Raw genomic sequence first — 115343 nt, 5'->3', positions numbered from 1 at the left:
CATCCGATACAACCGGACGCTTTTGTTGGTTTTTAAGTACGGTACGTTGGGCTGAATCCTTGATCCCACCAATTTGATCGGCCGGGCCGATAAATACATCGCTGTGCTGATATTGATGGACACCATCTTTGGTGGAACGGAAGGCTTTTTGTGTCTCGTCGGCATTGCGGAAATATTTAAGCTGTGCCCCCAATAACTGCTCATCGCCCTTCATCACTACAATGTCATGAACCTGATGATTTTTCCCCAGCGGGGTATCCTTAAACTGATCCGTAAAAGCACGTACATTTTTATCTTTTAGAATGGCATCAAGGTTGAAGGATTCTGCATGCCAGGTTTCCGCAGCAAAACCGCCTTTTATAGCGTTGTTTTGCGCCGTGGAGGAGATGGTTGACATAATATTGTTGGCTTGGTTTATTTCACCAACCATTCGTCCAATTTTTTCAGCAGCCTGCATTGGCCAGATTGGACAGAGGCTAATCGACTGCGTTACAGCTTTTTTGCGATCTTGCATCATGGTGCATCCTTAGGCGTTATTCTGGAAAACATTATCGGTTACAAGGTCATTTTCTTGAGTGAGTTGGGCAATATACTGAGAAAGCTGCTTCACAAACGCATTAGCTTCAGTCACGGGTGATAGAATTCGTACGTTAGGCAGCCAGAATCGTAGCGTAGAAAAGAGTTGTTCCCGATGTGCAATTCGCGTTGTGACAATTAACTTGCCGTCCAGTGATTTACTGATGATATTTTGCTGTGGCAATATATTTCGCCGCTCAAAGTAGCAGGCAATAGCGGGCAAGACTTCAACCGTGACTTCCATTTTATTCATACTAAACCAGGCGTCGTCCTCGCTATCAAGATAGTCATGGATATCGCAGTCTGGTGTGAACGTTGTTTTTTTGATATCCAGCCACTCAATCGCACTCACCCGAAAGGCTTTAATCATTAATTCAGCATCCGTTGCCGCCAGATACCATACTCCTTTTAAATTCATTAAACGGTATGGATGGAGAGTTCTGGATTTTCCTTTATAGTGAATCACGCAAACCAAATTTTCTTTTATTGCTTTGTCCAGGCTAGAAAAAGTGTTCTTTTGAAGCTCAGAGCTCAATGCTTCTGGAGGAAGTGGCAATATTTTAATGCGCTTATATTCAATTGCCGTGAGTATATTTCGTAACGACCCCTCCCCTAACAACGGCAGTAATTCTCTCAGGCCCGTTTTTTCACTCAGACTATCTAACGTAGGAAGTTTATCTTCGGCTTCATTTTGCATGCTGATACGATAGCTCCCATCTTTAGAGCACGTGACAAACTCACCCAGTCGATTTAGATCACGATAAATGGTTCTCTCCGTAACTTTAAAGCGATCAGCCAGCTCACGACGCGAAACTACACCTTCCTTAAACAGCTGCAATAAAATCAGCGCGATACGATTTGCCAAACGCTCATGCCGTGAAGAATTATCCATAATCAAATCTCGGTCAAAATTTGGACTTCATACTATTACAATAAACTGACAGGAAGTGTCAGTCACCTCATAGCTAACGATGATAAATCACAATTATTTGTCAATCACGGAGTAGAAAAGTTTAAACTGAACCGATCAGTCAGGTTGTTGAATGAGGAACGGCAGATCTGGCACAAGGCTGCTGTTTGTAGTGATGTGATGGACGCCCTTCTCTCAGAGCAAGTCCTGCCATACTTATGCTGAGTGTTCTTTTTTCGGAGGAACTACATCATGAATTCGATAAAAATCATTGGTATCGACGCCACATATTCTATGGATAGACTAGGTTAAAAGTATTATTAGGTAGTGGGTGTTTTATGTGCAACCAGCTCCACTAGCAACGCGTGAGGGCTAAGCCATTGGTCAACCATGCCCCATTTTATAGTATATGCATCAAGGTGAGAGATGTCCGCTTCTAGCACAAAGCGGTCTGCGGTAACGGTCAGTGACTGCTCTGAGCAAAGAACGGACGCTACATCATATGTTGAAGTTAAGGGTTTCAGATGAGTGCTGTTGTATGAGTATTTATTTCAGCAAGCAACCAACGCTCAAAATCCTCTAATGCCGTTTCATTTATTCCAGTCTCGGGCGGTTTAACTAAACAGAATTTTTTGCTCAGGCTTTCTGATGCAGGCCAAGGCGAAACAAGCACGCCGTTACTCAATTCATTTTCGATATACATATGCGGCACTAATGCTACGCCTTGTCCTGACATTACGGCAGCTATTGCCATTTCATGAAGATCATACCGAACACCCTGCGCCGGATTATCGAGGGTTATCTCACTTTCTCGGGCATAGTGGTGCCATGCATCCGGATTCTGTCGACGGTGAATCCGCGGTAGTTTGTTTAACTGTTCATTGACGTCCATATCCGTTAATAGTGCTGGATGGCACACCGGCACCAGCTTTTCCTGAAACAGGAATTGCACACGCATGCCTGCCCATGCAGGATGATCAAAATGAACTACGGCGTCAAAGCCACTTTCAGACAAAATGAAAGGATCAGTTCTGGCCGCAATATTTAATGTTATATATGGGAACAAAGATTTAAAGCCGCTCAAGCGTGGAATAAGCCATCGACTGGAAAACGTCGGCAGGACGGCAATATCCAGACTCTTACCGCCCTCAGGCATTCCGATTATGCACTGAGTATCCCTCTCTAGTCGTTCGAGAGTTTCACGGACGTGATGAGCATAGCGTACGCCTATGGGATTAAGTTTTACGCGGCTTCCCGTACGATCAAACAATTTACAGTTCAACAATGTTTCAAGACGCGCAATCTGACGGCTAATTGCTCCTTCTGTTAGCGAGAGCTCCTCTGCAGCCCGGGCAAAATTACCGTGCCTTGCAGCGGCATCAAAAGCCTGCAGGGAAGTACTGCTGGGTATTTTTCTGCGCATAAAAATGGTTCCTTGCGTTGTGCATATAATGTGCGCTCATTGAGTTAATATCACTAATCCATGACATATTATCGATTTACTGCCTAAAAAGCTGTTTGTAGGATGATGAAAAGTCATTAAGCAGGTTTATTTATTTCCTGCCATTACTCGTGCGGAGATCTATGCGTGAACGAGATTTTGCTACTCAACATGCTTCGGGGCTAATGACCCTTAGTCGCTGCTTTGGATCTCCTGCCCCCCCCAAATATACGCACGAAACTAACGCTGAGGCATTGATGAACCGTCTAACCTTCCCATTCTGCCAGATTGGTGATTTTCAAGTCACCGCACTGAGCGACGGCAATATGTCGGCCAGTCTCGATTTGCTGTCAGGCATTGAAAAAGCTGATGGCGAAGTTATTCAACACAATGCCGGAATCGCTGAGCCCGGCAATATCCATATAAACTGCTACCTCATCCGTGGTCGCGGGAGAACCATCTTGGTTGATACTGGCGCTGGTAATTTGAACAATATCGGAGGACGGCTCAAAACAAACCTTGCCGCTGTCGGAGTCAGCCCTGACGACGTGGACACAGTCTTATTAACACACTGTCATCCAGATCATATTGGCGGCCTGCTGGATGATGAAAAACGACCAGTCTATAAACACGCTGAAGTCATCCTACATCCTCTCGAAGCGGAGCACTGGTGGGATGATAAAAAGCTAAAAATGGCAAATGAGCGCGGGCAGCGTAATTTTAACCTGGTTCGCCAAATGCTAAACGCTTATGCGCCGAACGTGAGTTTTTTTAACGAGGATAAAATAGCAGAAGACATTCTCCCAATATGGTTACCGGGCCACACACCTGGGCATACCGGGTTTCGCATTGATTCGGGCGATAAATGCTTATTAATATGGGGGGACATTATCCATTACCCTCATATTCAGTCGGCACAACCGGACGTTTCCATTTTATTTGATGTCGATCCTGCTCTGGCCGAAGAAACACGAAAAAAAATTCTGGAACAAGCGGTGAGGGAAAAAATGTTAATCGCAGGCATGCACTTAGGTCGAGCTGGGTTTGCTAACATTCTCAGTGTTGGCAGTGGATACCGCATTTCCTACCCTGAGAAGTAAGGAGTATGTCTGATTTACTCCTGATGACTTAGCTCAACCCAAAGTCATTTGATTGACTGTGCTATCCTCCAGTTGACATAGCAAGGAGGGAAACAATGCATATAGATACCAAACTCAGACTAGCGTCTCTTTTCTACCTCGTGGCTGCATATGCCATCGCCCTGCCATTGATGGCTCTTTTTACAGATCTGGTGATAACTGGCAGCATTATTGATATATGGAAAGGTTCATACTCATTTGCAGACCTGCTGAGTTTCCGTAAAATTCTTTTCCTAAAATTCGCCGGATTAGGTGCTGTTCTCGGCTTTTTCTGCTGGTTATTTTTCTACAGAAAATACAGACATCACGACCCGCTGGACAAATATTTTAAGTAGTCACTGGCACAGTGTGTTGGCCTAATGCCGCATTAACTCTATGGCTTTTTGCTCAGCAGTAGAAGCATTTTGTGAAACGGTTGCTTTAATGAAAAAAATGGTCTTTCTTCAAAATCTGTTGTAAATGGGGTAAGGTTTCCATTGAATAACCATTATGAGCGTTCTATCGTCCTGTTAAGGTACCAAGCAACCGGTATATTGTTAAGCTCCATCACAGTTTCTGGTATGGCTACAATGTGTATTATGGAGTGACTCAGTGATTACACCACAGCGTGCTATCGACATCGCGAAAGATTACAGTACCCGAAAAAAAAAGCTCGGCTGGAGTGAAAGTAATATTTTTATTGAAAGCCAAATGATAAGGGGTGATCCTTGCTATGTCATTTATACCAGTGACATAGACTTAACCAAACTGGACTGGTTAGATACCGTCACAACCAATTCTTTTCACGTATATGTCAGTATGGTTACGGGGAAATGTATCGGCTACGAAATTGGGAACAGAGGTATATGCTTTGAACGTTAAGATAGATTAAAAATGAAATTATTATATTTTTACTGTTCGCATTTTTCCTATTTAGAATATCACTCCCCTTCTCTCTGTATAGAATGAGAAGAGGAATAAATTAATTGCTTAAATACTAGTAACCCGCTGCTTTATTAGCAGCCTTTATACGTTTATTTCTTGCATCCTGTTCTTGTTTATCTGTAGCTTGCATTATCCCGCTGGCAGCATCTACCCAATCATTTGCAGTACAACCTGATAATCCCATGCCCAGCATAAGTGCAAACACATACCTCATTTTAGCTCCATCATCTTATTCTTGTATCAATAACGTCCGCGCAATACTCAATATATTCGACGCTTAGTAATAACTTTAACTAAGAATGACTTCATGGGCAAGGTGAGGTTTTCCACGCAGGCTATATAATAAAGCACAAGTGATAATTTAGCGCTCAATTAATCTTCTTTATTTGGTACCCGATCCAAATTGAGTAAAAAAACGGGAGCACTAGGCTCCCGTTGGCATATTGAGAAGTTACCCAATTACATGTGCTTAATAATCGCGTCACCAAACTCTGAACATTTCAGCAGTTTAGCGCCTTCTAACTGACGTTCGAAGTCATAGGTCACGGTCTTGGCTGCGATCGCGCCTTCCATGCCTTTAACAATCAGGTCAGCCGCTTCGAACCATTCCATGTGGCGTAACATCATCTCTGCAGACAGGATGATTGAGCCTGGATTCACTTTATCCTGGCCCGCATACTTAGGCGCCGTACCGTGGGTCGCTTCGAACAACGCACATTCGTCACCGATGTTTGCCCCTGGTGCGATACCGATACCACCCACCTGTGCCGCTAACGCATCAGAGATATAGTCGCCGTTCAGGTTCATACACGCGATAACGTCGTACTCCGCTGGGCGTAGCAGGATCTGTTGCAGGAACGCATCAGCAATGACGTCTTTAACAATGATGTCTTTGCCTGTTTTCGGGTTCTTGATTTTTACCCATGGGCCGCCATCGATCAGCTCACCGCCGAATTCTTCACGCGCCAACTGGTATCCCCAGTCTTTAAATGCGCCTTCGGTGAACTTCATGATGTTGCCTTTGTGAACCAGCGTCAGAGAATCACGGTCGTTGGTAATCGCATACTCGATTGCCGCTCGAACCAGACGCTTAGTGCCCTCTTCAGAGCAAGGTTTAATGCCGATGCCGCAGTGTTCTGGGAAGCGAATTTTTTTCACGCCCATTTCATCACGCAGGAACTTGATCACTTTATCGGCTTCGGCGCTGTCAGCCTTCCATTCGATGCCAGCATAGATGTCTTCCGAGTTTTCACGGAAGATGACCATGTCGGTCAGCTCTGGCTGCTTAACTGGGCTTGGAGTGCCCTGATAGTAGCGCACTGGGCGCAGACAGATGTACAGATCGAGCTGCTGGCGCAATGCCACGTTAAGAGAGCGAATACCGCCGCCAACAGGAGTCGTTAGAGGGCCTTTGATCGCTACACGGTAATCACGAATCAGATCCAGCGTTTCTTCTGGTAACCATACGTCTTTGCCGTAAACCTGAGTCGATTTCTCGCCGGTGTAGATTTCCATCCAAGAGATTTTGCGTTCGCCTTTGTAGGCTTTGTTAACGGCTGCGTCGACCACTTTGATCATCGCCGGAGTAACGTCAACACCGATACCGTCACCTTCAATGAACGGAATCACCGGGTTATGCGGAACAACCAGTTTCCCCTGAGCATCAACCGTAATTTTCTTACCTTCAGCCGGAACAACAACTTTGCTTTCCATTAACCTCTCCTTCAGCGCAAGTACTTAGTAAAGTTCGCTACCCATAAACCTGAGTCTATTGTTTTTTGTACGGTAACTGCTTGATTTAGCTAAGGCGTAAATTTTAAAAAATGCCGCCTTTTGTTAATGCAATGTAAGATACCTGTCAATATTACTTGAAATATTGTCCGTAGCCAATCGGAATACGATTTCAGTTATAATGTTTCTACCATTCGTCATGATGAATACTATGTCAAAATTCCCTGTTAGAAATCACAAAGTTAACCGATTCAGCACTCGTCCTGCTGCGGCGGTTAAGCGCCCTCGAGGGCCGCGAAAGGTGGTTATATTCAATAAGCCTTTTGATGTTTTACCACAGTTCACCGATGAGGCTGGACGCTCCACATTGAAGGACTTTATCCCTTTAACTGATGTATATGCCGCAGGTCGACTCGATCGCGACAGCGAAGGCCTATTGGTGTTAACCAACGATGGTAAGTTGCAAGCCCAACTCACCCAGCCAGGTCAGAAAACAGGGAAAGTCTATTATGTTCAGGTCGAAGGCGTACCAGACGACGCTGCTTTGGCACAGTTCCGTCAAGGACTTGAACTGAAAGACGGCATGACGCTGCCCGCCGGTATAGAAATCGTTGCTGAGCCGGAATGGCTATGGCCACGTAATCCCCCCATCCGTGAACGGAAATCAATTCCTACTGCATGGCTAAAAGTTATACTGTTCGAAGGAAGGAACCGACAAGTGCGCCGAATGACCGCACACATCGGTTTCCCTACATTACGCCTAATCCGGTATTCGATGGGTGACTACACGCTGGACAATCTGGCTAACGGAGAATGGCGGGAGATGCCAGCGTAGTAGTGTACTATGCGTGACAAAATAATTGTCGCGCCATGCGGCGGCGGCTGATTAACGTTCTCCATTATACCGCGGGTTATTTTGGCCTTCGGGTTTATCAAGGAAGATGAAAATATGTATCAACGCACTCTCGTTGCAATAGTGTTATGTGGCATATCGTCACTCTGTTTTGCCCAAACGGATTGTGACGCTATCGCCGGAATGGCCGCCGGAGAAGCGAGCTACCGCTATGACTCTGCTCAGGTGAAAACAAACGATACTCGGCTACACTTTTACTCTGCCCCCGCTTCTGGCTGCCAACTTCCTGCATTTTTAGTGCACGGCAATACGGTAGAAATACTCAGGGACTCAGTACGGTATACCGAATCGGGAGGCATCGATGACGCATCAAAGCGACCGTTTTACTATGTCCGCTATCGTGATACCAAAGGCGTATTTGCCACTGGCTGGATCACCGCCGCAGGCTTAGCACCGCTAGCAAATCCATTGCCTGTGCCCCCTGCATGCCAGAAGTGGGCGAATGGCGCGATGCCGACGCGGAAAAGTACGGCTCCCGCGTCGGACAATCATTACCAAATACAGGGAAGCGAGCGGGCGTGGTTCTACTCAAGGCCAAATGAACAGTGCCGCAGCAATGCCGTTTTCTTAGTTGAGGGCGACACGATTGCCACACAGGAGCAATCCGACGATGATTTTGTCGAATCCGTTTATTACACCGCCGATCATCGCATCGTACGAGGTTGGCTGAAAAAATCGCGCCTGCAGCCACTCAACAGCGGCGATAGTTATCGCGACGATATCAACCCTTTATCGACGGATAAAGCCTCTCGGATAATCACGCTGGCATTGCGTAACGACTATCAATGTACTTTCTATGGAAGCTGGAACGACGAAAAAAACATTCAGATCATTGTGCACGAAGATCATCAGTCTGCACAATGCCGCGGCGCAGGCGATCCAGAAACATCGCCTGCCATGGCTTATATTGATATTAATAAGCAGAGCGGAAAAATCACCTGGCCAGACTTACTTGATGACACTGAGGATTAAAGGAGCAATATGCTAAAACCACACGTTACCGTCGCCTGCGTGGTGCAATCGCAAGATCGTTTTTTGATTGTGGAAGAAACCGTCCACGGCAAGCCAACGTGGAATCAGCCAGCCGGTCATCTGGAAGCTGATGAAACACTGCTAGAGGCAGCCGTACGTGAATTGTGGGAGGAAACGGGAGTTCGTGCTCAACCTCAGCACCTACTGCAAATGTATCAGTGGGTGGCTCCCGATAACACGCCGTTTTTGCGTTTTACCTTTGCCATCGATTTACCAGAGCAGCCCGAGACTCAGCCGCAAGACGACGATATCGATCGTTGCCTATGGCTCACCGCTGATGAAATTATTCATAGCGATCGGCTACGCTCGCCGCTGGTGCGCGAAAGCATTTTGCGTTATCAGCGTCCAGAGCGCTATCCGCTGGAAATTCTAGCGACTTTTGGCTGGCAATCTAAACCGCCCGTCACGGCGATCTAGTCTCTCCCTGCTAAACTCGGTGTGTTGTTGTCCACAACCGCCAATAATGCCACCGAGTTCTCCTTCCCGTCGTCAGCGTTGGCAAAACTATTTTAAAAATAGTTTCGTTTTCTTGCATCCAATCCAATATCTCATCCGTATATGAGTATGTGAGGCACAGAGCCTGACTTTTATCCTACTCATAAGGAACACATCATGAAAATGTTTACCCGTACTCTACTCTGCACTTCCCTGCTGGTATGTGGCGCATCGGCATTGGCACAAAGCATGACTGAAGCCTCCATGATGTCGGGAGGAACCACGATGGTTGGCGGCGCAGCCATGTACCCGCAAAAAAATATCATTGAAAATGCGCTGAATTCCAAAGATCACACAACGTTAGTCGCCGCAGTCAAAGCCGCTGGTTTAGTTGATACGCTGCAAGGAAAAGGTCCATTCACCGTATTTGCGCCAACCAACGCCGCCTTTGCCGCGCTGCCTGCGGGTACCGTCGATACGCTGCTGAAACCTGAGAATAAAGCCAAACTGGTTGCGATACTTACTTATCACGTCGTCCCCGGCGCACTGGATATGAAAGCACTTGAGAAAAAGATCCACGCAGGCCACGGCCAAACGATGTTAAAAACGGTGAACGGTCAGGAAATTTGGTTAATGCAAAACGGCCCTCACAATATCCATATCAAAGATGCCAATGGTGGAGTTGCGAATATCAGCACTTACGATGTTCAGCAGAAGAACGGGGTGATTGACGTGATTGATAAGGTGCTTCTGCCTAAATAAAACCGTCACGCAGAAACTTGAGTCTATACTTTGCAGCAGGCTCTTATGCGCAAGGTTTGACCATGAATAGTGACGATATTGAGAATCTTACACGACTCATTCAGGAGGCTGCTCGAGGGAATCGAGCGGCCTTTGAAGACCTCTATCGTCAGACGTCGCCACGGCTTTATTCTGTTGCCCTGCACATCCTAAAAAACTCGGCTTGGGCGCAGGATATTCTGCAAGAAAGCTTTATCACCATTTGGCACAAAGCCGCTAGCTATCAGCCTGGGCTAAGTAGCCCGCAGACATGGCTCACACATATCGTGCGCAACCGTGCCATTGACGGCCTGAGAACCGTCAGTGCCCGCTATGAAATTACCAGTGACGACGAGTTAGATACACTGGTAAGCAGCACATTTGTTAACGACGATCCGCTGCAACATATCCATGACGGCGTACAGAATCTGCGATTGAAACAGTGCCTATCGGGATTACCTTCCGACCAGCAGCAGACGGTGGTTTTAGCCTACTATCAGGGCATGTCGCATGCTGAAGTCTCCGAATTTCTCCGCCAACCGTTAGGCACGATTAAAAGCTGGATACGGCGAGGGCTAGAACAGCTAAAAGGATGCTTAGGACTATGATTCCACGTAGCGAACATCTGGAACACCTCTCTGGGGAATATGTGATTGGCACCCTGCGCGGTTCAGCACGCACACGCTTTGAACAATGGCTAGCGCAAGATCCTGAGCTGCAAATACGCGTACTGCGTTGGCAAAATGGTCTAGCGCCATTGGATGAACTGTACCGCCCGATCCAGCCACCTGAACATGTTTGGCAAAATATCAGTAAACGATTAGATATTGAAAGTGACAACGTCACTAGAATTAAATCGCACTGGCTGAAACGCCACGGTTGGATTGGCGTTACTGCGTTAGCCGCTGCGTGCCTCTTGCTGGTGTTGCTGCCGAGAACCCTAGTGAAACCATCTACCCCACCCGCCGAAGTCGCGGTGCTTGCCGCTCAAGACAACGGTATGCGTTGGTTGGTGAGTTTCAATCCAAATAGCCACGCATTGACCTTGCTGCCGCCACGCGGCCTGAATATTCCAAGCAATCGCAGTTTAGAACTTTGGGCAATTCCCCAAGGCGGCAAACCTATTTCACTGGGTATTATCAGCAACTCAGCGCTGAGTGCGGTGTCCGCTTTAGGCAAACCGATCGTTAACGGCAGCTTGCTGGCGATTAGCCTAGAGCCACGCGGCGGTTCACCTACCGGCCAACCGACCGGCAAAGTACTGTTTAGCGGCAGTATTCAGCTGTAATAATGCTGACAGGCAAGGATGCCCAATCTCACAAGGCCACGCCGTTAGACCAGTCGTCTAGAAAATATGGCGCGGCGCTTTTTCCATGCCCTGCTTTCGTGCTAAAATCCGCCCCTTAAATTTGTGTTCCACTCAGACTGTGAGAGTCTCATGTCAGATAACAGCCAGAAAAAAGTGATCGTCGGGATGTCCGGCGGCGTTGATTCCTCCGTATCCGCCTATCTATTACAACAACAGGGATATCAGGTTGCTGGCCTGTTCATGAAGAACTGGGAAGAAGACGACAACGAAGAATACTGCTCTGCGGCAACCGATTTAGCGGATGCTCAAGCGGTATGTGACAAGCTGGGTATCGAGCTGCATACCGTCAACTTTGCAGCCGAATACTGGGATAATGTCTTTGAACTGTTTTTGGCTGAGTACAAAGCGGGTCGCACGCCAAATCCAGACATCCTGTGCAACAAAGAGATCAAATTCAAAGCATTTCTTGAGTTTGCCGCCGAGGATTTAGGTGCAGACTATATCGCTACTGGCCACTATGTTCGCCGTCGCGATATCGATGGCACGACACAATTACTGCGTGGCGTTGATACCAACAAAGACCAAAGTTATTTCCTTTATACCCTGAGCCATGAGCAGGTGGCGCAAAGCCTGTTCCCTGTGGGTGAATTGGAAAAGCCAGAAGTCCGCAAAATTGCTGAACAACTGGACCTAGCTACGGCGAAGAAAAAAGACTCCACCGGAATTTGCTTCATCGGTGAACGCAAGTTCCGTGATTTCCTTGGCCGCTATTTACCTGCGCAGCCGGGCAAAATCATGACCGTCGACGGTGACGAGATCGGCCAACATCAGGGGCTGATGTATCACACGCTGGGTCAACGCAAAGGATTAGGTATCGGTGGTACCAAAGATGGCGGCGAAGATCCATGGTACGTAGTGGAAAAAGATCTGGAAAATAATGTTCTGCTGGTCGCACAAGGCCACGATCATCCAAGTCTCTATTCTAAAGGTTTGATTGCTCAGCAATTGCACTGGGTCGATCGTAAAACCGTGACCGAGCCATTCCGCTGTGTGGTGAAAACGCGTTATCGCCAGCCAGACATTGCCTGTACCGTCACCCCTATTGATGACGAACGCATTGAAGTTCGCTTCGACGAACCGGTTGCGGCCGTCACGCCGGGACAATCTGCCGTATTCTATATTGACGAAGTGTGCCTTGGCGGCGGCGTGATCGAACAGCGCATCATCGACTAAAATTCAGCCTACCCCCACGAACAGGAGAGCAAAATACGCTCTCCTGTTTGCTTATTGACAGAATTCAGACATTTATCCACGTATCCTTTCTAAAATTGCGGTTGAAACTCACGTGCTAGACTGAGAATATTCTGACTAATACTAATCAGAGATAAACGATGAATCCGCTACAGTCGCTTGATGTTCTCTATATAAACGCCTGTGTCACTTATGCTTCGCTGTCTGTGACCTATTTTGTGCTAAGCAAACAGAATGCATTAAGCGCGACGTCGTCATTAAGCCGCAGGATTTTATTCGGTCTGGTGGCGGGATTGATTTCACTCTATCTGACACGCAGCAAGATGTATTTTACGTCCGAAGTGTATTACAGCTTTGAGATCGTACCTATGCTGCTGGTCACCTTCTTTGGTGGCGGCATTGCGGGCATCACTGCATGGTTTGTGAACTTCGCCACGACCGGCGGTTTCGTCTTAGATAATCTTCTGCTGGCGGTCATGCTGATTCCGCTGCTGCTCGCCCGCGTGTGGAAACGCAATACTTTCCGCACCTATCTCAAGACAATTATCCTTATAACCCTTTATCGCATCGTGGTTGTCTTGCCGTTTTTACATACGCAAGGCAACGTCATCGATATTCTGGTTTATCAAGCCGTCTCGTTCCTTTGTCTGCTGGTATGCTACCAAACCCTATCAATCAAGCGTCGCAGCGTGGATGCGTTTTTTAAAGTACGCGCCGAATCTTTACGTGACGCCATGACAAAAGTGCACAATCGACAGTCCTTGGAGTTACAGTTACAGGCACTGTCCAAATCCCGTACCCCTTGCTGCTTAGTGATGATCGACATCGATAATTTCAAATTGGTGAACGATACCTATGGCCACTTGGCTGGCGATCAGGTGTTGGTTGAGGTGGCTGAACTGATGAACCTCATCACTCGTTCAAGCGACTTTATTGCCCGCTTTGGTGGTGAAGAGTTTGCGATTATTATCCACCACGACGATTTGAATCGTGCTTTCCAGATTTGTGAACGTATTCGATTATCCATCAGCAACCGAAAATTTTTCTTATCGCATGGCCCCAAAATACATGTCACGGCATCCTTTGGGATCAGTCTCTATGATGGCAAAACGTCAACAGTAGAAGAAACACTCAATCGAGCCGATAACGCGCTGTATCAGGCAAAGCATAGCGGTAAAAATAAGGTTGTTTTGGGGTAAAAACTTGCCAACACATCTCTACGTTGAGCAGAACCAAGCCAAATGACCACACTGGTGTGGATTGCCTCTGTGTTTAAGCCCTGCTTTGTGGCATGATCTGCCCTTAAATTTATACACGGGTTTTCAGACTCGTGTTAATTTTGTCCTTGCCCGCGCATACAGGAGTCTCCGTGGCGAAGAATTACTACGACATCACCTTGGCATTAGCTGGTATCTGTCAATCAGCTCGTCTGGTTCAACAGCTGGCACATGAAGGTCAATGCGATAACACCGCAATGAGAACGTCGCTAAACAGTATTCTTCAAACTAACCCGCCTTCCACGCTCGCCGTATTTGGCGATCACGAGCGCGACCTCAAGCTGGGTCTTGAAACGCTGCTGAACGTGTTGAATGCGAATCGTCAGGGACCTGGCGCAGAACTGACCCGCTATTGCCTAAGTCTGATGGTGTTGGAACGCAAGCTGTTTGCCAACAATAGCGCTATGCAAACACTATCTGAACGCATCAGCGTTTTAGACCGTCAGCTCGCCCACTTTGATCTCGAGTCAGAAACCATTGTCAGCGCGCTGGCTTCGATCTATGTGGATGTCGTTAGCCCTTTAGGACCACGCATTCAGGTCACAGGGTCACCAACCATCCTGCAAAATCCGCTGATTCAAGCCAAAGTTCGCGCTGCGCTGCTGGCGGGGATCCGTTCAGGTATTCTGTGGCAACAGGTCGGCGGTGGCCGTTTACAGCTGATGTTTTCACGTAATCGCCTGTTCCAGATGGCACAAAATTTACTTACGCATTGCTAGTTCCGGTGGTATTCCGCCGGACGTTTTATCGATTTGATTATCCACCTCAATCCCTCAGGAGTTGCTACCGATGGAATTATCCTCTCTGACCGCAGTGTCACCGATTGACGGCCGCTATGGCGATAAAGTCACCGCGCTACGTCCGATTTTCAGTGAATATGGTCTGCTGAAGTTCCGTGTGCAGGTAGAAGTACGCTGGCTGCAAAAATTGGCAGCCTGTGCAGAAATTCGCGAAGTTCCGTCTTTTGACGCCGACGCAAACGCTTACCTTGATAAAATCGTTGCCGAATTCAGCGAGCAAGATGCTCAGCGCATTAAAACCATCGAACGCACCACCAACCATGACGTCAAAGCCGTCGAATACTTTTTGAAAGAGAAAGTTGCCGAAGTGCCTGCGCTGCATGCGGTATCTGAATTCATCCACTTTGCTTGCACTTCTGAAGACATTAACAACCTGTCTCATGCGCTGATGCTGAACACCGCCCGCGAAGAAGTCATCAAGCCGCAGTGGCGCAAAATTATCGACGCCATCGCCGGTCTAGCGCAGGAGTATCGCGATATTCCTCTACTGTCTCGCACCCATGGTCAGCCAGCAACGCCGTCCACCGTCGGTAAAGAGTTTGCCAACGTGGCATACCGTATGGAGCGCCAGTTCCGCCAGTTAGAAAAAGTAGACATTCTCGGCAAAATTAACGGTGCCGTCGGCAACTATAATGCGCACCTCGTTGCCTATCCTGAAGTCAACTGGCATCAGTTCAGTGAAGAGTTTGTCACTTCACTGGGCATTCAATGGAATCCGTACACCACTCAGATTGAACCGCATGATTACATTGCTGAACTGTTCGACTGCGTAGCACGATTCAACACCATTCTGCTCGACTTCGATCGTGACATTTGGGGCTATATCGCGCTCAGCCACTTCAAGCAGAAAACTATCGCTGGCGAAATTGGTTCGTCGACCATGCCACACAAGGTTAACCCAATCGACTTCGAAAACTCCGAAGGTAATCTGGGTCTGTCAAATGCGGTATTAGGTCACCTTGCCTCTAAGCTGCCGGTTTCTCGTTGGCAGCGTGACCTTACAGACTCCACCGTTTTGCGTAATCTGGGCGTTGGCTTGGGCTATGCACTGATTGCCTATCAGTCGACGTTAAAAGGGATCAGCAAACTGGAAGTGAACCGCGATCATCTATTGGATGAACTAGATCATAACTGGGAAGTTTTAGCTGAGCCGATTCAAACCGTGATGCGCCGTTATGGTATTGAAAAACCTTATGAGAAGCTGAAAGAGCTAACCCGTGGTAAACGCGTTGATGCTGCAGGAATGCAGGCCTTTATCGATGGTTTAGCACTGCCTGATGAAGAAAAAACTCGTCTGAAAGCGATGACGCCAGCCAACTATATCGGCGAGGCTATCACTTTGGTGGATAAGCTGAAGTAGTCCCGTATCTACCTCTTACATTAACTCAAACTGCTCACTTCGGTGGGCAGTTTTTATTCAATCACACACCGTTTGTCGATCAATAACTCCCTCCTCCACGAAATCACGCTTTTTTCCTTCTGCTATCTGAAATCACGGTCTACACTGAGAATCTCATCCGTCTTAATCCATACCAATAATCCGGACGTTCAAAGCTATGAGCGCTGAAAATAGCCAGCAATTATTGAATAAATTACAGCAAGATATTGCCCAAACTGGCTCAATGCCAATTTATCTGAGATTTAATGAGTCTCTACGTGAAGCCATCGATCAAGGGATCGTGAAACCGGGAGACTTTCTACCCAGCGAACGTGCTTTTACTGACGCATTGAAAATTTCACGAATTACCGTCCGTAAAGCGCTGGCATGTTTAGAACAGGACGACATCATCGGGCGAGGCCGAGGCTTTGGCACCATGGTGAAGAATGTGCCAACCCCACCGCTGGCATACTCACTCGCCACCATTAAAGGATTTTCAGGCGAAGTTAATTTGCAAGGACGTATCCCCGGTTCCGTATGGCTAAAACGCGAGCGCGTTGTCGCTTCGGTTAGCGTAGCTGAGAAACTCAGTATTCCACAAAATAGCTCGGTGTTTCGCCTTGAGCGCATTCGCACCGTTGACCATAGCCCGGTTTCTGTCGCGATCTCCTACGTCGTTGAAGATGCCATTGATGACGTGGAAGAAATTGGTAACTCGCTGTATGACTATCTGCGCAGTCGCCGAATTCAATTTGGCAAACTCTATAGCCAAATAAGCGCCTGTTTAGCTGATAATGAACTGCGTGAGAAATTATTGATTAAAGAGCCTTCCGCGATGCTGGTGATTCGTCAAACCCTGCTCGATCACGAACTACGACCGCTGGAGTACAGCATTAACTATTGCCGTGGTGATATGTACGAATACTCCACAGAAGACTAATCGTTACGTTGTCACAAAAAAATAGCGTCATCTAAAGATAACATGGGTGGCGCTTTATTTTTCTCATCCTGCAAAGCCGCTCGCAAAACGTACTTCGCATTAGCTCATTTTGTCGCACAACCCCGCGTATAGCCTCGCAAACATTTATCACCCGCCTCATTACACCAAGACGTTCAGCCTTATCCGTCATACCCTGCTTTACCGTTAGGTCAGCGCAAACTATTTTCCTCTATTTTAAACGTTGTGCTTGCCAAACGCATAGGTTTGTATAAAATTTTATACACAAGGATGAGCACGATGCATACACCAAAAAGGACTTTCATTGCTGTCACGCTGTCAGGGCTGAATATTTCTCCCGTCGTTAAACCTATTGACTGGCGGGGTACCTCTCACAAAACGTTAATTTCGTTTTCTGATAGCGTAAAGAAAAGCGCAGGGTTTGAGCTACATCGCGTGCAACACGGGCTGGAACCTAGGCATTGGAAGCCAAGAAACGATTTAGGCGCCGGCGTGACTGAGATTCGTATCAACGAAGACAACAACCAGCACCGCATCATGTATGTTGCTACGTTCTACGAATGCATTTATGTGCTGCACTGTTTTGTTAAAAAAACACAAAAAACATCGCAGAAAGACAATGAAATTGTGGCATTACGCTACCAAGAAATCATCAAAGAAAGGAGTCTCAAACATGGCTGATCACATCGATGTTAAATCTCGTCACCTCACGCCAGCCGATGGGAATATTTTTGCCGAGTTAGGTTTTTCTGACGTTGAAGCCGCGCAATTACAGGCCGAATCTCTGGCACAAATTAGTGCGGAACTCGAGATGAAAGTCATGCTGATGGTTGAAATCACCCAGTGGATTACCACGAACAATCTCAAGCAGAGTGCCGCCGCAGAGATCTTGAAGATCTCACGTCCTAGAGTGTCGGATGTTGTTAATCAAAAGACCGATAAATTCACTATCGACTCGCTTGTCGGCATGTTAACAATGACCGGCAAGCGAGCACGATTGATTATTGAGTAGTGCTTGCTTGAATCGTGCTTGAAGGAGACTGAGCGTAACGGGTTAGAAAAATGTCGTTAGTTCTCCCACCGTCGGCGCGCAATCACCGCCTCGGAATGAAACCACATAAGCGGCAACGTGATTGGCTAATATCAACGAATCTTTAGCCGTGAGTCCACTCGCCAGCCCTGCGAGCAATCCCGCACAATGGCTATCGCCCGCACCGATCGTATCAACCACCTGTACACGACAGGGTTCAACCCATCCGGCATCGTCATGAGACCATCGGTAATAACACCCTGCATCCCCCATTCTGACCACCACGAGTTCATGAGTCTGTTCATAAAGCTGATGGCAGAATGTGACAACATCATCGCCTTGCATGCCCAAGAGTTTAGCTTCACGCTCGTTCAGCGTCAGGATCACTCCAGGGCGGAGCAGTTGTTGTACCGTTTGCGGGGCAATACGATCCAGTCGAGGGCCAAAATCAATCACAACTTTAACCTCAACGGGCAAGCGCTGTAGCCAAGTAATCAATACATCGCTGCTCGAAGCGCTTAGCTGATAGCCAGAGACTGACACAAAACCGGACTTTGGCTTCATAGATTCCAGCCAATGAGGCTGCCATTGGTTCTCAATGCCGTCGAAAGAGATAAAAGTGCGCTCACCATCCGGCTCCACCAGCGCCAGACACCAGCCATTATCGCCACCGCTTACATTAAGCTGACTTTCAATACCTTTTCGCGCCATCTCCGCTCGCAAGCGATCGGCCCACATACCTTCACCAACAGGCAGCATCGGTGCGCAATTCACCTCAAGGCGGTGCAACGCTAAGACAATGTTAAGCGCGCAGCCCCCCAGATGTACGCCGCGCTCGAAAGCGGGCTGATCGCCACCTCGCTCGGGCAAGCGATCGGTTTCTGCCACAACGTCCATCACTGAGGCACCAAGCACCATCACGGGCTGCGCCTGCTTGCGTTGTTCAACAAATTGGTTCAGCCACGGTTTCATTATTTGCTTTCCTGCCATTGCGCGCGAAATTGTTCAAATCCCATGCTATAGCGCGTCATATCAATGGGGTTGGTTTTCTTCAGCGTATCCAGCCACTCCTTTTTGATCGCATCAACGCCTTGCAATGCACCACAGATCGCCGTCGCCATCGCACCAATGGTATCGGTATCGCCACCTAGGTTGGCACACAACTCCGCGCACCGATTCGGACAGCCTTTAGCCAAATCCACCATCGCTATCGCTGCAGGAACTGATTCGATAGTACTCACACCAGCCCCCACCAACTGATAGACGCGCTCGCTGGCATCTTCGATACCATCCGCATGGGCAACCACGGAAAGCGCGAGTTCGATACGCGCCGCCAGTGAGGCGCTGAAAGTGGATGGACGGAATTCTTGTGCATAGGCGGCAACGGCAGGCAACGCCATTTTAATTTCTGCCCAGCTTGCGCCCTCAATCGCTTTAGATACTGACCACGCAATGACGACGGCCCCCGCGACAGCAATATCTGACTTATGCGTTGGGCTCGACGCTTCCCAAACCTGATCAACAAAGGTACGTAACGGTGCCGATGGCAAGACACACCCTAGAGGGGAAACACGCATTGCTGCCCCGTTCGTCACGCCATTATTTTCCAAACTGCTAATCGGCTTGCCTTCTTTCTGTTCACGTAGCGCCACTTTGGAGCTTGGGCCCAAAATGTTTTTATTGAATGCATCGAAGCTATCGACCCAACGAATAACGTTACGCGCAATAAGCTCTGGAACCACCTTCCCATTCGCTTCTAACAAGGCATCAGCTAATGCTAGCGCCATCGACGTATCATCGGTGAATTGCCCGGCGGTAAAATAACAAGCAGCAGAATTTTCCTGCGGGCCATCCAGAAAACGATCAATCCAGCCAAAATGACTGCGCACCCGAGAACGTGGCCACAGCTCAGATGGCATCCCCAGAGAATCCCCTAACATCTGGCCATAAAGCGCTCCCAGAATGCGTTGCTGGATAGTCAGATCTTTTCCTGCCGATACTTGTAACGTCATAACAACCTCAATATTTCATCGGAGACGCGGGTCAAAGACCTGCCGTCTCCGCTAGGATTCAAAAAACAGTATTAATTTCAGAGGGCAATTTGGCCGATTTCTTTGCTCTTTTCGCGGAAAAACAGTACGAATAGCAGCATGACCGCAAACACCATTGCAGCTCCCACGCCCCAGACGGTAAACCAGTCGAAAGTCATCCCGTTGTGTGCTTCAGGTAGCTGGAACGCTGTCATTGCACGCCCGCCTAACCAGTTACCAATAAAGCTGCCGAAGCCCTGACAAATCAGCGTGATCAGGCCTTGAGCCGCGGTGCGCATATGTGCAGGTGCTTTCTTATCAACGTAGATATAACCGGTGACAAAATAGAAGTCGTAACTCACGCCATGCAACAGAATGCCGATGAATAACATGCTGTACATCAGCATGTCTGCGGTGCCGCCGTAGATAAAGAGGACATAGCGGATACCTGCGGTGACAAAGCCTAACAACAGCACTTTCTTAATACCGTAACGCTTAAGCAGGAACGGTAACGCAAGCATGGCGAAGATTTCGGAAACCTGACCCAGCGTCATCCACCCTGTCGCATTTTGTAAACCAACCTGAGTTAGGTAGCCATTAGCAAACTGGTAGTAAAACGCGAGCGGCATGCAGAACAGGAATGAGCACAAGGCAAAAATAGCGAATGAACGATCGCGCAGCAGCCCTAGCGCGTTCAGGCCCAGAAGATCTTTGATGTCCGTACGCTGCCCGACTTTCGGCGGTGTATTCGGCAGCATGAAGCTGTACAGACCGAGTAACACAGAGGCAATAGCGGTAACAATCAACGGAAGATTAGTGTCAGAGACGTTTTCCATCCCCAATAGTGGCGGTAGCATAAAACCAACCACCAACCCAGAAGCAATCCATCCTAAAGTGCCTAATACACGAATACGTGGGAAATCTTTTTCCGTATCTCGAATATTGGCAAAAGCAATACTATTGGTCAGCGCTACCGTTGGCATATAGGTCAATGCATAGACGACCAGCAGTGGGAAAAAAGTAGAGAATTGAATTTGCCAAGCCAGTAGCAGCATCAGCCCCCCACCCACTATGTGTAACCACCCTAATACTTTCTGCGCAGCAAAATAGCGGTCTGCAATAACCCCGACTAACACTGGAGAGAGGATAGCGGCAATGGCAGTACTGCTGTACGACCACGCAATTTCAGAGGGAGAAAAACCCAGTTTGTTCAGATATTGCCAAAGCGGAACAAACCACGCCCCCCAGATAAACCATTCCACGAACATCATCACGGATAGTTTTGTATTGTTATTATTCACAGTTTGCATTTGATTTCCTTGCACACGAATGGCCTAAGAACCCTTTCATTGCGTAGTACCTTAATAATACCATTGAAATAATACTGAGAGCTGAATCGAACAATCATATTTCCTTCCCTCTTAGAGGCAATCGTTTTCTTTGCCATTCTCCTCCTATGCTCCCTGAACAATCCCTTATCTAGTTATCGATAGTTATCTGAGTGGTAAATAAATTGTATGAAAATATTTTCTTAATTGTTTTTTATATCCATGCAATTACAATGGAATTTATGATTAGCAACCTAATCATAAACAAGGCAACTAGATGCCGATTATAAGACTCTCATCATCCTTCGATCCTCTCTTCTCAATCTGGCGCTACATCAAAGCCAGGTGCATTTAATGAGTAGAGCGTATCCTTTAATGCAAGGTGCTGTAGTTATGTCAAAGCCTCATGAAGCAATGCCATCCAGAAGGCAATTTTTAAAAAAGACGCTCACACTTATTCCACTCGCCGCAGCCACAGGTTCGGGGGTTGTCTCGTTCACATCATCGGCGCAGACAGCCTCTGAAAAATCTCCCGGCGTCAGCCAGCACTATGTCCCTATTTACTTTAATAATGAGGAATGGGCATTTTTATTGGCTGCCTGTGAGCGATTAATCCCGAGTGATGCCAATGGCCCTGGGGCCGTTGAGCAAGGTGTGCCGGCGTTTATCGATAAACAAATGGAGGCTCCTTTTGGGCGCGGCGGTCTCTGGTATATGCATCCACCATTTGTCTCAGCGGTTCCCGAGCTTGGATACCAATCCAAACTCGTGCCGCGAGAGGTTTATCGTTTAGGTATCAGTGAGGTAAACCACTATTGTCGCAAGCAGTTTAAACAGCGTTTTGCCGAACTTTCCCCAGATCAACAAGATCAGGTTCTCTCTAATCTTGAAAAGGATGAGCCCAGCTTCGATAACGTATCCGCAAAAATGTTTTTTGACCTACTACTGCAAAATACCAAAGAAGGCTATCTGGCGGATCCTATTCACGGCGGAAACCAAACGTTGGCATCGTGGAAGCTCATTGGTTTCCCCGGAGCACGCGCCGACTACACCGACTGGGTCGATCATCCGAATGAACCCTACCCACAAGGCCCTATCAGTATTTCCAGCAAGAGGACTGCATAATGACAACAATAAAAAAAGAACCCGTTGATGTGGTTATCGTCGGCTTCGGCTGGACTGGCGCCATTATGGGGATGGAAATGACCGATGCGGGCTTGAGCGTCGTCGCTTTAGAGCGAGGGGAAAAACGCGATACTTATCCTGATTTTGCCTATCCTCGCATCGCTGATGAACTAACTTATGGGATCCGTCTAAAACTCTTCCAAGAGGCATCAAAAGAAACGGTTACCGTGCGCCACAACCCCGGTGATTATGCCGTTCCATATCGTCAATTTGGATCGTTTCTGCCCGGTAACGGCGTCGGCGGTGCCGGAGTACATTGGAACGGTATGCACTGGCGCGCCCTTCCCAGTGATTTAAAAATGCATACCACCGTGATGGAACGTTATGGTAAGTCATTCATCCCTGAAGGAATGCTGTTGCAGGACTACCCTGTCAGCTATAACGATTTAGAACCCTTTTTTGATAAGTTCGAAAAAGTATGCGGAACGGCAGGAAAGTCAGGCAATTTGCAGGGGGAAATTATTGATGGCGGCAACCCTTTCGAAGGGCCGCGGATGTCAGAATACCCAACGCCGCCGCTTAAACAGCTGTATTCTGGCGCATTGTTTAGCCAAGCGGCTAAAGAACTCGGATATCATCCTTTTGCTATTCCAGCCGCAAACTGTTCCCAGCCTTACACCAATCCTTATGGTGTCCAACTCGGCCCTTGTAACTACTGCGGATTCTGCGAACGCTTCGGATGCTTTATGTATTCTAAAGGCTCCCCTCAATCGACGATTCTCCCGGTATTAACTCAGCGAAAAAACTTCGAGCTACGCGCTAACTCCATGGTCATAAAGGTCAATCTTGATAGTAGCGGTAAAAAGGCAACCGGAGTGACTTATATCGATGCTCAGGGGCGTGAAATCGAACAGCCTGCCAGCATCGTGATTTTAAGTGCATATCAACTGCACAATGTTCGTCTGCTGTTACTCTCTGGGATCGGGACACCCTATAACCCACAAACGGGCGAAGGCATGGTCGGCAGAAATTACGCCTATCAAATGAACAGCGGTATCTCCGTATTTTTTGATAAGGACACTAATTTCAATCCCTTCATTGGTGCGGGCGCCGCAGGCGCTGTTATCGACGACTTCAATAGCGACAACTTTGATCATAGCGATCTCGGCTTTATCGGTGGTGCTTACATATCCGCAGTGCGCACCGGCGGTCGCCCGATTCAACAAATGTCGTTACCCGCTGAGACACCAACATGGGGGGCCGGATGGAAGCAAGGAATTGAAGATAACTACCTGCACTCCATGAGTATCGGCTCTGAAGGTTCCGTGATGCCGTATAAAGAATGTTATCTCGACCTCGATCCCAACTATAAAGATGACTTTGGCCAACCGTTATTGCGTATGACATTTGATTGGAAGCCAAACGAAATCAAAATGACGCAGCACATCACCAGCAAAATGCAGGGAATTGCTACGGCCATGAACCCTAAACAGATGAAAATCTCTGTAATGGATATGAACAGCCATTACGACGTGCGCCCCTATCAGTCAACGCATACCACCGGTGGCGCTATCATGGGCGACAATCCATCCAATAGTGTGATTAACAAATATCTGCAAAGCTGGGACGTACCTAACGTCTTCGTACAGGGTGCCAGCGCCTTCCCCCAAAATATGGCCTATAACCCCACAGGATTAGTTGGCGCACTTGCCTATTGGTCAGCACATGCCATTCGCACTCAATACTTAGCCAATCCTGGCCCATTGGTTCAGGCCTAACAGGGAGAGCAATCATGAAAACGATCACGCTAACACAGCTAGCCATGCTCTTACTGAGTACGAGCAGTTTTTGCATCCAAGCCGCACCTACGCCACTCGAACAACGCATCGCCCATGGAGAATATCTCTCACGCGCAGGTGATTGCGCCGCCTGCCATACGGCTCCCGGAGGACAACCTTTCGCGGGGGGATTAAAAATGACCACGCCGGTAGGCGCGATCTATTCAACCAATATCACCCCGGATCGAAAAAACGGGATAGGTGAATATAGCTATGCAGAATTTGCGGATGCTGTTCGGCAAGGCATCCGTAAAGATGGTAGCCATCTTTATCCCGCCATGCCCTATCCTTCATTTGTCAAAATCAATGACGACGATCTTCAAGACCTCTATCTCTATTTTCAGCATGGTGTAAAACCGGTCGCTCAGACGAACAAAGACAGCGATATTCCATGGCCGCTAAACATGCGTTGGCCACTAGCCGCTTGGAATGCGTTATTCCGCCACGATGGTACATACCAAGTCGATGCCCAACAGAGTACAGCGTGGAATCGAGGGGCCTATCTTGTACAAGGATTAGGCCACTGTGGATCTTGCCATACGCCTCGCGGAATAGGTTTCCAAGAGAAAGCCCTTGACCAGACGGAGTCAGAATATCTGAGCGGAGGAACGTTAGAAGGCTGGCACGCAGCTAATCTGCGCGGAGATAAAGTCACAGGATTAGGAAGTTGGAGTGTGCAAGACATCGCCCAGTTCCTAAAATCGGGTCACACGGAAAAATCGGCGGCGTTCGGCTCTATGACAGATGTGGTGCAGGATAGCACCCAATATCTCAGTCATGATGATTTGCAGGCAATTGCCGTTTATGTGAAATCACTGAAACCTGTTGGCGATAGTGCCACAGAGCCCACTCACGATGACAAAACCTATCAGGCACTGGCAAGCGGAAAAGTCACTCAGGCAGGGGCTCAGATTTACCTCGATAATTGTGCGGCCTGCCATCGCTCAGATGGTCTCGGCTACAAGAATACGTTTCCGGCTCTCGCACATAACCCTGTCGTACTAAGCGAAGATCCTTCATCGCTAATTAGTATCGTGCTGAAAGGCTCCCATGTTCCTAAAACGCAGTCAGCCCCAACAGGCCTCACGATGCCCGACTTTGGCTGGCGACTTAATGATGAGGATATCGCTCAGTTGCTATCATTTGTACGAACGGGCTGGGGAAATCAGGCCGAACCAGTCAGCGCGTCGCAGGTCAGCGATATCCGAGCAGATCTGCCTAAATCGGATATCAAGCACTAGCTCGATTATTCACCGGACTTAGCGAGAAACCTACGCCGTAAATATTTAACACTATAAGGCACAACCGCGCCGTCAAAAGGCCTAAAAAAACCGCAGTGGCGTATTCCTTATGCGCTGCGGTTTCTTCGTTTTATCTTCTTGCACACAGATAAGGTTTCCTTTTAAGCCAAAAACCCTGTAAAAGCCCATTTCACCTCGTTTAATTTTCGTTTAAGTTTGAAGGTGCATGGTTGAGGAAAGGTTTAGTCGGTTCTTTCGATACTAGTTGTCGCAGTAACAAAGACGACAACAATGAAATATCGAGGAAACAACTCATGTTTAAACAATCTTTATGCGCAGTAGCTATCATTAGTGCTATGAGCGGCGTTGCACTTGCAGATGACTACACGTATGTTGCCGGCGGTTTGCAGGTGGGTGGCATCACAAACAAAAGCGATTTTGATAAATTAGTGCACCAGAACCGTCCAGATCAAAGCAAAACCACTATGGGTGGCTTTTACCTGCGCGGTGGATATGGTTTCGAAAACAACGTGTTCATCGATGCGCGTTTAAACGCAATGGGTAATAGCCAGCGTGGCAGCGGTGATAGCCTGCTGGGTTTGGGTTACCACTTTGCCATTAACCCAACCACCGACATGTATGCTTTGATCGGCGCGAGCGGTCACGCTGTTTCCAGCAACTTTGATTATGATAAGAAGCGTGATGAAAACTGGAGCAGCGCCACCGGTGAGATTGGGGTTAAAAGCCACATCACCGACAAAATCAGTATGAATGCTGCTTATCGTTACGCCGAATATGATAGCCGCGGCTTCAATGAAGCTCGTATCGGGGCGGGTTATGCGTTAACGCCTAATCTGGCCGCTGAAATTGGTTATACCTACCATAACTGGAAAGTTGACGATCAGATCGGTGAGATCGGGATCCGCTATACTTTCCAGTAGAATAACATCATATGTGCTTGCCAAGAGGCATCGCCTCTTGGCCTTATCTTATGGAGAAGTCACTCATGCGAATTCTGGTCGTTGAAGATAACGGTTTACTTCGTCACCACCTTTCAGTTCAGATGCGCGATATGGGGCATCAGGTTGACGCCGCCGAAGATGCCAAAGAAGCCGATTTTTTTGTTAAAGAACAAACGCCTGACATTGCAATCGTCGATCTGGGTTTGCCGGGTGAGGATGGGCTAAGCCTGATCCGCCGTTGGCGTGCTGAGCAAATCAAGCTCCCTATTTTGGTATTAACCGCGCGAGAAAGCTGGCAGGATAAAGTGGCTGTGCTCGAAGCTGGCGCAGATGATTACGTGACAAAACCTTTCCATCTCGAAGAGGTTATTGCACGTATGCAAGCTCTGATGCGTCGCAATAGCGGCTTGGCTTCGCAGGTCATTACCCTTCCACCATTCCAAATCGATTTATCTCGCCGTGAGCTTACGGTGAATGAAAATCTCATCAAGCTGACCGCATTTGAATACACCATTATTGAAACGCTCATTCGTAACCACGCCAAGGTCGTCAGCAAAGACGCATTAATGCTACAGCTCTACCCTGATGCGGAGCTGAGAGAAAGCCACACCATCGACGTATTAATGGGACGTTTGCGTAAAAAGCTCCAAAGCGAATACCCGCACGAAGTCATTACCACGGTTCGTGGACAAGGCTACAGGTTTGATATTAACTGATGAACCTTCCGCGTTGGGCACACTATAAAGCACAGCCGTTTTCGCTGAGGACACGGTTTTTACTCGCAACGGCGGCCGTTGTATTTATGCTATCACTGGCCTACGGCGTCGTTGCGGTGGTCGGCTACGTTGTAAGTTTCGATAAAACGACGTTCCGTCTGCTGCGTGGCGAAAGCAATCTGTTCTTCAGCTTGGCACATTTTGAAAATGGTAAATTGACCATCACCTCTCCGCCTAACTTCGATCTCAACGCACCGACGTTGGTCATGATTTACGACGATAAAGGCAAACTACTCTGGTCACAACGCAAAGTCCCCGAACTAGAAAAACGCATTGAGAAATCTTGGTTGGAAAAACCCGGCTTCTACGAGCTTGATTCCAGCACCATATTCAGTAGTGCGGTTTTAGGGGATAATCCAAAAGTTCAGGATCAGCTGAAGGATTACGACGACGACGATGACGATGCCATGACGCATTCCGTTGCCGTCAACCAATATGCGGCAACGGATCGCCTACCGGCACTGACTATTGTTGTCGTGGATACCATCCCTCAAGAGTTACAAAACTCAGATATGGTCTGGGGATGGTTCACCTACGTACTTATCGCCAATATTTTGCTGGTCGTCCCCCTACTTTGGTTAGCCGCATATTGGAGCCTACAGCCGATAAAGCTGTTGCTGACACAGGTGCGAGAGTTAGAAAGCGGCAAGCGTGAGCTTTTAAGTGAAAACCCTCCTCGCGAACTGCGTGGCTTAGTGCGCAATTTAAACATTCTGCTTAGCAACGAGCGCCAGCGCTATACTCGCTATCGGACAACATTATCGGACCTCACTCACAGCCTAAAGACACCGCTCGCGGTATTGCAGAGCACCCTCCGCTCGCTGCGCAATGGAAAAGACTTAAAAATTGAGCAGGCTGAGCCGATTATGCTGGAGCAAATTAGTCGTATTTCACAGCAAATTGGCTACTACCTGCATCGAGCCAGCATGCAATCTGAGCACAGCATGCTCAATCGAGAACTGCACTCCGTTCCGCCGTTGTTGGATAGCCTTTGCTCCGCACTCAATAAGGTCTATCAACGCAAAGGCGTTGATATCACACTGGATATATCTCCCGAACTCACGTTTGTCGGCGAGAAAAATGATTTCATGGAAGTCATGGGTAACGTGCTGGATAACGCCTGTAAATATTGTCTCGAGTTCGTTGAGATCACGGCACAACAAACGGAAAAAGAGCTCATCATTATCATCGATGATGATGGTCCTGGCATTCCCGCCAGCAAACGCGATTTGATTTTCCGCCGTGGTCAGAGGATTGATACTCTGCTGCCTGGACAAGGCCTTGGTTTAGCCTTAGTCGATGAATTACTGCAACAGTATGATGGCGAAGCCGTTATCACCGATAGTCCCCTCGGTGGCGCACGCATGAGTATCCACTTCGGCCGTCAGCAAATTTCACATACGCTCGACTGAGCATCGCAAGTGTCCCTCCTAATACTCACAAACGGCGCTTAACAGGCGCCGTTGTCTAAAATATTTGTCCTTAAGCCTAAATTATTTTCTTTAAAACCAGAGTTGTGACAAACAGGCGGAGGAATCCCACGGTACTTCCGTTATAATCCCAACAGATACATACACAGGGAATTAACAATGGATTATCAACTCGATCTCGACTGGCACGATTTTTTGCAACGCTACTGGCAAAAACGCCCCGTCATTCTAAAGCGCGGGTTCAAGAATTTCGTTGATCCCATTTCTCCTGATGAGTTAGCAGGCTTGGCAATGGAAAACGAGGTCGATAGCCGCCTTGTTAGCCATCAAGACGGTCGTTGGCAGGTTGCGCATGGCCCTTTCGAAAGTTACGATCATCTCGGTGAGAATAACTGGTCGATTCTGGTTCAAGCTGTCGACCATTGGCATGTTCCATCCAGTGCTTTAATGCGCCCTTTCCGTAAACTGCCAGACTGGCGTACTGACGACCTGATGATCTCCTTCTCGGTGCCTGGAGGTGGCGTTGGGCCACACTTAGATCAATACGACGTATTCATCATTCAAGGAACCGGCCGCCGGCGTTGGCGCGTTGGCGAAAAGACACAGCTAAGACAGCACAGTCCACATCCCGACCTCCTTCAAGTCGAGCCTTTCGACGCCATCATTGATGAAGAGATGGAACCGGGTGACATTCTTTATATTCCACCCGGTTTCCCTCATGAAGGTTATGCGCTGGAAAACTCACTTAACTACTCTGTAGGTTTCCGAGCACCCAGTGGACGTGAATTGATCAGCGGCTTCGCCGATTTTGTGCTCGCTAATGAGCTCGGCAGTGAGCGCTATAGCGATCCCGATCTTGTGCTACGCGATAACCCATCGGAGGTTCAAGCCGCCGAGCTAGAAAAGCTGCGTGGAATGATGATGAGCCAGTTACAAAACCAAGATAACTTCAATCTATGGTTTGGTGAATTCGTCAGTCAGTCTCGCCACGAGCTCGATATCGCGCCACCTGAGCCACCGTATCAGGTAGGAGAGATTTATGAGCTGCTGCAAGCGGGCGAATCTCTAGAACGTCTGGGTGGGCTGCGCGTCATTAACGTCGCAGGAAGTTGTTTTGTAAACGGTGAAGTTATCGTTACTGACCATGCTGCCGCTGCCCACGTTCTTGCTCGAGAATATGTGATCAATTCAGCCATGCTCGGTGATGCACTTGAGGATCCTAGTTTCCTTGCGACCCTAGCTGCATTAATTAATAGCGGGTATTGGTTCTTCAGAGACTAAAACCGGCCTCTATTATCATAGCAATTCACTATTTGGTGGCTGAATACATACAGCCACCAAATATAAATTAAAAAAATAATATTGATATTTTATTTATCAATCGGGTCTAACTTTAGATTTAGGCAACATATTTAAAATATGTAGCTATCAACCGATTACGTTAGGTATTATTCTATTAATCCCCACATCACCTGAACGACAATACCTTAAAAATAAATCGCTATGAATGCGTTAACTAATAAAAAAATAGCTTTAAGTATTGATGTGCTAAAGGCTGCGAAATCACGTATTGAATGGACTTTCGACACATTCTCTCGCGTTTGTGTTTCTTTTTCCGGCGGCAAAGACTCCACGGTATTACTCCATTTAGTTGCCGAATATGCTAAAGCGCATAACCGGAAATTCGACGTTTTATTTATTGACTGGGAGGCTCAGTTTACCCATACCATCACCCATATTGAGAAGATGCGGCGGTTATATCATGCCGAGATCGGAACGTTTTATTGGGTAGCATTACCCATTACTACAGGGAATTCTGTTTCACAATTTCAACCAGAATGGCAGTGTTGGACGCCAAATATTGAATGGATACGTAAGTTTCCCGCTGATGCCATCTCTGATACGGCTTTTTTTCCGTTTTATTATGACGGCATCACTTTTGAAGAGTTTATGCCGGCCTTCGCAGGCTGGTACTCCATGCAACAACCCAGCGCAATGATGATCGGTATTCGTACCGACGAATCATATAACCGCTTCTGGGCCGTTGCATCAAAACGAAAACATCGTTTTGCTGATGATAAACCGTGGACTACCGCTAACATTTCGGGGCACTGCTATAGCATCTACCCCATATACGACTGGAAAACCGAAGACATTTGGACCTACTTTGCCTCCACAAGGAAAGCCTATAACACCCTATATGATTTGATGTATCAGGCTGGCGTCGCACTTCGTTCTATGCGCATCTGTGAACCTTTTGGCCCCGAACAGCGTCAAGGGCTATGGCTTTACCATGTCCTAGAACCTGAATGTTGGGAACGTGTTTGCACTAGGGTCTCGGGGGCTAATACAGGGGGGATTTATGCAAATAACCGAGGTGATTTTTATGCTCGCCGTCAGGTACATAAACCCGATAATCATAACTGGCGCAGCTATGCCCTATTCTTACTCGACAGCATGCCGCAAAAAACTGCGGAGCATTATCGTAACAAAATCGCTATTTATTTACGTTGGTATCAGACTCACGGTTTTCCCATCGATATACCCGATGAACAAGAGAAAGATATCGGCTCTAAAGATATTCCGTCTTGGCGACGCATCTGCAAAGTTCTTCTCAGAAATGATTATTGGTGTCGTTCTTTATCATTTAGCCCAAATAAACCGAGTAGCTATGAGCGGTATCACAAAAGAATTCAGGCGCGCAGGAAATGTTGGAGTGTTATATGAAGATTGATACGTTAGTTAACGATCTAAAAGTAGAATTGGAATCTATGCCAGAAGCCATAAAAATTGAGGCGTTAAATAAGATCCGAGTCATGCTTCATCACGTAAGTCCATTTAACAACGAGCCTATCGACTGTGTGCTCTGGAAGCCTATCGAGGATGTTGTCGCGAACGATTATAATCCCAATAACGTTGCCCCACCTGAAAAGCGACTTTTATATACTTCGTTATTACGTGATGGTTACACCCAACCGATAGTTACCGCTCAAATAAAAGATGATGATAAAGATTATGTCATCGTAGATGGTTTTCATCGCCGTGAACTGGCCGCCGATCGCCCTAAGCTACGTAAACGTATCCGCGGCTATCTTCCCGTTGTCATCTTAAACGATTTAGAAAACGAAAAGTCCCACCGCATTGCAGCAACAATTCGTCATAATCGCGCGCGCGGCAAACACCAAATCAGTATTATGTCGGATATCGTGCGTGAACTGTACCGGCTCGGCTGGAGCGATGAAAAAATTAGTGAAGAGCTGGGGATGGATGCGGATGAGGTATTGCGCTTGAAGCAAATCAGCGGATTGATGGAGTTATTTCAGGATCGCGAATTCTCTGAGGCATGGACGGTAAAGTAGCCTAAACAATTTCGCCATCTTTACAGGATAAAGATGGCGAAATAAACGAACGCTATGTCATAACCGCACATGTACGACTATTTATAAATCTCTTCTAACAGTTCGCGGACATACTCTGGCACCACCTGACTAGCAGAGCCATAATGCTTCTCATCAAACTGGCTCTCGACCTGACTTGGTTCGAGATTTAATTCTACCGTATGAGCACCATTCAGATGGGCTTCATGCACAAATCCAGCTGCGGGATACACATGGCCAGAGGTACCAATCGCGATGAAGTAATCTGCTTTAGCCAACGCTTCGTAGATATCATCCATACCGATCGGCATTTCACCAAACCAGACAATATGTGGGCGCAACGGCGCAGGGAACTGGCAACAATGACAGCGGTCGTCAACGGAGAGGTCACCTTCCCAGCGGATAACCTGTCCTGACTGAGTACAGCGGGCTTTTAGCAGCTCACCGTGCATATGAATAATTCGCGTGTTTCCCGCGCGTTCGTGCAAATTATCAATATTCTGTGTAACCAGCACAAAATGATCGCCCAGTTGGCGCTCAAGTTCTGCGAGTGCTAAATGCGCCCCATTAGGCTGAATCTCTGGCTGCTGCAGCTGATGGCGACGCGCATTATAGAAGCTCTGCACCAACTCAGGATCGCGGTGATAGCCTTCTGGTGTCGCAACATCTTCAACGCGATGCTCTTCCCATAAACCATCGGCTGCACGGAACGTACGTATCCCTGACTCGGCAGAAATACCGGCACCGGTCAGAACCACAACATAGGGTTTAGTCATACACCCTCCCGCCTCATTGTTCGCGTGACACAGTGTGTCACGGTGGAAAATTCGAGAGCGAAAACGCTGATGCCGCAATCGTTTGTTTTTCCTAAACCGGCATATACGATGACGGGTACGCATAACGACTGCTCCTCAATGGTTTCTTTGCCACAACAAAGATAATAATCGTAATTAGTCGGTCAGATTTAAAAATGCCGCGCCTCGCACTCCGCCAGCATCACCGTATCGAGCGGGCTCAATACGTGGGGCTTTGGCTGCGCTCAGCATAGAACGTGGAACCCGTTCGTTCAGCAAGGGATAAAGTTCGGAAAAATTCGATAGCCCGCCGCCCAGTACCACAAGATGCGGATCGAGCACGGTGAATAAATTTCCTAAGCAAATCGCTAGCACATCAGCAAAACAGTCAACGTGTGCCAACGCTTGAGCATCCGCAGCACGATAGCGAGCGATAATGTCTTTGGCTGCGAGTTTTTCACCGGTGCGATGTTGATATAACCATTCAAAACCACGGCCTGAGATATAATTTTCGATGCAGCCATGATGCCCGCAGCCGCAGGCAAGGCGCGGCGTATCGGCCCCAATACGATCGAGCGCATCAACCGGCAAACGCAAATGGCCAAACTCTCCGGCAAGGTAGTTACGGCCTGTAAAACTTCTGCCGTTGATAATTAAACCACCGCCCACGCCGGTGCCTAAAATAATCCCCAGCACACTCGGATAGGCGCGGAACTCTGCATCCCACGCTTCCGATAAAGCAAAACAGTTGGCATCGTTATCAACGCGCACGGGGCGTTTAATCAGGGCCGATAAATCACGCGGCAATGGTTTTCCCAGGGCTGACGGTATATTGACGGCATAAAGCGTGCCCTTATCCGCATCAATAGAACCGGGGCACCCAATCCCTACTTGCCCCTGCGTTCCCGTCAGGTTGTCAGCCTCAAACACCAGTGATGCAAAGGCATTAAGCAACTCGCGGTAGTCATCATGCGGTGTCGCTATGCGTTTTTGCCAGATTTGCTTAAGCTCGGCGTCAAACACGCCGAGCTCAATTTTGGTGCCGCCCATATCAAAACCGTAATACATCTCTACAGCTCCTATTGAGTCAGCATGCATCACTGACCACCGCTCAACACCCGCGCAGGATCTATACGACTGGCTCGTCGAGCTGGATACCAGCTAGCAACCAGACTTAGAATAATCGCCGTGGCAAGCACTTGCACCACATCAACCCAATGCAGTTCGGTTGGCAGGAAGTCGATGGGATAGATATCTCCGGACAATAAAGGATGTCCGATCACGCTCTCAATTCCCTTCGAGATGTTGGTCAGCTGCAAAGATGCCACGACACCAATCACAACGCCACACACGCTGCCCACCATTCCAGCCAGTAAACCGTACCAGATGAAAATAGCGCGGATCAGCCGATCTTTCGCCCCGAGCGTTCGCAGTACCGCAATATCGCTGCTCTTGTCTTTCACCGCCATAACCAGCGTAGAAACGATGTTGAAGCAGGCCACGCCAATCACCAACACCATCGCCAAATACATAATGGCGCGGATCATTTGGATATCACGGAACATGTACCCATAGGTACCTTTCCAGCTACGAAGATATACGTAAGCATTGGTCACTTCACCCGCGTCACGTACCAGTTTATCCGCGTTAAACACGTCATTAACTTTAATACTGATACCGGTGACACTGTCACCGAGCTCTTGATACTGCTGGGCATCCGCCAACGGCACCATCGCTAAGCTGTGATCCAGCATCCCGCTCAGCTGTAAAATGCCGCTGACGTGTAGACGAATGCGTTTAGGTTGTAACAGTTTCATCTGAGGATCGTTATTGGGCACCATGACAGTCACCCAATCCCCAACTTTTACATGGAGCGCATCCGCCACACCTTTGCCTAAAATGACCTGTTGTTCACCTGCTTTGAACTTCGACCACGCATTATCCTGCACATACTGTGACAGTTTACTCACGCGGCTTTCTTGTTCAGGATTTACGCCACGCAGTTGTACCGCAACTAGCTGGGTGCCACTTTCAATTAGCCCCGTAAATTCAACGTAAGGCGCGGCGGCAACGATGCCTTTCACTTTCTCCACGCGATCCAGCACCTGTGGCCAGCCAGTGAACGGCTGCTCTACCGGAAAGATTTCACCGTGAGGCACCACGGAAAGAATGCGATGGTCTAGCTCACGTTCAAAACCATTCATCGCGCTTAGCCCGACAATCAACACGGCTACGCCCAGTGCAATACCGATGGTAGAAATAACGGAGATCAGAGACACCATGCCACCACGGCGGCGCCCACGGCTAAAGCGTAGGCCGATCAGCAGGGATAATGGTGAAACCGACATTATTGCGCCCCCATCAGGGTCACATTTTGCTGAAGCTGCCCGTCACGCATTTCAAGCTGACGGTTCAAGCGCTTAGCCAACGTTAAATCGTGAGTAACGACCAAGAAAGCGGTTCCTTGGCGGACATTCAGCTCACCCAACAGATCAAAAATACTGTCAGCGGTACGCATATCAAGGTTACCGGTCGGTTCATCGGCCAACACCAGAGAAGGATTATTCACCAAAGCACGGGCAATCGCGACGCGCTGGCGTTCACCACCAGAAAGCTCAGATGGCCGGTGGTGGCTACGCTTCGCCAAACCAACGGCGGTGAGCATATCCATGGCTTTTCCCTGCGCACCCTCACCCTTTTTACCGCCGATCAACAACGGCATCATTACGTTTTCTAACGCGCTAAAATCGGGCAACAGATGATGGAACTGATAGATAAAACCCAGTTCGCGGTTACGTAATTCCGCCTTCGCAGTTGAGCTCATCTCATTCAGCGACTGGCCTTTGAATATCACTTCACCAGAGGTTGGCGAATCTAATCCCCCGAGCAGATGCAGCAGCGTACTTTTACCCGAACCAGAGCTTCCGACAATGGCCATCATTTCGCCCGGCTGCATGTCAAAGGTCACATTACGCAATACGTCCGTGTGCAATTTGCCTTCATGGTAGGTTTTGCACAGGTCTTTGCACTGCAACAGTTCTTTATACAAAGACGGAGAATTACTCATAACGTAAAGCCTCAGCAGGATTCACCGCGGCAGCTCGCCACGACGGATATAACGTAGAAAGCAGCGCCAGCAACATTGCCACAACGGCAATCAGCACAACCTGCGGAATATTGATATCAACCGGTAGATTGCCACCGGCTAACATTTCCCCCAAACCAGGGATGACATTGATCTGGCTGGCGAACACCACGCCAAGCACCGCACCTAACAGCGCGCCGATAATACCGGCGCTGGCGCCCTGCACCATAAACACGGACATAATCTGCCCACGCGTCAGGCCTTGAGTCTGTAGGATCGCAACTTCGCCCTGCTTTTCCATCACCAGTAAGCTCAGCGAAGTAATAATGTTAAACGCAGCCACAGCGATGATTAAGCTCAGCAGCAAACCCATCATGTTTTTTTCCATCTTAACGGCTTGGAATAGCTCACCTTTGCGCTCGCGCCAGTCCTTCCATTCCAAGCCTTTTTTCAGCGGTTGACTGACCAGAGCGTCAATCGCCAAAGGTTTATCCATATAAACGCGCCAACCGGTGATATTCCCCAGCGGATATCTCATCAAACGTGAAGCATCCTGTTGGTTCATCAGCATCTGATATTGATCTACTTCGCTGTCAGCAGAGAAAGTGCCTACCACGTTGAACACGCGTTGGCTAGGAATGCGCCCCATCGGCGTGAACTGGCTGGCACTCGGCACCATGATCCGCAGTTTCTCGCCGCGCTTAACACCGAGCTGCCCTGCGAGCTGGTCACCTAAAATGACATTGTATTGACCCGGCTGCAGCGCCTGTAGGCTGGAGCCATTAAGATAAGGAGAAAGTGGTTCTTTCTCATTAGGATTGACACCCAGAATAACGCCCACGGCCACGCTATGTGCGCTCTGCAACACGGCATTACCGGTTGTCAGAGGTGCAATACGATTCACCCCTGCCAGATGTTCAAACTGTGTGGCGGGAACCTGCTCTGGATTTATCGACCCTTGTGTCGATGTGATCAATGCCTGCGGCATCAATCCAAGAATATTGTTTTCTAGATCGCGCTCAAAACCGTTCATCACCGAAAGAACGATGACAAGCGCCATAACACCAAGCGTGATGCCTATAGTAGAAAGCCAAGAGACAAACCGGCCAAAGCGGTCTGAGGCTCGTCCGCGCATATAACGCAGACCGATGAATAACGCGACAGGTTGATACATGAAATCCGTTCGGTTGCTGTAGTTAAAGCAAAGAGATGGTTGATGATAATGTTTACAACCCCTTTAGGGAACCCAAAACACTCTCTATATACGGTTTTTTACCAGAAGACAGCCATTTCATCGCCTAACCGTGACGCATTTTTGAGCACACTCGCCTCGCGGTTCGTGTTACGGGGGTAACTTAGTTAGCGAAACATTCCATCCATGAATATTAGATATCCATCTTATACTTTTTACCTAAGGATATTCTGAAAAATAGCCTGTCGCACCTTAGAAAACGCAATTATACCAACTTCAACTACTCATAAATCGTCATTTTTTAATAGATTAAAATAGCTGTTTCGTCTCCTAATTCAGTATTTCATCCACTTATTTTTTGCTGTAAAAATTCTTTCTAAAAAAATAACGCTAATAAAATTCACCATAAATCCTATCTTACTCATTCATTTTTATATGAAAATAGCAGATGTACATATAACACCTTTTGGGGCTCCCTCCACACATCACTCAATTCATATAAACGATCGATAACAAAATACCAATAGATAACACCTATCAATTAATAGCCTTTCGATCTGTAAAACCATCTTTAACCACACGGAATTTATGAGTAAACTAAAACCATTAACAAGCTATATTATTAATTTTTTAATTAGACCAATTATAACAAAACAGGTGTTTTTAACTTTAAAAAACTTAGCGATCGGTCTACACCAGAAGAATAATTCTATTCCATCTAATGTACTAAAAATATTTACACACGCACTAGCTCAAAGTGAAAAGAGGTCATTGCATAATAAAAGTACATATTGGAAATCGTGAACAGGGATCTGTATGCCACAAATTGCTATTGTCGAACAGTGCCATTTTATAAGGAATGGACTAAAAAACCTCTTATTAGATATTACTCAAGAACACGGTAACCACACTGAAATCCATACCTTCAACAGCATAAGTGATATCGATAAATGTCGTTATAAATCAGTAGAAAGTGGTCTTGACAGTCTAATTTTGGTCGTTAATGCATCTAGTGGGTTCTATAGCCTCACAAAAGGATTTCATCCGTTCATTGAAAACTTAGTTGCCAGAATTCCTAGCATCAAAATCATTATTATTTGCGAAGATACACTGCAACGGCTTGCGTATCATGAACTACGCTCTCATCACAGCGTAAGCGGAATTATTTCAACGAAGAGCAAAATTGATGACCTCAAAGCTCAGTTGGAGAACGTTATTTATTCTCATAACCAACCAACTCGGCCAAATAACCCGTCCAGAATTATGCTAACTCAAAGAGAACAGCAGGTTATTAACGCCCTTCTTTCAGGGAAAAGTGCAGCGGCTATCGCTGGAAAACTCAATGTCAGCCAGAAAACAATCAGCGCGCATAAAATTAATGCATTAAAGAAACTCAATATTAGAACAATCGCAATGCTATTTGACATATTACCTTTATCTAGTCAGGAGATAAATATGAATCCATACCCAAAATCATAACTGAATGGAATCATCTCAAGTAAAAATAATTACCCTCCGCACCACTCTCTATCAGAGCATGATTTCAGCGTGCTAGGTAGAAAATACGCTCGTCTTAATATTAAGTTTTTATGAATCAGGGAATATTTTCATGGATAAAAAAATAACTCTCATTGCGCTCTCTTTAATTCAAGCCTTCTCTTTAGCGGGGTATGCGAGCCAAGCCAGCGCAGCTACGTTTTGTGGCGATCGCCCTAACGTGACTTGGGGGGGAGATAGCACCATCAGCGGCGACTTAGGCGCGGATCAATGCTACGAAATCGGCGCAGGCCCTGGCTACGCAGGGAGCGGTATCAATCTTAACGCTCTGGCAGGCAGTAAGCTAAGCGTCGTGGGCTACTTGAAAGACTCTACGGTTAACGATGGCGCAGAAGTCTGGATTGGCAAAGATCCAATGATAGCTTGGGATGATTATTTTGCAGATGCGCCAGCAAATGCCACCAATATCATTATCAAATCAGGCGCATTAATCCGTGTTATTGAAAGCGGAACCTTGCAAGACTCTCAGATCGATGGTGGTACTGTTTACGTCTATAAAAACAAGGTAGACGGCGGGCAATCCATTGACAACAGTGTGAATGCAGGTGGACGTTTATTTGTTTATCTAGAGGGGAAATCTCAGGGAACGATTATCAATGATGGGGGAACCGAGTTCGTACAGCAAAAAGGAACCTCACAAAATACGCTGATCAACTCGGGAGGCACACAGCAGGTTCGCTTAGAGGGTCAGGCTGATAACACAACTATCAACGATGGTGGGACTCAATATGTGAGCACCGGCGGCGTAGCCACAAATACCCAAGTGCATGGTGGCTCGCAAATCCTTACCGCCACCGAAACTAACCCTCTAGGTGGTACGGCTCAACATACGCAGGTTTACCTCAATGGGACACAGCATATATTGATGGGATCTTCTGCTGTTGACACCCAGCTTTTTGATCATGCTGAACAATATATTTATGCCAATTCTTCGGCTGAAAACGTCACCATCAATGATAACGCCAGCACCACCCTGCGCGATACGGCTCAGTTACTCGGTGAGACTCAGATAAACGATCAAGGTCGATTAAATATCGTTGCCGAAGACCAAGGTGCTGAAGCTTATGCGGAATCAGTTAATTTGAATGGTGAAAGCACCGCTGTCCAGATTTTTGCCAACGGAAGTGATACTCAAGGCGCTCACATCGGCATTCTGCAAGGTAACGGGAACGTTATATTCTCTCAAGCCAACGCTGACACCCATTCACACTTAAACGTAGATAAGCTCTCAGGCAATCTTAACTTTTTGTTCAACAGCAGTATTCAGGAAGGGCGTGGCGATTTCTTAACAATAGCTGACGGTAGTGGCAATCATAAGGTCGTAGTACAGGACTCAGGCAAAGAGATCACCGATCCCGGCAATACAACGTTAAATCTAATTAATGATCAAAGCAGTGGCGCCCATTTCAGTCTGGCATCCCTCTCAGGGCATACTATTGCTGCCGTGGATGGCGGCACCTATATGTACACGCTTAAAAAGCAAGCGGATAAGGATGGCATGCACGGCGACGTATGGTATTTGGGCTCTGATTTCTCCAGTACGCCAGATCCTGAACCTACACCCGACCCAGACCCGACTCCTGACCCTGATCCAACCCCCGATCCCGATCCAACTCCGGAACCGGAACCCACCCCAGAACCGGAACCTACTCCGGAGCCACAGCCAAAGCCCCAGACGACACCGTCAACCGACGCGGTGCTTAGCATGGCCTCTGCAAATCAATTTATTTTTGATGGCGAGCTGCAGAGCCTAAGATTCCGTAAAGGTGACCTTAACGCGAGTAAAGGACAAAACGCGGGGATTTGGGGTCGATACTTGACCAACAACACTCACGTCGAAAGTACAAATAATGCGGCCTATCGCATGCAGCAGAATGGCTTCGAGATCGGTGGGGACAAGGTCTTTACCTTAGAGTCCGGCTATTTGCTGGCTGGCGCGTTCACCTCATACAGTGACAATAGTTTGAAACACGCACGCGGTGGTAATAGCAGTATCGACAGCTATAGCATCGGGGCCTACCTGACCTATTTCGACAACAGCGGCTATTACATTGATGGTGTGTTAAAAGCTAACCGTTTCAGCAACTCACTCAACGCAAGAATGACGTCTGGCAGCTCGGCCCGCAGCGATTATCATCAGAATGCTATCGGTGGTGCGTTAGAAGCTGGTTATCACTACAGTTTTGCCGACACTTGGTTTGCCGAGCCCTATTTACGCACTTCCTACTTCATTGCTGAAAGCAAAGACATTACGCTGAATAACGGCATGAAGGCGAACATCGATAATAATCGTTCGGCGAAGGCGGAGATCGGTAGCACTTTCGGAACCCAATTCTCCTTAGCGAATGGCACAGACATCAAACCTTACATTCGTGTCGCCGTTGAGCGCGAGTTCATCAAGTCCAATAACGTAACGATTAATCGAAATAACGATTTCAACAATGATTTCTCCGGTAACGCAGGTAAATATGGCGCAGGCGTAAACGTTCAAGTGACGTCCACAACCACGCTCTACGCCGAGGCAAACTACCGCAACGGACAGCATGTTGAATCACCGTTGATGGGCAATGTTGGTTTCCGCATTAACTTTTAATCTGTCGCATTATTCTCAATGTCCCCCACCTCTTTGGAGAGTTGGGGGACATTTATTTCATGGTTATTCTTTATCGTTATTTGGTTATTAATTCACCTCTTTAGCATTAACCCCCCTCAAATCTGCCGATAATTTCAGCAATTGCAAATAAAAATGAATATAACCATTTGTTTTTAATAATTTTAAATCAAATACCCTACTCTGCTGTTGCCAAAGAAAAGTGATAAAGGATAATAAAGCTCAGAACTGCGGTGCCTGATGAGGCTACGCGCCAAAAGAGCTACAGAGACTGACTAACGATTTATGTCTGAACAATACCAATTCACGTTACCTGAGCGTTATACGCTACCGGCCAAAGCGGGCGATGTACGGCTTTTAGGTCAGCTGACGGGCTCTGCTTGTGCGCTGGAATGTGCGCAAATCGCCGAAAAGCATACTGGCCCAGTGGTGCTGATCACTTCCGATATCCAATCAGCATTGCGCTTGCGCGATGAAATCCAACAGTTTACCTCGCGGATGGTGACCACCCTGTCCGATTGGGAGACTCTGCCCTACGACAGTTTCTCACCGCATCAGGATATTATCTCAGCGCGCCTCTCTAGCCTGTATCAGCTACCGACCATGAAGCGTGGCGTATTTATCCTGCCGGTAAATACTCTAATGCAGCGCGTATGCCCACATGAATTCCTGCACGGCCATGCGCTGGTGATGCAAAAAGGTCAGCTATTATCACGAGATAAGCTGCGTAGCCAGCTCGAACAAGCCGGTTACCGCAGCGTCGATCAGGTCATGGAGCACGGCGAGTTTGCAACTCGTGGCGCATTGCTCGACCTCTATCCCATGGGGAGCGACGAGCCTTATCGCATCGATTTCTTCGACGATGAAATCGATAGCCTGCGCGTATTCGATGTTGATTCTCAGCGAACATTGAATGAAGTTGAATTTATCAACCTGCTGCCCGCGCATGAGTTCCCGACCGATCAAACCGCCATTGAGCTCTTCCGCAGTCAATGGCGCGAGCATTTTGAAGTCCGTCGTGACCCCGAACATATCTATCAACAGGTGAGTAAAGGAATATGGCCAGCAGGGATTGAATATTGGCAGCCGCTGTTCTTTAGTCAGGAACTTCCACCGCTGTTTAGCTATTTTCCTGCTAGCACATTGCTGATTAATACCGGTGAGCTTGAGGCCTCGGCAGAGCGTTTCTGGCTAGATGTGAATCAGCGCTATGAAAACCGACGCGTTGATCCCATGCGTCCGCTGTTAACACCGGATAAACTCTGGCTACGCGTAGATGAGCTCTTCTCTTCGCTGAAAAAGTGGCCGCGTGTTCAGCTAAAAACCGACAAACTGGATAAAAAAGCGGCGAATACCAACCTAAACTATCAACCTCTACCTGAGTTGACCGTTCAGGCGCAAAACAAAAATCCGCTAGACAACCTGCGACGCTTCATTGAAAGCACCAAGGACGCCATTGTTTTCTCGGTAGAAAGTGAAGGCCGACGCGAAACCATGCTCGAATTGCTGGCTCGCATCAAAATTAGCCCTTCACTCATCAGCCGTATAGAAGATGCTGAGGCGGGAAAAATCTACATCATGCAAGGCTCGTGCGAGCATGGCTTTATCAATCCCGAACTTAAACTCGCACTGATCTGCGAAAGCGATTTGCTCGGCGAGCGCGTTAGCCGTCGCCGCCAAGACAATCGACGCACCATCAATACTGACACCCTGATCCGTAATCTGGCTGAGCTCAGCATCGGCCAGCCTGTGGTGCACTTAGAACACGGTGTAGGCCGCTACGGCGGAATGACTACGCTAGAAGCCGGTGGGATCAAAGGTGAGTATCTCATTCTGACCTACGCCGGTGACGCAAAGCTGTATGTGCCCGTATCTTCACTTTATCTGCTTAGTCGCTATTCTGGCGGAGCCGATGAGAGTGCGCCGCTGCATAAACTCGGCAGCGATGCGTGGACCAGAGCGCGTCAGAAGGCCGCAGAAAAAGTTCGAGACGTGGCCGCCGAGCTGCTTGATATCTATGCCATGCGTGCGGCTAAACCCGGCTTCGCCTTTAAGCAAGATCGCGAAGCTTATCAAATGTTCTGCCAGAGCTTCCCATTTGAAACGACGCCTGACCAGAGCATGGCGATTAACGCCGTACTCAGCGATATGTGTCAGCCGCTAGCGATGGATCGTTTGGTGTGCGGTGACGTTGGCTTCGGCAAAACTGAAGTGGCCATGCGCGCCGCGTTTCTCGCGGTACACAATAATAAACAGGTTGCGGTTCTCGTGCCTACAACGCTGCTTGCACAGCAGCATTACGACAACTTCCGCGACCGTTTCGCCAACTGGCCGGTTCGCATTGAGATGATCTCCCGCTTCCGCAGTGCGAAAGAACAAACTCAGGTACTGCAAGACGCCGCAGAAGGTAAAGTCGATATTCTGATCGGTACTCATAAGCTATTACAGGCCGATGTGCAGTGGCGCGATCTGGGGCTGCTGATCGTCGATGAAGAACACCGCTTTGGCGTGCGTCAAAAAGAGCGCATCAAAGCCATGCGTGCCGACGTGGATATTCTAACCCTCACCGCAACGCCAATACCACGAACGCTCAATATGGCAATGAGTGGTATGCGTGATCTGTCGATTATTGCGACTCCGCCAGCGCGTCGCCTCGCGGTAAAAACCTTCGTCCGTGAATACGATAGCTTGGTCGTTCGCGAAGCCATTCTGCGTGAGGTCACTCGTGGTGGGCAGGTTTACTACCTTTATAACGACGTCGAGAATATTGAAAAAGCCGCTCAGCGTTTAGCGGAATTGGTGCCGGAAGCGCGTATTGCGATTGGCCACGGGCAAATGCGCGAGCGCGAGCTTGAACGCGTAATGAATGATTTCCATCATCAGCGTTTCAACGTTTTAGTATGTACGACCATTATTGAAACAGGGATCGATATCCCAAGCGCCAATACCATCATTATTGAACGTGCCGATCATTTTGGTTTAGCACAGCTGCATCAGCTACGTGGTCGCGTCGGCCGCTCATTCCATCAGGCCTATGCTTATTTACTAACGCCGCCGCCAAAAGCCATGTCCACCGACGCGCAAAAGCGCTTGGAAGCCATCGCTTCTCTGGAAGATTTGGGCGCAGGTTTTGCTTTAGCCACCCATGACTTAGAGATCCGCGGTGCAGGCGAGCTATTGGGGGATGATCAGAGCGGGCAGATGACGACCATCGGTTTCTCTCTGTATATGGAATTACTGGAAAGCGCCGTTGATGCACTGAAAGAGGGACGCGAGCCTTCACTCGAGGATCTCACCAGCAATCAAACTGATGTTGAGCTGCGCATGCCAGCCCTGCTACCGGATGACTATATTCCTGACGTCAGCACGCGCCTGTCATTCTACAAACGCATTGCTAGTGCGAAAAATGACGATCAGTTGGAGGAGCTAAAAGTTGAGCTGATCGATCGTTTTGGCTTGCTGCCAGATGCAGCACGCAATCTGCTGCAAAGCGCGAAGCTGCGTTTGGATGCCATGGCGCTGGGTATTCGCCGGATCGAAGGCAATGATAAAGGCGGGTTTATTGAGTTCAGCGAGAAAAACCACGTTGACCCTATGTTCCTGATTGGTCTGTTGCAGAAGAAACCGCAAATCTTCCGCTTAGATGGACCCACTAAGCTGAAGTTTATTGTCGATCTCAGCGAACGTAAGGCTCGTTTGGAATTTATTGGCTCTCTGCTGAATGAATTTACCGAGCATCGCGTTTAAACCACTCTACGGGGTATAAATATATACCCCGTTTGATTCTCCGCTACCGAATTATCACACGCTCTGATTTAACACCAGTTGACCATTGCGGTCGACGGGGATCTGGGTGCCAGGATCTTTATCCATCCGAACTCGCCCCTGCTGATCGCCAATCTTATAGGTAACGTCATAACCGAGCAGTTTTTGCGATTTGTCATAAACCGTTGAGCAACGCTGCTGGGTTGTCGTGTAGGTATCGTTGTTTTGCATTGAACCTTGAACCTGATTACCCGCATAACCCCCACCCAACGCACCAACAACGGTAGCCACATCTTTGCCGCGTCCGTTACCAATTTGATGGCCTAGTACCCCACCCGCAACCGCACCCAGTACCGATCCTGCAATGCGGTTTTCATCCTGTACCGGGCGGCGATGCGTGACCGTGACATTGCGGCACTGCTGTCGCGGCGTCTTCACTGACTCGTGAATCGGGGTTGCTGATAACACCTGCGCATAACGTGGACCAGTACTAAAAACGTCTAGACTTGCCACCGCAGCCACGCTAAGCGCCGCCGCAACCCCAATACCAACACCTGCCAACATTGATTTATTCACAGGGCACTCCTCCTGAATATACTCACGCAATATTTATGAACGACGTGTTCATTAACGTCATACGCTCATAACGATGCAAAAGTTTGTCTTTTCTTTTGCTCGGTGTGCGTGCTTCACCAAATTTATATACAGGTAGTGTGCATAGGAATATTCGTAGCAACAATCAGACAACATAACCAAACAAGCGCAAATCCGTTGTTTGGGAAAGTTCCTATCGGCGGAGTCTAGCTATCATCAGACAGCGTTTTTTCAGGAAGGAGAGGCAGATACACAAACGGCTCCACTTGGGAGCCGTTGATCGCTACTCAGAGGGTTAAGGCGCGATTAATGTAACTTCAAGCGTGGACGAATCACCCGGTTGATCCCCCCCACCAGCATCATCAAACCTGTTTTGATGTAGCCATGGAGTGCAATCTGATGCATACGATACAGTGAAATATACACCATACGAGCAATACGCCCTTCCACCATCATTGAGCCCCGCATGAGGTTACCCATCAGACTGCCTACGGTACTGAATTTGGACAGCGAAACTAAAGAGCCATGATCCTTATAAATGTAAGGTTTCATGTTACCGCCCTTCAACTGCGCCAAAATGTTGGCATAGCAGCGTGATGCCATCTGATGCGCTGCCTGTGCGCGTGGCGGTACAAAACCACCGGATGGCTGTGGGCAAGACGCGCAGTCGCCGATTGCAAAGATATTCGGATCGCGAGTCGTTTGCAGCGTCGGTTCAACCACCAACTGGTTGATACGGTTGGTTTCTAAACCACCAATATCTTTCATGAAATCAGGCGCTTTGATCCCAGCAGCCCAAACCATCAGGTCAGCCGGAATAAATTCACCATCTTTGGTATTCAAGCCATTTTGGTCGGCACTGGTCACCATGGTTTTTGTCAGTACGCGAACGCCCAGTTTGGTCAGCTCATTGTGGGCGGCGCCCGAGATGCGCGGAGGTAGTGCAGGCAGAATACGTTCACCGGCCTCAACCAGCGTCACATTCAATGCCTCACTGCTTAACCCTTCAAAACCGTAGCTATGCAGTTGCTTCACCGCATTGTGTAATTCCGCAGACAGCTCAACGCCGGTCGCTCCACCGCCAACAATCGCGATGTTAACCTTCTCCGCTTTGTCCTTCTGCGCCGAAAACTTCAGGAACAGGTTCAGCATTTCGTTATGGAAACGACGAGCCTGATGCGGATTATCCAAGAAGATGCAGTTGTCTTTCACACCCGGCGTACCAAAGTCGTTCGACGTACTGCCAAGGGCCATGACCAGAATGTCGTAAGACAACTCGCGCTGTGGAACCAAAACTTCACCCTGCTCGTCACGAATATCAGCCAGCGTGAGCTGCTGTGCGGCACGGTCGATGTTGGTTAACGAACCGAGCTGGAAGGTAAAGTGGTGATTGCGCGCGTGAGCCAGATAGCTCAGCGCATCAACACCATCGTCTAACGATCCGGTGGCAACTTCATGCAGTAAAGGTTTCCACAAGTGGCTATGGTTGCGATCAATCAAGATGATTTCCGCTTTGTCTTTACGGCCCAGTTTATGGCCTAGACTGGTTGCCAGCTCGAGACCGCCCGCACCACCGCCGACAATCACGATTTTTTTCTTAGATGCGCTCAAAGCCTTCTCCCTTGGTAAAAAATGTAAACCAATAGTTAATTAACAGTAAATAACTAATACCCTTAATTTACGTACGGTTCACGCAGGTTGATTTAATTCTCTGAGGAAAGAATACCACGACAGGTTATTTGGTCATACCAAAATTGATGCACATCAATTTTTATGTTTATTCCTTGGACGATATGTATCGCAAGCTCACAAATTTGCGTCATTTTTCAACGTAATCATTACAAATCAGACCAGCCTCACACTTCTATCGCCTGCTTGATTAATCAACATGACAAAGACCGAATTTTAACCTTTATTTAACCATGCGAGCTTGGTCTCCAAACCTCTCATACAACAATAAATCAATACCTCTCCCCTATACGAAGGAGCCGTACAATGAAAAACGTCCGATCCGGCCTGATTTGGCTATTGGTGGCGTTAATCGGTGCTTATGCTTTTGGCATGCTAGCACTGAGCCGTGGTGAACATATCAATGCGGTATGGCTGGTGGTAGCCGCCATCGCTTGTTACAGCATTGCCTACCGTTTTTACAGCTTGTTCATTGCCGAAAAGGTCTTTGAACTCGACGATCGTCGTTTAACTCCCGCAGAGCGCCATAACGATGGTTTGGACTACGTCCCGACCAATAAATGGGTGCTCTTTGGTCATCACTTTGCGGCTATCGCCGGTGCGGGGCCTTTAGTGGGGCCCATTTTAGCCGCTCAGATGGGGTTCTTACCCGGAACGATCTGGATCTTAGTTGGCGTCATGCTGGCGGGTGCGGTGCAGGACTTCTTAGTGCTGTTTATCTCCACGCGCCGCGATGGGCGTTCGCTGGGAGAAATGGCAAAACAGGAGCTTGGCTCATTCGCCGGAGTTATCACCATGCTTGGCGCATTGGGTGTCATGATCATTATCCTGTCGGCTCTCGCGCTGGTGGTCGTCAAAGCATTGGCGGATAGCCCTTGGGGGCTATTCACCATCGCAGCCACTATTCCGATTGCGCTGTTCATGGGCGTATATATGCGCTATCTGCGCCCAGGTAAAATCGCTGAAGTCTCTATTATTGGTTTTGTACTGATGATGGCGGCGATTATCTATGGCGGCGATATTGCGATGCATCCCTACTGGGGTCCCTTCTTTACCCTGCATGGCACGACGCTCACGTGGGTACTGGTAATCTATGGGTTTATCGCGTCGGTACTCCCTGTGTGGCTGCTGCTGGCTCCACGCGATTATCTGTCTACGTTCCTGAAAATCGGTGTTATTGCTGGTTTGGCCGTTGGCATTGTATTTGCTGCGCCAGAAATGAAAATGCCGGCGGTTACTCGCTTTATCGACGGTTCTGGGCCGGTCTTCTCCGGCAGCCTGTTCCCGTTCCTGTTTATTACCATTGCCTGCGGTGCCATTTCGGGCTTCCATGCGTTGGTGTCCAGCGGTACCACACCAAAATTAATCGAACGTGAAAGCCACATTCGTTTCATCGGCTATGGTGCGATGCTGATGGAATCCTTCGTTGCCATCATGGCGCTGATTTGTGCCTCGGTTATCGATCCTGGCGTGTATTTTGCCATGAACTCACCGGCGGCATTGATCGGTACCACGGTCGAGAATGCCTCGCAGGTCATCAACAGTTGGGGTTTCGTCGTTACACCTGAAACGCTAGCGATGATCGCTAAAGATGTCGGTGAAAACTCCATTCTTTCCCGAGCCGGTGGCGCACCAACCTTTGCAGTAGGCATGGCGCACATTATTACCGAGGTCTTTAACAGCCGTGCCATGATGGCATTCTGGTATCACTTCGCCATTCTGTTTGAAGCCCTATTTATTCTGACCGCCGTTGATGCGGGTACGCGTGCCTGTCGTTTTATGGTGCAAGATCTGGTCGGTGTCGCTATTCCAAGCTTGGCCAACAACCGCTCATGGTTTGGTAACCTCGCAGGAACGACGGTTGCCGTTGCGGGCTGGGGTTTCTTCGTATATCAGGGCGTGGTAGACCCGCTAGGCGGGATTAATACCCTGTGGCCACTATTCGGTATTGGTAACCAGATGCTGGCATCTATGGCATTGATTTTGGGTACGGTGGTGCTGTTTAAAATGAAGAAACAGCGCTACGCGTGGGTCACTATCTTGCCCACGGTGTGGCTGTTCGTGACCTCAATGACCGCAGGCTGGCAGAAGATTTTCCATGAGAAACCGAGCATTGGCTTCTTGGCGCAGGCTAAACGTTTTTCAGCGGGTATCGACTCAGGCACATTGATTGCACCGGCCAAAACGATCAAAGACATGGAAACCATCGTGATGAACAACTACATCAACGCTGCGCTATGCGGCTTCTTTATGTTAGTTGCCGTCACCATGCTGATTTCCGCTTTCTTCGTGATTCGTCGGGCGTTGAACTCTAATAAACCAACGGTACATGAAACAACACCTGCATTGCGTGAGGAAAGATCGCATGGTTGAAAAACTGCATGACACCCCTAGCATGATGATTAAAACCGGTCTGCCATGGAAGAGACAAGCACAACCGGGGATGACTATCACTCGCTGTTTGCCGCTTTCGCTAGGTGAATCTCAGCCATCGTCGGCATGGCAATGGGCAAAACTGGCGCTGCGGCGGGTTGCACAAAGTTTTCGCTTGATGGTTGGCGTTCAGGACTACCAGAACTATCTGCGGCATCAACAACTACATCATCCAGAGCTAACACCAATGAGCGAACGCGAGTTTCATCGCTACTGCTTAGAAGCCCGTTTCCCGAGTAAGGGTGGCAAGCTAGGCAAATGCCCTTGCTGATGCGGATAATCAGGTAATAAAAAAGCACCGGAAATCTTATCTCTCGGTGCTTTTTTTATCTCAATTCGAATTCAGATTTTGCAGCCTTCGCAGTCCGCTTCGTCATTCAGTTCGACCGGCACTTCGTTCGCTTTTTCCTGTGCACGCTTTTCAGCCTGCTCAAGTTGTGCATCGATGTCAAAATCAAAAATATCTTCGTTCATAGCAAATACCCCTTTGGATCAATAACGCCAGTATAACGGGGTTATGTACGCAGGTAAATTATCTCAACGTGCGCATATTCTGTATGGCCTTAAATTTACCAGATAAAAAACCACAATAATAAAATGATTTTAAAGGACTTATTTTCAGCACGGTCTACTTTTACGTCATTGTGCAAAAAGAGTATAGTCAGATGTTCGTATTAAAATATTCCATTTTTTGTTTATTTCTTAGGTGCTAAGTTGTTATGAACACCACATTTACTCAGGCCTTCAGCAAAAACTTTCTTGGTAACGCACCAGACTGGTACAAAGTTGCTATTGTCATTTTTCTGCTGTTGAACCCTCTGGTCTTCTTTTATGTTAGCCCCTTCGCCGCGGGATGGCTGCTGGTGGCAGAATTCATCTTCACGCTGGCGATGGCGCTAAAGTGCTACCCTCTACTGCCGGGTGGCCTGTTGGCATTTGAAGCCATCATCATTGGGATGACCACAGCCGATAAAGTCAAACATGAAGTCGCCGCGAATATCGAAGTGTTGCTGTTGCTGATCTTTATGGTGGCAGGTATCTACTTTATGAAGCAGCTGCTGCTCTATGTATTTACCAAGCTCTTGCTAAACATCCGTTCAAAAATCGCCTTATCATTGGCCTTCTGTATCGCCGCGGCATTTTTGTCAGCATTTCTGGATGCGCTGACGGTTATTGCTGTGGTGATCAGCGTTGCGGTCGGGTTCTACGGGATTTATCACAGCGTCGCGTCAGGCACTACCGGCACGCTTTCTCTCAATGATGATAGCCATCTGCAAAATGCGGGGCGTCGCGCTATCCTAAATCAGTTCCGCGCCTTTTTACGCAGCCTGATGATGCATGCTGGCGTAGGTACCGCACTCGGCGGCGTAATGACCATGGTTGGTGAACCACAGAACCTGATTATTGCTAAAAGCGCCGATTGGGACTTTGTATCATTCTTGCTACGTATGTCTCCCGTCACCGTTCCCGTCTTTATTTGTGGTGTATTGACCTGCTATTTAGTCGAACGTTTTAAAGTCTTTGGCTACGGTGCTCGTTTGCCGAAACGCGTTCGACAGGTACTGCGCGAATATGATCAAAACGCCACTCGCAAGCGCACACGCCAGGAACGCCAAAAGCTGATTATTCAGGCGCTCATTGGTATTTGGCTGATCTTCGCGCTCGCTTTCCATCTGGCTGAAGTGGGTTTGATCGGTCTGAGTGTTATCGTGCTAGCGACCGCTTTTTGCGGCGTTACCGATGAACATGCGATAGGTAAAGCCTTTCAGGAGTCACTGCCGTTTACTGCGTTATTGACCGTATTCTTCGCCGTGGTAGCCGTCATTATCGATCAACAGCTGTTTTCACCTGTCATTCACTTTGTGCTTCAGGCCTCACCTGAACATCAGTTAACGCTGTTTTATCTCTTTAACGGCCTACTTTCATCGATTTCAGACAACGTCTTCGTTGGCACAGTGTATATTCATGAGGCAAAGGCGGCATTAGAGTCTGGCGTGATATCACTCAAGCAATTCGAGATGCTGGCTGTCGCAATCAATACCGGTACCAACTTACCTTCGGTGGCAACACCCAATGGTCAAGCTGCGTTCCTGTTTTTATTAACATCGGCGCTTTCACCACTGATTCGTTTGTCATACGGTCGAATGGTATGGATGGCACTGCCTTACACCATTGTTATGACGCTGGTCGGCTTAGCCTGTGTTCAGTTCACACTAGAACCGATGACTCAACTGTTTTACCAGTGGCATTGGCTGTCTTTACCGCCGGTCAATGACGTGTTGTCGAGTGCTCATTAAGTCACTTAATAGCACCGTAACAATCACTAGTTTTTTAATCAAATGGCTGGCAGGCAAGACAATATAGTTTACACTGCGCTCATCTTGCTGTGGCATGGAATGGAACAGATATGTTGCAATATTTAAATGGTTGTTCTCGTGGACGTGGGGCTTGGATTCTCTTAGCCGTGACGGCGCTCATCCTTGAGTTAGTCGCCCTGTATTTTCAGCATGTTATGTTATTGAAGCCCTGCGTACTCTGCATTTACGAACGCTGTGCGTTGTTTGGCATTATGGGCGCAGGCATTGTTGGCGCCATTGCACCTAAAACGCCGCTACGTTTTATCGCTATTTTCCTGTGGATTTACAGCACCTATGAAGGCCTCATGCTGGCATGGAAACATACCATGATTCAGCTGCACCCTTCGCCATTTGTCACCTGCGATTTCTTCGTTTCATTCCCATCATGGTTACCATTAGATAAGTGGGCTCCGGCTATCTTTTCTGCAAGCGGCGATTGCTCAGTACGTCAGTGGGAATTTTTAACGCTAGAAATGCCACAGTGGCTAGTAGGCATTTTTGCGGCTTACCTCGTAGTTGCAGTCTTGGTGTTTATTGCTCAATTCGTTAAGCCAAAGCGTCGCGACCTTTTCGGGCGCTAAGCCGATACGATACCTTGCTATCTCATAAAAGCACCCGCTGGGTGCTTTTTTTATGCCGCGTGGTACATGTTGGTTAGCAATGCGCGGATCATGTGAAAAAATACGGGTCATATGAGTTGCCAGATCGACGTCAGCTTATTTAATCGCCCACCTTGAATCTCACCACTATGCCCTCTAGTCTGTAGGTAACGAGAGATAATATGCATGGGTCAAATACCGCGGGGGAGCTTAACAATGATGCATCAATTCAAGGTTATTTATAAATCCAATAATCAAACACATGATTTCATCATGAATGGGCAGGCAACGCTGAATAAAGCCGATGGGGAAGTTCTAGAAGCTGCGCTAATTGATGTGGCTCAATACCTTAACGCAAGTGCTAAAGACCTACACATCATCTCTGTGGAACGTTTGCAACATCTGTAACGGCTTGCCTATCCAATAAGAATCAATAGCTTCGCGGCGAGTATTCATCGCGAAGCTTTTAACGGCATAGCAATTTAATGACATAGCGGTTTGATCACATAGTTGTTGGCAATTACATCATAAAACCTCTTCATTCAACAGCTATAGTAACCGTGTGTGTGCGGCTATATCTCGTCGTTATAACAAACCACTTATTTCAAGCACCCTGATATTTATAGGGAAATGAGAGTGCAGAAATAAAAAGACCCACCTAGATAGCCCGTCGAATAATTAACGACCTATGTATTTTACTCAGTGAGAAACGAACACTATTTATTCATAGAATAAGATATCAATCACTCTATATTTCAGACAAGGTTGATAAATTAAATAAAGAAGATTTTTTCCTCAAAAGTAAAACGGGAGGCCATATGTATAATACTATTCTGGTTCCGGTTGATATCACTGAAGTTGAGCTGACACGTCAAGCAATTCCTCACGTTGAGCAGCTTGCAAAACTTGTCGATTCTCACATTCACTTTGTGGTTGTTATTCCCTCTTCACCCTACTATTCCGCCTTTGGATTTGGCTATGCGGCCGCCGTCGATAAGCAGGACATACTGAAAGCTGCAAACGATGCTCTTATCAAGACGGCTAAAGAATTTAATATTCCCGAAGACAGATCAACCACTCATGCGGTTATGGGATCACCGAAAGAACAAATATTGAAATTGGCCGATATCATTAATGCCGATCTGATTGTCATCGGCTCTCATCGTCCAAGCACCCGAACCTACTTACTAGGCTCCAATGCAGCGGCCGTGGTTCGCCATGCTAAGTGCTCGGTTTTGGTCGTCCGCTAACCATCGCAAACCTTCAATAAAAGTAAAAAGCCTCGTCTATCGGTAATACTGTTCATTTAAGAGATCGAGATACACGGGACTAGCACACCGCGGGGCGGTTATGGAACACATCCATGTGTTCCACCCTAGGGGGCAACGCTAAAGCGTTGTTCAACTTTGCTCCCTGCAAAGTTGTCGGCGGCTTCGCCGCTACGACCCCATCGGTGTACTTCCCCTAAAATCAGGCTTAACTAACAAGTATTAGGTCTATCAGGGGTTTTTACTTTTTTCAGTTGGGGAATAGAGGCACTGAGTGATAGCTAAAAGGCGGAGGAACATACACTAATGAATGCAGCCAGAACGACTGTAAACAGCGAACCTAAAGCTAATAATAAATACATATGTTTAATTTTATAGTTCACGTAATCGCCTTTGCTAATTTTAAAATTTCTTTGCTAAGACTTATCGTAGTGACAGAGATTCTTTCAATCAATATTTGAAGGCTATTTTCAGACAAGTCTCTATTTTGAAAAAGTGAGCAACAGTTGAGACGACTTAAATTTATAAAAACAAAAAACCCACACTCGGTGGGTTTCTTAGGCACAGGGAATTCGATGCAATTAACTAAATTGATTAGGATTATTCGCCATTCGTCGCCCAGAATGGTTTGTTCATAATATGCTCTTCCCAGTCATTGACTTCACTTTCACGCACCGCGATATAACGAACCGATATCCGTTCTGCATGCATGGCTTTTTTAGACCCTACTTTTAATGGGTGCCATTCAGGTAAATCTTTACCCTCATGAACCATGCGATAGGCGCAGGTAGGCGGAAGCCACTCGAAGGTTTCAAGATTCTCGCGAGTTAACTTGATGCAATCTTCTTCATACTCGAAGCGGCGCTCATAGTGGCGACACTGGCAGGTTTTAATATTGAGCAAATTACAAGCGACGTTAGTGAAGTAAATCTCATCAGTATCCTCATCGTGTAACTTATGCAGACAGCACTGCCCACAACCATCACACAGTGATTCCCATTCATCATTGCTCATATCAGCTAATGTTTTTTCCTGCCAGAAAGGGAGAGTTGTCATGCTTGTATGTCCGATAATTACAGTTGGGCTGGACTATATAGACGCTTTGGCGATGAGATGCAAGTTTTGTCCTTACTAAAACGAGGCCTAGTAAGGACTTGCTGGGCTAAATAACGCGGGTACTCAATGAATTACCGTTAACGGATAGCGTGAGCATATCACCAGACACTAAAGGGCCGACGCCTTGCGGTGTGCCCGTTAAGATGATGTCGCCAGCACGCAACGTGAAGTAGCGGCTCATATAGCTGATCAGTGGCAAAATAGGCGTAATCATATCGCGCGTGCTGCCTTGCTGGCGAACACTGCCGTTAATGCTCAAGATCAGCTCGGCGTTTTGCGGATCGCCAAACTCGGCTTCTGGGATAAAACCAGAGATCGGACAAGAGCCATCAAAGGCTTTCGCTTTTTCCCAAGGCCGCCCTGCTTTCTTGCATTCAGCCTGAACATCGCGCAGGGTCAGATCAAGCGCAACGCCATAGCCCGCTATCGCGCGGGCGACACGATCTTCGCTAGCCTGCTTCAGCGGCGTGCCAATCAGAATGGCCAACTCGATCTCATGGTGTACGGAGCCAAAATCTTTGGGAATCGCAACAGGCTGACGAATATCACACAAGGCGGTTTCAGGTTTGATGAATAAAACAGGTTCTGCTGCCTGAGTTCCCCCCATTTCTTTGATGTGGCCGCCATAGTTACTGCCAACACAAACAACTTTACTGACAGGCAGCTCAAGTAATGCCCCCTGCCAATCACGGTGTTGATACATAGCCTTCTCCTGTGGTCATACACAACGCGATAAAATCGCTACATTACCCCAAAAGGATGTGGATGACTGAAACTTAGGCCGTATATCCAACAGCATTCCAGCATCTATCGTCCTTCACACTCTCCGGTGTACGAAACTACCGCTGCTCTCACCATCACTTCAATGGATTTACGCCAAGCCCCCTCGGCGCATGATATTTATGTGAATAGCATCACACTTATTCATTCATCCACTGACTTTTTTGTCTGTGCAATGTGCATTTTCAGCAAACTTTCCGGCGGTGGAGGAAGTTGTAAATAATAACCTTGCTCTTTCAAGTCATTTTTTACCTTTTCAATATCCGCCGTGGCGAGTTTCTTTTTGCTCTCTAAATCGATCATCATCGCTAATTGTGGCTGCCCAAAGCTTTTCATCAGCTCTTCAGGCACCCGAGAAAAATCGTCTCTTTTTTCGACATAAAGATAGGTTTGATCGCGTTTTGAACTTCTGTAAATGGTACAAATCATTTTTTCACTCTAATTAATTCAGACGGCGACTTGCCTAGATATAACACTGACTATAACATGTTTAATGTACATCGGAATATTACCCCCTGTGTGGTTATTCCGGGGATTTAAAGTTGCTGAAACTGAGTCAGGATAGATGTCACAATCGCCAATAGAACTAAAAGGCAGCAGTTTTACTCTTTCGGTTGTTCATTTGCATAATTCGCAACCGGAGGTAATACGTGAGGCATTAATCGAAAAAGTCGAGCAAGCGCCCGCTTTTTTGAAAAATGCCCCTGTTGTTATTAATATTGCTAACGTCCCTGAAGGCGCAAGCTGGCAGAAATTACAACAGGCCATTACCGAAGCTGGGCTGCATGTCATTGGCGTAAGTGGTTGCACCGATGAAGGGCTTAAACGTGCTATAACTCGCGCAGGCCTGCCTTTGTTAAGTGAAGGGAAAGGTATTAAGAAAAGCGCGCCTGTCGTGTTACCCGAGCCACCTGCACCGGTAAAAACCCGCATCATTAGCACGCCGGTTCGGTCTGGCCAGCAGATATATGCACGAGACTGTGATCTTATCGTTACTAGCAGCGTCAGTGCTGGCGCTGAAATCATCGCCGATGGCAATATTCATATTTATGGCATGATGCGTGGACGCGCACTTGCTGGTGCCAGCGGAGATACATCCAGTCAGATCTTTTGTGCTCATCTTGCCGCTGAACTGGTGTCTATCGCCGGTCAGTACTGGCTGAGCGATCAGATCCCTGAAGCTTTTTATGGGCAGGCTGCCAGACTCAATTTGAGCGACAGTGCCTTAACTATACAACCTCTATTCTAGGCCCTTCGACAAGGAACCCATATACATGGCACGCATTATTGTTGTTACATCCGGTAAAGGGGGCGTTGGCAAAACCACATCTAGCGCAGCCATCGCCACCGGTTTGGCCCAAAAAGGTAAGAAAACCGTTGTTATCGACTTTGACATCGGTTTACGTAATCTAGACTTAATTATGGGCTGTGAACGTCGTGTAGTGTATGACTTTGTTAACGTGATTCAGGGTGATGCGACTCTTAATCAAGCGTTAATTAAAGATAAACGTACAGAAAATCTCTACATTCTTCCGGCGTCACAAACCCGCGACAAAGACGCATTGACCCATGAAGGCGTTGAAAAAGTCTTGAACGATTTGGGTGAGATGGACTTTGACTTCATCGTCTGCGACTCCCCTGCGGGTATTGAAACAGGCGCACTAATGGCGCTGTATTTTGCTGATGAAGCCATTATTACCACCAACCCAGAAGTCTCCTCTGTACGTGACTCTGACCGAATTCTCGGTATTCTGGCGTCTAAATCACGCCGCGCAGAAAAAGGGGAAGACCCAATCAAAGAGCATCTGCTGCTGACCCGCTATAACCCAGGCCGTGTTAGCCGTGGGGATATGCTGAGCATGGAGGACGTATTGGATATTCTACGCATTCCATTAGTTGGCGTGATTCCTGAAAGCCCATCCGTGCTGCGCGCATCAAACCAAGGCGAACCTGTTATACTAGATAAAGAGTCAGACGCCGGTCAGGCATACCAAGACATGGTTGATCGTTTGCTAGGTGAAGAGCGTGCATTCCGATTTGTTGAAGAAGAGAAAAAAGGCTTCCTGAAACGCCTGTTCGGGGGATAAAACATGGCATTACTTGATTTCTTCCTGTCGCGCAAAAAACCGACAGCCAATATAGCCAAGGAACGGCTGCAAATTATCGTTGCGGAGCGACGTCGCGGTGATAGTGAACCACAATATTTACCCCAGTTGAAACGCGATATTTTGGCTGTTATTTGTAAATATGTGCAGATAGATCCAGAGATGCTGACAGTGCAGTTTGAACAAAAAGGCGATGATATTTCGGTATTAGAGCTAAACGTGACCTTGCCTGAAGCAGAAGAAGCCGCTAAATGATTTTGTTATCCTGACGTTCTCTTATAGAAATATAAGGGAACGCCTGTATATTTAAACAGACTTTTTAATAAACAATGAACTTTGAGAATACGACTATCAAGATTATTCCTAATATTTATTATTTTTCATTAAATTTAAGACTAATCATGTAGGTTTCTTTCTTTAGGCGTTGTTTTTATATTGCTGCTTTATCTTTGATATATACCCATAATAATGTGAGTTGTATTGAAAGCATAAGTGAAGGAAAGTCTCATCACTTACTCAACTGCACGCTGCCAACAGAAATTCAGTTTGAAGAAAGCTGAGTTAAGTCATACTGGGTTATCTAATAAATAAAGGCAGCCATTTCGTGGCTGCCTTTATTCTTATATGCTAACAATGATTAGCGACACATCCATTACAGCGCCGCAAGAATGGCTCTTACTTGCTCACCCACCAATTTATCTCTCCAGCCTTGCAATAGTTCTGGCTGCTCATCTTTAAGCTTCCAGTGCCAGCTTAGCAGCGCATTTATCTGGCGACGTGAGGCAATCAACTCTGCGGTTAAACCACTGCGTTCTGCCGCATTCTGCACCGCGGTTTTTAACTCTTTAAACGCATGCTTATAGCCACTGTGATCGACCAAACGCTCAACGGGCTGCGGCCACTGTGACTCAGGGATATTCGCTGATTCAGCCACCAGCGCCACCAGTGTTTTACCATGGAAGCGAATTTCTGGGCCGCTCAAGCCAAGTTCCCCTAACTCCCCTTGAGATGTGGGTAGATAGCGAGCGACCTGCCAGAGATTCTCCTCACGTACCACAAAGTTCACGGCCATATCGCGCTGACGCGCCTGATTAAGGCGCCATTCTGCGAGCTTTTGCAAACATGCCAACTGTCGAGTTCGCAATTGCCACGCGTTGGTAATATCGCGATAGGCTAAAGCAGGATCGACAACTTCTTGACGGCGACGACACAGAGATAAGCAGTCATCCTGTGCGGCATCCAACCACCCTGCCTCTGCGACTTCAGCAATCAACTTATCCGCTAACGGAAGCAGATAGAAAACATCTGCCGCAGCGTACTCACACTGGCGTTCAGTCAGCGGACGTGCCAGCCAATCAGTGCGAGATTCGCTCTTGTCTAATTCTACCTGCAGGTAATCGTTCACCATGGCAGCGAAACCACAAGACAATGCACGCCCCGTGAATGCGGCAAGGATTTGCGTGTCGATCATCGGCGTTGGCAACGTCTGGAACTCATGCAAGAAAACTTCAAGGTCTTCGCTACACGCATGGAGGAGTTTGGTGACTTCAGGATTTTTCAACAGAGCGACAAACGGCTGCCAATCAGTAATCGGTAACGGATCGATCAGCGTCAGCGTTTCACCGTCAAAAAGCTGAATCAACCCCAACTGAGGATAGTAGGTGCGAGTTCGTACAAATTCGGTATCTAACGCAATGTAGGCGTGGCGGCTGGCTTGCTCACAAACTTGCTTGAGATCGCTACTGGTGGTAATTAACTGATAATTCAAAACATCATTCTCATTTTCGGTTCTCTGACCTACTTGGTACGCCAGATAATTTAATCAGTACAAAAAATGACGCCGGTCACAACCGGCGTCAACGTTTATCTGCTTAGAATCGTAAGAAGCTATGCGGCGCCTTTCTGCGAGGCCGCCTGCTCCTCACGTAATTTTCTGCGTAGGATCTTACCTACGTTGGACTTTGGTAATTCATCGTAAAACTCTACGCTTTTCGGCACTTTGTAGCCCGTGAGATGCTTACGGCAGTGTGCAATCAACTCATCACGAGTCAGTGAAGGATCCTTCTTCACAACACAGATTTTCACCATTTCACCGGAAGCTTCGCTTGGCACTCCGATGGCTGCGCACTCAAGCACTTTATCATGCATCGAGACAACTTCTTCGATTTCATTCGGATAAACATTGAAACCAGATACTAATATCATATCTTTTTTACGATCGACAATGCGCAAGAAGCCCTCGTCATCCACGGTCACCACATCGCCGGTAGACAACCAGCCATCTTTGAGGATCTCATCGGTAGCCTCTGGACGCTGCCAGTATCCCAGCATCACCTGTGGGCCTTTCACCTGTAGCTCTCCGGCTTCTCCGTGAGCCACTTCATTACCTTCGTCATCCACTAAACGCACATCGGTGGACGGCACTGGCAAACCAATACTCCCACTATAGTGCTGTAGATCGTAAGGATTCCCCGAAACCAAAGGCGCACATTCTGTTAATCCGTAGCCTTCGAGCAGATGACGACCGGTGAGTTTTTCCCATTTCTCCGCGACCGAGCGCTGTACTGACATGCCACCGCCCACCGATAAACGCAGCGTCGAGAAATCCAACTCGCGGAAATCTTCGTTATTCAACAACGCATTAAACAACGTATTGACACCGGTCAGCGCGGTAAATGGATAGCGGCTTAGCTCTTTTACCATACCCGGAATATCACGTGGGTTGGTAATCATCAAGTTGCAGCCCCCCATTTCGATGAACAGCAGGCAATTAACGGTTAACGCAAAAATATGGTAAAGCGGCAGAGCCGTGACCACCAGCTCATGGCCTTCATGTAACAACGGGCCATAAGCGGCGCGTGATTGCACCAAATTCGCCTGCATATTGCGGTGGGTTAGCATCGCCCCTTTTGCTACACCAGTGGTGCCTCCGGTGTACTGCAAAAATGCGAGGTCATTATTCGTAATATCAGGCTTGATGTACTGCAAACGGCGACCACGCTGTAACGCGGAGCGGAAAGAGATGGCATCAGGCAGATTATACTTAGGCACTAAGCGCTTGATGTATTTCACGACAAAGTTAACCAACGTGCCTTTCGCCGCTGAAAGCTGATCGCCCATTCGGGTTAAAATCACGTGCTTAACTTGCGTGTTGAACACCACTTTCTCAAGCGTATGCGCAAAGTTTGACACGATAACAATAGCGCTGGCACCGCTATCGTTTAGCTGGTGCTCAAGCTCTCGCGGCGTATATAGCGGGTTCACGTTCACCACCACCATACCGGCACGCAGTACGCCGAACAACGCTATCGGATACTGCAACAGATTAGGCATCATCAGTGCCACACGGTCGCCTTTTTTTAGTCCCAGCTCATTTTGTAAATAGGCCGCGAATGCACGGCTACGCTCTTCAAGCTTACGGAAGGTCATCACCTGCCCCATATTGATGAACGCAGGCTGATCGGCAAATCGCGCGACCGACTGCTCGAACATCTCTACCAGAGAGGAGTATTGATCAGGGTCGATTTCCGCAGGCACATCTGCCGGATATCGTTTAAGCCAAACCTTTTCCAAGGTCGTTCTCCCGTAAAAATTGTTTTCTTGTTTAAGCATTGTTTGCATCGCACACCCGCACTGTTAGCCATGAAAAACAACAGAACAATATCCAATGTTTAACAAAATTTTAACTCAGCGTACCAGTTCATGGAGAAACAATGTTCAGGTTGCGATATGCATCACTAAAATTAGCGTAGCCACGGTAGTAGACGCGGTAAAAAATGGCGCCTGCCATAAAAGCAAAAAGCGGCCTCAAGGCCGCTGTGGGTATAATACCAAAAAGAGTAACTTTCTGTAAAATTAGCACTATTTTCGGCTAATGAACCGCCATAACGCCTATTTTTTCCGCTGCAAACGTCTATCTTTGAAACAGCTGACATTCGCTGAGCTCAGTACATCCGTCAATATGATAAATCGATGTTCGTATCAGCGCTCAACTCATGTATATTCCGCTGTTTATCGGAGGGAACCATGCTAACCAATTCATCCACGCGCCTTAACAAATACATCAGTGAAAGTGGCATTTGCTCACGACGCGACGCCGATCGCTATATTGAGCAAGGGCATGTTTTTATCAACGGCAAACGTGCCGGAATTGGCGATCAGGTTTTCGCTGGTGACGTAGTCAAGGTGAATGGTCAGCTCATCGAGCCGCGTGATGCTGATGATTTAGTCCTAATTGCGTTGAATAAACCCGTTGGTATCGTGAGCACAACGGAAAATGGCGAGAAGGACAATATCGTTGATTACGTCAACCATAGCACGCGCGTTTTCCCCATTGGCCGTTTAGACAAAGACTCTCAGGGCATTATTTTCCTGACTAACCACGGCGATCTGGTGAACAAAATCCTGCGCGCCGGTAATGACCATGAAAAAGAGTATTTAGTTACCGTGAATAAGCCGGTGACCGATGAATTTATTCGAGGAATGGGGGCTGGCGTTCCGATTCTCGGCACCGTCACAAAAAAATGCAAAGTTAAAAAAGAAGCCCCGTTTGTATTTCGCATCACTTTAGTACAAGGGCTAAATCGCCAAATTCGCCGCATGTGCGAACACTTCGGCTATGAAGTCACTAAGCTCGAACGCACGCGGATCATGAATGTGAGCTTATCTGGACTGCCATTAGGCGAATGGCGTGATTTGACCGACGATGAGCTGATCGAATTATTTAAAGCGATAGAAGACTCCTCTTCTGAAGCTAAACCCGCTAAAAAGGCCAAGCCGAAGGCAAAACCCGCCGCAGCCAAGAGCCCTCCAAACAAAGGGGCAAAACCGGCGGGGAAAAGCAGCAGCGCCGATGCATCTTCACGTAAGCGATTTACTCAGCCTGGACGTAAGAAGAAAGGCCGTTAATCCCAAATACGACAAAGCCCCGATTTCGGGGCTTTGTTTTAAACGCGAGCGTTCATTAGTTTTCTGTTACTACGCTTTGGACACGCGCCGGACCAGGATTATACCATCCCCAACCAGGGCCGAAGCCGGGTCCCCAAAATCCACCGCGACCATAAGCGCCATAACCATAATCCCAAGGGCCAAATGGCTGAGGCGGCATCACGATTTCCTGCGTGATGTGCCAACGCTGATAGCCCTGTACATCCATCGTCACGAAGGTATAAGGCGTTTTCCCTATTTTACCTTCAACGCTGCCCGTTAATGGCCCTACGACCGTAACAAGCTGCCCTTTAAAGTCAACCGGATCTAAGAATGTCGGGCTCTTGGCGATCAAGCGCCCCACTGACGGCTGGTTGAGAATGGGTCTGGCGGTATCGTCCAACGGCATCACCGCTATCTCTAGCGTGGTGGCGTCTTTTTGATTAACCACATTCACTACGGTTCCGCCGAAGCGAGACTCTTGGCCGACGTACAAATCAGGAGCATTATGCACCGCGACAAAATTCTGCTGTGGCGTTGCAGATGTGCCTTTGATCGAGTCTGGAATGGTGACACATCCAGACAACAACAGCGGGCTACAAACGATCGCCACGCTGACTAACCGACGAACCCAGTGCTTAGAAGGCATATTTCATTCTCCAAAACTAACTATCTCATTCATATGACTGCTAGTTTAGACAGAAGTTGCCTGAATTATTCACGCCCCGGAAGTTTTTTCCAAGTGACTTCATTGCGCAGATAAGTGGGCTGCGCGTTTTCCACGGCCGTCATCTTACCTAAGGCAAAATCCACCAGCGCTAACGGCAGCATATCTTCAGCCTGAGGCAGCGTTATTTGCCCATCGACCAGCATAATGGGCGTCGCTGCTGCCATGTCTGGGTAGGTTCCCCATCCGGTACCAACGCTCGCCCATTCCCCTGCCAGCGCCATAACATTTTGCTGTGCGCGTTCTGGCGTGAATACGGCCTCGGTGTTTTCACCTACCCACACGCCATCATTTTGGCGCTGGTACTGACCCCAATAAACTTCGCCCATACGCGCATCAATGGCGGCCAGCACCTGCGTGGCACCCATCTGACGAAATGCGCCCTGAGCCATAGTTGCCAGCGTTGAAACACCAATCATCGGCAGATCTGCGCCCATGGCTAACCCTTGAGCAATGCCGATACCGATGCGTACTCCGGTGAAACTGCCCGGGCCACGACCAAAGGCCAGTGCATCCAACTGGTTTAACGATACGCCAGACTCAGCCAATATCTGTTGCACCATTGGCAAAATACGCTGTGTGTGTTCGCGTGGACAGATTTCAAACAGCGCATGTTTTTCGCCATTATTCCAGAGCGCAACAGAACAGGCTTCTGTTGCCGTATCAATCGCTAAAATTCGCGTGGACATGCAAACCTCGGGAGGGACAATTAAATGAGTAGAGATAAATCAGGCGCAGATGATAGCACAGCCAACCCACTGATGCCTCTGAAGGGTGTATGGCGATAGCACGTTGCATCACGACATTTGAGCTGCAAGAACTGCCTCCGCGCTATCACCCCGCCTCCTTCTGCTATCCATCAGCAATGAGCTGCGTTACTCACTCGTTGATGGATTCCCTGCCTTAAGAAACTCGATGACCTTATTCAAGTCTCGGGTGCGTGGCGCGGGAGGCAGGCTATTGAGGAAGACCTCGCCATATGGACGCATGACTAAACGGTTATCGCAGATAATCACTACGCCGCGATCGCTGGTATCACGAATCAACCGCCCCACGCCCTGCTTGAGCGTAATCACGGCGTCAGGAAGTTGAACCTCAGCGAAAGGATCGCCGCCACGCACGCGGCAGTCTTCAATTCGCGCTTTCAGTAACGGGTCATCCGGTGATGTAAACGGCAGTTTATCGATAATCACACAGGAAAGTGTGTCGCCCCGCACATCAACGCCTTCCCAAAAACTACTGGTTGCCACTAATAAGGCATTCCCCGCTGCAACAAATTCTGCCAGTAGACGTGGCTTACTGGTTTCGCCCTGTAACAACACGGGCAGCGTCATGGTCGCGCGGAACTCTTCGGCTAAATCGCGCATCATAGCATGAGAGGTACATAGGAAAAAACAGCGACCTTCATTCGCTTCAATCACTGGCCTGAGCATTCTTGCCAGCTGACGTGCCGCTCCACGCTGGTTTGGCGTTGGCAAAAAACGGGGGACACAGAGCATTGCCTGATTTGCATAGTCAAATGGACTCGGCAATAGCAAACTTTTGGCCTTATTCAGGCCAAGACGCGCGGTGAAATGTGACACATCGTCATTAACCGCTAACGTCGCTGAAGTGAAAATCCACGATCCGGGTTTATCCTTCATCACTTCGTTAAATTTTTCCGCTACGGTCAGCGGCGTAAGCGCCATCACAAAGTGACGTGAGTTACACTCATACCAATAGCTGTAACCGGGTATGGAAACATCGCGTAGACGTTTAAGGCGATTTCGATAGGTCGTGGCTCGCTCAAACGCCGCATCTAACAGCGCAGAACGTCCCAGCGACATTTTCACGACGTCGTAGCACAGCTCCAAAGCATCATCGAGCAACACCAGCGCGCGTTGAACTTCCGGTAATGCCAGCGCCTCACGTAAATTTCCACGATAGCCCGGATCGCCGAGCGCTAGGCGGAAGTCCTGCGCACTCTGGCTCAGCCTATCCGCACACTTCTGTAATTGCGCGGTATCTCGCACCTCAGTGCGGTAGGCAATGGTGATATCTTTCGCTAAATCCATCAGTTGGCGGCTGGTCAACTGCTGACCAAAGTATTGGCTAGCGATATCCGGCAACTGATGTGCTTCATCGAAAATCATGACGTCGGCATCAGGGATAAGCTCACCAAAGCCGGTCTCTTTCACGACCAAATCGGCTAAAAACAAGTGATGGTTGACCACGATAATATCGGCATCCATGGCGCGCCGACGCGCTTTCACCACGAAACAGTCTTTATACTGTGGACAATCGCTGCCAAGACAGTTGTCGTTAGTGCTGGTGACCAGCGGCCAGATAATGCTGTCTTCCGATACGCCATGGCAGTTACTCACATCGCCATCTTCGGTTTGAATTGCCCAGCCGCGCAGGTGCATTAAATCTGAGAGTGCCTCAGACGCCAATTCACCGCCGACCATCGACTGTTGTTCTAAGCGCTCAAGGCATAAATAGTTAGAACGACCTTTGAGTAAGGCTAACTTGCCGGCAAATTTCAGCGCATCACGCACCGTGGGCAAATCTCGTGCGTACAGCTGATCCTGTAGCGCCTTTGATCCCGTGGAGATAATAACCTTTGCGCCAGAACGAAGCGCAGGAACCAGATAGGCATAGGTTTTCCCCGTCCCTGTTCCCGCCTCTACCACCAGTTCTTCTTTAAACTGGATCGCTTTGGTGACAGCTTCGGCCATGTGTTGTTGTGCTTCACGCGGTTTAAAACCCCGTATTGCTTTTGTCAGTATGCCATCGGGCGCGAAATCGTCTGTCACACAGCCTCTCATTCAATCAGTGAAGGCGTGATTATGCCAAGTGATCGACGTAACAACCACTCACTTTCATTTTTAGTCAGTTTTACTCACCGCTTAAAAAAGTAAGGCCGCACAGCGGCGGCCCTTATCGATATCAGCGTAGAGACGCTTACCCCGCAGGCTTAAGATTGCCACGCGTAATATGAGTGAGTGGAATATTAATATCAAAAATGCGGCTGCGAATATCTGTTGCCCCCATTTGCGCAACACGTTTTATATGCATCGCAGCGTACTGCTCGGCACTCGCTTTATCGTTAAACAGATAGATCCCACCGGCTTCGCCAGTATCAACATTTTCAGTCCAGATTTTTGAGATAAAACCCTGCTCCTGAGTGATGCTTTGTGCCAGCGGCGTTGCCAGTTCGGCCAAACGCTCACCCAACATTTCTGCCGGCATTTTAAAGTCGATTTGCAATAATACGGTCATCTGTGACTCCTTATGTTTTCTATTTCTTGTCTGTCACTATTGAGAATGCCACATACTTGCCGCAGAAAGCAGTGTTTTTCATCGGTTTTCGATATACTCAATATATTGTTATACCCCAAATAATAGGCGCTAGATCAGAATTGGCCTTGGTCTTTTGGAGCGCACTACTCGGCCTTCAGCGCAGAGGCGGCTTCATGCATGAAGGGTATAAATCATCAACACTACAAGGAGTTATCTATGTCTATCGAACGTATCAATCCAGAAAAGCGCTGGTCTGACGCCACCGTATTCAATGACACCATCTATTACACCAGCGTTCCCGAGAATCTGGATGATGACGCAACGTCGCAGACCGCTAACGCATTAGCCGCCATTGATATGATCCTGAATCAGCTAGGGACTGATAAAACTCGAATTCTCGACGCGACTATTTTTCTAGCCGACGGTGATGATTTCCAAGCCATGAACGCCGCTTGGGATGCTTGGGTTCCGGCAGGTAAAGCCCCTGTGCGCTGTACGGTTCAAGCTAAACTGATGAACCCTAAGTACAAAGTTGAAATCAAAATTATTGCGGCGCGTTAATTCATGGCCACGATGAAAGATGTTGCCCTGCGTGCCGGTGTTTCAACCGCCACCGTATCGCGAGTGATCAATCAGACATCGTACGTTGAGCCGGTAACCAGAGAGCGAGTGGAAAAAGCCATGCGCGACCTGAATTATCGGCGTAACGCCGCTGCACTGGCATTGGCCAAACGCAGCGGCGACATGCTAGGGCTATTAACGGGTAATTTAGCCGATCCTTTTTTCGCCCGCTTAGCTCGCGGAGTGGAGGAAGTTGCCCGACAGCAAGGTTTCCGTCTCATGGTATGCAGCGGTGGTCACCAAGCCGAACTTGAGAAATCCGGATTGGATTTCCTGATTAACCAAGGCTGCGAAGCGATTGTGGTTCATGCAACCCGCATGTCTGATCAAGAACTGGTTCGCTACAGCGCCCATTCTCCCGCCATGGTGATCGTTAATCGCTATATCGCGTCATCAGCTAATCGATGTGTATGGTTGGATAATCTATCAGCGGCGCGCGAAGCTACCCGCCATCTGCTACAAAAAGGTCATCGCTGCATTGCTTGCATCACTTCGGATTTACCGATTGACGATCGGCAGCAACGGCTCGAAGGATACCGCATGGCGCTGTCAGAGTACGGCATCATGCCGGAAAAAAGTTGGATTATCAGCGTTCCCTTTGATGAAGAAGGCGGCGAAATCGCCGCACAAAAACTGTTAGATAGCGGAGTCCCGTTCACCGCAGCCTTCACATTTAACGATGTGATGGCCGCCGGCATGATGCGCGCATTACATCAGCGTGATATTCGGTTACCCGAACAGCTTTCGCTAATAGGCTTTGACGATGTGGTCTTAGCACGTTATCTCTATCCTGCGCTAACGACCATGCACTATCCTGTTGAACGAATGGCTCGTCGTGCCGCCATGCTTGCCATACAACTTTCCCAGCAACAGACTCCCCCTCCTCGCTCCCTACGATTCGAAGCGGGGCTTATCGAGCGCGACTCAGTGATTTGTTTAAGCGAGTAAATTGGGTCGTCAATGCTAACAACCGTGATGTATCTCTCATTTTAATTTGTCATGTAAGCGATTACATAGCAGCTTTCTGTCGATCACATTTGAAGAGCCCCATTCCCTTTACGCTAAGCCAATCCTACAAATCTGGAGCACGATCATGAATGCGAAAGAAAACAACGACAAAAAAACGCTCTCTCTAGGGCTGGCTTTAATCCCCATAATTTCCATGCTGACGCTGCTCATCGTGGGCTATGGCGTAATGGGATTACGTATCGAACCGCTGCTTTTATGTTCCGCCGCCATCGCCGCAGGTTTAGCCTACTGGCAGGGATACTGCTGGGATGATGTGATTAACTCCATCGTTAGCAAACTGGCGAAAGCGATGCCGGTGGTGATGATCCTCATCTGCGTCGGCGGCCTCATCGGTACATGGATGTTCAGCGGCACGATCCCTTATATGGTGTACTGGGGGCTAAAACTCATCAGCCCGCAGTATATTCTTATTGCCGCCTTCTTCCTGACTAGCGTGGTTTCTGTCTGTACAGGGACATCATGGGGCTCTGCCGGTACCGTGGGTGTTGCCTTGATGGGTGTGGCTTCTGGGCTGGATGTTCCCTTAGCGGCGGCGGCGGGTGCAGTAGTTTCAGGCGCGTACTTTGGCGACAAAATATCTCCGCTGTCTGACTCCACTAACTTCGCGGCTATCGTTGCCGATACCACGCTGTTTGAGCATATCCAGCATTTGATGTACACCACCATCCCTAGCTTTATTCTGGCCGCCATCGTCTATTTGATCGCCGGACACAGTAACATGATGGGGGAAGTGGCAACGCCGCAGCGCGTCACCGATATTATCAATGCGCTAGACGGTCTTTACCATTTCAATATTGTGCTGATTCTGCCACCCGTTATTGTGCTGTGGGGCGCGATCAGTAAAAAACCTGTTATTCCATTAATGCTATCGGCCTGCGTTCTCGCCATTATTCTTGGTGTGTGGCTACAAGGTTTGAGCGTTAAGCAGGGACTTGATGCCTTCATGGACGGTTTCAACCTGTCGATGTTCCCACAAGGTTCCGAAGGTATTATTGCTGACGTCCCTCGCCTGCTAAACCGCGGTGGATTGTTCTCTATGATGAGCACAATTCTGCTGGTGTTCTGCGCATTCTCGTTTGCCGGAGCGCTAACGCTCACCGGCGCACTCACCATTATCATCAACCGTCTGTTAACCGTTATTCACTCCGTCGGCCAACTGATTGCAGCCACTATCGGCACCACTATCCTTGTTACCGGCGCCACCAGCGACGGCAAACTGGCTCTGCTGGTTCCCGCCGAACTTTATCAGGATGCCTATCGCCGCATGGGGCTGGATACTAAAAACCTGTCCCGCACCATCGAAGACGCCGGTACTGTCATTGAACCGTTGATCCCATGGACCGCTGCAGGTGTCTATATGGCAACCACGCTCGGCGTAAGCACTCTCGATTTATTGCCTTGGGCGGTGCAATGCTACTCAGCTATTTTCTTTGCCCTGATTTATGGATTTACCGGCTTTGGTATTGCTAAAGCACAGCCTGCACCAATGGCAGAACAAAGCCGCGAGGAGAATTTATAATGGAAGCTAACTTTGACCTGATCATCAATCGCCATGCGACTGGTTCTGTAAAATGGGACTTCATGGATCGTTATCAGAATATGCAAACGCATAATTTGTTGCCGATGTGGGTTTCAGACTTTGACTTTGCCTGCCCACCGAAGGTGCTTGAAGCGCTACACAATCGCGTCGATCATGGTGTCTTCGGCTACAGCGAGCGTGATGAGGGCTACTACGCCGCGCTTATCAACTGGTTTGCCGGTCGCCACCAGTTGGAAATTAGCCCCGATTGGATTTGTAGCATTGAAGGCGTGGTTCCTGGCCTGTCTTTATTAATCCAAATGCTGAGCCAATCGGGCGACGGCGTGGTCGTTCAAGGCCCCTACTACGGCTCCTTTGCGAAGATTATCCAGCTGAATCAACGAAAACTACTCGAAAACCCGTTAGTTGAAGATGAAACACTGGGCTACGTCATGGACTATGCACAGTTAGAAACGGTGTTCCGTGAGCAAAAACCGACGTTGTTTCTCCTGTGTAACCCGCATAATCCTACTGGCCGCTGCTGGTCTAAAGAGGAGCTGACCCAGCTTCTGACCTTATGTGAAAAATATAATGTTACCGTGCTGTCCGACGAAATTTGGGCCGACTTGTTATTACCCGGTTCAACATTTACTTCAGTGCTACATCTGGGCGAACGCTGGCACTCACGCGTGATTGCAGCGACCTCTGCCAGCAAAACCTTTGGTCTATCTTCGTTACGGATATCCAACTTCCTGATCCCTAATAACGAGATAAAAACTCGCTTCATTGAGCGTTTAAACGCCCACGGCTTGGACGTTTTCAATGCTCTTTCTATGGAGGCCGCCAGCGCAGCTTACCGCAGTTCGGCCCAATGGCTGGACGAAATGCTAGCTTATCTGGCCGCTAATCGAGATTGGTTTGTTGAACAGGTTAAGACGCATTTGCCATGGGCGAAGATATCTCCAGCTCAGGGAACCTATCTTATCTGGATGGACTGCCGCTCGCTAAACGTTAGCGATGACGAGTTAAAGAGGATCATGACAGAGTGCGCGGGTATCGCGCCGTCAATGGGCGCGGGTTTTGGCCCTCACGGCTCTGGCTTTATCCGACTAAATTTGGGTTGCCCTCGTCGCTATCTAGAACAGGCAATAGAAGGTTTAATCCGCATCAAACCCCAGCGTTAAGAGACAAAAAAGGCTGCCATTTGGCAGCCTTTCATTTTACGTCAAAACCATTAAGCCAGTTTAATCATAATCATACCGGCCAATAACAGCGTTAGCCCCGCCCAACCTTTCTTATTCAGACGTTGACCGAACAAAATCCATCCGGCAGCAACGGTAGCGGCGATACCAAAACCGCCCCACAGCGCATAGGCGACCGACAGTTCGATGCCTTTAACCGCCTGTGCCAGAGAGCTAAATGCCCCCAGCACCGCCGCTAAGGATAGCAGTCCCATCCAGATACGGCGGAAACCGTCCGACCACTTAAGAAATATGTTGGCTAAAATTTCGAGTACTACGGCTAATGCTAACCACGCGATATGGAACCACTCAAGCTGTTGCATGATTGCCTCCTGTTACGTTTGTTTTTGACTGCGCAGGTTTGGTTTTCGCTGCTACGGTGCTTTTCTGCTCACCTGCTTTCGCAGGGGATTTTTTTGTTTTTACCGTACCCGATTTAACCAGCGCGATACCCGCAATCAGCGTTGCCAAGCCCATCAGTTTCATCAGGGACATGCTTTCATCAAACCACAGCACGCTGAACAGGGTAATAAACAGAATACCGATGCCTTCCCATAATGCGTAAGCCACGCCCAAAGCAACGCGCTTCACCGCAAACGAAAGCATGATGTAAGAAATGGTGATCATCACTAGCATAACGATGTTGCCCGTCATACCACCGCTTAGACTCGCCCATTTCATTGACAGTGTACCGATAATTTCGGCCACGATGGCACATGCCAAAAAGATCCAATAAATCATTTTTCTCTCCACAGAGTTTTATTTTTTATTCGACCCGCTATTTTTTAACTTTTAGCGCTAGCATGCCCGTAAATTGGCGCACGGCGTCTAAATTACACTTTGGAAAACCGTTATTGATATTCCAGCGTAAAATGCGAATCGGTAAGAATTATTCGGTTAGGATAAATGCAGACAGCATCAGGTTAAGCCGCTGGTTTTATCAGCTACCGAGAGTGGAGAGAGAAGCTAAAGCTCGCTACACCAGTGATGTTCACTAGACAGCGTTGTAGAAATGAATAAGAGATATGTAGAAGTTTTAATCATCAAGCGATTGTGAGTTTTCATAATAGTTTACATCTTCCCCCCGTACCTACTCCCTACCATACGGTTTGTTCAGTGTCCTCATCAGGTTTAATTAACTGCATTATTTGTATCATAGGCAATTTTATTAAGCAAACCCCGTTTTGACAAGTTTTCTTAGAAAAATGAATATAAATAAGCAAGTTAGATAATTAAAAAAGAAAGCCGCCAAGATTTGGCGGCTTGATTTCTGTGGAGCCTCAACAAGTTAGCATTGCTTAACTATCACGCGCTATGCATAAAGCAACGCTTTAGGTGCTCACGCAATATGGACAAAATATTTTACGCTTTTGCACCGGCAACGGCTTCTTTAGCCAGTTCAGTAATGCGTGCATAGTCGCCATTGTCCAACGCATCGTTCGGGATCAACCAAGAACCACCGATGCACAACACGCTTTTCAGTGCCAGATAATCGCGATAGTTTTGTGGGTTGATACCGCCAGTTGGACAGAAGCGAACGTGAGAGAATGGGCCTGCGATAGCCTGCAATGCTTTAACACCGCCGTTTGCTTCAGCTGGGAAGAATTTAAACTCTTTCAGACCATGATCCATACCCAGCATCAGTTCAGAAACCGTGCTGATACCTGGGATCAGTGGGATTGAACCCGCAGTGGCTGCTTTCAGCAGGTCAGCGGTCAGTCCTGGACTGATAGCAAACTGAGCACCCGCTTCGGTCACTTCTGCAAGCTGTTTAGCATTGGTAACGGTACCCGCGCCCACGATAGCTTCTGGTACTTCTTTCGCAATAAGACGAATAGCTTCAACCGCACACTCGGTACGCAGCGTCACTTCCAATACACGCACACCACCGGCAATCAGGGCTTTTGCCAACGGCACCGCCTGCTCCAATTTTTTGATTACGATTACAGGTACAACCGGGCCTGCGGTCATGATTGACTCGGCGCTTACTTTCCAGTTTTTCATCTGTTTATTATCTCCACTGTGCCTTGCGGCTGATAGTTATGGCTGGCGCTGTCGTTTTCAAACCGAAAAACCTTGCCGTCCCCGTCATCCTTACAGCTGCATCAGTATTCGCAGCATGCCTTCCGAACCACTGACCTGAATCAATTCATCGGAATCATTTGCATACAGCTATGATGTAGCTCTAATTATTTAGGTATACAACGCCAAAAAGAATCGTTAACGCGGGCCGCGATGCGACCCACGTGGTTTCATCAATAGAATTTGATACAGCTAGCGCCCTCTTCAGCGCCAGAGAGTTGTTCCCGCAGCGCGGCAAACATTTCACGACCTGAACCGTCATGCAGCGCAGACAGATCTGGGTGAACCAGCTCGCGGTTTGCCAGTTCAGCCTCATCCACCAGCAAGGTCAGCTCGCCGGTTTTACCATTCAGGCGGATCATATCGCCGTCACGCACTTTCGCCAGCAGGCCGCCGGAGTAGGCTTCTGGCGTCACGTGGATCGCGGAAGGCACCTTGCCCGATGCGCCGGACAGACGACCATCGGTGACCAATGCCACTTTCAGACCGCGATCCATCAATACGCCCAACGGCGGCATCAGTTTATGTAGCTCTGGCATACCGATGGCGCGAGGCCCCTGATAGCGAACGACAACGATGCAATCTTTGTCCAGTTTGCCCGCTTCAAAAGCTGGCACGACATCATGCTGACTATGGAAGACCACCGCCGGTGCTTCGATGATCTGGTTGTCGGCTGGAACCGCCGAGGTTTTCATCACCGCGCGACCAAGGTTGCCCGTTAACACTTTGGTACCGCCATGAGATTCAAACGGTTTATCAAAGCTGGCAATCACATTGTTATCGTGCGATTGGGTTGGACCTGGACGATAAACCAGTTTGCCATCTTCAAGGAACGGCTCTTGGGTGTAACGGCTCAGACCGTGCCCTGCAACTGTTTCCACATCCTCATGCAATAACCCCCCTTTCAGCAGTTCCTGCACCAACACAGGTACGCCGCCCGCCGCTTGGAAGTGGTTGATATCCGCTGGACCATTTGGGTAAATGCGGCACATCAGCGGCACTACGTCAGACAGGTCAGAGAAGTCATCCCAGTTGATATGGATGCCCGCCGCCCGCGCCATTGCGACCAAGTGCATAGTATGGTTAGTCGATCCACCGGTTGCCAACAGCGCAATAATGCCGTTAACAATCACTTTTTCATCAACCATACGACCCACTGGCATGTAGTTGCCGCTGGTTTCAGTCATGCGAGTAACCTGACGTGCAGCCGCATCCGTAAGCGCAGCGCGCAGTGGCATATCTGGCTGGACGAAGGAAGCTCCCGGCAGATGGAGACCCATAACCTCAATCACCATCTGATTAGAATTTGCGGTACCGTAGAATGTACAGGTACCCGGCGCATGATAGGACGCGGCTTCGGCTTCGAGCAGCGCATCACGGCCTAATTTACCTTCCGCATACAGCTGGCGCACACGGACTTTTTCTTTGTTCGGCAAACCGCTCGGCATTGGTCCGGCGGGAACGAACAGGGTCGGTAAATGGCCAAAAGACATGGCGGCCATAAACAGACCCGGCACAATTTTGTCGCACACGCCGAGATACAGCGCACCGTCAAACATATTGTGTGAAAGACCCACAGCGGCCGACATGGCGATAACTTCGCGGCTCATCAACGAGAGCTCCATGCCGTCCTGTCCCTGAGTTACGCCATCGCACATTGCAGGTACGCCTGAGGCTACTTGTCCCACAGCCCCTACCGTGTGCAGTGCTGCTTTGATCTGCTGCGGATAGGTTTCGTAGGGCTGGTGCGCCGAGAGCATATCGTTGAAGGATGTCACGATACCGATGTTGCTCTTAATCATGCTGGTCAAAGAGGCTTTATCTTCTTGACCACAGGCGGCAAAACCATGTGCCAAGTTGCCGCAGGCTAACTGAGAACGATGTACCTTTTTGCTACGCGCGTGTTCGATTTTGGCCAAATAGGCCGCACGGCTGTCACGGGAGCGTTCAATAATGCGTTGTGTCACTCGGGATACTGTTGGGTTCATTGCTGCCTCATGCCGTCCAGTAAATGTCGACCGGCGTTTGTGTTTGCTGTAACACGGCGCGGATCGGCATCTCATTCACATCCGTACCCTGAATTGCGCGCTGATAAACATCACGCTTGCTGTCACCTACCACATGCAGGTAGATATGACGGCTACTAAGCAGAGCCGGAAGTGTTAGGGTGATACGATCGAGCGGCGCGGTCAGCGGGGTCATCCCCATGCAGACTCGGCCGGAATCCATCGCGAGAGCTGGGAACAGATTCTCTGCCCCAGGGAAGAGCGAAGCGGTATGGCCATCATCACCCATGCCGAGGATCACAACATCGAATGGACGCGCAATAACTTTTAGCGCCTGTTCGGTGTCTGCAGCTCCGGCAAACGGGGTGGCATGACTATTCTTCAAACCAACAAACTTTGCGTCTGATGCGTAGCCTTTTAGCAAATGTTCACGTACCAGCTTTTCGTTACTGGAATCATCATTTGCATCGACCCAACGCTCATCCGCCAAGGTAATGGTGACCTTGCTCCACTCAATGGCTTGCTGAGTTAACGCCTCGAACAGTCCTAGCGGCGTACGACCACCGGACACCACTAGGCTCGCTTGTCCCTGAGCGCCAATACTGTGGCTCAGAGCTGCGGCAATTTCCTCAGCAAACTGTTCGTTGAGCGCTTGTGCGCTCGGAAATTCTTTAAACTGTGCCATCTCAACCTCTCCTAAACTGTCTGAATCATGCAACACGAAGGTTTATGCCTTCGTGTTGCTCTCATTCGAAAACGCCCGTCTAGAGCACTATTCGAACTCATTCCATGCACGGCCATCGCGACTGATCATCGCAACGGAGGCCACAGGGCCCCACGTACCGGCTTGATAAGGTTTAGGAGATTCGTTATCAGCGGCCCACGCTTCCATAATGGAATCGACCCACTTCCATGCTTCCTCAACTTCGTCACGACGGACAAACAGCGCTTGAATTCCACGCATGGCCTCTAGCAACAGGCGCTCATATGCGTCAGCCAGATGTTCCTGATGGAAAGTATCGGAGAAGCTCAGATCCAGTTTAGTCGTTTGCAAGCGGTGTTTGTGTTCCAGACCCGGCACCTTATTTAGGATGTCAATCTGGACGCCTTCGTCTGGCTGCAGGCGGATCGTGAGTTTGTTCTGTGGCAGCTCTTGATAAGAGTCACGGAACAGATTGAGCGGCGGGTTCTTGAAGTAAATGACGACTTCAGAACATTTTGACGGCAGGCGTTTACCCGTACGTAGGTAGAATGGAACGCCAGCCCAGCGCCAGTTATCAATGTCTACGCGAATAGAGACGAAGGTTTCGGTATTACTGCTTTTATTCGCCCCTTCCTCTTCGAGGTAACCCGGAACTTTTTTGCCTTGCACAAAGCCCGCGGTGTACTGACCACGCACCGTGGTATCACGCACGTTGGAGTGATCGATACGACGCAATGAACGCAACACTTTGACTTTCTCATCACGAATACGGTCAGTCGAGAGATCCGCAGGTGGTGACATCGCGATCATGGTCAGGATCTGCAACAGATGGTTTTGAATCATGTCGCGCATCTGACCTGCTTTATCAAAGTAGCCCCAACGCCCTTCGATCCCCACTTCCTCGGCCACGGTAATCTGCACGTGATCGATCATGCTGTTGTCCCAGTTATTGGCAAACAGCGAGTTAGCGAAGCGTAGCGCCAGCAGGTTGAGAACCGTTTCTTTACCTAAATAATGGTCAATACGGTAAACCTGTGACTCATCGAAGAATTCTGCCACCTGATTATTGATGGCTCGTGAGGATTCCAAATCGGTACCGAGCGGTTTTTCCATCACGATACGGCTTGGTTCTTTGTTCAGACCTGAAGCGCCCAAGCCTTGGCAGATCGCGCCAAAAGTGCTTGGTGGCATAGCAAAGTAGTTGATGGTGACGCGTTTTTTCTGATCCAGCATCTTGGCGAGATTTTTAAAGTGCTGAGTATCGTTAACGTCAAGGTTACAGAAATCCAGACGCGCGCTTAGCGTCGCCCACAGTTCTTCATCAACTTTTTCTTTCAGGAAGGTATCCAGCGCTTCGCGCACGACCTTGGTGTAGGCGTCTTTATCCCATTCAGCGCGACCCACGCCGATGATACGAGTGTCCGGATGGATATGACCGGCTTTTTCTAATTGGTACAGGGAAGGCAGCAGTTTACGGCGGGCTAAATCGCCCTTTGCGCCGAAAATGACCAGATCGCAGGCCTGTGCTGTTGACGTAACCGCCATGTTCATCTCCTCGTTGCAGGATGCTTGTAATTTTATTACATGATTAATGTACTATTTTTGACTATAGCCAGTAAACATGCTTTTTTGCTGAAATTTTATACATAAAAGGTATGAAATTTTCTTTAATCCTGCCGCAAGCCATGTAATGACAGACACATTATGTAATTTTCTGTCAAAACTGAACTAATATTACCATATCGAAAGTTAGACACACGTCATACTCTGGTAAAAAAAGCCCATCAAGCGGCATCATCTCGCTGCAAAGCAGTTACAGCTCGTAGTATATTTTCACCAAACAATCATAGATTTCTCCTTTCTTTGAAATCGCTTTACCCGATAGATTTCAAAAATGCAGGAAAGCGGCAAGCGAGAAAGACCGGAATCACTGGCTAGAGTAAGTGATTCGGGAACCCGAAAGTAGCCAACACACCTGCAATTTGAAAAATGACGGGTATACCATTCATGAGTGAATTTCGTATATGAATACGCTGGACAAAATTCAGGCGAATCTGGACCAACTAAGCAAATCTGAGCGTAAAGTCGCCGAAGTCATCTTGGCTGCACCGCAGACCGCCATTCACTCTAGCATTGCAACGCTGGCGAAAATGGCTGATGTCAGCGAACCCACGGTTAACCGTTTTTGCCGACGCATGGAAACCAAAGGCTTCCCTGATTTTAAACTTCATCTAGCACAGAGCCTTGCTAATGGGACGCCATATGTCAATCGAAACGTCGAAGAGACTGACAGCGTTGATGCTTATACCAGCAAAATATTCGAATCGGCGATGGCCAGCCTTGAAATGGCTAAGAATAACCTTGATATGGCCGCGGTTAATCGCGCAGTAGACTTGCTAACGCAGGCGAAAAAAATCTCGTTCTTTGGCTTAGGCGCATCTGCCGCAGTGGCTCACGATGCCATGAACAAGTTTTTCCGTTTTAATATTCCCGTGGTTTACTTCGACGACATCGTCATGCAGCGCATGAGTTGCATGAATTCAAACGAAGGCGATGTGGTTGTACTCATCTCTCATACTGGCAGAACGAAAAGCTTGGTAGAAATGGCGCATTTAGCCCGCGAGAACGACGCAACGGTTATTGCCATCACCTCTCGTGATACCCCACTGGCGTTAGAAGCCACACTCCCTTTGCTGCTCGATGTGCCTGAAGACACCGATGTTTACATGCCAATGGTTTCGCGCATTGCTCAATTAACACTCATTGATGCCTTGGCGACTGGCTTTACGCTGCGTAGAGGTGCAAAATTCAGAGATAACTTGAAGCGAGTCAAAGAAGCGTTGAAAGAATCGCGCTTTGATAAGGGACTTGCGCTCCCCCACCATTTTGACTAGAACATGACAGGGATTCAGCGCAGGAAACGGTTTTAACGACAATCAGGCACCAAAGCATAAAAATAATCGGTCATTTTCTGCTAAATAAAGAAGAGACTGGTATCAATCAACCGCATGCACTCTCTTTTGCGGTTTCATGCGAGCAGGCTTGATGAGTTGATGTGCCCAGTTCGAAAAACACTGGGTGTAACGTGGATGCGTAATCAACTGCCTGTTCGTTGTATTGGCAACAACACCAATGCTTCACATGTCAACGGAGTTACACATGTCCAGACGGCTCAGAAGAACCAAGATCGTAACCACCTTAGGCCCAGCAACCGACCGCGATAATAATCTTGAAAAAATTATTTCAGCTGGCGCTAACGTTGTTCGTCTCAATTTCTCTCATGGCAGCGCTGAAGATCATTTAGCCCGCGCCAATAAAGTCCGTGAAATCGCAGCAAAACTGGGGCGGCACGTCGCTATCCTAGGCGACCTGCAGGGCCCAAAAATTCGCGTTTCGACGTTCAAAGAAGGCAAAGTATTCCTCAACATCGGCGATAAATTCCTGTTAGATGCCGATCTCACCACCGGTGAAGGCGATAAAGAAAAAGTCGGTATCGACTACAAACGCCTGCCAGAAGACGTTGTCCCAGGTGACATCCTGCTGCTTGACGATGGTCGTGTGCAGCTAAAAGTGCTCGAAGTTAAAGGCAGTAAAGTCTTTACCGAAGTCACCGTGGGTGGCCCGCTGTCCAATAACAAAGGCATTAACAAGTTAGGTGGCGGCCTGTCTGCCGAAGCGTTAACTGAAAAAGACATCGCCGATATCGCCACTGCCGCGAAAATTTCCGTCGATTATCTGGCCGTCTCCTTCCCTCGCACCGGTGAAGATATCAACTATGCGCGCCGTTTAGCGCGTGACGCTGGCTGTGATGCCAAAATTGTGGCGAAAGTAGAGCGTGCTGAAGCCGTATGCAGCGAAGAAGCGATGGATGACATCATTCTTGCTTCCGATGTTGTGATGGTTGCTCGTGGTGACTTAGGCGTTGAGATTGGCGATCCTGAACTGGTCGGCATCCAGAAGCAGTTGATCCGCCGCGCACGTAAATTGAATCGTACCGTCATCACGGCCACTCAGATGATGGAATCCATGATCACCAACCCAATGCCAACGCGCGCTGAAGTCATGGACGTTGCAAACGCCGTGCTGGATGGCACCGATGCGGTGATGTTGTCGGCGGAAACAGCAGCTGGTCAATATCCGGCTGAAACCGTGGCGGCGATGGCGCGCGTCTGTCTGGGTGCGGAAAAAATCCCAAGCATCAACGTGTCTAAACACCGCTTAGACGTACAGTTCGACAACATTGAAGAAGCCATTGCCATGTCGAGCATGTACGCGGCTAACCACCTAAAAGGTGTGACTGCGATTATCGCCATGACAGAGTCGGGGCGTACCGCGTTGATGATGTCGCGTATCAGCTCTGGCCTACCTATTTTTGCCATGTCTCACCGGGAACGTACGCTAAACCTGACTGCACTCTATCGCGGCGTGACACCGGTTTATTTCGATAGCACCAGCGATGGCGTAGCCGCAGCTCAGGATGCAGCAAACCTGCTTCGTGATAAGGGCTTCTTGGTTTCTGGCGATCTGGTTATCGTCACTCAGGGCGACGTCATGGGGACAGTGGGCAGCACGAACACTAGCCGTATTCTGCGCGTTGAATAAGACGTTCTAATCTTCAAATACACAAGGGGCGCATAGCGCCCCTTTTTCATCGGTAGAGAAACAGCTTTAGCCTACAGGTCTTTGCGCTTATAGGGCTCTATCTCGCCCGGTTTGCGGGTCTTCAATAGCTTGAGTATCCAGGTGTACTGTTCTGGATGCGGCCCCATCAAGAGTTCCACCTCTTCGTTCATCCTGCGCGCCATATCATGCTCGTTCATCTCAGCAATATCATCCATGGGGGGACGAATATAGATATCCAACGTGCTGGTTTTGCCGTCATAAACTGGAAACAGTGGAATAACCTGCGCGCGACACAGCTTCATTAAACGACCTATTGCCGGTAACGTAGCTTTATAGGTTGCGAAGAAATCCACAAACTCACTGTGTTCTGCGCCGTGATCTTGATCGGGGAGGTAATACCCCCAGTAACCGTGACGCACTGAACTGATGAAAGGCTTGATGCCATCATCACGCGCATGCATACGCCCACCAAAACGCCGACGACAAGTATTCCACAGCCAGTCAATCATCTTATTTTTCTGATTATGAAACATGGCTGCCATCGGCTGGCCTTGGGCAGCCAGTAGCATTGCGGGAATATCAACCGCCCAACCGTGCGGAACCAAGAAGATGGCATTCCCACCGCGCTCGCGCAAAGCGTCAATATGTTCCATACCGTGCCAGCGGGTGCGCTTCAGCACTCGCTGTGGGTCACGTAGCGTAAGCTCGGCCATCAAAAACATCGACTGCCCCGCTCGCTCGAACATACGGTCGATAATCTCTTCGCGCTGCGCTTCGCTTAATTCAGGAAAACAATACAACAGATTAATTCGCGCACGGCGACGAGCCCCGCCCGCTAATTTACCCGCCAAGCGGCCCACGGTCGCGAGGATGGGATCCCTAACTCGCACGGGCAAATAGGCCATCGCCACCATCGTGCCGACACCTAACCATGCACCCCAATATTTGGGTAACAAAAAACTTTTCTCAAACTGCGGAATAAACTCCACGTTTGACCGTTGTTCTTTTTCCATGCGAAAACTCTTTCATCAAATATCAGCTAATTATATACCTAAGCCGTCTGACATTAATTTTTATCTAACTTTTTAGATATAACGGCTGACAAATCATTATCCTGCGCATTACTTGCGTAAAGAAAAACAGCCGGAGAATAAAGCCGGCTGTTTTGCGAAAGAAGTGAATTTTAATCTAGCTGAAGCTGTGGAACAACCTGACGCACCTGAGCTAAGTATTCTCTGCGGTCTTTACCCGACAACCCATCGGAGCGTGGCAACTGCGCCGTTAACGGGTTCACCGCCTGATTATTCAACCAGAATTCATAGTGGAGATGAGGCCCAGTAGAACGCCCTGTGTTGCCTGACAGTGCGATACGATCGCCACGTTTAACTTTCTGCCCTGGCTTCACAAGGATTTTTTTCAGGTGCATAAAGCGCGTTGTATATTGGCGGCCGTGGCGAATAACCACATAGTTACCGGCTGCCCCGCTGCGCTTCGCTATGACCACTTCGCCATCCCCAACCGCCAACACGGGAGTTCCTACCGGCATCGCAAAATCAACACCGCGATGCGGTGCAACACGTCCGGTGACCGGATTAACACGGCGCGGATTGAAGTTGGATGAAACACGGAATTGTTTGGTCGTCGGGAAACGCATAAAGCCTTTCGCCAAACCGCTACCCTGACGATCGTAGAATTTACCATCGTCTGCACGCACCGCGTAATAATCTTTCCCACCGGTACGCATTCTCACGCCCAGAAGTTGGCTCTGTTCGCTACGACCATTCAACTCTTCTCGAGACATCAGCACAGCAAACTGATCGCCCTTCTGCAGTTTGCGGAAATCCATTTGCCACTGCAGCGCCTTGATAACAGCGTTCACTTCGGAACGGCTCAGCCCTGCTGCGCGAGCGCTATTCACAAAGCTGCCGTTGAGCGTTCCGGTGATAACGTTGTTTTTCCATTCGCCCTGCTGAGATTCAACTGTCTCTTTGAAGTTGCCGTTAACCAGATTGTAGGTGCGGGTTTCGCGACGATTGACTTCCCAAGTCAGTTGCTGCAATTCGCCAGCGTCATTCAATACCCATGAAAGCGTTTGACCAATCTTCAGGTTACGCAGCGCGGGGTTCTGTTTAGCTAACGCAGACACTTCTGACATATCGATACCAAACTGCGTCAGGATGCTACCCAGCGTATCGCCTGTAGAAACAACGTAATCATGAGTACCGGAATCGTTATCCGCTTTGTCGTCTAATTCATCGGTAGGAACTTCATCTTCTGGTGCGGGCTGATCCAGTGGCTCACTGGCTTCAGGGACAAGGGTTCGCAACTGTTGATTATCCAAAGGAATAATCTTGGCAGTGGCGCTATCGCTATCAATGTTCGGTTGGTAAACGAATGGCCGCCAAATAGAGACGGCCAACGTGATGACGGTCAGTGACCCTAGCATAACCCGATGTGGTCGGGGCAAGTTGTTATACGCTAGGGCGATAGATCGCGCTATCTGCTGCACTCGGATGTTCCTCTTAATCTCCGTTCAGGCAGCTTAAATACTGTTGTGATAGCTGAGTTAAAAACCTCATGTAACTATCAGCACCCAGTGCGATTGCGCTTCCCAAGGGATCTAAGGTTCCTTGGCGGACTTTTGTCCCCTGCGCTACCGCTGAGATTACTGCCGGCCTGAACTGTGGCTCAGCGAAAACGCAAACGGCTTTCTGCTCAACCAGCTGTGTTCGAATTTGATGTAAACGCTGTGCGCCAGGCTGAATCTCGGGATTGACCGTGAAGTGACCTAAAGGAGTCAGACCAAAGGTGTTCTCGAAGTAACCATAGGCATCATGAAAGACAAAATAGCCTTTACCTTGCACAGGCCGCAGCATCATACCAACATTTTTTTGCGTCTGCTCTAGTTGTTCCTCGAATTTACGTAGGTTGACATCCAGTTTGTCTTTGTTTTGTGGACTTTGTAACAATAATTTATCGTGTATCGCTATCGCGATCTGTTTCGCAATGGCCGGAGACAGCCAAATATGCAGGTTATACTGGCCATGATCGTGATCGTGATGCTCTTCGGAGGCAGTCTCTGCGCCATTTGTAACATTATGTGCAACAGAATTTTCAGATTTTTCCGTGTTGCTTTCTGGTTCTACGGATTTGTGGTCGTGGTCATGATCGTCATCGCCAGCGATAAGCAGGCTGTGAACGGCTGGCAGACCTGACAGCATCAGATTTTTGTTATTTTCGAGCTGTTGGGTCGGTTTAGTCAGAAAAGCCTCCATTTCCGGCCCTACCCATACCACAAGGTCCGCCTCACGCAATCGTTTGATATCCGATGGCTTGAGTGCATAATCATGCGGAGAAGCTCCATCTGGAAGCAAAACTTCAGTCTCAGTCACACCGTCAGCAATTGCCGACGCAATAAATCCTAATGGACGTATTGAGGTCAATACCGCTGCCTGAGCGCAGCTGATACCAGCACTGGTCACCAATGCTGCGGCAATAATAGTGCGCTTAAACCACGCTTTTTTGTGTATCATGTCAAAATTCTCTTCGTCAATTTGGGCGATCGTTATATTATAACATTTCACTCATTCTGCAATACGCAAAAACATGTCGAGTCAAAATAATAGTAGTTTGCAAAATAACAGTAGTTTGGTATCTCTCAAGGACATTACGGTGAGTTTTGGCTCCCGCAACGTGCTATCACACATATCACTCGACCTGAAGCCGGGGCGCATTCTCACGCTTCTTGGGCCGAATGGTGCTGGAAAATCAACGCTGGTACGCGTGGTGCTGGGCTTAGTCAAACCCACATCAGGTTCAATTACCGCCGCCAATAATTTGACCATTGGCTATGTGCCACAAAAACTTCACCTTGACGCTACGCTGCCGTTAACCGTCAGCCGTTTTATGCGTCTGCGCCCCGGTGTGCGCAAAGACGATGTATTACCCGCCCTAAAGCGTGTTCACGCGGCACACCTGCTCAATCAGCCTATGCAGAAGTTATCTGGAGGCGAAAATCAGCGCGTTTTACTCGCTAGAGCCTTGCTTAACAAACCTGATTTGCTGGTATTAGACGAACCTACTGCTGGAGTTGATGTTAACGGCCAACTTGCGCTTTATGATTTGATTAATCAGCTGAGGCAAGAGCTTAACTGCTCGGTATTGATGGTTTCCCACGATCTACATTTAGTTATGGCAAAAACAGATGAAGTGCTGTGTTTGAACCAACATATTTGCTGCTCGGGGACTCCCGAGGTGGTTTCCCTGCATCCAGAATTTATTGCCATGTTTGGCAACCGTGGTGCAGAACAGCTGGCTATTTATCGCCACCACCATAACCACCGCCACGATTTACAAGGAAAAATCATCTTGAAGAGTAATGGGAGTCAGCAGTCATGATTGAGTTACTTCTTCCGGGCTGGATCGCGGGAGCGCTACTGGCGTTGACCGCAGGTCCTTTGGGGTCATTTGTCGTATGGCGGCGCATGTCTTACTTCGGTGATACGCTAGCGCATGCCTCATTGCTTGGCGTGGCGTTTGGCTTATTGCTGAATGTGAATCCTTTCTTCGCCGTTATTGTCGTTACTCTGTTGCTGGCGATTGGCTTAGTGTGGCTAGAGCGTCGCCCCACTCTCGGCGTGGATACCCTACTTGGCATCATGGCACACAGTGCGCTTTCGCTAGGCCTTGTCGTAGTCGCTTTGATGTCGAATGTACGCGTCGATCTCATGGCTTATTTATTTGGCGATCTGCTTTCGGTTACCTATAACGACATCGTGATGATAGCGATTGGCGTTGCCATTGTTCTCGGTATTCTGTGGTGGCAGTGGCGCCCACTGCTTTCCGTCACTATTAGCCCAGAACTCGCCCACGTAGACGGCGTTAATCTTGAGCGTGTTCGCATGATACTGATGCTGGTAACCGCGTTAACCATCGGTTTGGCAATGAAATTTGTTGGGGCTTTAATCATCACCTCACTATTGATTATTCCTGCTGCCACCGCGCGTCGTTTTTCCCGCACGCCGGAACAAATGGCAAGCATTGCCGTTATCATTGGTATTCTAGCGGTGACCGGTGGGCTAACCTTCTCTGCCTTTTACGATACGCCTGCAGGGCCGTCGGTGGTGCTATGCGCAACCGCCATGTTTATTCTCAGCCTGAGCAAAAAACAAAGCGTTTAACGTGAGATATCTGTAAAAGCAAAAAGCCCGAGACATTGAATATGCTCGGGCTTTTTTATTTAGCACTGGTTATGGCTCTTCGCGCGTCATACCAAAATGTTTGTAGGCATGATTGGTTGCCATACGCCCTCGCGGCGTACGCTGCAAAAATCCCTGCTGAATGAGATAGGGTTCCAATACGTCCTCGATAGTTTCTCGCTCTTCGCCGATAGCGGCTGCAAGGTTATCCAGTCCAACGGGCCCCCCCATAAATTTATCAATCACCGCCAGCAGCAATTTTCGGTCCATGTAGTCGAAACCTTCGGCATCAACGTCCAACATATTCAGCGCCTGCGTTGCCACATCAGCATCAATATTGCCGTCGGCGCAGACCTCCGCATAATCTCGCACGCGGCGCAGCAAACGGTTAGCAATACGCGGTGTACCGCGTGAACGACGAGCCACCTCGTGTGCGCCTTCTTCTGTCAGTGACAATCCTAAGCATTGAGCACTGCGGCCCACGATATGCTGCAAATCAGCCACCTGATAAAACTCAAGACGCTGCACAATACCAAATCGATCGCGTAACGGCGAAGTCAGAGAACCCGCTCGGGTCGTTGCGCCCACCAGCGTAAAGGGCGGCAAATCAATCTTGATAGACCTTGCCGCTGGCCCCTCGCCAATCATGATATCAAGCTGATAGTCTTCCATTGCTGGGTACAAAATTTCTTCAACTACCGGCGACAAACGATGAATTTCGTCAATAAACAGCACATCGTGGGGCTCAAGATTCGTCAGCATAGCCGCTAAATCACCCGCCTTATCTAGCACCGGCCCAGATGTGGTACGTAAATTCACGCCCATTTCATTCGCGACAATATTTGCCAACGTCGTTTTGCCCAATCCCGGCGGGCCGAAAATCAGCAAGTGATCGAGCGCATCGCCGCGCAGCTTGGCCGCTTTGATGAAAATCTCCATCTGACCACGCACCTGTGGCTGCCCGACATATTCAGATAGGCTTTTAGGACGGATAGCACGATCGATAATCTCTTCTTCGCTCTGCACTTCCGCAGTAATCAGACGGTCAGCTTCAATCATCCTTCATTTACCTCATTGGCGATTACAGCGCCGCGCGCAGTGCATCACGAATTAACGTTTCACTATCTGCATCTGGTTTGGCAATTTTGCTTATCATACGGCTTGCTTCCTGCGGTTTATAGCCAAGAGCAATCAGCGCGGACACCGCCTCCCCTTCAGCATCAATTTCGCTGGCAGGTTTTTTCGCTGCTGGTACCGGCAAATCACTATGATTATTGAACAAATCACCGGTGAGTCCTTTAAAGCGATCCTTCATTTCCACCACGAGACGTTCGGCCGTTTTCTTACCCACGCCAGGAAGTTTTACTAGCGTGCTCACTTCTTCGCGTTCAATTGCCGTAACAAATTGCTGGGCAGACATGCCTGATAAAATTGCCAGCGCGAGTTTTGGCCCCACGCCATTGACCTTAATCAGCTCGCGGAACAGCGCGCGCTCTTGTTTATTATTAAAACCGTACAGCAACTGCGCATCTTCACGCACCACAAAATGAGTGAAAATAATAGCTTCCTTTCCTAGCTCGGGAAGCTCATAAAAACAGGTCATCGGCATGTGGACTTCATAGCCTACACCGTTGGCTTCCAGCAGCACTTCTGGCGGCTGTTTTTCCAGAATAATTCCTCTGAGACGACCTATCACGCGCAATTCCTCTTAAATAGTAAATTCTTTCATTATGACTTACAGCTTATACCATAAAAAAGGCTGGATGAATATCCAGCCTATTATAGTTCGATCTGATTTACTTTAAACGCCCACGAGCAAGATTCAACCGAGCTGGGCTCGCGCGTAATGCGTTCTGGCTGACATGGCAATGCGTGATCGCCACAGCCAACGCATCAGCGGCATCCGCCTGTGGATTCGCAGAGAGCTTCAGCAGTGAACGCACCATATGCTGAACCTGCGCCTTTTCCGCAGCACCGGTTCCAACGACCGTCTGCTTGATCTGCCGCGCTGCATATTCGAATACGGGCAAATCAACGTTGACGGCAGCCACAATGGCCGCACCACGAGCCTGACCTAGCTTTAAGGCCGAGTCCGCATTCTTCGCCATAAAAACTTGCTCAATAGCAAAAATATCAGGCTGGAACTGGGTGATGATCTCGCTAACGCCGGCATATACCAGCTTCAGACGAGTGGGTAAATCATCGACAGAGGTGCGGATGCACCCGCTGCCGAGATATTCGAGCTTTCGCCCCACCTGACGGATCACACCATATCCCGTGATCCGTGAGCCGGGGTCAATCCCGAGGATGATACTCATTCCAGAGTAGCCGCAACCTCGTCGGAAACTTCACCGTTGTGATAAACTTCCTGCACATCATCACAATCTTCTAGCATATCGATCAGACGCATCAGCTTAGGTGCTGTTTCTGCATCCATTTCCGCCTTGGTGGAAGGTATCATAGAAACTTCAGCGGATTCGGAAACCAGACCGGCAGCATCTAACGCATCTTTCACTTCGCCAAACGTTTCCCATGGGGTGAAGACGTCGATAGCGCCGTCATCATAGGTCACTACGTCATCAGCACCCGCTTCCAACGCCGCATCCATCACGGTATCTTCGTCCAGGCCCGGTGCGTATGAAATAACGCCTTTCTTGGTGAACAGGTAAGAAACAGAACCATCCGTTCCCAGATTGCCACCCGTCTTCGTGAAGGCATGACGCACTTCAGCTACGGTACGGTTGCGGTTATCACTCAGGCACTCAACCATGATCGCAGAACCACCAGGACCATATCCTTCATAGATGATGGTTTCCATGTTGGTATCATCATCACCGCCTACACCACGCGCGATTGCACGGTTCAACGTATCGCGGGTCATGTTGTTGGACAGCGCTTTATCGATAGCCGCGCGCAGACGTGGGTTCGCACCCGGATCGCCACCACCTAATTTCGCAGCAGTCACCAGCTCGCGAATAATTTTGGTGAAGATTTTACCGCGCTTAGAATCCTGCGCAGCTTTACGGTGTTTCGTGTTGGCCCACTTACTATGACCTGCCATATGTTTCTCCGGTAAAAGCCGTAGGGCTTTAAAAATGACAAACTTTACGCCTGTTAGGATAAATTGTGGCAAACGCCAAAAGTGAACCTTTTAAACGATTTGCCACACAGGCACTTAATCAATGAACGAGTTCTTCAATCGCCTGCCGGTTGCTCCACGACTTGGTGAGCTGGGCAGCCTGCTCAACGTCTAGCCACTGATAGGCCAGATGTTCCGTCAGCGGGATCTCTCGCTCCGACGGCAGCGCCAGACAGAACCAGTGCTCCAAATTGCGAGTCACACCGGGTGCATAGCGATGGCGCAAATGCGCAAATAACTCAAACTCCACACAGTGCTGACAGTCCGTCAATGACAGGTTTTCACCTGTAATATCAATACCCACTTCTTCCTTTACTTCACGCTGTGCGGCGTGCGGCGCAGATTCGCCCTCTTCCAGACTGCCGGTAACCGACTGCCAGAAATCAGGATCGTCGCGCCGCTGTAACATCAGCACCCGACCACTCTGGCGAGCATAAATGACCACCAGAATCGACTCAGGACGCTTATATGCCATTAGGCTTTCTCTGCTTCGTCTGCGCTGCCCTTTTTGGCAACCACAGAGATAGAGAGTTCCTGCAATGACGCAGGATTTGCAAAACTTGGGGCATCGGTCAAAGGATCCGCTGCTGCCGTTGTTTTAGGGAACGCAATAACATCGCGGATGTTATCGGTACCGGTCAACAACATCACCAGGCGATCCAGACCAAAAGCCAGACCCGCATGTGGTGGAGTCCCGTATTTCAGCGCGTCCAACAGGAAGCCAAACTTATCGCGCTGTTCCTGTTCAGTGATCCCCAGAATACCAAATACGGTTTCCTGCATTTCGCCGTTATGGATACGCACAGAGCCACCGCCCACTTCATAGCCGTTCATAACCATGTCGTATGCGTTTGCAATTGCGCCGACGGGATGAGCTTTCAACTCGGCTGGGGAGATATCGCGTGGCGCAGTAAATGGATGGTGCATCGCAGCCAATCCACCTTCACCATCGTCTTCAAACATTGGGAAATCGATAACCCACAGCGGAGCCCAGCTATCTTCGTTGGTCAGCTTCAGTTCGCGACCTACCTTCAGACGCAACGCACCCATCGCATCGGTAGCAATTTTGCTCGTGTCGGCACCAAAGAACAGGATGTCTTCACTTTGTGCACCGGTACGTTCCAAAATAGATTCTAAAACGTCAGCGTTCAGGAATTTAGCGATTGGGCTTTGAACCCCTTCCATTCCCGCAGCACGGTCATTGACCTTCATCCACGCCAAACCTTTGGCGCCATAGATGCCAACGAATTGACCGTATTCATCAATGATTTTACGCGTCAGATGTGCACCACCGGGAACGCGCAGCGCAATGACTCGGCCTTTAGGATCGTTCGCTGGACCGGAGAAGACTTTGAAATCAACGTCTTTAACCAGATCGGCAACGTCCACCAGTTCCAGCGGGTTACGCAGATCGGGTTTGTCGGAACCGTAACGACGCATGGCTTCAGCAAACGTCATCACTGGGAATTTGCCCAGATCAACCCCTTTGATTTCCTGCCATAAAGAGCGAGCCAGCTCTTCCATCACTTCACGCACTTGTTCTGCGCTCATGAAGGAAGTTTCCACATCGATCTGAGTAAATTCAGGCTGGCGGTCAGCACGCAGGTCTTCATCGCGGAAGCACTTAACGATCTGATAGTAGCGATCGAAACCAGACATCATCAGCAGCTGTTTGAACAACTGTGGAGACTGCGGCAATGCGTAGAACTTGCCTTTGTGTACACGGCTTGGAACCAAGTAGTCACGCGCACCTTCAGGCGTTGCCTTGGTCAGCATCGGCGTTTCGATGTCGAGGAAACCATGGTTATCCATGAAACGACGCACAAACGCAGTGATGCGCGCGCGCGTTTTCAGACGCTGCGCCATTTCTGGACGACGCAGGTCAAGGTAACGATATTTGAGACGATTTTCTTCACTGTTAGTCTGGTTGAAATCCAGCGGTAAAGGTTCTGAACGGTTGATGATAGTCAGCGCGTGACCAAACACTTCCACTTCACCCGTGGACATCTCTTTATTCTTTTGGCTATCTGGACGTGCACGCACGGTACCCGTGATTTGCACGCAGAATTCGTTACGCAGCTCTGAAGCCTGCTGGAACGCTTCCTGATGATCCGGATCGAAGAATACCTGTACCACGCCTTCACGGTCACGCAGATCGATGAAGATTAAACCACCCAGATCGCGGCGGCGATGTACCCAACCGCAAAGCGTCACTTCCTGACCCTCATGGGACAAATTCAACTGCCCGCAATAATTAGTACGCATAACGATATCCTTTGGCTTTCTTATATACTTCACCGATGCCGCACCCGAACGTAGGCCGGGTGGGTGCTGCCTGTGCAGCCCTATTTAAACTAGTTAACTCAGTGCTTTCTAATTCTCTGACTTCACTGACTTTGGCTTAAAGTCAGTGGCATACCATCCGGTTCCCTTCAATTGGAAACCTGCGGCAGAAACGCGTTTTTTCAGCGTCGGCTTTCCACACGCCGGACAATCAACCAACGGCGCATCAGACATTTTTTGCAATTTCTCTAACTGATGATTGCAGTCGCTACAAGCGTATTCGTAGATCGGCATAGCTAGTGATAGATTACATGTTTGATGAAAAAAGGCGGCTATTATAAAGGAAATTCGCCGCTGCGATAAGAGCGGGCGCGCACTTTGCGCGGAATCTCGCCATCGATTAAAAACCACCCATTTTATTACTTTTAAGCCGCTATCAGCCTAACGCTGGCTTATCTGGTTATTTTTACAGCAAAAGAGTATGCGACTGTCCATTTTGACGCTTATCCTAACCAATAAGAGTTGATAAGAATCAATCAAATACTACAAATCCATCGTCGACTAAATATTTTGCCCTTCCCAACTTAACAGAACCGCTCAGGCAATGAGTAAACCATGATGTGCTTGAAAGTCTTGGAGAAACAAATTATGCCCTCTCATCCAAAGCAATCATCTATGGTATATTTTTTAAAGTCCTTACTCAGGAGCAACGTGGAAATGATGTATATCGGTTTGCCTCAGTGGCAACATGCAGCTTGGCATAAAATTGGATTACGCGATCTTGCTGATTACAGCCGATATTTTAACTGCGTTGAAGGCAACACCACATTTTACGCACTGCCAAAGCCAGAAATTGCCAGACGCTGGCGTGACATGACCGATGATAATTTTCGTTTCTGCTTTAAATTTCCGTCAATCATCAGCCATCAGGCCGCGCTCACACAGTGCAATGAACAGCTTAGCGCCTTCTATTCCAGTTTACAGCCCGTACATTCACGCATTGGTCAGCTTTGGCTACAACTTCCCGCCGCCTTTGCACCTTTACACTTGCCGCGTCTGTGGCAGTTTTTAGATGCATTGCCCAAAGAATTCACCTATGGCGTAGAAGTACGACATCCTGATTTCTTTGCCAAAGGGGAAGCTGAGCGTGCGTTTAACCGCGGCCTGCATGAACGACAAATTAATCGAGTACTGTTAGACAGCCGCCCGGTGCATCATGCTAAACCTCTCACGCCCGCGGTCCGCGATGCACAACAAAAAAAGCCCAAGCTACCTGTTCACGCCGTACTTACTGCTGATAACCCACTGGTGCGTTTTGTCGGCGGTGATGTTTTAGAAGATAACCGTCTTTGGCTACAACAATGGGAAAAGAAATTAGCGGAATGGAACCATAGCCATACCCCTTATCTTTTTATTCATACACCTGATTGCACAGATGCGCCACAGCAGGCTCGCGCACTTTGGCCATTGCTGAGCCAAAAAATAAAGCATCTTCCGCCACAGCCTGATTGGCCGTTGCAAACCTCGTTATTCTAGAAGCTAGGTCACAAGTTTAACCGAACTGATGGTTTAACGAACGAACTCCGTACCCACCAGCGATATTTCCTAGGGACAATTTTCCGATGTCTCGCTATTATTCATCTGCCGGTAAATTATTGGGCGATGGAGCTAAAAAATGGTAAGCGCGCTTTATGTCGTGCTCGGCGCACTGTTATTGATCAAACTGTCTTTGAACGTCGTCAAACTGCGTATGCAGTATCGTGTGGCCTACGGTGACGGCGGGTTTTATGAACTACAGACTGCGATACGTGTTCATGGCAACGCAGTGGAGTACATTCCTATTGCGGCCATTTTGCTTGTCATGATGGAGATGAACGGCTCTCTGATCTGGATGATTCACGTATGTGGAATCCTTTTGATTGCGGGTCGGTTAATGCATTCTTATGGATTACGCCATCGTGAAATTCGCTGGCGCCGTTCTGGAATGAGTGCAACCTATGTTTCACTGGTATTGATGGTTTTAGCCAACCTCTTCTACCTGCCATGGGATCAGATGTTTACGCTAGATTAGAGCCTTTCCTTAGAGAGTCAGTGTTAAAGGAGGAGAGTTTCCTCTCCTCCTTAGATGCGACCTGAATCAGCTAACAAACCTTAACGCTGCCTCAAGCAGTTGCACGACTGCAACCATGAATTTCGCCAGAACCGTCAATAGTTCGAGAAATTTCATACGCTCTCTCCAAGTTAGGAGCACTAACGATGACCTTGCCTTTCCGCTGCCTATCAGCCATCGGATTGTTGAAAAACACTAACGTGCTTCCTTGAGTTAAGGCACCAATCGACACCACTCGCTATTGGCTAGGACTTAAAACTCGTTGCCCGTTTGCGGCTCAAAACACGTTATCCCTTTCAACAAAAATGATTATATGCCAGAATACTGTATATGCAACCAGTTGTTTTGATGCTGTTAGTTAAGATTGTTGTAATGCCCAATGAATTGACTTGCTCTGCTTGCCATCATATATTTATCACGTTGAAGAACACTAACGTGCGCCGCGGCTACCAACCGCAGCGGTAAACAAAAAAACCTCGTTTATCCACGAGGTTTTTTTGTTTTTATCACACACGTCAGAGCCGCTAATAAAAAAGCAATCCGCAGATTGCCTTTTCAAGGTGACTGTTTGATTAAATCTTCGCTTTCTTACGAGAGAGCAAAAAACCAATCCACAGTACTGCAACCCAAATAGGTAATAGGATCACTGAAATTCTAATATCAGGGGTCATATACATAATCACCAGAATCAGGGCTAAAAATGCTAAGCACAGGTAATTTCCGTACGGATACCACAGAGCTTTAAATGCAGTTGTCACGCCTTGCTGATTCTTCGCAGCTTTAAATTTAAGATGCGCCATGCAGATCATCACCCAGTTAATAACCAGCGTTGATACCACCAAGGCCATCAATAGCTCAAACGCTTCACCCGGCATAAGATAATTAATCAGCACCACTGCAGACGTCGTCAGCGCAGACAAACCAATAGAGAAAATGGGAACCCCTCGGCGGTTAACTTTCGTCAGCACCGCAGGCGCATTACCCTGCTTAGCCAAACCGAAAAGCATTCGGCTGTTGGAATAGACACAGCTGTTATACACAGACAATGCAGCGGTCAACACGACAATATTGAGCGCGGTCGCGACCCAATTGCTATCCAATGCATGGAAGATCATCACAAAAGGACTTCCCCCTTGCACAACGTTTTGCCAAGGATAAAGCGACAACAAAACGGTCAGCGAACCGATATAGAAAATCAGGATTCTATACACGACTTGGTTTGTGGCTTTAGGGATACTTTTGCGCGGCTCACTGGCTTCAGCAGCAGTAATACCTACCAGTTCCAGCCCACCGAATGAAAACATAATGACCGCCATAGCCATAATCAGCCCATGCCAGCCGTTGGGTAGGAAGCCACCCTGCGTCCACAGATTAGTGATACTGGCCTGTGGTCCACCGGAGCCGGATGCTAGCATCCATGCGCCGAATACAATCATACCGATAATGGCGCCAACCTTGATGATTGCAAACCAGAATTCGGTTTCACCGTACACACGCACGTTGACCAGATTGATAATATTGATGATGACAAAGAAGCCCGCCGCAGACATCCACGTGGGAATATCGGGCCACCAGTACTGGATATAAATACCTACCGCCGTCAGCTCAGCCATTCCCACCAGCACAAACATGACCCAATAGTTCCAGCCTGCTAAGAACCCAGCAAAGCTGCCCCAGTACTTATAAGCAAAGTGGCTAAATGATCCGGCGACCGGCTCCTCAACCACCATTTCGCCCAGTTGGCGCATGATAAGGAACGCAATAAAACCACCGATAGCATAGCCAAGTAAAACGGATGGCCCCGCCATTTTGATCGTTTGCGCAATACCCAGAAATAATCCCGTACCAACGGCACCGCCCAGTGCTATCAGTTGGATATGTCTATTCTTTAATCCCCTTTGCAGGGTTTCTTCTTTTTGTTGCAGATCGCCCATTTTTTCCTCTGTGCGATAGCGTCATTAGCGCTGTGTGAACGCTGAACCGTGGCGCATCGTATTATTTTATTTACATTGCGGGCTGTTTTGTATCACTTCCGGACTATTGCAATCAAGCCAAACTTCATGCTAGGCATGCTAACTGTTGCCAGTTTATCCAATCGTCAACGCACTTATTTGTGCTATATCTGCCACGCACAACCCTCTTATTCGCGAGGGAATAGCCGCAGCAGGCGTTTATCTGCTAAAATATGCGCCCTTTGTTGAAACCGCATGCATCCTTGCTTATGTCAAACCGCAATACACGATCTGATAACACTTTTGATGCCGCTTCGGGTGGCAAAGACGATAGCGCTGACCGCGATACGCTTTTCTCGGCTCCTATTGCCAAACTGGGGGACTGGACTTTTGACGAACGCGTCGCCGAAGTCTTCCCCGATATGATCCAGCGCTCAGTGCCGGGTTATTCCAACATTATTTCCATGATCGGAATGTTGGCAGAGCGCTTTGCCCAGCCCAATACTAAAGTGTATGACTTAGGCTGCTCGTTAGGTGCCGCGACGCTCTCCATGCGTCGTAATATTCGTGCGCAAGGATGCCAGATCGTCGCCGTCGATAACTCTCCGGCGATGGTTGAACGCTGTCGCCGCCATATTGACGCCTTCCGAGCTCAAACGCCGGTCGAGGTTATTGAAGCCGACATTCAAAATATTGCTATTGAGAATGCCTCGATGGTCGTGCTCAATTTCACGCTGCAGTTTTTAGCCCCAGAAGAACGCCAGTCTCTCCTGAATAAAATTTATCAAGGCTTACTGCCGGGGGGCGTTTTGGTGCTGTCTGAGAAATTTAACTTTGAAGACAAAACATTAGGTGAATTGCTGTTTAACATGCACCACGATTTCAAACGTGCCAACGGCTACAGTGAGCTAGAGATCAGCCAAAAGCGCAGCATGCTAGAAAATGTGATGCTGACTGACTCGGTTGAAACACACAAAAGCCGACTGAATCAAGCTGGTTTTGAGCACGCTGAAATATGGTTCCAATGTTTTAACTTCGGCTCCTTGCTGGCCGTAAAAGGAGACGTCGTCGCATGATCGAATTTGGTAATTTCTATCAACGAATCGCAAATAGTCCTTTAAGCCACTGGCTAGAGGTTCTGCCGGCACAGCTAGCCGCATGGCAGCGTGAATCGCTGCATGGCAAATTTAAAGACTGGTTTAACGCCGTCGATCGTCTTCCTGAAATGACACCGCACTCTCTGGATTTACTCCATGGCGTCAGCGCCCAGGCAGAGCCTGAACTGGGGCCGGGTCAAAAAGAAGGTATTGAGAAAATGCTGCGCGCACTGATGCCGTGGCGCAAAGGGCCATTTGATCTATATGGTATCCACATCAATACCGAATGGCGTTCAGACTGGAAATGGGAGCGTGTATTACCGCACATTTCGCCTCTAGAAGGTCGCACTATTCTTGACGTCGGCTGCGGCAGCGGATACCACCTGTGGCGCATGATTGGTGCCGGAGCACATTTCGCCGTGGGTATCGACCCTATGCAACTGTTCCTATGTCAATTTGAAGCGGTGCGTAAGCTGCTGGGCGGCGATCAACGCGCGCACTTATTACCGTTAGGCATTGAGCAGTTGCCAGAGCTCGCCGCCTTCGACACGGTATTTTCCATGGGGGTTTTATACCACCGCCGTTCGCCGCTCGATCATCTATACCAGCTAAAAAATCAGTTGGTGAAAGACGGTGAGCTGGTGCTGGAAACCATTGTCATCGAAGGTGATGAAAATCAGGTGTTAGTACCCGGTGACCGCTATGCTCAGATGCGCAATGTGTATTTCATTCCGTCGGCTAAAGCGCTGGTTAAATGGTTGGAAAAATGCGGTTTTGTCGATGTACGCATCGTGGATTCTTGCGTGACCTCATTAGAGGAACAACGCCGTACTGACTGGATGATCAGCGAGTCTTTAGCAGAGTTCCTCGATCCCAACGACCAAAGCAAAACCGTGGAAGGCTACCCTGCGCCAATCCGCGCGGTTATTGTTGCCCGTAAGCCTTAATCTACAACAGGCGAAAAAAAGCCCCAACGATTTTTGTTGGGGCCATACTGTTTAGCGAAACTTCCACTAAAATTCGTACTACTTCTACTGGAACTGTACGACACACGTCTGCATCATGCAGAACGTGGAAACGGCTCACCTAAGCTTAACGCCGTCTTCATCGCTTCAACCACTTCGCCATCTACACAATAGTGGGTGAATTCGTCAAACTCACTGTCTGAACACATCGTGACGCCAGCTTTACGATAACGCATTTCAGAAGGCACCATATGGCCCGCGGAGCTGTGCACCTCGGTTAATCCAATCTCTTGAAACTTGTGCAGATTGGTCAAGCGCACGCCTGCACCGGCCATAATCACTGGACCTTGCGTTGCATTCAGCAGCTCTTTCAGTAATGGCAGACCAACCTCAGCGCTCTGCTGCTGACCCGATGTCAGAATGCGCGCAATCCCTAAATCGGTCAACTGGCTCAATGCCACCATCGGACTTACACACATATCAAAAGCACGGTGGAAAGTGATGGCCATATTGCCACTCAGCTGCATCAGTTCACGCATTCTTGGCAAATCGATATGCCCTTCCGCATCTAACAAGCCAATAACCGCACCGGGAAAACCCATATCGCGAATCATCGCCATGTCATTTTTCATCACTTCAAAATCAGTATAGCTGTAACAAAAATCTCCGCCGCGAGGACGAATAATAGGATGCACAGGGATAGAAACCTTGTCTCGCACCCATTTCAACGTGCCATAACTTGGCGTTAAACCACCGTCTAGCTGGCTGGCACAGAGTTCTATGCGATCCGCACCGGCACGTTCCGCCGTGAGGGCGCACTCTGCCCCGAAGCAACAAATTTCCAATTTCATACTAAAATACCTCCAAAAAACCGCCAAGACAGACTACGTTACGTGAAAACTTTTCATTCCAACGCATTGATGCTTGAGAAAGAGGAGCCTTCTCGCGTAGGCTGAAAAAAACCGTGATATATCTCACTCTCGGTCATGAACTCTTGATACGCTAAATACTCTTTATGCAGACACGCAAAAACATCACTGGCTGATGATAACCATGATAATTTCGTCACTCGTGTTGCAATTGCCTACTGGGCAGGAACTAAGCCTACTAAAGGATGAATACTATGACATTCAATTTTGATGAATGGGTCGACAGAAGTCACAGTGATAGCCAGAAATGGAACAAATATGCGAACAAAGACATCATTCCGATGTGGGTCGCAGACACCGACTTCCGCTCACCACCCGCTGTGATTGACGCTCTTCAAAAACGCGTTGCAGAAGGCGTGTTTGGCTACGGCGACCCATCACAAGAATTGGTGCAGATATTTATCAAACGCATGCGCGATTTATATCAATGGGATGTGAAGCCTGAGTGGCTGGTATTTTTGCCAGGTATGGTATGTGGTTTGAACTTAAGCGTACGTGCATTTACCGATCCGCAACAGCATACGCTGGCGCCGTTCCCAATTTATCCGCCGTTTGTTAAATCATCCCGCTTTGCACATCGTCAGCAGTTGCACATTCCAGTCAAACTCAATAACCAACGCTGGGTGATGGATTTAGCGAGCGCCGAGCAGCAGCTCACCGGTAACGAAAAACTTCTGATGCTGTGTAACCCGCATAATCCGGGCGGCACAGTATATACACGAGAGGAGCTTGAGGAGCAGCTCGCCTTTGCTCAGCATCACGATCTCTTGATTTGCTCCGACGAAATTCATTGTGACTTGCTGCTAGAACCCGGCGTTAAGCACATCCCAATCGCTTCACTCAATGATGACGCCGCACAGCGCAGCATTACGCTGATGGCACCATCCAAAACCTACAACATTGCAGGCTTAGGTGCGACGATAGCGATTATCCCGAACAAAAATCTGCGCGATCGTTTTATCACCGAACGCACAGGCGTAGTCCCAAGCGTGGATATTCTGGCCTACGTCGCGGCTGAAGCCGCCTATCGCGATGGACAAGAATGGTTGAATGCGCAGCTAGACTATCTGCGCGGCAACCGAGATCTGCTCGTTGCCAGAATTAATGCGATGAAAGGTCTATCTACGGTCAACCTTGCGGCAACCTACCTCGCGTGGGTTGATGCCTCAGAGCTGCCGGTGGACAACCCCCATGCGTTCTTCGAGCAGGCTGGCGTGGGTTTATCACCAGGCGCAGACTTTGGTAATTCTAAATTTGTCCGCATTAACTTTGGCTGTAACCGTGGGCTGTTAACAAAAGCGCTGGATCGTATGGAAAACGCAATTAACGCGCTTTAAGTCTGCTGAAAAAAAGCGCCGTTATCTCTACGATAATGGCGCTTTTTTGGTTTCTTATATCCGTAATCGGCCAAACGTGACGTTATTACTGCTCACTTGCCACGATTTCACGAATGGAATATGGGTGAAACTTAATGGTGATCTCACCGTCGGTGACCGCCAACGTTGGGTTAGGTAAGCGTTCCGCCTCCCCTTTTGGGCTACTGAATTTTAGCTTGATCCCCGGAGCCAACAACGCTGAATCAGATAACAACTCAAGTGCTCGTGGATGTAAGGTTTCAGGATCGCCTGCAATAACCAGCTCGACATGCTCCCAACCTTCGTGTGGATAGCGCTTTTCACCGGGGTACGGCAACTCTACGCAGTCAATCTGCCACGGTCCTACCGATAATGGCTGGTGTAAATCAAACAGACAGATTGGGCGGCCATTAATCATATTTTCAGACAACAACGAGCTGCATGTTTCAAATCCACTGCGCCAGCGCTCGGCCGTAGTATTTTGATGGCAACGCAGAGAAATATGATCGGCACTAAAGGCAGAGAGATCTAATTCCAGCTTATCTGCAAAAATTTGCAGCAGCGCGGTAAAACGAACCAGATCGGCTTCCAGATCATGTAGCGCATCAATGTCTGCTAAAAATGTCATTTCCACTATTTCTCCGCTATCAGCAAGGTTGCGTACTTTACCTGCTCTTTTAGCAGACTTCCATGCCCTATTTATTCCCAGAATCTGCGCAGCTTAAGCGCATGCTTGCTGACTCATGCTGCGAATTGACATATAATTATCGGCTGTTTTGGTGTGAATGCACCTTGATGAACGAACTCACATATAAAACGCCGTCGTCACACACGTCAGGCTTTACAAATTTAAGGTAACCCGGTGAATATTCAGGCACTTCTTTCAGATAAAGTCACCCAGGCTCTGGTGGCTGCAGGCGCTCCTGCTAATAGCGAAGCTCTTGTCCGTCAATCCGCGAAAGCACAATTTGGCGACTATCAGGCCAATGGCGTCATGGGCGCGGCCAAGAAACTGGGTATTGCACCACGACAACTGGCAGAACAGGTATTAACTCACCTTGAATTGGACGGTATCGCAAGCAAAGTTGAAATTGCCGGCCCTGGCTTCATCAATATCTTCCTTGATCCAGCATGGCTGGCAAAACAGGTTGAGATAGCACTGGCCGATGAGCGTCTTGGCGTTGCCGCGGTTAAACCGCAAACTATCGTGGTTGACTACTCTGCACCTAACGTAGCCAAAGAGATGCACGTGGGTCACCTGCGTTCAACCATCATTGGTGATGCCTCCGTTCGTACGCTTGAGTTCCTCGGACACAACGTCATTCGCGCTAACCATGTCGGCGACTGGGGTACCCAATTCGGTATGCTGATCGCTTATCTGGAGAAAATGCAAAACGAACACGCGAATGAAATGGATCTCTCCGATCTGGAAGCCTTCTATCGCGAAGCGAAAAAGCATTACGATGAAGACGCAGAGTTCGCCGAACGTGCGCGTGCCTACGTGGTAAAACTCCAAGGTGGCGATGAGTACTGCCGCGAAATGTGGCGTAAGCTGGTCGACATCACCATGTCGCAAAACCAGAAAAACTACCAACGCCTGAACGTGACCTTAACTAAAGATGACGTGATGGGTGAAAGCCTCTACAACAGCATGCTGCCGGGCATCGTAGCCGACCTAAAAGCTAAAGGTCTGGCCGTTGAGAGCGAAGGCGCAACCGTCGTATTCCTCGATGAATACAAAAATAAAGAAGGTGAGCCTATGGGCGTCATCATCCAGAAAAAGGATGGCGGCTACCTATACACCACCACCGATATTGCCTGTGCCAAATATCGTTATGAAACTCTCGGTGCCGATCGTGTGCTGTATTACATCGACTCTCGTCAACATCAGCACCTGATGCAGGCGTGGACTATCGTGCGCAAAGCGGGCTATGTGCCTGACTCCGTCAGCCTCGAACACCACATGTTCGGCATGATGCTGGGCAAAGACGGCAAGCCGTTTAAAACCCGCTCTGGTGGCACCATCAAACTGTCTGACCTGTTGGATGAAGCCGTTGAACGCGCAGGCAAACTGATTGCAGAGAAGAATCCAGATCTGAGCAGCGATGAACTGGCGAAGCTGGTCGAAGTGGTTGGTATTGGCGCGGTGAAATATGCGGATCTGTCAAAAAGTCGTACCACCGACTATATCTTCGACTGGGACAACATGCTCGCGTTTGAAGGAAATACGGCGCCTTACATGCAATACGCCTATACCCGTGTGTCTTCAATCTTCAAACGTGCTGGTATCGACGAACAGTCTCTGAGCGGTAACATCGTCCTCACTGAAGACCGTGAAAAAGCGTTGGCTGCACGTTTGATTCAGTTTGAAGAAACCATCACGCAAGTTGCCCGTGAAGGTACACCGCACGTGATGTGTACTTATCTGTATGACTTAGCCGGTCTGTTCTCCAGCTTCTATGAAGCCTGCCCTATTCTTACCGCAGAAAGTGAAGAACAGCGTAACAGCCGTTTACAGCTGGCTGCGTTGACGGCAAGAACGCTGAAGACCGGTTTGGATACTCTGGGGATTGAAACCGTAGAGCGCATGTAACTCATCGCTGCGTTATTTAACGCAGGTTGCCCCACAAAAAACGGCTCATAAGAGCCGTTTTTCAATGGTGAATATCCCCTATTTACTCAGAACTGGCTTTCATCAAAAAGTCGTAGTTTCTTGTCGACTGAATAATTAATACCATTGAAGTGTAAGGTATAGTCAGCTTTCGTCTTACTCGACACCGTATCCTCACATTCATTGTTTCTCTTGACTGACTCTGTATGGGTCGAGACTTCATGTACGCCAAGATCGGCAAAGCCGGAAGTTGAGGTTTTTAAAATAGAGAGGGTTCGAGTTGTTTTATCAGAATACCCCGCGCAATCACCATCCCACTCAGCACCAAAGTCCTCAACCGTTAATTGATTCACCATCAACGGTAGCGCCCTATCTTTCAGTACATATAAATTGAGATTGCTATAATCAATAGGATTAACTCTGGAAGACCCATGGCTGTTAAACCTCACACCAAATGCCCTCAATTCCGGCGTGAGCTGATAACGAGCGGTATCAATCGTGACATGGCTTAACGCAATTGCATCGTTAGTAATGGCATGTGGATGGTAGTTGCGCGCCAATATCTTTCCCGATTGTGTATCAGTGACCACAACATCTACGTCATAGTCATAAATGTCGCGATCTCTTTCTCCAGGCTGATTGACGAGCATCACCATAATAGTTTTATCCGGCGAGTATGGCCAAACTTTGCATACATTCAGATTATCATCATCCACCGCCCGCTCGCCGTAAAGCTGGTGAGACAAAGATTTAAGTTGCTCTTGGCAATCAGCCATTGCGATAGGCGCTATAACCATAGCACCGGCAAAAATCAAAAATCGTTTCAATCTGTCATCCTTAACGAGTTCTGGCCTAATGAGCTTACAGCTACGATTACACCACAACGTTTCTTGTAAAATCTCGCACACGAAAACCGAGCAGCGCTAACGCCGCAAAATAGGAACCCGCCCCTACCACCACAACCAGCAATAACCGCAGAATACGCATCAGCATATTGCCAGTATCCCATGCTGGCATGAACCACATCATTCCAATGAGCACCGCCGCCATGACAACTACCGCAATCACGAGCTTAGTTAAGAATATCCCCCAGCCAGACTGTGGTATATACATCTTTTGCTTACGCAGTTGCCAGTAGAGCAAGCCCGCGTTAAGACATGCCGCCAGCCCGATAGAGAGTGACAGACCAGCATGTTTAAATGGCCCGATAAAAGCTAAGTTCATTAACTGGGTCATAATCAACGAGACTATCGCAATTTTGACCGGCGTTCTGATGTTCTGATGTGAGTAAAAGCCCGGAGCTAAAACCTTCACCAAAATAATCCCCATCAAACCGACGGAATAGGCGATCAAAGCCCGCTGAGTCATCTCAGTATCAAAGGCCGTAAACTGGCCATACTGGAACAGGGAAGCGATCAAGGGTTTGGATAAAATCCCCAAAGCAACCGTACTTGGCAATGCCAGAACAAAGCACAGTCGTAGCCCCCAATCCATCAAACGAGAATAATCGTCTAGACGACCGCTAGACACGCTTTTTGCCAGCGAAGGCAGCAAAATAGTGCCTAGAGCAACACCGAGAACCCCCGATGGGAACTCCATCATACGATCCGCGTAGTACATCCATGAAACTGAGCCAGACACCAAAAATGAAGCAAAAATGGTGTTAATGATTAAGGATATTTGGCTGACAGAGACACCAATAATCGCAGGGCCCATCAGTCTCATCACTCGCCAAACGCCAGCATCGCGAAGATTGATTCGCGGTAATACCAACATGCCAATTTTTTTCAAATGTGGCAGTTGGTAAGCCAATTGCAGCACACCCCCCACCGTTACCGCCCAGGCCAAAGCCATAATAGGCGGGTTAAAATAAGGTGCGGCAAACAGCGAGAAACCAATCATGCTGAGATTTAAAAACGTTGGTGCGAAAGCAGGTACAGAGAATCTGTTCCAGGTGTTAAGCACAGCCCCTGCTAAAGAGGCTAAGGAAATAAGCAAAATATAAGGGAAAGTAATACGCAGCAACGAAGCTGTGAGCTCAAACTTGTTAGGGTCGCGGAGAAACCCAGGAGACGTTGCCCAAATCACCCACGGCGCTGCAAGCATCCCAAGGACAGTGACTAAGGCTAACACCAGCGTCAGCATTCCACTGACGTAAGCGACAAAAGTACGCGTAGCCTCTTCGCCCTGTTGGCTTTTGTACTCTGCCAAAATGGGGACGAAAGCCTGAGAGAATGCGCCTTCTGCGAAAATACGCCTCAATAGATTAGGCAGTTTAAAGGCGACAAAAAAGGCATCCGTTGCCACGCCTGCACCGAAAATTCGCGCCACAAGCGCATCCCGCGCAAATCCCAGCACACGCGAGAACATGGTCATCGAGCTGACCGCCGCCAGTGATTTTAATAAATTCATGAGTTAGTTTTTTCAACGGTTGCAACCCCTGCTGGTTCACAGCAAGGGCAATTAAGGAGCACTAGTCTACTTATCTGTGGCGGAAGATCTAGCCGGAGATGTTACAAACCAATAGAACACTGGCTAAAAATCAACGATTAGCCCTATTGGGAAAGCAAACTTTCTACGATTCGTTGAGCGGCAATAGCCTGTTCGCCAGACGTTAACGGTGCTGTCTGGTTTTCAACACAATCGATAAAGTGATTCACCGCCCCGACAAAACCGCGCTGTTCCAACGTAGACTGCCAGCTAGGAATGGGTGATTCGCTGAGCACGGTATCACGCTCAATACTGAGGCTACGTAAATCCTGCGCATCATAAATAGCGCCAGAGGTGACCACCTGCATCGCCTCACGCTGCGAGCCCGCGGCACGATGCATTGACGTCGTGACCTGAATCTGACCCGCGCTAAAGTGGTGCTCGGCATAAATCATCTGTCCGACATCATTGGTATGCAGAATCCCCGATTTCAGCTTCAGATCTTTGCCGCTCATCCAGAGCGCGGTATCAATCACGTGAAGATAGTCATCCAACAGGGTAAAACGCACATCTTTGGGGCCGATATTTTGATGGCGGTGTTTATCCATGCGGATCGATGCAACGTTATGCGCCTGCTGTTTAATTTGCATATAGCGCGGCGCAAAACGGCGGTTGAAACCCACCATCAAACGACAGTTTTGCTGTTCGGCCAGTGCGATCAGCTGTTCTGATTGCGCGATCGTCTCCGCCAATGGCTTATCGACGTAAACATGTTTGCCGCGCTGTAAAAGATCGCGAACCACCTCGAAATGCGTATTCGTGCTGCTATGCACAAACAGCGCATCACACTGCTGAGCCAGCTCATCCAAGCGAGCAAAAGCCTGCATGCGATAGCTGTCACACACGGCTTGTGCTTTGCTTAGCGTCGGAGAGAAACCGCCCACTAACTCCCAGCGTTCGGCCTGACTGAAAATAGGTAAATAAGCCTTTTGAGCTATACCACCTAGCCCCACAACGCCAATCCGTAATTTGGTCATAGAAGATCTCTTAATCTGCAAGGTGAGCTAATAGGCTATCTACGCGCGCTTTGAGCTCTGCCACTTCGGCTTCTAACGTGGCAACGCGTTCAGCCAACGTACCATCGCTTGGAGTGGTCAATAAGCTGTCTGCCGCCGTGGTGGCTACATTTTCCACTTCGCCGCTGAACAGATGCGCATAGCGGCTTTCTCTCTTGCCCGCTTCGCGTTCCAACCGAACGACAAATGGCCCATCCTCACGCGCCGCCAGCTCATTCAGCACCTGCTCTACCTGAGTCACATCGCTAAACTCATACAGGCGATTGGTACGCGTACGGAGTTCCCCCGGCGTCTGCGGTCCACGCAGCAGCAAACAGCACACCACGGCCACTTCAGCCTCAGAGAATTTCAGATTACCAAACTCAGAGTTACAAAACCGATGCTCATATTTCATCACTCGGCTGCCGGAAATACTTAACGAGCGCACTTGATGCTTTTTCATCAGCATATCTAACGTCGACTGAACGTCAGACTCACTCAGCTCTAGCACGGGTTCTCGGTTGGTTTTCTGATTGCACGCCGTGGTCAAGCCATTGAGTGAAAGTGGATATTGATCGGGCGTTGTGACTTGTTTTTCCAGAAAACAGCCAATAACGCGAGCTTCGAGCGGAGATAATGGATTCTTCATGGGTTTACTATCCTTTTGTACATCAATTGTACGAGACTCACTAACGCGGAGCTGTCCATTCCTGATTAATCAGCGCAGTTAATACGTGATCCTGCCACTTGCCGTTAATCAACAGATAATCTTTGGCGTAACCTTCTTTTTCAAACCCCATACGTTTAAGCAAGGCACCACTACGCTGATTATGTGGCATATAGTTCGCCATAATACGGTGCATGCGCTGCTGGCGGAACATATAACGAATCGCCGCCTGCGCGCCTTCATACATCAGTCCCTGCCCTTGCCATTTCTCGCCCAAGGAATAGCCGAGATAGCAGGCATGAAAAGAGCCGCGCAGCACATTGCTAAAGTTAGCCACTCCACGAACCTCATTTTCATCCTGATCGAGCAGCAAAAAATAGTAGGCACTGCCTTGCTTTTGTAATTCATTAATCAGCCCAAGTCGGGCCTGCCATCCAGAAGGATAACAATGGCTTTCATCTCTCACCGGCTCCCACGGTTTCAGGAACTCACGATTCTCTGCGTAATAGTCTGCCAAGCGATATGCATCGCGGTCATGAACCAAACGCACCACCATTCTATCGGTGATTAAACGGACTTTTGGACCGCTATTGTGATAGCCAAACATCTATCCTCCAGCATCACGCAAAAAATATTAATTACACATCACTATAACCGCTCTTTCTATAGTGGGTAAAACCTCCGCTGTTGCTAAATTGCTCACTTAGATAGGAATAATCGCTTTTTCTTACGTTTTTGTCGTCCAGTTAACGGTTAAAACCCCATGCCTCATAATCAAAAGCATTATTCCGCGTAGTATTTACGGAAAAATATTATTAATCAGCACTATACCCACGCTAAAAATGGGTAGAAAATGAACGGGTAAATCCCTCCTTTTCTTTTTTTCGCTGATGGTGAAACATGTCGCTGGTATCGCAAGCTAGGAGCTTGGGTAAGTACTTCTTATTACTAGATAATCTGCTGGTTGTCCTTGGTTTTTTTGTCGTATTCCCCCTTATTTCAATTCGTTTTGTTGACCAACTCGGCTGGGCTGCCGTGGTCGTAGGGGCGGCTTTGGGATTACGCCAGCTTATCCAGCAAGGGTTAGGGATTTTCGGTGGTGCCATCGCCGACCGATTTGGCGCCAAACCGATGATTGTGATTGGTATGCTGCTGCGTGCCGCAGGTTTTGCATCGATGGCCGTTGCCAGCGAGCCGTGGATATTATGGCTATCCTGCGCCCTTTCTGCGCTCGGCGGTACGCTATTTGATCCTCCTCGTACCGCGTTGGTGATTAAACTCACTCGCCCGCACGAGCGTAGCCGTTTCTATTCTTTGCTGATGATGCAGGATAGCGCCGGAGCGGTCGTAGGTGCATTGATCGGTAGCTGGCTGCTGCAATATGATTTTCATTACGTTTGCTGGGTCGGCGCGGCCATTTTTGTACTGGCTGCCCTCTGTAACGCATGGCTATTGCCCGCCTATCGCATCTCTACCGTACGTGCGCCAATCAAAGAAGGCATGATGCGCGTCATTCGCGATCGTCGTTTTCTACTCTATGTTTTGACGCTAACGGGTTATTACATGCTGGCAGTACAGGTGATGTTGATGCTGCCAATTATGGTTAACGAAATCGCAGGTACGCCAACCGCAGTGAAATGGATGTATGCCATAGAAGCGACGCTATCACTGACGCTGCTCTATCCCATTGCTCGCTGGAGCGAAAAACATTTTCGTCTTGAGACTCGGTTGATGTTTGGCCTGCTCATCATGACGATCAGCATGTTTCCCGTTGGTCTCGCCACTGAAATTCGCACGCTGTTCATTTTGATTTGCTGCTTCTACTTCGGTTCTATCATTGCAGAACCTGCCCGTGAAACCCTCAGCGCATCGCTGGCCGATCCGCGCGCACGTGGGAGTTACATGGGCTTTAGTCGCTTAGGTCTAGCGCTCGGTGGCGCTATTGGGTATACCGGCGGCGGTTGGATGTATGATACAGGCCAAGCACTGGGTACGCCGGAGTTGCCGTGGTTCTTACTCGGCGTGGTCGGCTTAATGACGCTGGCATTACTTTACTGGCAATTCAATCAGCGCCGCATTGCTCCCGCTGTATTAGGTGGCGGTTAATCCCTTCCATTTAGCCATTAACCGCGTTCTGAATTTTAGTCATTATCCGATTCAGAACGCGGTTTAATCCGTCTAAATTGCGCTAATCGCTTCACGCATCCATACATTGATTTTAGCCTTAGCAAGTGGAGTATTTCCCCTGTTCGCAGCAGCGTTAACAGGATGAAACAGAACGTCTCTTTTGATACGAGGTTAATCTATGTCACAATCATCGCCATAGATTTTATACCCGTCATACTTCAAGCTGCATGTGCTTTGGCTGGTCAAATTCGCTTCTGGCAAATTTGCCATCCACTTGCCGCTTCAATGCAACTCGAATTATTTAGAGTATAGCTTTTTTAATTAGCACGCTTATTTTTGGTATTCAGAGGTCAGATAGTATGAAAAAGGTTATTTATCTCGCAGGGATCGTTGCTGCCGGGCTGGTATTGTCGGCCTGTAATAAGCTGACCCAATACACAATTACCGAGCAGGATATGAATCAGTACCTGCAAAAGTATAATAATTTCCAGAAACAAATTGGAATTTCAGGCTTGGTGAATGCGGATATCACCGTCGATCAACTGAGTAGTCAAATTGGCCGTACCGACCCCAATAAAATTACGTTAACCGGCCATGCAAAAGTCAATATCAGCTCGATTCTCGGCCCACAAACCAGTGATATGCAGATCACGCTTCAAGCGCAGCCCGTATACAACGCCGAGCAAGGTGCGATTTTCCTACGCGATATGGAATTAACTGATTACACGGTTAAACCTGAAAAAATGTCTGGCGTAATGAAGGCCGTCGTGCCCTATTTAAATCAGTCACTGAAAACATATTTCAACGAAAAAGCTGTGTATACGCTAGATCCTAATAAGAGCGAAAAAGAAGCTTTAGCGAAAAAATTAGCCAAAGGCATCGAAATTAAACCTGGTGAAATCATTATTCCTTTTACAGACTAATTATTCGTTAGTCCTTATCTGACGTGACAAAAAAGCCTGTTCTCATCGTGAGCACAGGCTTTTATTTATTCAGTCACCCACAGGGGCTCGACTATTCTGCGTCGTTTTCTTCTGCAGAATCGACACTTTCAGACAGTTCATCCCACATCGCTTGCACGGCTTCGCGAGTCAGTTCAGCCAGCGTACGATAAAACGCCGTGGTTGAATGCGCTTCAACCTTGCCTAAAAATTTACCGCACCACGGCAAGAGATACTCATCAAACAGCGCGATTTGCGCCTGTACTTCATCTTCTGCGGACTGATCTTCCAGCCATGAGGCTGCCAGCAATAGTTGACCAAATGAATCTGATGCCTGCTCGCCCAGCGGCATTCCACGCTGAGTCAAAAAGTCACGAACCTCTTGTTCGCTGGCATTTTCCTGATAGTCACTGCGGTGAAGATCGACGGAAGCATCGTCACCAACAAACATGGCCGCATAGTCTGCACTCAGAGCAGCACGATCTTTCGCTGCTGCTTGCAAGCGAGCCAACAAAGCATCTTGCTCGATAGGCCAAAACTGTTGCAGCTTCCCCTGTGCCATCAGGTCAAAGACTGGGGTCAATAATGCATCTTGTGGCTGGCGGGAAAATAAACTGCCCAGCAAGCGACAAATAATAGAAAAATCGTTCATCTAACATCCTGAAAAATAGGGCCTGATAAGCACAGCCTAGATAGGTGACACCGTCACTTAACACGGTTCAACCATAAATTTACCAATCGGCAAGTTCGGGAATAGCACGCTTACCCCGCGCGACCAAAAAGTCGAGTAAACGCCGCGGCGACGCATTCAACACGCGATCCTGCGGGAAGTTTACCTCATTCATGATGCGGATACAGTGATCAAAATTTCCCAGAGAGAATGCAACGTGAGAATCAGAGCCTAAGGACAGATAGCCACCAGCGTCACGAACCGCCTCTGCAATCGCACGGCAGTTATCTTCGCTGCCGATACGAGAATGAGTAAATGAAGAGTTATTCAGCTCAAGTGCTACATTGTGTTGCGCGGCAGCGTCAGCAACGGCGCGGATATCAATGGGAAATTTGGGATTGCCGGGATGGCTGATAATATCCGCATCGCCATTTTCTATGGTGGCAATCATCGCCTGTGTATGGCTATCGCGGTCGCGCGGCGGAAAAACGGGCTCATGGAATCCGGCAATAATCAGATCCATCTCTTCGAGCATTCGGCCTGTGCAGTCAATGTCGCCCTGAGTGTTTTTAATGTTGGATTCAATGCCACGCAAAATAGCAATGTCGTCCACCACGCGTGGCCAGACACGCATATTCATAAAATGCCAATAATGCGGCGCATCAGCCATATCAGGACCGTGGTCAGTGATGGCAAACAGCTTGATTCCGCATTTCTTTGCTTGAGCAATATAGTCGTGGAGGGTGCTATAGGCGTGGGTGCTTGCCACGGTGTGCATATGTAAATCTACGGGATACATGGCTTCTCCTGTCTATAGCCTGTCAGTTTTAGTACCGACAGGCAAGTCCCTATAAGGTTAGCAAATAGGCATGATTCACACAGTAATGAATCGTGCTTTTGCATTTCCCAAACCAATAGATATTGCGCTCAAATCGCAACGTCATGGGAAAATTAATAACCTAAATCCATGTTAACCACACCTTCTGGTGTCTTCCCCGCTTCAATCGCTCTGATATTTTGAGCCACATAATCCATCGCGACTTCAGGCAAAGTAATCGCGGCAATATGCGGAGTGATGGTCACTCTCGGGTGTTTCCAGAAAGGATGCTCCGGCGCAAGCGGTTCTTTGGCAAAAACGTCGAGCGTCGCCGCGGCAACATGCCCTGACTCGAGTGCCGCTAACAGATCGTCTTCTTTCATATGTGCACCGCGCGCTAGGTTAATGATATACGCGCCAGCATTCAGTTGAGCAAACAAAGACCGATCGAGAATCCCCACGGTTTCAGGCGTATTCGGCAGCAGATTTATCAGCAACTGAGTGCCCTGTAGGAAGGACGCAAACTGCCCTTTGCCATAGAAACTTTTCACACCTGAATAATGTTTCTCTGTCCGGCTCCAGCAGCGAACCTGAAGGCCAAAAGACGCCAAACGTTCAGCGACTTTACCGCCGAGAACACCGGCTCCCAAAACGCCCACCACAAACTGAGAAGCATCATGCGGTGCCAAATATTTCCATACACCCTCGCGCTGTTGCTGCTCATACTCATCGAAGCGGCGGAAATAACGCAGTGCAACGGCGGTGGCGTATTCTTCCATCTGCAGTGCCATGCCGGTATCTTCCAAACGCACCAGAGGTACACCTTGCGGTAACGTCCCTGGGTGCGCTCGTTCCTGAGCTAGGATCGCATCAACTCCGGCCCCTAGCGCAAATACACCGCGCAAATCCTGACGGCTAGCTAACATTTCAAACGGTGGCTGCCATACCAAAGCATAATCTGCGGGCTTATCATCGCCGGGCTGCCACTGACGGATATTTGCTTCAGGTAAACGCTTACGCATACCATCCAGCCAAAGTTGCGCATTAAAAAACGGATGGTAGTAAATGATGTTCACTTCGAGCCTCCTGTTTTTATATTCTCATGTTGTATTTGCTTTATCGATGGTCTAAATCGCCTGACGCTGCTGGTTGATTAAGCGACGCAACAGCGGAATGAGCAACATAAGCACCACTCCCGTCGCGACAGAACCCCAGCCTAGCGCATTAAATACGCTGCTGTAGCCCGGATTCGTTTCTAGAGGTGTGCTGCCACTGTTTTGCGGCATCAAGCTAGAAACATATCCTGCCAGCACCGAAGCAACCCCGGTAACCATCATCCAGCACCCCATCATTAATCCCTGATGGCGCGCGGGTGCCAACTTCCCAATCATGGCGTAACCGATTGGCGAAATCATCAACTCGCCAAAGCTTTGCAAAACATAACTCAGCGCAATCCATTTGAATGCAACGAGTCCATCGCCACCGGCTAATTGAATACCCAGAGGCAGTACCAGCATACCTAACCCCATGCAACACAGTGAGGCACAAAATTGCAAAGGGATATCGATATTGAAACCGCGTTCGCGCAGACGTTTGAACAGCAACGCCATCAGCGGGCCGCCGACAACGATCACTACGGTATTAATATTTTGGATCCACTGTGGTGCCACGCGCAAACCATAGACATTCAGGTCGATGTTGTGCTCGGAGAACAGCATCAGCCCCATTGGCGCAAGTTGGTACAGTGACCAGAACACCAGTGAGCCAGCGGCGAGGATCAGATAGGCCACCATCCGACGGCGCTCATCAACTTCCCGCTGACGCAGAGTCATAATGCACAGCATAATAAAAATCAGAATACCCAGCACGACCACAAAGTAACTACTGAAGTCAGCATGCGTGAGTAAGACGCGAATAATCGGCACAAGAGCAACCAAAACGGCGAGTCCCACCAGCATTCGCAAGTAGAAAGCGCGTTTCGAAGCCTGTTTCAACGGTGTATTAATATCGGCCAGAATCTGCCAACGTGACAGCGTCACAAGAATAGCCACCGCGTTACCGATAGTGGCAAATAGAAATAATGCACGATAGTTTTCGCTAAGTTGGAAGTACCCCGCGACGGCAAATCCGGCAAAAAAACCGAGATTCATACCGGCATAGTTCCACAGGAATGCGCCCTCACGGCGATCGTCATCCGGTGCAAAACGCTGAGTCAGCATCATATTCAGGCAGGTTACGTTCAAGCCGCTGCCGGTCAGGAACATCGCCAAGCCCCAATACAGGCCAGAGACGCCCATTTCGGCGATCATATAGCAGCCGATAACCTGTAAAACCATGCCAAGAACAAACAGGTTACGGTTACTCAGGCAGCGTCCACCGAGATAGCCACCGAACAGATGTAAACCATAATTGAATGCGCCAAACACGCCCATCATGGCGTTAGCATCGCTCTCGCTGAATCCTAAACGCTTGGTGGCATACAGCACCAACGTGGAATAAAGCACCGCAAAACCGAGGGTAGAAAAAGTTTGGATAAAGAACAGAGCACCGGAGCCTACCGGAATGGCGCTACGATGCGAAGATGATGGTGTCGTCGAGCTCACCGTTTTCCCCTTACAATTTAATGTTGTACACACTCTTCCTGAGAGATGCCAAGAATCAGACTCAGCGGGCTTGTTGGTTATTATTCCATTATATTTTGTTCAAGCTTCATCCTCATTTAGCGGGATAAACCGCCAAAACACCAGTGTTAATGTTGTTATTCCGTCTATTTAGTCATTATTTATCCAATTTATCAGCGTAACTATTCACTTCTATTGGTTTTAAAAACTTCAAGCGCCATCCGCTATAGAGATCGAGATTGCTGTTTTTATATATAAAGCCCATTACAATTCAGTTTTTGTCATCAATAAAGGCTGTTTATGCGTCTGCGAATTATCGTCCCTACTCTTCTGGCTGGCTTATGCCTGTTAGCGCCTATGGCGAACGCCGAACTCTCTACAATCGAATCACCCACGCCCTCCGCAGACTGGCAACACACTGAACAACAAGCAAAAGGCCAGACAGTGTATTTCAACGCATGGGGCGGGAGTACGCAGGTTAATAACTATCTGGATTGGGCAACCAAGGAACTACAGGCACGGTACGGAATTACGCTTAAACAGGTTAAGGTGGCTGATATTGCTGAAACGGTCAATCGCATTCAGGCTGAGAAAACCGCCGGAAATACACAGAACGGCAGTGCCGATTTGTTATGGGTAAACGGTGAAAACTTTAATGTCCTGAAGCAAAATGGCTTGCTCTACGGGCCTTTCGCACCATCGCTACCCAACTGGCGATGGGTGGATAAAAAACTGCCTGTCAAACAGGACTTCACCGTACCAACCGACGGTTTTGAAGCACCTTGGGGCGTGGGGCAGTTAGTCTTTATTCATGATATGCACACCATGCCGAACCCTCCGGCCGATCTGTCCGCATTACTTAATTATGCAAAAGTCCATCCAGGCCGACTCACCTATCCGCGCCCACCACAGTTTCACGGTTCCAGTTTCTTAAAAACAGCGCTGATAGGTCTAACCTCTGGTGTCGCCTTAGATAAACCGGTTGATCCCGCCACGTTTCAACGCGATACCGCACCGTTATGGGCCTATCTGGATGCCTTGCATCCTTACCTCTGGCGTCAAGGGAAAGTCTTCCCCAACAGCGATGCCCAGATGATTCAGATGCTGAACGACAATGAGTTGGATATGGCGATTACCTTCAACCCAGGTATAGCGCCAGCCGCCATCGCCGCTGGCAGCTTGCCACCGGATGCGAAAACCTACGCATTGAATCAGGGTGCATTGACCAACGTACATTTTCTGGCTATCCCGTTCAACGCACGCGCCAAGCCTGCTGCCCAAGTTGTCATTAATTTCCTGATGTCACCGGAGGCTCAGGCTCGTAAAGCTGACGGTGCACACTGGGGCGACCCGAGTATTTTGGACGTTGCCCATTTACCCGCTGGACAAAAAGCGCTGTTTAAAGACAGAAAACCCCTGTTTAATGCCATCGCTGAACCTCACCCATCTTGGCAGGTCGCTTTAGACGCCGAATGGCAAAAACGCTACGGTCACTAATAGCTGTTGCAAAAGGCATCCGTTATCGTTGAGGAAAACAGCAATCTGTTGATTGTTTGGCTAAACAGTTGGTTTTGATAAAAATAAAGTTGACGCACCACGCTGTTTTCCCTACATTAGCGCCCATCGCAACGGCGACGTTAGCGATAAAAACGGTGAGGTGTCTGAGTGGCTGAAGGAGCAC

107 protein-coding genes (1 of these 107 only partly in view) are annotated in these 115343 nt (G+C 48.6%); 54 read left to right on the top strand and 53 right to left on the bottom strand.

The window, feature by feature from the left end; all coding sequences use genetic code 11:
* From HMPREF3091_RS12110 to HMPREF3091_RS12100, 3 genes are all read right to left on the bottom strand, one after another.
* Positions 1 to 517: the beginning of a hypothetical protein gene (locus tag HMPREF3091_RS12110; protein WP_070716105.1), read on the bottom strand. Its footprint begins 899 nt before the window's first position; 517 of the gene's 1416 nt are visible here — the first part of the coding sequence; the start codon lies at positions 515 to 517; its stop codon lies off the left edge, out of view.
* A 9-nt stretch (positions 518 to 526) separates the two neighbouring features.
* Positions 527 to 1468 carry a helix-turn-helix transcriptional regulator gene (locus HMPREF3091_RS12105; protein ID WP_070716103.1) on the bottom strand — a complete coding sequence of 314 codons (942 nt, stop codon included), beginning with the start codon at positions 1466 to 1468 and terminating at the stop codon, positions 527 to 529.
* Between the two features lie 538 nt (positions 1469 to 2006).
* Entirely contained in the window at positions 2007 to 2909 is a 903-nt protein-coding gene (locus HMPREF3091_RS12100; protein WP_070716101.1) for a LysR substrate-binding domain-containing protein, read from the bottom strand.
* A gap of 275 nt (positions 2910 to 3184) precedes the next feature.
* On the opposite strand from HMPREF3091_RS12100, the gene HMPREF3091_RS12095 reads away from it, so the two are divergent.
* On the top strand, positions 3185 to 4027 hold the full coding sequence (locus HMPREF3091_RS12095) for an MBL fold metallo-hydrolase (protein ID WP_070716210.1): 843 nt from the start codon (positions 3185 to 3187) through the stop codon (positions 4025 to 4027).
* 95 nt (positions 4028 to 4122) lie between these two features.
* A complete protein-coding gene (locus tag HMPREF3091_RS12090; protein ID WP_070716099.1) occupies positions 4123 to 4401 on the top strand; it encodes a hypothetical protein in 279 nt (92 codons plus the stop codon).
* Positions 4402 to 5042: 641 nt separating this feature from the next.
* On the opposite strand, the gene HMPREF3091_RS22655 is transcribed toward HMPREF3091_RS12090, so the two are convergent.
* Both HMPREF3091_RS22655 and icd read right to left on the bottom strand, forming a co-directional pair.
* Positions 5043 to 5204 carry a hypothetical protein gene (locus tag HMPREF3091_RS22655; protein ID WP_004090092.1) on the bottom strand — a complete coding sequence of 54 codons (162 nt, stop codon included), beginning with the start codon at positions 5202 to 5204 and terminating at the stop codon, positions 5043 to 5045.
* A 245-nt stretch (positions 5205 to 5449) separates the two neighbouring features.
* Positions 5450 to 6703 carry an NADP-dependent isocitrate dehydrogenase gene (icd, locus tag HMPREF3091_RS12080; RefSeq protein ID WP_004090093.1) on the bottom strand — a complete coding sequence of 418 codons (1254 nt, stop codon included), beginning with the start codon at positions 6701 to 6703 and terminating at the stop codon, positions 5450 to 5452.
* 229 nt (positions 6704 to 6932) lie between these two features.
* On the opposite strand from icd, the gene rluE reads away from it, so the two are divergent.
* The 13 genes from rluE to HMPREF3091_RS12015 all read left to right on the top strand — a co-directional run bounded on the left by rluE (position 6933) and on the right by HMPREF3091_RS12015 (position 17866).
* Positions 6933 to 7556, top strand: coding sequence for a 23S rRNA pseudouridine(2457) synthase RluE (gene rluE, locus HMPREF3091_RS12075; protein ID WP_035502463.1), 624 nt, complete (start codon positions 6933 to 6935; stop codon positions 7554 to 7556).
* Positions 7557 to 7670: 114 nt separating this feature from the next.
* Positions 7671 to 8606: a hypothetical protein gene (locus tag HMPREF3091_RS12070; RefSeq protein WP_070716096.1), complete on the top strand. Its 936-nt coding sequence runs from the start codon at positions 7671 to 7673 to the stop codon at positions 8604 to 8606.
* 9 nt (positions 8607 to 8615) lie between these two features.
* The gene (locus HMPREF3091_RS12065) at positions 8616 to 9083 is read left to right on the top strand and encodes an NUDIX hydrolase (RefSeq protein WP_004090099.1); all 468 of its coding nucleotides are present in this window, start codon (positions 8616 to 8618) and stop codon (positions 9081 to 9083) included.
* 195 nt (positions 9084 to 9278) lie between these two features.
* Positions 9279 to 9863, top strand: coding sequence for a fasciclin domain-containing protein (locus HMPREF3091_RS12060; RefSeq protein ID WP_070716095.1), 585 nt, complete (start codon positions 9279 to 9281; stop codon positions 9861 to 9863).
* A gap of 62 nt (positions 9864 to 9925) precedes the next feature.
* Entirely contained in the window at positions 9926 to 10489 is a 564-nt protein-coding gene (locus HMPREF3091_RS12055; RefSeq protein WP_070716093.1) for an RNA polymerase sigma factor, read from the top strand.
* A complete protein-coding gene (locus tag HMPREF3091_RS12050) occupies positions 10486 to 11169 on the top strand; it encodes an anti-sigma factor (RefSeq protein WP_070716092.1) in 684 nt (227 codons plus the stop codon). Before HMPREF3091_RS12055 ends, HMPREF3091_RS12050 begins: the two co-directional genes overlap by 4 nt.
* 150 nt (positions 11170 to 11319) lie before the next feature.
* The gene (gene mnmA, locus HMPREF3091_RS12045) at positions 11320 to 12423 is read left to right on the top strand and encodes a tRNA 2-thiouridine(34) synthase MnmA (protein ID WP_004090107.1); all 1104 of its coding nucleotides are present in this window, start codon (positions 11320 to 11322) and stop codon (positions 12421 to 12423) included.
* Positions 12424 to 12581: 158 nt separating this feature from the next.
* Positions 12582 to 13640: a GGDEF domain-containing protein gene (locus tag HMPREF3091_RS12040; RefSeq protein WP_004090109.1), complete on the top strand. Its 1059-nt coding sequence runs from the start codon at positions 12582 to 12584 to the stop codon at positions 13638 to 13640.
* 170 nt (positions 13641 to 13810) lie between these two features.
* Positions 13811 to 14437, top strand: a complete 627-nt coding sequence (gene hflD, locus HMPREF3091_RS12035) for a high frequency lysogenization protein HflD (RefSeq protein WP_070716090.1) — start codon at positions 13811 to 13813, stop codon at positions 14435 to 14437.
* Between the two features lie 70 nt (positions 14438 to 14507).
* Positions 14508 to 15878 carry an adenylosuccinate lyase gene (gene purB, locus HMPREF3091_RS12030; protein ID WP_004090115.1) on the top strand — a complete coding sequence of 457 codons (1371 nt, stop codon included), beginning with the start codon at positions 14508 to 14510 and terminating at the stop codon, positions 15876 to 15878.
* 196 nt (positions 15879 to 16074) lie between these two features.
* Positions 16075 to 16836, top strand: coding sequence for a GntR family transcriptional regulator (locus HMPREF3091_RS12025; protein ID WP_070716088.1), 762 nt, complete (start codon positions 16075 to 16077; stop codon positions 16834 to 16836).
* Between the two features lie 297 nt (positions 16837 to 17133).
* Positions 17134 to 17535 (top strand): type II toxin-antitoxin system RelE/ParE family toxin, encoded by a 402-nt coding sequence (locus HMPREF3091_RS12020; protein ID WP_050854761.1) that lies wholly within the window; start codon positions 17134 to 17136, stop codon positions 17533 to 17535.
* Positions 17528 to 17866 carry a helix-turn-helix domain-containing protein gene (locus tag HMPREF3091_RS12015; RefSeq protein ID WP_070716086.1) on the top strand — a complete coding sequence of 113 codons (339 nt, stop codon included), beginning with the start codon at positions 17528 to 17530 and terminating at the stop codon, positions 17864 to 17866. The genes HMPREF3091_RS12020 and HMPREF3091_RS12015 overlap by 8 nt, the downstream gene beginning before the upstream one ends.
* A gap of 42 nt (positions 17867 to 17908) precedes the next feature.
* On the opposite strand, the gene HMPREF3091_RS12010 is transcribed toward HMPREF3091_RS12015, so the two are convergent.
* From HMPREF3091_RS12010 to HMPREF3091_RS12000, 3 genes are all read right to left on the bottom strand, one after another.
* Positions 17909 to 18856 (bottom strand): PfkB family carbohydrate kinase, encoded by a 948-nt coding sequence (locus HMPREF3091_RS12010; protein ID WP_070716081.1) that lies wholly within the window; start codon positions 18854 to 18856, stop codon positions 17909 to 17911.
* The gene (locus HMPREF3091_RS12005; RefSeq protein ID WP_070716079.1) at positions 18856 to 19896 is read right to left on the bottom strand and encodes an ADP-ribosylglycohydrolase family protein; all 1041 of its coding nucleotides are present in this window, start codon (positions 19894 to 19896) and stop codon (positions 18856 to 18858) included. Before HMPREF3091_RS12005 ends, HMPREF3091_RS12010 begins: the two co-directional genes overlap by 1 nt.
* Before the next feature lie 77 nt (positions 19897 to 19973).
* On the bottom strand, positions 19974 to 21224 hold the full coding sequence (locus HMPREF3091_RS12000) for a nucleoside permease (protein ID WP_004090131.1): 1251 nt from the start codon (positions 21222 to 21224) through the stop codon (positions 19974 to 19976).
* Between the two features lie 411 nt (positions 21225 to 21635).
* On the opposite strand from HMPREF3091_RS12000, the gene HMPREF3091_RS11995 reads away from it, so the two are divergent.
* The 9 genes from HMPREF3091_RS11995 (at position 21636) to HMPREF3091_RS11955 (ending at position 31973) form a co-directional block, all read left to right on the top strand.
* Entirely contained in the window at positions 21636 to 22367 is a 732-nt protein-coding gene (locus tag HMPREF3091_RS11995) for a gluconate 2-dehydrogenase subunit 3 family protein (protein ID WP_246839987.1), read from the top strand.
* Complete coding sequence (locus HMPREF3091_RS11990) at positions 22367 to 24145, top strand: GMC family oxidoreductase (RefSeq protein WP_070716075.1); 1779 nt, start codon at positions 22367 to 22369, stop codon at positions 24143 to 24145. The genes HMPREF3091_RS11995 and HMPREF3091_RS11990 overlap by 1 nt, the downstream gene beginning before the upstream one ends.
* Before the next feature lie 14 nt (positions 24146 to 24159).
* Positions 24160 to 25446 carry a c-type cytochrome gene (locus HMPREF3091_RS11985; RefSeq protein WP_070716073.1) on the top strand — a complete coding sequence of 429 codons (1287 nt, stop codon included), beginning with the start codon at positions 24160 to 24162 and terminating at the stop codon, positions 25444 to 25446.
* Between the two features lie 314 nt (positions 25447 to 25760).
* Positions 25761 to 26387 (top strand): outer membrane beta-barrel protein, encoded by a 627-nt coding sequence (locus HMPREF3091_RS11980; protein WP_004090146.1) that lies wholly within the window; start codon positions 25761 to 25763, stop codon positions 26385 to 26387.
* A 65-nt stretch (positions 26388 to 26452) separates the two neighbouring features.
* A complete protein-coding gene (gene phoP, locus HMPREF3091_RS11975) occupies positions 26453 to 27124 on the top strand; it encodes a two-component system response regulator PhoP (protein ID WP_035502328.1) in 672 nt (223 codons plus the stop codon).
* The gene (gene phoQ, locus HMPREF3091_RS11970) at positions 27124 to 28596 is read left to right on the top strand and encodes a two-component system sensor histidine kinase PhoQ (RefSeq protein WP_070716071.1); all 1473 of its coding nucleotides are present in this window, start codon (positions 27124 to 27126) and stop codon (positions 28594 to 28596) included. Before phoP ends, phoQ begins: the two co-directional genes overlap by 1 nt.
* A 177-nt stretch (positions 28597 to 28773) precedes the next feature.
* Positions 28774 to 29895, top strand: coding sequence for a ribosomal protein uL16 3-hydroxylase (locus HMPREF3091_RS11965; protein WP_004090154.1), 1122 nt, complete (start codon positions 28774 to 28776; stop codon positions 29893 to 29895).
* 222 nt (positions 29896 to 30117) lie between these two features.
* Positions 30118 to 31341 carry a phosphoadenosine phosphosulfate reductase gene (locus HMPREF3091_RS11960; RefSeq protein WP_070716069.1) on the top strand — a complete coding sequence of 408 codons (1224 nt, stop codon included), beginning with the start codon at positions 30118 to 30120 and terminating at the stop codon, positions 31339 to 31341.
* A complete protein-coding gene (locus tag HMPREF3091_RS11955) occupies positions 31338 to 31973 on the top strand; it encodes an IbrB-like domain-containing protein (protein WP_070716067.1) in 636 nt (211 codons plus the stop codon). The genes HMPREF3091_RS11960 and HMPREF3091_RS11955 overlap by 4 nt, the downstream gene beginning before the upstream one ends.
* Positions 31974 to 32050: 77 nt before the next feature.
* Here the strand turns inward: HMPREF3091_RS11955 and cobB are convergent, their stop codons facing one another.
* Genes cobB through lolC form a run of 5 tightly spaced genes read right to left on the bottom strand, consistent with a single transcriptional unit; the run spans position 32051 to position 37044 of the window.
* Positions 32051 to 32890: a Sir2 family NAD+-dependent deacetylase gene (cobB, locus tag HMPREF3091_RS11950; protein ID WP_070716066.1), complete on the bottom strand. Its 840-nt coding sequence runs from the start codon at positions 32888 to 32890 to the stop codon at positions 32051 to 32053.
* 51 nt (positions 32891 to 32941) lie between these two features.
* Entirely contained in the window at positions 32942 to 33853 is a 912-nt protein-coding gene (gene nagK / locus HMPREF3091_RS11945) for an N-acetylglucosamine kinase (protein WP_070716065.1), read from the bottom strand.
* A gap of 29 nt (positions 33854 to 33882) precedes the next feature.
* Positions 33883 to 35133 (bottom strand): lipoprotein-releasing ABC transporter permease subunit LolE, encoded by a 1251-nt coding sequence (gene lolE, locus HMPREF3091_RS11940; RefSeq protein WP_070716062.1) that lies wholly within the window; start codon positions 35131 to 35133, stop codon positions 33883 to 33885.
* Entirely contained in the window at positions 35133 to 35852 is a 720-nt protein-coding gene (lolD, locus tag HMPREF3091_RS11935; RefSeq protein ID WP_070716061.1) for a lipoprotein-releasing ABC transporter ATP-binding protein LolD, read from the bottom strand. The genes lolE and lolD overlap by 1 nt, the downstream gene beginning before the upstream one ends.
* Positions 35845 to 37044 (bottom strand): lipoprotein-releasing ABC transporter permease subunit LolC, encoded by a 1200-nt coding sequence (lolC, locus tag HMPREF3091_RS11930; RefSeq protein ID WP_070716057.1) that lies wholly within the window; start codon positions 37042 to 37044, stop codon positions 35845 to 35847. Before lolC ends, lolD begins: the two co-directional genes overlap by 8 nt.
* A gap of 834 nt (positions 37045 to 37878) precedes the next feature.
* Between lolC and HMPREF3091_RS11925 the strand changes: the two genes are divergently transcribed.
* The 3 genes from HMPREF3091_RS11925 to mfd all read left to right on the top strand — a co-directional run bounded on the left by HMPREF3091_RS11925 (position 37879) and on the right by mfd (position 44977).
* Entirely contained in the window at positions 37879 to 38541 is a 663-nt protein-coding gene (locus HMPREF3091_RS11925; RefSeq protein ID WP_070716056.1) for a helix-turn-helix domain-containing protein, read from the top strand.
* A 130-nt stretch (positions 38542 to 38671) separates the two neighbouring features.
* Entirely contained in the window at positions 38672 to 41212 is a 2541-nt protein-coding gene (locus tag HMPREF3091_RS11920) for an autotransporter outer membrane beta-barrel domain-containing protein (RefSeq protein ID WP_070716053.1), read from the top strand.
* Positions 41213 to 41515: 303 nt separating this feature from the next.
* Positions 41516 to 44977 carry a transcription-repair coupling factor gene (mfd, locus tag HMPREF3091_RS11915; protein WP_070716051.1) on the top strand — a complete coding sequence of 1154 codons (3462 nt, stop codon included), beginning with the start codon at positions 41516 to 41518 and terminating at the stop codon, positions 44975 to 44977.
* A gap of 54 nt (positions 44978 to 45031) precedes the next feature.
* Here the strand turns inward: mfd and HMPREF3091_RS11910 are convergent, their stop codons facing one another.
* Complete coding sequence (locus HMPREF3091_RS11910) at positions 45032 to 45571, bottom strand: glycine zipper 2TM domain-containing protein (RefSeq protein ID WP_008813334.1); 540 nt, start codon at positions 45569 to 45571, stop codon at positions 45032 to 45034.
* A gap of 324 nt (positions 45572 to 45895) precedes the next feature.
* On the bottom strand, positions 45896 to 47200 hold the full coding sequence (locus HMPREF3091_RS11905; protein ID WP_070716049.1) for an NAD(P)/FAD-dependent oxidoreductase: 1305 nt from the start codon (positions 47198 to 47200) through the stop codon (positions 45896 to 45898).
* A 384-nt stretch (positions 47201 to 47584) separates the two neighbouring features.
* On the opposite strand from HMPREF3091_RS11905, the gene HMPREF3091_RS11900 reads away from it, so the two are divergent.
* On the top strand, positions 47585 to 49651 hold the full coding sequence (locus tag HMPREF3091_RS11900; protein ID WP_004090175.1) for a carbon starvation CstA family protein: 2067 nt from the start codon (positions 47585 to 47587) through the stop codon (positions 49649 to 49651).
* 25 nt (positions 49652 to 49676) lie between these two features.
* Positions 49677 to 49982, top strand: coding sequence for a YbdD/YjiX family protein (locus HMPREF3091_RS11895; RefSeq protein WP_168168188.1), 306 nt, complete (start codon positions 49677 to 49679; stop codon positions 49980 to 49982).
* A gap of 71 nt (positions 49983 to 50053) precedes the next feature.
* Here HMPREF3091_RS11895 and HMPREF3091_RS22995 read toward each other — a convergent pair whose 3' ends face one another.
* Positions 50054 to 50185 (bottom strand): hypothetical protein, encoded by a 132-nt coding sequence (locus tag HMPREF3091_RS22995; protein WP_004090179.1) that lies wholly within the window; start codon positions 50183 to 50185, stop codon positions 50054 to 50056.
* A gap of 245 nt (positions 50186 to 50430) precedes the next feature.
* On the opposite strand from HMPREF3091_RS22995, the gene nhaB reads away from it, so the two are divergent.
* The 4 genes from nhaB to uspF all read left to right on the top strand — a co-directional run bounded on the left by nhaB (position 50431) and on the right by uspF (position 53917).
* Positions 50431 to 52008 (top strand): sodium/proton antiporter NhaB, encoded by a 1578-nt coding sequence (gene nhaB / locus HMPREF3091_RS11890; RefSeq protein ID WP_004090181.1) that lies wholly within the window; start codon positions 50431 to 50433, stop codon positions 52006 to 52008.
* A gap of 110 nt (positions 52009 to 52118) precedes the next feature.
* Complete coding sequence (gene dsbB / locus HMPREF3091_RS11885; protein ID WP_004090183.1) at positions 52119 to 52649, top strand: disulfide bond formation protein DsbB; 531 nt, start codon at positions 52119 to 52121, stop codon at positions 52647 to 52649.
* A 234-nt stretch (positions 52650 to 52883) separates the two neighbouring features.
* Entirely contained in the window at positions 52884 to 53075 is a 192-nt protein-coding gene (locus HMPREF3091_RS11880; protein WP_118937270.1) for a hypothetical protein, read from the top strand.
* A gap of 410 nt (positions 53076 to 53485) precedes the next feature.
* Complete coding sequence (gene uspF / locus HMPREF3091_RS11875; protein ID WP_004090187.1) at positions 53486 to 53917, top strand: universal stress protein UspF; 432 nt, start codon at positions 53486 to 53488, stop codon at positions 53915 to 53917.
* A 618-nt stretch (positions 53918 to 54535) separates the two neighbouring features.
* On the opposite strand, the gene HMPREF3091_RS11870 is transcribed toward uspF, so the two are convergent.
* The 3 genes from HMPREF3091_RS11870 to HMPREF3091_RS11860 all read right to left on the bottom strand — a co-directional run bounded on the left by HMPREF3091_RS11870 (position 54536) and on the right by HMPREF3091_RS11860 (position 56260).
* Complete coding sequence (locus HMPREF3091_RS11870; protein WP_070716043.1) at positions 54536 to 54991, bottom strand: YcgN family cysteine cluster protein; 456 nt, start codon at positions 54989 to 54991, stop codon at positions 54536 to 54538.
* A gap of 106 nt (positions 54992 to 55097) precedes the next feature.
* The gene (locus tag HMPREF3091_RS11865) at positions 55098 to 55754 is read right to left on the bottom strand and encodes a fumarylacetoacetate hydrolase family protein (protein WP_004090189.1); all 657 of its coding nucleotides are present in this window, start codon (positions 55752 to 55754) and stop codon (positions 55098 to 55100) included.
* Between the two features lie 221 nt (positions 55755 to 55975).
* The gene (locus HMPREF3091_RS11860) at positions 55976 to 56260 is read right to left on the bottom strand and encodes a YcgL domain-containing protein (RefSeq protein WP_070716041.1); all 285 of its coding nucleotides are present in this window, start codon (positions 56258 to 56260) and stop codon (positions 55976 to 55978) included.
* 136 nt (positions 56261 to 56396) lie between these two features.
* Here HMPREF3091_RS11860 and minC point away from each other — a divergent pair, with 136 nt between their 5' ends.
* From minC to minE, 3 genes are read left to right on the top strand one after another with little or no spacing between them, the layout of a single operon-like run.
* Complete coding sequence (gene minC / locus HMPREF3091_RS11855; protein ID WP_004090199.1) at positions 56397 to 57080, top strand: septum site-determining protein MinC; 684 nt, start codon at positions 56397 to 56399, stop codon at positions 57078 to 57080.
* A 25-nt stretch (positions 57081 to 57105) separates the two neighbouring features.
* Complete coding sequence (gene minD, locus HMPREF3091_RS11850) at positions 57106 to 57918, top strand: septum site-determining protein MinD (RefSeq protein ID WP_004090200.1); 813 nt, start codon at positions 57106 to 57108, stop codon at positions 57916 to 57918.
* 3 nt (positions 57919 to 57921) lie between these two features.
* The gene (gene minE, locus HMPREF3091_RS11845; protein WP_004090202.1) at positions 57922 to 58191 is read left to right on the top strand and encodes a cell division topological specificity factor MinE; all 270 of its coding nucleotides are present in this window, start codon (positions 57922 to 57924) and stop codon (positions 58189 to 58191) included.
* Positions 58192 to 58588: 397 nt separating this feature from the next.
* Here the strand turns inward: minE and rnd are convergent, their stop codons facing one another.
* Both rnd and fadD read right to left on the bottom strand, forming a co-directional pair.
* The gene (gene rnd, locus HMPREF3091_RS11840) at positions 58589 to 59704 is read right to left on the bottom strand and encodes a ribonuclease D (protein WP_070716039.1); all 1116 of its coding nucleotides are present in this window, start codon (positions 59702 to 59704) and stop codon (positions 58589 to 58591) included.
* Positions 59705 to 59823: 119 nt separating this feature from the next.
* Positions 59824 to 61509 (bottom strand): long-chain-fatty-acid--CoA ligase FadD, encoded by a 1686-nt coding sequence (gene fadD, locus HMPREF3091_RS11835; protein ID WP_035502467.1) that lies wholly within the window; start codon positions 61507 to 61509, stop codon positions 59824 to 59826.
* 453 nt (positions 61510 to 61962) lie between these two features.
* Between fadD and rluF the strand changes: the two genes are divergently transcribed.
* Positions 61963 to 62844 carry a 23S rRNA pseudouridine(2604) synthase RluF gene (gene rluF, locus HMPREF3091_RS11830; protein WP_070716037.1) on the top strand — a complete coding sequence of 294 codons (882 nt, stop codon included), beginning with the start codon at positions 61963 to 61965 and terminating at the stop codon, positions 62842 to 62844.
* Between the two features lie 55 nt (positions 62845 to 62899).
* Here rluF and HMPREF3091_RS11825 read toward each other — a convergent pair whose 3' ends face one another.
* The 4 genes from HMPREF3091_RS11825 to HMPREF3091_RS11810 form a co-directional block, all read right to left on the bottom strand.
* A complete protein-coding gene (locus HMPREF3091_RS11825; protein WP_070716035.1) occupies positions 62900 to 63511 on the bottom strand; it encodes a Slp family lipoprotein in 612 nt (203 codons plus the stop codon).
* Between the two features lie 65 nt (positions 63512 to 63576).
* A complete protein-coding gene (gene tsaB, locus HMPREF3091_RS11820; RefSeq protein WP_004090214.1) occupies positions 63577 to 64278 on the bottom strand; it encodes a tRNA (adenosine(37)-N6)-threonylcarbamoyltransferase complex dimerization subunit type 1 TsaB in 702 nt (233 codons plus the stop codon).
* 186 nt (positions 64279 to 64464) lie between these two features.
* Positions 64465 to 66384 carry a DNA repair helicase YoaA gene (locus HMPREF3091_RS11815; protein ID WP_035502338.1) on the bottom strand — a complete coding sequence of 640 codons (1920 nt, stop codon included), beginning with the start codon at positions 66382 to 66384 and terminating at the stop codon, positions 64465 to 64467.
* 148 nt (positions 66385 to 66532) lie between these two features.
* Positions 66533 to 66850: a monooxygenase gene (locus HMPREF3091_RS11810; protein WP_004090217.1), complete on the bottom strand. Its 318-nt coding sequence runs from the start codon at positions 66848 to 66850 to the stop codon at positions 66533 to 66535.
* 237 nt (positions 66851 to 67087) lie between these two features.
* Between HMPREF3091_RS11810 and HMPREF3091_RS11805 the strand changes: the two genes are divergently transcribed.
* The 4 genes from HMPREF3091_RS11805 to HMPREF3091_RS11790 all read left to right on the top strand — a co-directional run bounded on the left by HMPREF3091_RS11805 (position 67088) and on the right by HMPREF3091_RS11790 (position 71224).
* Positions 67088 to 67432 carry a RidA family protein gene (locus HMPREF3091_RS11805; protein ID WP_025801958.1) on the top strand — a complete coding sequence of 115 codons (345 nt, stop codon included), beginning with the start codon at positions 67088 to 67090 and terminating at the stop codon, positions 67430 to 67432.
* 3 nt (positions 67433 to 67435) lie between these two features.
* The gene (locus tag HMPREF3091_RS11800) at positions 67436 to 68440 is read left to right on the top strand and encodes a LacI family DNA-binding transcriptional regulator (protein ID WP_004090221.1); all 1005 of its coding nucleotides are present in this window, start codon (positions 67436 to 67438) and stop codon (positions 68438 to 68440) included.
* Positions 68441 to 68585: 145 nt separating this feature from the next.
* Complete coding sequence (gene nhaC / locus HMPREF3091_RS11795; protein ID WP_004090223.1) at positions 68586 to 70040, top strand: Na+/H+ antiporter NhaC; 1455 nt, start codon at positions 68586 to 68588, stop codon at positions 70038 to 70040.
* Positions 70040 to 71224 (top strand): MalY/PatB family protein, encoded by a 1185-nt coding sequence (locus HMPREF3091_RS11790; protein WP_070716034.1) that lies wholly within the window; start codon positions 70040 to 70042, stop codon positions 71222 to 71224. Before nhaC ends, HMPREF3091_RS11790 begins: the two co-directional genes overlap by 1 nt.
* A 50-nt stretch (positions 71225 to 71274) precedes the next feature.
* Here the strand turns inward: HMPREF3091_RS11790 and mdtI are convergent, their stop codons facing one another.
* The 6 genes from mdtI to zwf form a co-directional block, all read right to left on the bottom strand.
* Positions 71275 to 71604 carry a multidrug/spermidine efflux SMR transporter subunit MdtI gene (gene mdtI / locus HMPREF3091_RS11785; RefSeq protein ID WP_004090227.1) on the bottom strand — a complete coding sequence of 110 codons (330 nt, stop codon included), beginning with the start codon at positions 71602 to 71604 and terminating at the stop codon, positions 71275 to 71277.
* Positions 71591 to 72022: a multidrug/spermidine efflux SMR transporter subunit MdtJ gene (mdtJ, locus tag HMPREF3091_RS11780; protein WP_004090229.1), complete on the bottom strand. Its 432-nt coding sequence runs from the start codon at positions 72020 to 72022 to the stop codon at positions 71591 to 71593. Before mdtJ ends, mdtI begins: the two co-directional genes overlap by 14 nt.
* Before the next feature lie 621 nt (positions 72023 to 72643).
* Entirely contained in the window at positions 72644 to 73285 is a 642-nt protein-coding gene (locus HMPREF3091_RS11775) for a bifunctional 4-hydroxy-2-oxoglutarate aldolase/2-dehydro-3-deoxy-phosphogluconate aldolase (RefSeq protein WP_004090231.1), read from the bottom strand.
* Between the two features lie 251 nt (positions 73286 to 73536).
* Positions 73537 to 75351, bottom strand: coding sequence for a phosphogluconate dehydratase (gene edd, locus HMPREF3091_RS11770; protein WP_004090233.1), 1815 nt, complete (start codon positions 75349 to 75351; stop codon positions 73537 to 73539).
* Between the two features lie 7 nt (positions 75352 to 75358).
* The gene (gene pgl, locus HMPREF3091_RS11765; RefSeq protein ID WP_070716031.1) at positions 75359 to 76054 is read right to left on the bottom strand and encodes a 6-phosphogluconolactonase; all 696 of its coding nucleotides are present in this window, start codon (positions 76052 to 76054) and stop codon (positions 75359 to 75361) included.
* Between the two features lie 87 nt (positions 76055 to 76141).
* Positions 76142 to 77617 (bottom strand): glucose-6-phosphate dehydrogenase, encoded by a 1476-nt coding sequence (gene zwf / locus HMPREF3091_RS11760; RefSeq protein ID WP_035502342.1) that lies wholly within the window; start codon positions 77615 to 77617, stop codon positions 76142 to 76144.
* A 479-nt stretch (positions 77618 to 78096) separates the two neighbouring features.
* Here zwf and HMPREF3091_RS11755 point away from each other — a divergent pair, with 479 nt between their 5' ends.
* Complete coding sequence (locus HMPREF3091_RS11755; protein WP_004090236.1) at positions 78097 to 78966, top strand: MurR/RpiR family transcriptional regulator; 870 nt, start codon at positions 78097 to 78099, stop codon at positions 78964 to 78966.
* Positions 78967 to 79231: 265 nt separating this feature from the next.
* The gene (pyk, locus tag HMPREF3091_RS11750) at positions 79232 to 80674 is read left to right on the top strand and encodes a pyruvate kinase (RefSeq protein WP_008813309.1); all 1443 of its coding nucleotides are present in this window, start codon (positions 79232 to 79234) and stop codon (positions 80672 to 80674) included.
* Positions 80675 to 80745: 71 nt separating this feature from the next.
* On the opposite strand, the gene lpxM is transcribed toward pyk, so the two are convergent.
* From lpxM to znuA, 3 genes are all read right to left on the bottom strand, one after another.
* A complete protein-coding gene (gene lpxM, locus HMPREF3091_RS11745; protein ID WP_070716030.1) occupies positions 80746 to 81708 on the bottom strand; it encodes a lauroyl-Kdo(2)-lipid IV(A) myristoyltransferase in 963 nt (320 codons plus the stop codon).
* Between the two features lie 170 nt (positions 81709 to 81878).
* Positions 81879 to 83204 (bottom strand): murein DD-endopeptidase MepM, encoded by a 1326-nt coding sequence (gene mepM, locus HMPREF3091_RS11740; protein WP_035502345.1) that lies wholly within the window; start codon positions 83202 to 83204, stop codon positions 81879 to 81881.
* A gap of 13 nt (positions 83205 to 83217) precedes the next feature.
* Entirely contained in the window at positions 83218 to 84228 is a 1011-nt protein-coding gene (gene znuA, locus HMPREF3091_RS11735; RefSeq protein ID WP_070716027.1) for a zinc ABC transporter substrate-binding protein ZnuA, read from the bottom strand.
* A gap of 73 nt (positions 84229 to 84301) precedes the next feature.
* Here znuA and znuC point away from each other — a divergent pair, with 73 nt between their 5' ends.
* Positions 84302 to 85093, top strand: coding sequence for a zinc ABC transporter ATP-binding protein ZnuC (znuC, locus tag HMPREF3091_RS11730; RefSeq protein WP_070716026.1), 792 nt, complete (start codon positions 84302 to 84304; stop codon positions 85091 to 85093).
* Positions 85090 to 85875, top strand: a complete 786-nt coding sequence (gene znuB / locus HMPREF3091_RS11725) for a zinc ABC transporter permease subunit ZnuB (protein WP_004090248.1) — start codon at positions 85090 to 85092, stop codon at positions 85873 to 85875. Before znuC ends, znuB begins: the two co-directional genes overlap by 4 nt.
* A gap of 69 nt (positions 85876 to 85944) precedes the next feature.
* On the opposite strand, the gene ruvB is transcribed toward znuB, so the two are convergent.
* The 7 genes from ruvB to HMPREF3091_RS22225 form a co-directional block, all read right to left on the bottom strand.
* Complete coding sequence (ruvB, locus tag HMPREF3091_RS11720; RefSeq protein WP_070716025.1) at positions 85945 to 86952, bottom strand: Holliday junction branch migration DNA helicase RuvB; 1008 nt, start codon at positions 86950 to 86952, stop codon at positions 85945 to 85947.
* Between the two features lie 22 nt (positions 86953 to 86974).
* Positions 86975 to 87589 (bottom strand): Holliday junction branch migration protein RuvA, encoded by a 615-nt coding sequence (ruvA, locus tag HMPREF3091_RS11715; RefSeq protein WP_070716023.1) that lies wholly within the window; start codon positions 87587 to 87589, stop codon positions 86975 to 86977.
* A 100-nt stretch (positions 87590 to 87689) separates the two neighbouring features.
* Positions 87690 to 88211: a crossover junction endodeoxyribonuclease RuvC gene (gene ruvC, locus HMPREF3091_RS11710; RefSeq protein WP_004090254.1), complete on the bottom strand. Its 522-nt coding sequence runs from the start codon at positions 88209 to 88211 to the stop codon at positions 87690 to 87692.
* Positions 88208 to 88954, bottom strand: coding sequence for a YebC/PmpR family DNA-binding transcriptional regulator (locus HMPREF3091_RS11705; RefSeq protein ID WP_035502351.1), 747 nt, complete (start codon positions 88952 to 88954; stop codon positions 88208 to 88210). Before HMPREF3091_RS11705 ends, ruvC begins: the two co-directional genes overlap by 4 nt.
* A gap of 118 nt (positions 88955 to 89072) precedes the next feature.
* Positions 89073 to 89507: a dihydroneopterin triphosphate diphosphatase gene (nudB, locus tag HMPREF3091_RS11700; RefSeq protein WP_004090258.1), complete on the bottom strand. Its 435-nt coding sequence runs from the start codon at positions 89505 to 89507 to the stop codon at positions 89073 to 89075.
* A complete protein-coding gene (gene aspS / locus HMPREF3091_RS11695) occupies positions 89507 to 91297 on the bottom strand; it encodes an aspartate--tRNA ligase (RefSeq protein ID WP_070716022.1) in 1791 nt (596 codons plus the stop codon). Before aspS ends, nudB begins: the two co-directional genes overlap by 1 nt.
* Before the next feature lie 108 nt (positions 91298 to 91405).
* A complete protein-coding gene (locus HMPREF3091_RS22225) occupies positions 91406 to 91609 on the bottom strand; it encodes an FmdB family zinc ribbon protein (protein ID WP_004090264.1) in 204 nt (67 codons plus the stop codon).
* Positions 91610 to 92035: 426 nt separating this feature from the next.
* Here HMPREF3091_RS22225 and HMPREF3091_RS11690 point away from each other — a divergent pair, with 426 nt between their 5' ends.
* On the top strand, positions 92036 to 92851 hold the full coding sequence (locus tag HMPREF3091_RS11690; RefSeq protein ID WP_210403558.1) for a DUF72 domain-containing protein: 816 nt from the start codon (positions 92036 to 92038) through the stop codon (positions 92849 to 92851).
* A gap of 139 nt (positions 92852 to 92990) precedes the next feature.
* Entirely contained in the window at positions 92991 to 93386 is a 396-nt protein-coding gene (locus HMPREF3091_RS11685) for an MAPEG family protein (RefSeq protein WP_070716017.1), read from the top strand.
* Between the two features lie 611 nt (positions 93387 to 93997).
* Here the strand turns inward: HMPREF3091_RS11685 and HMPREF3091_RS11680 are convergent.
* The gene (locus tag HMPREF3091_RS11680) at positions 93998 to 95359 is read right to left on the bottom strand and encodes an amino acid permease (RefSeq protein ID WP_070716016.1); all 1362 of its coding nucleotides are present in this window, start codon (positions 95357 to 95359) and stop codon (positions 93998 to 94000) included.
* Positions 95360 to 95610: 251 nt separating this feature from the next.
* On the opposite strand from HMPREF3091_RS11680, the gene cmoA reads away from it, so the two are divergent.
* Together cmoA and cmoB are read left to right on the top strand one after the other, a co-directional pair.
* Positions 95611 to 96453, top strand: a complete 843-nt coding sequence (gene cmoA / locus HMPREF3091_RS11675; RefSeq protein ID WP_371328687.1) for a carboxy-S-adenosyl-L-methionine synthase CmoA — start codon at positions 95611 to 95613, stop codon at positions 96451 to 96453.
* Positions 96450 to 97421 (top strand): tRNA 5-methoxyuridine(34)/uridine 5-oxyacetic acid(34) synthase CmoB, encoded by a 972-nt coding sequence (gene cmoB / locus HMPREF3091_RS11670; protein ID WP_070716013.1) that lies wholly within the window; start codon positions 96450 to 96452, stop codon positions 97419 to 97421. Before cmoA ends, cmoB begins: the two co-directional genes overlap by 4 nt.
* A gap of 113 nt (positions 97422 to 97534) precedes the next feature.
* On the opposite strand, the gene cutC is transcribed toward cmoB, so the two are convergent.
* Positions 97535 to 98290, bottom strand: a complete 756-nt coding sequence (gene cutC, locus HMPREF3091_RS11665) for a copper homeostasis protein CutC (RefSeq protein WP_070716009.1) — start codon at positions 98288 to 98290, stop codon at positions 97535 to 97537.
* 272 nt (positions 98291 to 98562) lie between these two features.
* Between cutC and HMPREF3091_RS11660 the strand changes: the two genes are divergently transcribed.
* A complete protein-coding gene (locus tag HMPREF3091_RS11660) occupies positions 98563 to 99705 on the top strand; it encodes a MalY/PatB family protein (RefSeq protein ID WP_070716008.1) in 1143 nt (380 codons plus the stop codon).
* Between the two features lie 85 nt (positions 99706 to 99790).
* On the opposite strand, the gene HMPREF3091_RS11655 is transcribed toward HMPREF3091_RS11660, so the two are convergent.
* Positions 99791 to 100351: a VOC family protein gene (locus HMPREF3091_RS11655; RefSeq protein WP_070716208.1), complete on the bottom strand. Its 561-nt coding sequence runs from the start codon at positions 100349 to 100351 to the stop codon at positions 99791 to 99793.
* A 234-nt stretch (positions 100352 to 100585) separates the two neighbouring features.
* On the opposite strand from HMPREF3091_RS11655, the gene argS reads away from it, so the two are divergent.
* Positions 100586 to 102316, top strand: coding sequence for an arginine--tRNA ligase (gene argS, locus HMPREF3091_RS11650; protein ID WP_004090298.1), 1731 nt, complete (start codon positions 100586 to 100588; stop codon positions 102314 to 102316).
* A gap of 86 nt (positions 102317 to 102402) precedes the next feature.
* On the opposite strand, the gene HMPREF3091_RS11645 is transcribed toward argS, so the two are convergent.
* The 5 genes from HMPREF3091_RS11645 to rimJ form a co-directional block, all read right to left on the bottom strand.
* Complete coding sequence (locus HMPREF3091_RS11645; protein WP_070716006.1) at positions 102403 to 103161, bottom strand: PA3715 family protein; 759 nt, start codon at positions 103159 to 103161, stop codon at positions 102403 to 102405.
* A gap of 46 nt (positions 103162 to 103207) precedes the next feature.
* Positions 103208 to 104746, bottom strand: a complete 1539-nt coding sequence (gene murJ / locus HMPREF3091_RS11640; protein WP_070716004.1) for a murein biosynthesis integral membrane protein MurJ — start codon at positions 104744 to 104746, stop codon at positions 103208 to 103210.
* Positions 104747 to 104889: 143 nt separating this feature from the next.
* Positions 104890 to 105801 (bottom strand): Gfo/Idh/MocA family protein, encoded by a 912-nt coding sequence (locus tag HMPREF3091_RS11635; protein ID WP_004090303.1) that lies wholly within the window; start codon positions 105799 to 105801, stop codon positions 104890 to 104892.
* Positions 105802 to 105811: 10 nt separating this feature from the next.
* Positions 105812 to 106468 carry a DUF480 domain-containing protein gene (locus tag HMPREF3091_RS11630; protein WP_070716003.1) on the bottom strand — a complete coding sequence of 219 codons (657 nt, stop codon included), beginning with the start codon at positions 106466 to 106468 and terminating at the stop codon, positions 105812 to 105814.
* A 40-nt stretch (positions 106469 to 106508) separates the two neighbouring features.
* Positions 106509 to 107093, bottom strand: a complete 585-nt coding sequence (gene rimJ, locus HMPREF3091_RS11625) for a ribosomal protein S5-alanine N-acetyltransferase (RefSeq protein WP_070716001.1) — start codon at positions 107091 to 107093, stop codon at positions 106509 to 106511.
* Between the two features lie 293 nt (positions 107094 to 107386).
* Between rimJ and mdtH the strand changes: the two genes are divergently transcribed.
* Together mdtH and HMPREF3091_RS11615 are read left to right on the top strand one after the other, a co-directional pair.
* Complete coding sequence (gene mdtH, locus HMPREF3091_RS11620) at positions 107387 to 108592, top strand: multidrug efflux MFS transporter MdtH (RefSeq protein WP_008813284.1); 1206 nt, start codon at positions 107387 to 107389, stop codon at positions 108590 to 108592.
* Positions 108593 to 108972: 380 nt separating this feature from the next.
* Complete coding sequence (locus HMPREF3091_RS11615) at positions 108973 to 109536, top strand: lipoprotein (protein ID WP_070715999.1); 564 nt, start codon at positions 108973 to 108975, stop codon at positions 109534 to 109536.
* Positions 109537 to 109627: 91 nt separating this feature from the next.
* On the opposite strand, the gene HMPREF3091_RS11610 is transcribed toward HMPREF3091_RS11615, so the two are convergent.
* The 4 genes from HMPREF3091_RS11610 to HMPREF3091_RS11595 all read right to left on the bottom strand — a co-directional run bounded on the left by HMPREF3091_RS11610 (position 109628) and on the right by HMPREF3091_RS11595 (position 113644).
* A complete protein-coding gene (locus HMPREF3091_RS11610) occupies positions 109628 to 110206 on the bottom strand; it encodes a TorD/DmsD family molecular chaperone (protein ID WP_004090314.1) in 579 nt (192 codons plus the stop codon).
* A gap of 79 nt (positions 110207 to 110285) precedes the next feature.
* Positions 110286 to 111023 (bottom strand): phosphatase, encoded by a 738-nt coding sequence (locus HMPREF3091_RS11605; protein ID WP_070715997.1) that lies wholly within the window; start codon positions 111021 to 111023, stop codon positions 110286 to 110288.
* A 152-nt stretch (positions 111024 to 111175) separates the two neighbouring features.
* Positions 111176 to 112117 (bottom strand): glyoxylate/hydroxypyruvate reductase GhrA, encoded by a 942-nt coding sequence (gene ghrA, locus HMPREF3091_RS11600; RefSeq protein ID WP_070715995.1) that lies wholly within the window; start codon positions 112115 to 112117, stop codon positions 111176 to 111178.
* A 51-nt stretch (positions 112118 to 112168) separates the two neighbouring features.
* On the bottom strand, positions 112169 to 113644 hold the full coding sequence (locus HMPREF3091_RS11595; protein WP_083321425.1) for a peptide MFS transporter: 1476 nt from the start codon (positions 113642 to 113644) through the stop codon (positions 112169 to 112171).
* Between the two features lie 318 nt (positions 113645 to 113962).
* On the opposite strand from HMPREF3091_RS11595, the gene HMPREF3091_RS11590 reads away from it, so the two are divergent.
* Positions 113963 to 115159 (top strand): ABC transporter substrate-binding protein, encoded by a 1197-nt coding sequence (locus HMPREF3091_RS11590; RefSeq protein WP_070715991.1) that lies wholly within the window; start codon positions 113963 to 113965, stop codon positions 115157 to 115159.
* The last annotated feature ends 184 nt before the right edge of the window (positions 115160 to 115343 follow it).

This window comes from Hafnia sp. HMSC23F03 (assembly GCF_001816025.1).
Classification (GTDB): Bacteria; Pseudomonadota; Gammaproteobacteria; order Enterobacterales; family Enterobacteriaceae; genus Hafnia; species Hafnia paralvei.
The sequence above is the reverse complement of the archived record's forward strand: the minus strand, read 5'-3'. Positions and strand labels throughout refer to the sequence as shown.

Excerpts from the sequence above, each read along its gene's own strand:
- HMPREF3091_RS12105 (WP_070716103.1), bottom strand. The coding sequence starts at position 1,468 with ATGGATAATTCTTCACGGCATGAGCGTTTGGCAAATCGTATCGCGCTG.
- HMPREF3091_RS12100 (WP_070716101.1), bottom strand. The coding sequence starts at position 2,909 with ATGCGCAGAAAAATACCCAGCAGTACTTCCCTGCAGGCTTTTGATGCC.
- HMPREF3091_RS12095 (WP_070716210.1), top strand. The coding sequence starts at position 3,185 with ATGAACCGTCTAACCTTCCCATTCTGCCAGATTGGTGATTTTCAAGTC.
- HMPREF3091_RS12090 (WP_070716099.1), top strand. The coding sequence starts at position 4,123 with ATGCATATAGATACCAAACTCAGACTAGCGTCTCTTTTCTACCTCGTG.
- HMPREF3091_RS22655 (WP_004090092.1), bottom strand. The coding sequence starts at position 5,204 with ATGAGGTATGTGTTTGCACTTATGCTGGGCATGGGATTATCAGGTTGT.
- icd (WP_004090093.1), bottom strand. The coding sequence starts at position 6,703 with ATGGAAAGCAAAGTTGTTGTTCCGGCTGAAGGTAAGAAAATTACGGTT.
- rluE (WP_035502463.1), top strand. The coding sequence starts at position 6,933 with ATGTCAAAATTCCCTGTTAGAAATCACAAAGTTAACCGATTCAGCACT.
- HMPREF3091_RS12070 (WP_070716096.1), top strand. The coding sequence starts at position 7,671 with ATGTATCAACGCACTCTCGTTGCAATAGTGTTATGTGGCATATCGTCA.
- HMPREF3091_RS12065 (WP_004090099.1), top strand. The coding sequence starts at position 8,616 with ATGCTAAAACCACACGTTACCGTCGCCTGCGTGGTGCAATCGCAAGAT.
- HMPREF3091_RS12060 (WP_070716095.1), top strand. The coding sequence starts at position 9,279 with ATGAAAATGTTTACCCGTACTCTACTCTGCACTTCCCTGCTGGTATGT.
- HMPREF3091_RS12055 (WP_070716093.1), top strand. The coding sequence starts at position 9,926 with ATGAATAGTGACGATATTGAGAATCTTACACGACTCATTCAGGAGGCT.
- HMPREF3091_RS12050 (WP_070716092.1), top strand. The coding sequence starts at position 10,486 with ATGATTCCACGTAGCGAACATCTGGAACACCTCTCTGGGGAATATGTG.
- mnmA (WP_004090107.1), top strand. The coding sequence starts at position 11,320 with ATGTCAGATAACAGCCAGAAAAAAGTGATCGTCGGGATGTCCGGCGGC.
- HMPREF3091_RS12040 (WP_004090109.1), top strand. The coding sequence starts at position 12,582 with ATGAATCCGCTACAGTCGCTTGATGTTCTCTATATAAACGCCTGTGTC.
- purB (WP_004090115.1), top strand. The coding sequence starts at position 14,508 with ATGGAATTATCCTCTCTGACCGCAGTGTCACCGATTGACGGCCGCTAT.
- HMPREF3091_RS12025 (WP_070716088.1), top strand. The coding sequence starts at position 16,075 with ATGAGCGCTGAAAATAGCCAGCAATTATTGAATAAATTACAGCAAGAT.
- HMPREF3091_RS12020 (WP_050854761.1), top strand. The coding sequence starts at position 17,134 with ATGCATACACCAAAAAGGACTTTCATTGCTGTCACGCTGTCAGGGCTG.
- HMPREF3091_RS12015 (WP_070716086.1), top strand. The coding sequence starts at position 17,528 with ATGGCTGATCACATCGATGTTAAATCTCGTCACCTCACGCCAGCCGAT.
- HMPREF3091_RS12010 (WP_070716081.1), bottom strand. The coding sequence starts at position 18,856 with ATGAAACCGTGGCTGAACCAATTTGTTGAACAACGCAAGCAGGCGCAG.
- HMPREF3091_RS12005 (WP_070716079.1), bottom strand. The coding sequence starts at position 19,896 with ATGACGTTACAAGTATCGGCAGGAAAAGATCTGACTATCCAGCAACGC.
- HMPREF3091_RS12000 (WP_004090131.1), bottom strand. The coding sequence starts at position 21,224 with ATGCAAACTGTGAATAATAACAATACAAAACTATCCGTGATGATGTTC.
- HMPREF3091_RS11995 (WP_246839987.1), top strand. The coding sequence starts at position 21,636 with ATGTCAAAGCCTCATGAAGCAATGCCATCCAGAAGGCAATTTTTAAAA.
- HMPREF3091_RS11990 (WP_070716075.1), top strand. The coding sequence starts at position 22,367 with ATGACAACAATAAAAAAAGAACCCGTTGATGTGGTTATCGTCGGCTTC.
- HMPREF3091_RS11985 (WP_070716073.1), top strand. The coding sequence starts at position 24,160 with ATGAAAACGATCACGCTAACACAGCTAGCCATGCTCTTACTGAGTACG.
- HMPREF3091_RS11980 (WP_004090146.1), top strand. The coding sequence starts at position 25,761 with ATGTTTAAACAATCTTTATGCGCAGTAGCTATCATTAGTGCTATGAGC.
- phoP (WP_035502328.1), top strand. The coding sequence starts at position 26,453 with ATGCGAATTCTGGTCGTTGAAGATAACGGTTTACTTCGTCACCACCTT.
- phoQ (WP_070716071.1), top strand. The coding sequence starts at position 27,124 with ATGAACCTTCCGCGTTGGGCACACTATAAAGCACAGCCGTTTTCGCTG.
- HMPREF3091_RS11965 (WP_004090154.1), top strand. The coding sequence starts at position 28,774 with ATGGATTATCAACTCGATCTCGACTGGCACGATTTTTTGCAACGCTAC.
- HMPREF3091_RS11960 (WP_070716069.1), top strand. The coding sequence starts at position 30,118 with ATGAATGCGTTAACTAATAAAAAAATAGCTTTAAGTATTGATGTGCTA.
- HMPREF3091_RS11955 (WP_070716067.1), top strand. The coding sequence starts at position 31,338 with ATGAAGATTGATACGTTAGTTAACGATCTAAAAGTAGAATTGGAATCT.
- cobB (WP_070716066.1), bottom strand. The coding sequence starts at position 32,890 with ATGCGTACCCGTCATCGTATATGCCGGTTTAGGAAAAACAAACGATTG.
- nagK (WP_070716065.1), bottom strand. The coding sequence starts at position 33,853 with ATGTATTACGGTTTTGATATGGGCGGCACCAAAATTGAGCTCGGCGTG.
- lolE (WP_070716062.1), bottom strand. The coding sequence starts at position 35,133 with ATGTCGGTTTCACCATTATCCCTGCTGATCGGCCTACGCTTTAGCCGT.
- lolD (WP_070716061.1), bottom strand. The coding sequence starts at position 35,852 with ATGAGTAATTCTCCGTCTTTGTATAAAGAACTGTTGCAGTGCAAAGAC.
- lolC (WP_070716057.1), bottom strand. The coding sequence starts at position 37,044 with ATGTATCAACCTGTCGCGTTATTCATCGGTCTGCGTTATATGCGCGGA.
- HMPREF3091_RS11925 (WP_070716056.1), top strand. The coding sequence starts at position 37,879 with ATGCCACAAATTGCTATTGTCGAACAGTGCCATTTTATAAGGAATGGA.
- HMPREF3091_RS11920 (WP_070716053.1), top strand. The coding sequence starts at position 38,672 with ATGGATAAAAAAATAACTCTCATTGCGCTCTCTTTAATTCAAGCCTTC.
- mfd (WP_070716051.1), top strand. The coding sequence starts at position 41,516 with ATGTCTGAACAATACCAATTCACGTTACCTGAGCGTTATACGCTACCG.
- HMPREF3091_RS11900 (WP_004090175.1), top strand. The coding sequence starts at position 47,585 with ATGAAAAACGTCCGATCCGGCCTGATTTGGCTATTGGTGGCGTTAATC.
- HMPREF3091_RS11895 (WP_168168188.1), top strand. The coding sequence starts at position 49,677 with ATGATTAAAACCGGTCTGCCATGGAAGAGACAAGCACAACCGGGGATG.
- HMPREF3091_RS22995 (WP_004090179.1), bottom strand. The coding sequence starts at position 50,185 with ATGAACGAAGATATTTTTGATTTTGACATCGATGCACAACTTGAGCAG.
- nhaB (WP_004090181.1), top strand. The coding sequence starts at position 50,431 with ATGAACACCACATTTACTCAGGCCTTCAGCAAAAACTTTCTTGGTAAC.
- dsbB (WP_004090183.1), top strand. The coding sequence starts at position 52,119 with ATGTTGCAATATTTAAATGGTTGTTCTCGTGGACGTGGGGCTTGGATT.
- HMPREF3091_RS11880 (WP_118937270.1), top strand. The coding sequence starts at position 52,884 with ATGATGCATCAATTCAAGGTTATTTATAAATCCAATAATCAAACACAT.
- uspF (WP_004090187.1), top strand. The coding sequence starts at position 53,486 with ATGTATAATACTATTCTGGTTCCGGTTGATATCACTGAAGTTGAGCTG.
- HMPREF3091_RS11870 (WP_070716043.1), bottom strand. The coding sequence starts at position 54,991 with ATGACAACTCTCCCTTTCTGGCAGGAAAAAACATTAGCTGATATGAGC.
- HMPREF3091_RS11865 (WP_004090189.1), bottom strand. The coding sequence starts at position 55,754 with ATGTATCAACACCGTGATTGGCAGGGGGCATTACTTGAGCTGCCTGTC.
- HMPREF3091_RS11860 (WP_070716041.1), bottom strand. The coding sequence starts at position 56,260 with ATGATTTGTACCATTTACAGAAGTTCAAAACGCGATCAAACCTATCTT.
- minC (WP_004090199.1), top strand. The coding sequence starts at position 56,397 with ATGTCACAATCGCCAATAGAACTAAAAGGCAGCAGTTTTACTCTTTCG.
- minD (WP_004090200.1), top strand. The coding sequence starts at position 57,106 with ATGGCACGCATTATTGTTGTTACATCCGGTAAAGGGGGCGTTGGCAAA.
- minE (WP_004090202.1), top strand. The coding sequence starts at position 57,922 with ATGGCATTACTTGATTTCTTCCTGTCGCGCAAAAAACCGACAGCCAAT.
- rluF (WP_070716037.1), top strand. The coding sequence starts at position 61,963 with ATGCTAACCAATTCATCCACGCGCCTTAACAAATACATCAGTGAAAGT.
- HMPREF3091_RS11825 (WP_070716035.1), bottom strand. The coding sequence starts at position 63,511 with ATGCCTTCTAAGCACTGGGTTCGTCGGTTAGTCAGCGTGGCGATCGTT.
- tsaB (WP_004090214.1), bottom strand. The coding sequence starts at position 64,278 with ATGTCCACGCGAATTTTAGCGATTGATACGGCAACAGAAGCCTGTTCT.
- HMPREF3091_RS11810 (WP_004090217.1), bottom strand. The coding sequence starts at position 66,850 with ATGACCGTATTATTGCAAATCGACTTTAAAATGCCGGCAGAAATGTTG.
- HMPREF3091_RS11805 (WP_025801958.1), top strand. The coding sequence starts at position 67,088 with ATGTCTATCGAACGTATCAATCCAGAAAAGCGCTGGTCTGACGCCACC.
- HMPREF3091_RS11800 (WP_004090221.1), top strand. The coding sequence starts at position 67,436 with ATGGCCACGATGAAAGATGTTGCCCTGCGTGCCGGTGTTTCAACCGCC.
- nhaC (WP_004090223.1), top strand. The coding sequence starts at position 68,586 with ATGAATGCGAAAGAAAACAACGACAAAAAAACGCTCTCTCTAGGGCTG.
- HMPREF3091_RS11790 (WP_070716034.1), top strand. The coding sequence starts at position 70,040 with ATGGAAGCTAACTTTGACCTGATCATCAATCGCCATGCGACTGGTTCT.
- mdtI (WP_004090227.1), bottom strand. The coding sequence starts at position 71,604 with ATGCAACAGCTTGAGTGGTTCCATATCGCGTGGTTAGCATTAGCCGTA.
- mdtJ (WP_004090229.1), bottom strand. The coding sequence starts at position 72,022 with ATGATTTATTGGATCTTTTTGGCATGTGCCATCGTGGCCGAAATTATC.
- HMPREF3091_RS11775 (WP_004090231.1), bottom strand. The coding sequence starts at position 73,285 with ATGAAAAACTGGAAAGTAAGCGCCGAGTCAATCATGACCGCAGGCCCG.
- edd (WP_004090233.1), bottom strand. The coding sequence starts at position 75,351 with ATGAACCCAACAGTATCCCGAGTGACACAACGCATTATTGAACGCTCC.
- pgl (WP_070716031.1), bottom strand. The coding sequence starts at position 76,054 with ATGGCACAGTTTAAAGAATTTCCGAGCGCACAAGCGCTCAACGAACAG.
- zwf (WP_035502342.1), bottom strand. The coding sequence starts at position 77,617 with ATGGCGGTTACGTCAACAGCACAGGCCTGCGATCTGGTCATTTTCGGC.
- HMPREF3091_RS11755 (WP_004090236.1), top strand. The coding sequence starts at position 78,097 with ATGAATACGCTGGACAAAATTCAGGCGAATCTGGACCAACTAAGCAAA.
- pyk (WP_008813309.1), top strand. The coding sequence starts at position 79,232 with ATGTCCAGACGGCTCAGAAGAACCAAGATCGTAACCACCTTAGGCCCA.
- lpxM (WP_070716030.1), bottom strand. The coding sequence starts at position 81,708 with ATGGAAAAAGAACAACGGTCAAACGTGGAGTTTATTCCGCAGTTTGAG.
- znuA (WP_070716027.1), bottom strand. The coding sequence starts at position 84,228 with ATGATACACAAAAAAGCGTGGTTTAAGCGCACTATTATTGCCGCAGCA.
- znuC (WP_070716026.1), top strand. The coding sequence starts at position 84,302 with ATGTCGAGTCAAAATAATAGTAGTTTGCAAAATAACAGTAGTTTGGTA.
- znuB (WP_004090248.1), top strand. The coding sequence starts at position 85,090 with ATGATTGAGTTACTTCTTCCGGGCTGGATCGCGGGAGCGCTACTGGCG.
- ruvB (WP_070716025.1), bottom strand. The coding sequence starts at position 86,952 with ATGATTGAAGCTGACCGTCTGATTACTGCGGAAGTGCAGAGCGAAGAA.
- ruvC (WP_004090254.1), bottom strand. The coding sequence starts at position 88,211 with ATGAGTATCATCCTCGGGATTGACCCCGGCTCACGGATCACGGGATAT.
- HMPREF3091_RS11705 (WP_035502351.1), bottom strand. The coding sequence starts at position 88,954 with ATGGCAGGTCATAGTAAGTGGGCCAACACGAAACACCGTAAAGCTGCG.
- nudB (WP_004090258.1), bottom strand. The coding sequence starts at position 89,507 with ATGGCATATAAGCGTCCTGAGTCGATTCTGGTGGTCATTTATGCTCGC.
- aspS (WP_070716022.1), bottom strand. The coding sequence starts at position 91,297 with ATGCGTACTAATTATTGCGGGCAGTTGAATTTGTCCCATGAGGGTCAG.
- HMPREF3091_RS22225 (WP_004090264.1), bottom strand. The coding sequence starts at position 91,609 with ATGCCGATCTACGAATACGCTTGTAGCGACTGCAATCATCAGTTAGAG.
- HMPREF3091_RS11690 (WP_210403558.1), top strand. The coding sequence starts at position 92,036 with ATGTATATCGGTTTGCCTCAGTGGCAACATGCAGCTTGGCATAAAATT.
- HMPREF3091_RS11685 (WP_070716017.1), top strand. The coding sequence starts at position 92,991 with ATGGTAAGCGCGCTTTATGTCGTGCTCGGCGCACTGTTATTGATCAAA.
- HMPREF3091_RS11680 (WP_070716016.1), bottom strand. The coding sequence starts at position 95,359 with ATGGGCGATCTGCAACAAAAAGAAGAAACCCTGCAAAGGGGATTAAAG.
- cmoA (WP_371328687.1), top strand. The coding sequence starts at position 95,611 with ATGCGCCCTTTGTTGAAACCGCATGCATCCTTGCTTATGTCAAACCGC.
- cmoB (WP_070716013.1), top strand. The coding sequence starts at position 96,450 with ATGATCGAATTTGGTAATTTCTATCAACGAATCGCAAATAGTCCTTTA.
- cutC (WP_070716009.1), bottom strand. The coding sequence starts at position 98,290 with ATGAAATTGGAAATTTGTTGCTTCGGGGCAGAGTGCGCCCTCACGGCG.
- HMPREF3091_RS11660 (WP_070716008.1), top strand. The coding sequence starts at position 98,563 with ATGACATTCAATTTTGATGAATGGGTCGACAGAAGTCACAGTGATAGC.
- HMPREF3091_RS11655 (WP_070716208.1), bottom strand. The coding sequence starts at position 100,351 with ATGACATTTTTAGCAGACATTGATGCGCTACATGATCTGGAAGCCGAT.
- murJ (WP_070716004.1), bottom strand. The coding sequence starts at position 104,746 with ATGAATTTATTAAAATCACTGGCGGCGGTCAGCTCGATGACCATGTTC.
- HMPREF3091_RS11635 (WP_004090303.1), bottom strand. The coding sequence starts at position 105,801 with ATGACCAAATTACGGATTGGCGTTGTGGGGCTAGGTGGTATAGCTCAA.
- HMPREF3091_RS11630 (WP_070716003.1), bottom strand. The coding sequence starts at position 106,468 with ATGAAGAATCCATTATCTCCGCTCGAAGCTCGCGTTATTGGCTGTTTT.
- rimJ (WP_070716001.1), bottom strand. The coding sequence starts at position 107,093 with ATGTTTGGCTATCACAATAGCGGTCCAAAAGTCCGTTTAATCACCGAT.
- mdtH (WP_008813284.1), top strand. The coding sequence starts at position 107,387 with ATGTCGCTGGTATCGCAAGCTAGGAGCTTGGGTAAGTACTTCTTATTA.
- HMPREF3091_RS11615 (WP_070715999.1), top strand. The coding sequence starts at position 108,973 with ATGAAAAAGGTTATTTATCTCGCAGGGATCGTTGCTGCCGGGCTGGTA.
- HMPREF3091_RS11610 (WP_004090314.1), bottom strand. The coding sequence starts at position 110,206 with ATGAACGATTTTTCTATTATTTGTCGCTTGCTGGGCAGTTTATTTTCC.
- HMPREF3091_RS11605 (WP_070715997.1), bottom strand. The coding sequence starts at position 111,023 with ATGTATCCCGTAGATTTACATATGCACACCGTGGCAAGCACCCACGCC.
- HMPREF3091_RS11590 (WP_070715991.1), top strand. The coding sequence starts at position 113,963 with ATGCGTCTGCGAATTATCGTCCCTACTCTTCTGGCTGGCTTATGCCTG.